General features: G+C 43.3%; 94 protein-coding genes, 16 tRNA genes, 12 rRNA genes, 1 other RNA gene and 1 other annotated feature (1 of these 124 running past the window's edge). Of the genes, 7 read left to right on the top strand and 116 right to left on the bottom strand.

Annotation, left to right across the window (positions count from 1 at the left end):
- The 72 genes from gltX to metG all read right to left on the bottom strand — a co-directional run.
- Positions 1-1,187: the 5' portion of a glutamate--tRNA ligase gene (gene gltX, locus NST65_RS00615; protein WP_342489223.1), read on the bottom strand. 265 nt of this gene lie to the left of the window's left edge; the window shows 1,187 of its 1,452 coding nt (coding positions 1-1,187); it begins with the start codon at positions 1,185-1,187; its stop codon lies off the left edge, out of view.
- Positions 1,188-1,281: 94 nt separating this feature from the next.
- Positions 1,282-1,758 carry a 2-C-methyl-D-erythritol 2,4-cyclodiphosphate synthase gene (gene ispF, locus NST65_RS00610; RefSeq protein WP_003216928.1) on the bottom strand — a complete coding sequence of 159 codons (477 nt, stop codon included), beginning with the start codon at positions 1,756-1,758 and terminating at the stop codon, positions 1,282-1,284.
- Between the two features lie 3 nt (positions 1,759-1,761).
- A complete protein-coding gene (ispD, locus tag NST65_RS00605) occupies positions 1,762-2,451 on the bottom strand; it encodes a 2-C-methyl-D-erythritol 4-phosphate cytidylyltransferase (RefSeq protein ID WP_024425583.1) in 690 nt (229 codons plus the stop codon).
- Between the two features lie 13 nt (positions 2,452-2,464).
- Positions 2,465-3,565 carry a PIN/TRAM domain-containing protein gene (locus NST65_RS00600; protein ID WP_024425582.1) on the bottom strand — a complete coding sequence of 367 codons (1,101 nt, stop codon included), beginning with the start codon at positions 3,563-3,565 and terminating at the stop codon, positions 2,465-2,467.
- A 153-nt stretch (positions 3,566-3,718) separates the two neighbouring features.
- Positions 3,719-4,798: a DNA integrity scanning diadenylate cyclase DisA gene (gene disA / locus NST65_RS00595; RefSeq protein ID WP_024425581.1), complete on the bottom strand. Its 1,080-nt coding sequence runs from the start codon at positions 4,796-4,798 to the stop codon at positions 3,719-3,721.
- A gap of 2 nt (positions 4,799-4,800) precedes the next feature.
- Positions 4,801-6,180: a DNA repair protein RadA gene (gene radA, locus NST65_RS00590; protein ID WP_024425863.1), complete on the bottom strand. Its 1,380-nt coding sequence runs from the start codon at positions 6,178-6,180 to the stop codon at positions 4,801-4,803.
- Positions 6,181-6,273: 93 nt separating this feature from the next.
- On the bottom strand, positions 6,274-8,709 hold the full coding sequence (gene clpC, locus NST65_RS00585) for an ATP-dependent protease ATP-binding subunit ClpC (protein ID WP_007496263.1): 2,436 nt from the start codon (positions 8,707-8,709) through the stop codon (positions 6,274-6,276).
- Positions 8,706-9,797, bottom strand: a complete 1,092-nt coding sequence (locus NST65_RS00580; RefSeq protein ID WP_024425579.1) for a protein arginine kinase — start codon at positions 9,795-9,797, stop codon at positions 8,706-8,708. The genes clpC and NST65_RS00580 overlap by 4 nt, the downstream gene beginning before the upstream one ends.
- 4 nt (positions 9,798-9,801) lie before the next feature.
- Positions 9,802-10,359, bottom strand: coding sequence for a UvrB/UvrC motif-containing protein (locus tag NST65_RS00575; protein ID WP_024425862.1), 558 nt, complete (start codon positions 10,357-10,359; stop codon positions 9,802-9,804).
- 14 nt (positions 10,360-10,373) lie between these two features.
- A complete protein-coding gene (locus NST65_RS00570; protein ID WP_003217184.1) occupies positions 10,374-10,838 on the bottom strand; it encodes a CtsR family transcriptional regulator in 465 nt (154 codons plus the stop codon).
- Positions 10,839-11,015: 177 nt separating this feature from the next.
- A 5S ribosomal RNA gene (gene rrf, locus NST65_RS00565) occupies positions 11,016-11,131 on the bottom strand.
- Between the two features lie 61 nt (positions 11,132-11,192).
- Positions 11,193-14,123: ribosomal RNA gene (locus NST65_RS00560) — 23S ribosomal RNA — on the bottom strand.
- A gap of 182 nt (positions 14,124-14,305) precedes the next feature.
- A 16S ribosomal RNA gene (locus NST65_RS00555) occupies positions 14,306-15,854 on the bottom strand.
- A 125-nt stretch (positions 15,855-15,979) separates the two neighbouring features.
- Positions 15,980-16,055 (bottom strand) — tRNA-Ala (locus tag NST65_RS00550).
- 8 nt (positions 16,056-16,063) lie between these two features.
- Positions 16,064-16,140 (bottom strand) — tRNA-Pro (locus tag NST65_RS00545).
- Positions 16,141-16,147: 7 nt separating this feature from the next.
- Positions 16,148-16,224 (bottom strand) — tRNA-Arg (locus NST65_RS00540).
- A gap of 10 nt (positions 16,225-16,234) precedes the next feature.
- Positions 16,235-16,320, bottom strand: a tRNA-Leu gene (locus NST65_RS00535).
- A 12-nt stretch (positions 16,321-16,332) separates the two neighbouring features.
- Positions 16,333-16,404 (bottom strand) — tRNA-Gly (locus tag NST65_RS00530).
- A 30-nt stretch (positions 16,405-16,434) separates the two neighbouring features.
- A tRNA-Leu gene (locus NST65_RS00525) sits at positions 16,435-16,517 on the bottom strand.
- An 8-nt stretch (positions 16,518-16,525) separates the two neighbouring features.
- Positions 16,526-16,601 (bottom strand) — tRNA-Lys (locus tag NST65_RS00520).
- A 37-nt stretch (positions 16,602-16,638) separates the two neighbouring features.
- Positions 16,639-16,714 (bottom strand) — tRNA-Thr (locus tag NST65_RS00515).
- Positions 16,715-16,747: 33 nt separating this feature from the next.
- A tRNA-Val gene (locus NST65_RS00510) sits at positions 16,748-16,823 on the bottom strand.
- A 757-nt stretch (positions 16,824-17,580) separates the two neighbouring features.
- Positions 17,581-17,696 (bottom strand): 5S ribosomal RNA (rrf, locus tag NST65_RS00505).
- Positions 17,697-17,757: 61 nt separating this feature from the next.
- Positions 17,758-20,688: ribosomal RNA gene (locus NST65_RS00500) — 23S ribosomal RNA — on the bottom strand.
- Positions 20,689-20,870: 182 nt separating this feature from the next.
- A 16S ribosomal RNA gene (locus NST65_RS00495) occupies positions 20,871-22,419 on the bottom strand.
- The 16S, 23S and 5S rRNA genes sit together here with 9 tRNA genes alongside, the layout of an rRNA operon.
- Positions 22,420-22,760: 341 nt before the next feature.
- Complete coding sequence (gene lysS, locus NST65_RS00490; protein WP_034284259.1) at positions 22,761-24,260, bottom strand: lysine--tRNA ligase; 1,500 nt, start codon at positions 24,258-24,260, stop codon at positions 22,761-22,763.
- 90 nt (positions 24,261-24,350) lie between these two features.
- Positions 24,351-25,352, bottom strand: coding sequence for a tRNA dihydrouridine synthase DusB (gene dusB / locus NST65_RS00485; RefSeq protein ID WP_024425662.1), 1,002 nt, complete (start codon positions 25,350-25,352; stop codon positions 24,351-24,353).
- On the bottom strand, positions 25,345-25,578 hold the full coding sequence (locus tag NST65_RS00480) for a helix-turn-helix transcriptional regulator (protein ID WP_024425661.1): 234 nt from the start codon (positions 25,576-25,578) through the stop codon (positions 25,345-25,347). Before NST65_RS00480 ends, dusB begins: the two co-directional genes overlap by 8 nt.
- On the bottom strand, positions 25,530-26,033 hold the full coding sequence (gene folK / locus NST65_RS00475; RefSeq protein ID WP_065215464.1) for a 2-amino-4-hydroxy-6-hydroxymethyldihydropteridine diphosphokinase: 504 nt from the start codon (positions 26,031-26,033) through the stop codon (positions 25,530-25,532). The genes NST65_RS00480 and folK overlap by 49 nt, the downstream gene beginning before the upstream one ends.
- On the bottom strand, positions 26,030-26,392 hold the full coding sequence (gene folB, locus NST65_RS00470; protein ID WP_081279512.1) for a dihydroneopterin aldolase: 363 nt from the start codon (positions 26,390-26,392) through the stop codon (positions 26,030-26,032). The genes folK and folB overlap by 4 nt, the downstream gene beginning before the upstream one ends.
- Entirely contained in the window at positions 26,385-27,242 is an 858-nt protein-coding gene (gene folP, locus NST65_RS00465; RefSeq protein ID WP_065215462.1) for a dihydropteroate synthase, read from the bottom strand. Before folP ends, folB begins: the two co-directional genes overlap by 8 nt.
- Before the next feature lie 9 nt (positions 27,243-27,251).
- Positions 27,252-28,100 carry an aminodeoxychorismate lyase gene (gene pabC, locus NST65_RS00460; protein WP_065215461.1) on the bottom strand — a complete coding sequence of 283 codons (849 nt, stop codon included), beginning with the start codon at positions 28,098-28,100 and terminating at the stop codon, positions 27,252-27,254.
- On the bottom strand, positions 28,097-28,690 hold the full coding sequence (gene pabA / locus NST65_RS00455) for an aminodeoxychorismate/anthranilate synthase component II (RefSeq protein WP_065215460.1): 594 nt from the start codon (positions 28,688-28,690) through the stop codon (positions 28,097-28,099). The genes pabC and pabA overlap by 4 nt, the downstream gene beginning before the upstream one ends.
- 13 nt (positions 28,691-28,703) lie before the next feature.
- The gene (locus NST65_RS00450; RefSeq protein WP_065215459.1) at positions 28,704-30,122 is read right to left on the bottom strand and encodes an anthranilate synthase component I family protein; all 1,419 of its coding nucleotides are present in this window, start codon (positions 30,120-30,122) and stop codon (positions 28,704-28,706) included.
- A 124-nt stretch (positions 30,123-30,246) separates the two neighbouring features.
- On the bottom strand, positions 30,247-31,170 hold the full coding sequence (gene cysK, locus NST65_RS00445) for a cysteine synthase A (protein ID WP_024425655.1): 924 nt from the start codon (positions 31,168-31,170) through the stop codon (positions 30,247-30,249).
- A 77-nt stretch (positions 31,171-31,247) separates the two neighbouring features.
- Positions 31,248-32,156 carry a peptidyl-prolyl cis-trans isomerase gene (locus tag NST65_RS00440; RefSeq protein ID WP_041115232.1) on the bottom strand — a complete coding sequence of 303 codons (909 nt, stop codon included), beginning with the start codon at positions 32,154-32,156 and terminating at the stop codon, positions 31,248-31,250.
- A gap of 46 nt (positions 32,157-32,202) precedes the next feature.
- Complete coding sequence (gene hslO / locus NST65_RS00435) at positions 32,203-33,078, bottom strand: Hsp33 family molecular chaperone HslO (RefSeq protein ID WP_024427184.1); 876 nt, start codon at positions 33,076-33,078, stop codon at positions 32,203-32,205.
- A 14-nt stretch (positions 33,079-33,092) separates the two neighbouring features.
- Positions 33,093-33,869: a type III pantothenate kinase gene (locus NST65_RS00430; protein WP_024427185.1), complete on the bottom strand. Its 777-nt coding sequence runs from the start codon at positions 33,867-33,869 to the stop codon at positions 33,093-33,095.
- A 162-nt stretch (positions 33,870-34,031) separates the two neighbouring features.
- The gene (ftsH, locus tag NST65_RS00425; RefSeq protein ID WP_034284252.1) at positions 34,032-35,933 is read right to left on the bottom strand and encodes an ATP-dependent zinc metalloprotease FtsH; all 1,902 of its coding nucleotides are present in this window, start codon (positions 35,931-35,933) and stop codon (positions 34,032-34,034) included.
- 95 nt (positions 35,934-36,028) lie between these two features.
- Positions 36,029-36,568 (bottom strand): hypoxanthine phosphoribosyltransferase, encoded by a 540-nt coding sequence (hpt, locus tag NST65_RS00420; protein ID WP_008357399.1) that lies wholly within the window; start codon positions 36,566-36,568, stop codon positions 36,029-36,031.
- A 15-nt stretch (positions 36,569-36,583) separates the two neighbouring features.
- On the bottom strand, positions 36,584-37,987 hold the full coding sequence (tilS, locus tag NST65_RS00415; RefSeq protein ID WP_111926613.1) for a tRNA lysidine(34) synthetase TilS: 1,404 nt from the start codon (positions 37,985-37,987) through the stop codon (positions 36,584-36,586).
- A 97-nt stretch (positions 37,988-38,084) separates the two neighbouring features.
- Entirely contained in the window at positions 38,085-39,092 is a 1,008-nt protein-coding gene (locus tag NST65_RS00410) for a serine/threonine protein kinase (protein ID WP_080701255.1), read from the bottom strand.
- Complete coding sequence (locus NST65_RS00405) at positions 39,076-39,813, bottom strand: VWA domain-containing protein (protein WP_034284249.1); 738 nt, start codon at positions 39,811-39,813, stop codon at positions 39,076-39,078. The genes NST65_RS00410 and NST65_RS00405 overlap by 17 nt, the downstream gene beginning before the upstream one ends.
- Before the next feature lie 76 nt (positions 39,814-39,889).
- A complete protein-coding gene (gene spoIIE / locus NST65_RS00400; protein ID WP_041115224.1) occupies positions 39,890-42,373 on the bottom strand; it encodes a stage II sporulation protein E in 2,484 nt (827 codons plus the stop codon).
- Positions 42,374-42,576: 203 nt separating this feature from the next.
- Positions 42,577-42,648 (bottom strand) — tRNA-Glu (locus NST65_RS00395).
- A 25-nt stretch (positions 42,649-42,673) separates the two neighbouring features.
- Positions 42,674-42,747, bottom strand: a tRNA-Met gene (locus tag NST65_RS00390).
- A 177-nt stretch (positions 42,748-42,924) separates the two neighbouring features.
- On the bottom strand, positions 42,925-43,320 hold the full coding sequence (locus NST65_RS00385; protein ID WP_008357409.1) for a S1 domain-containing RNA-binding protein: 396 nt from the start codon (positions 43,318-43,320) through the stop codon (positions 42,925-42,927).
- Between the two features lie 82 nt (positions 43,321-43,402).
- Entirely contained in the window at positions 43,403-43,777 is a 375-nt protein-coding gene (locus NST65_RS00380; RefSeq protein WP_003217952.1) for a septum formation initiator family protein, read from the bottom strand.
- Positions 43,778-43,795: 18 nt separating this feature from the next.
- Positions 43,796-44,434, bottom strand: a complete 639-nt coding sequence (gene yabQ, locus NST65_RS00375) for a spore cortex biosynthesis protein YabQ (RefSeq protein WP_041115217.1) — start codon at positions 44,432-44,434, stop codon at positions 43,796-43,798.
- A complete protein-coding gene (gene yabP, locus NST65_RS00370; protein WP_024425646.1) occupies positions 44,431-44,739 on the bottom strand; it encodes a sporulation protein YabP in 309 nt (102 codons plus the stop codon). Before yabP ends, yabQ begins: the two co-directional genes overlap by 4 nt.
- Before the next feature lie 73 nt (positions 44,740-44,812).
- A complete protein-coding gene (locus NST65_RS00365) occupies positions 44,813-45,073 on the bottom strand; it encodes an RNA-binding S4 domain-containing protein (protein ID WP_008341839.1) in 261 nt (86 codons plus the stop codon).
- Complete coding sequence (mazG, locus tag NST65_RS00360) at positions 45,070-46,554, bottom strand: nucleoside triphosphate pyrophosphohydrolase (RefSeq protein WP_342489221.1); 1,485 nt, start codon at positions 46,552-46,554, stop codon at positions 45,070-45,072. The genes NST65_RS00365 and mazG overlap by 4 nt, the downstream gene beginning before the upstream one ends.
- The gene (locus NST65_RS00355; RefSeq protein WP_342489220.1) at positions 46,544-48,148 is read right to left on the bottom strand and encodes a polysaccharide biosynthesis protein; all 1,605 of its coding nucleotides are present in this window, start codon (positions 48,146-48,148) and stop codon (positions 46,544-46,546) included. Before NST65_RS00355 ends, mazG begins: the two co-directional genes overlap by 11 nt.
- 187 nt (positions 48,149-48,335) lie before the next feature.
- A complete protein-coding gene (gene spoVT / locus NST65_RS00350) occupies positions 48,336-48,872 on the bottom strand; it encodes a stage V sporulation protein T (RefSeq protein ID WP_034284159.1) in 537 nt (178 codons plus the stop codon).
- 139 nt (positions 48,873-49,011) lie between these two features.
- Positions 49,012-52,545, bottom strand: coding sequence for a transcription-repair coupling factor (mfd, locus tag NST65_RS00345; protein ID WP_041115203.1), 3,534 nt, complete (start codon positions 52,543-52,545; stop codon positions 49,012-49,014).
- A 68-nt stretch (positions 52,546-52,613) separates the two neighbouring features.
- On the bottom strand, positions 52,614-52,844 hold the full coding sequence (locus NST65_RS00340; protein ID WP_003217967.1) for an anti-sigma-F factor Fin family protein: 231 nt from the start codon (positions 52,842-52,844) through the stop codon (positions 52,614-52,616).
- 55 nt (positions 52,845-52,899) lie between these two features.
- Positions 52,900-53,466, bottom strand: coding sequence for an aminoacyl-tRNA hydrolase (pth, locus tag NST65_RS00335; RefSeq protein ID WP_342489219.1), 567 nt, complete (start codon positions 53,464-53,466; stop codon positions 52,900-52,902).
- 140 nt (positions 53,467-53,606) lie between these two features.
- Positions 53,607-54,233: a 50S ribosomal protein L25/general stress protein Ctc gene (locus NST65_RS00330; protein WP_034284155.1), complete on the bottom strand. Its 627-nt coding sequence runs from the start codon at positions 54,231-54,233 to the stop codon at positions 53,607-53,609.
- A gap of 138 nt (positions 54,234-54,371) precedes the next feature.
- Positions 54,372-55,325: a ribose-phosphate diphosphokinase gene (locus NST65_RS00325; protein WP_034284154.1), complete on the bottom strand. Its 954-nt coding sequence runs from the start codon at positions 55,323-55,325 to the stop codon at positions 54,372-54,374.
- A 22-nt stretch (positions 55,326-55,347) separates the two neighbouring features.
- Positions 55,348-56,718 (bottom strand): bifunctional UDP-N-acetylglucosamine diphosphorylase/glucosamine-1-phosphate N-acetyltransferase GlmU, encoded by a 1,371-nt coding sequence (glmU, locus tag NST65_RS00320; protein WP_024425640.1) that lies wholly within the window; start codon positions 56,716-56,718, stop codon positions 55,348-55,350.
- Positions 56,719-56,916: 198 nt separating this feature from the next.
- On the bottom strand, positions 56,917-57,213 hold the full coding sequence (gene spoVG / locus NST65_RS00315; RefSeq protein ID WP_008357439.1) for a septation regulator SpoVG: 297 nt from the start codon (positions 57,211-57,213) through the stop codon (positions 56,917-56,919).
- Between the two features lie 223 nt (positions 57,214-57,436).
- Complete coding sequence (gene ridA / locus NST65_RS00310; RefSeq protein WP_024425639.1) at positions 57,437-57,814, bottom strand: 2-iminobutanoate/2-iminopropanoate deaminase; 378 nt, start codon at positions 57,812-57,814, stop codon at positions 57,437-57,439.
- 38 nt (positions 57,815-57,852) lie between these two features.
- Positions 57,853-58,686 (bottom strand): pur operon repressor, encoded by an 834-nt coding sequence (gene purR / locus NST65_RS00305; protein ID WP_024427197.1) that lies wholly within the window; start codon positions 58,684-58,686, stop codon positions 57,853-57,855.
- 55 nt (positions 58,687-58,741) lie between these two features.
- Positions 58,742-59,611: a 4-(cytidine 5'-diphospho)-2-C-methyl-D-erythritol kinase gene (gene ispE / locus NST65_RS00300; protein ID WP_061109541.1), complete on the bottom strand. Its 870-nt coding sequence runs from the start codon at positions 59,609-59,611 to the stop codon at positions 58,742-58,744.
- 146 nt (positions 59,612-59,757) lie between these two features.
- Complete coding sequence (locus NST65_RS00295) at positions 59,758-59,943, bottom strand: small, acid-soluble spore protein, alpha/beta type (protein ID WP_012008653.1); 186 nt, start codon at positions 59,941-59,943, stop codon at positions 59,758-59,760.
- A 163-nt stretch (positions 59,944-60,106) separates the two neighbouring features.
- Positions 60,107-60,364 (bottom strand): Veg family protein, encoded by a 258-nt coding sequence (locus NST65_RS00290; RefSeq protein WP_003217979.1) that lies wholly within the window; start codon positions 60,362-60,364, stop codon positions 60,107-60,109.
- 213 nt (positions 60,365-60,577) lie between these two features.
- Complete coding sequence (yabG, locus tag NST65_RS00285; RefSeq protein ID WP_024427198.1) at positions 60,578-61,462, bottom strand: sporulation peptidase YabG; 885 nt, start codon at positions 61,460-61,462, stop codon at positions 60,578-60,580.
- A 114-nt stretch (positions 61,463-61,576) separates the two neighbouring features.
- Positions 61,577-62,455 (bottom strand): 16S rRNA (adenine(1518)-N(6)/adenine(1519)-N(6))-dimethyltransferase RsmA, encoded by an 879-nt coding sequence (gene rsmA, locus NST65_RS00280; protein ID WP_034284149.1) that lies wholly within the window; start codon positions 62,453-62,455, stop codon positions 61,577-61,579.
- Positions 62,448-63,008: a ribonuclease M5 gene (gene rnmV / locus NST65_RS00275; protein WP_024427200.1), complete on the bottom strand. Its 561-nt coding sequence runs from the start codon at positions 63,006-63,008 to the stop codon at positions 62,448-62,450. The genes rsmA and rnmV overlap by 8 nt, the downstream gene beginning before the upstream one ends.
- Positions 63,009-63,169: 161 nt before the next feature.
- Positions 63,170-64,372, bottom strand: coding sequence for a G5 and 3D domain-containing protein (locus NST65_RS00270; protein WP_111926611.1), 1,203 nt, complete (start codon positions 64,370-64,372; stop codon positions 63,170-63,172).
- Positions 64,373-64,616: 244 nt separating this feature from the next.
- On the bottom strand, positions 64,617-65,384 hold the full coding sequence (locus NST65_RS00265; protein WP_024425634.1) for a TatD family hydrolase: 768 nt from the start codon (positions 65,382-65,384) through the stop codon (positions 64,617-64,619).
- A gap of 81 nt (positions 65,385-65,465) precedes the next feature.
- The gene (gene metG / locus NST65_RS00260) at positions 65,466-67,466 is read right to left on the bottom strand and encodes a methionine--tRNA ligase (RefSeq protein ID WP_048239539.1); all 2,001 of its coding nucleotides are present in this window, start codon (positions 67,464-67,466) and stop codon (positions 65,466-65,468) included.
- Positions 67,467-67,986: 520 nt separating this feature from the next.
- Here metG and NST65_RS00255 point away from each other — a divergent pair.
- On the top strand, positions 67,987-68,277 hold the full coding sequence (locus NST65_RS00255) for an AbrB/MazE/SpoVT family DNA-binding domain-containing protein (protein WP_087975202.1): 291 nt from the start codon (positions 67,987-67,989) through the stop codon (positions 68,275-68,277).
- A gap of 45 nt (positions 68,278-68,322) precedes the next feature.
- Here NST65_RS00255 and rsmI read toward each other — a convergent pair whose 3' ends face one another.
- From rsmI to tadA, 25 genes are all read right to left on the bottom strand, one after another.
- The gene (rsmI, locus tag NST65_RS00250) at positions 68,323-69,204 is read right to left on the bottom strand and encodes a 16S rRNA (cytidine(1402)-2'-O)-methyltransferase (RefSeq protein WP_111926609.1); all 882 of its coding nucleotides are present in this window, start codon (positions 69,202-69,204) and stop codon (positions 68,323-68,325) included.
- Complete coding sequence (locus tag NST65_RS00245) at positions 69,179-69,478, bottom strand: GIY-YIG nuclease family protein (protein ID WP_034284140.1); 300 nt, start codon at positions 69,476-69,478, stop codon at positions 69,179-69,181. The genes rsmI and NST65_RS00245 overlap by 26 nt, the downstream gene beginning before the upstream one ends.
- Positions 69,465-70,208 carry a tRNA1(Val) (adenine(37)-N6)-methyltransferase gene (locus tag NST65_RS00240; RefSeq protein ID WP_070326877.1) on the bottom strand — a complete coding sequence of 248 codons (744 nt, stop codon included), beginning with the start codon at positions 70,206-70,208 and terminating at the stop codon, positions 69,465-69,467. Before NST65_RS00240 ends, NST65_RS00245 begins: the two co-directional genes overlap by 14 nt.
- Before the next feature lie 55 nt (positions 70,209-70,263).
- Positions 70,264-70,617 carry a DNA replication initiation control protein YabA gene (yabA, locus tag NST65_RS00235; protein WP_024425629.1) on the bottom strand — a complete coding sequence of 118 codons (354 nt, stop codon included), beginning with the start codon at positions 70,615-70,617 and terminating at the stop codon, positions 70,264-70,266.
- A 14-nt stretch (positions 70,618-70,631) separates the two neighbouring features.
- Complete coding sequence (locus NST65_RS00230) at positions 70,632-71,459, bottom strand: stage 0 sporulation family protein (protein WP_024425628.1); 828 nt, start codon at positions 71,457-71,459, stop codon at positions 70,632-70,634.
- A gap of 2 nt (positions 71,460-71,461) precedes the next feature.
- Positions 71,462-72,451 carry a DNA polymerase III subunit delta' gene (gene holB, locus NST65_RS00225; RefSeq protein WP_024425627.1) on the bottom strand — a complete coding sequence of 330 codons (990 nt, stop codon included), beginning with the start codon at positions 72,449-72,451 and terminating at the stop codon, positions 71,462-71,464.
- Positions 72,452-72,462: 11 nt separating this feature from the next.
- On the bottom strand, positions 72,463-72,903 hold the full coding sequence (locus NST65_RS00220) for a YaaR family protein (RefSeq protein ID WP_024425626.1): 441 nt from the start codon (positions 72,901-72,903) through the stop codon (positions 72,463-72,465).
- A gap of 12 nt (positions 72,904-72,915) precedes the next feature.
- Entirely contained in the window at positions 72,916-73,245 is a 330-nt protein-coding gene (locus tag NST65_RS00215; RefSeq protein ID WP_024425625.1) for a cyclic-di-AMP receptor, read from the bottom strand.
- Positions 73,246-73,324: 79 nt separating this feature from the next.
- Positions 73,325-73,963, bottom strand: a complete 639-nt coding sequence (gene tmk, locus NST65_RS00210; protein WP_111926607.1) for a dTMP kinase — start codon at positions 73,961-73,963, stop codon at positions 73,325-73,327.
- Entirely contained in the window at positions 73,960-75,369 is a 1,410-nt protein-coding gene (locus tag NST65_RS00205; protein ID WP_111926605.1) for an aminotransferase class I/II-fold pyridoxal phosphate-dependent enzyme, read from the bottom strand. The genes tmk and NST65_RS00205 overlap by 4 nt, the downstream gene beginning before the upstream one ends.
- 77 nt (positions 75,370-75,446) lie before the next feature.
- On the bottom strand, positions 75,447-76,511 hold the full coding sequence (locus NST65_RS00200; RefSeq protein WP_065215446.1) for a toxic anion resistance protein: 1,065 nt from the start codon (positions 76,509-76,511) through the stop codon (positions 75,447-75,449).
- Between the two features lie 18 nt (positions 76,512-76,529).
- The gene (locus NST65_RS00195) at positions 76,530-77,144 is read right to left on the bottom strand and encodes a 5-bromo-4-chloroindolyl phosphate hydrolysis family protein (protein WP_342489218.1); all 615 of its coding nucleotides are present in this window, start codon (positions 77,142-77,144) and stop codon (positions 76,530-76,532) included.
- 128 nt (positions 77,145-77,272) lie between these two features.
- Positions 77,273-77,464, bottom strand: a complete 192-nt coding sequence (locus NST65_RS00190) for a sigma factor G inhibitor Gin (RefSeq protein ID WP_024425620.1) — start codon at positions 77,462-77,464, stop codon at positions 77,273-77,275.
- Positions 77,465-77,635: 171 nt separating this feature from the next.
- A 5S ribosomal RNA gene (gene rrf, locus NST65_RS00185) occupies positions 77,636-77,751 on the bottom strand.
- Between the two features lie 61 nt (positions 77,752-77,812).
- Positions 77,813-80,743: ribosomal RNA gene (locus NST65_RS00180) — 23S ribosomal RNA — on the bottom strand.
- Between the two features lie 98 nt (positions 80,744-80,841).
- Positions 80,842-80,917, bottom strand: a tRNA-Ala gene (locus tag NST65_RS00175).
- 14 nt (positions 80,918-80,931) lie between these two features.
- Positions 80,932-81,008 (bottom strand) — tRNA-Ile (locus tag NST65_RS00170).
- A 95-nt stretch (positions 81,009-81,103) separates the two neighbouring features.
- A 16S ribosomal RNA gene (locus NST65_RS00165) occupies positions 81,104-82,652 on the bottom strand.
- A 273-nt stretch (positions 82,653-82,925) separates the two neighbouring features.
- A complete protein-coding gene (locus NST65_RS00160; protein WP_065214480.1) occupies positions 82,926-83,189 on the bottom strand; it encodes a pro-sigmaK processing inhibitor BofA family protein in 264 nt (87 codons plus the stop codon).
- Positions 83,190-83,255: 66 nt separating this feature from the next.
- Positions 83,256-83,480 carry a YaaL family protein gene (locus NST65_RS00155; RefSeq protein WP_024425764.1) on the bottom strand — a complete coding sequence of 75 codons (225 nt, stop codon included), beginning with the start codon at positions 83,478-83,480 and terminating at the stop codon, positions 83,256-83,258.
- 18 nt (positions 83,481-83,498) lie between these two features.
- Positions 83,499-84,095 (bottom strand): recombination protein RecR, encoded by a 597-nt coding sequence (recR, locus tag NST65_RS00150; protein WP_003218094.1) that lies wholly within the window; start codon positions 84,093-84,095, stop codon positions 83,499-83,501.
- A gap of 15 nt (positions 84,096-84,110) precedes the next feature.
- A complete protein-coding gene (locus tag NST65_RS00145; RefSeq protein ID WP_008342011.1) occupies positions 84,111-84,434 on the bottom strand; it encodes a YbaB/EbfC family nucleoid-associated protein in 324 nt (107 codons plus the stop codon).
- Positions 84,435-84,460: 26 nt separating this feature from the next.
- Positions 84,461-86,173, bottom strand: coding sequence for a DNA polymerase III subunit gamma/tau (dnaX, locus tag NST65_RS00140; protein ID WP_065214479.1), 1,713 nt, complete (start codon positions 86,171-86,173; stop codon positions 84,461-84,463).
- 330 nt (positions 86,174-86,503) lie between these two features.
- An RNA gene (gene ffs, locus NST65_RS00135) (signal recognition particle sRNA large type) lies at positions 86,504-86,768 on the bottom strand.
- Positions 86,769-86,844: 76 nt separating this feature from the next.
- Positions 86,845-87,321, bottom strand: coding sequence for a tRNA adenosine(34) deaminase TadA (tadA, locus tag NST65_RS00130; protein WP_034284264.1), 477 nt, complete (start codon positions 87,319-87,321; stop codon positions 86,845-86,847).
- 79 nt (positions 87,322-87,400) lie between these two features.
- Between tadA and NST65_RS00125 the strand changes: the two genes are divergently transcribed.
- The 4 genes from NST65_RS00125 (at position 87,401) to NST65_RS00110 (ending at position 90,667) form a co-directional block, all read left to right on the top strand.
- Positions 87,401-87,955, top strand: coding sequence for an isochorismatase family cysteine hydrolase (locus tag NST65_RS00125; protein WP_034284265.1), 555 nt, complete (start codon positions 87,401-87,403; stop codon positions 87,953-87,955).
- Positions 87,956-88,000: 45 nt separating this feature from the next.
- Entirely contained in the window at positions 88,001-89,302 is a 1,302-nt protein-coding gene (locus NST65_RS00120; protein ID WP_046314483.1) for a glycoside hydrolase family 18 protein, read from the top strand.
- Positions 89,303-89,387: 85 nt separating this feature from the next.
- Positions 89,388-90,011 carry a deoxynucleoside kinase gene (locus NST65_RS00115; RefSeq protein ID WP_024425759.1) on the top strand — a complete coding sequence of 208 codons (624 nt, stop codon included), beginning with the start codon at positions 89,388-89,390 and terminating at the stop codon, positions 90,009-90,011.
- Positions 90,008-90,667, top strand: coding sequence for a deoxynucleoside kinase (locus tag NST65_RS00110; RefSeq protein WP_041115176.1), 660 nt, complete (start codon positions 90,008-90,010; stop codon positions 90,665-90,667). Before NST65_RS00115 ends, NST65_RS00110 begins: the two co-directional genes overlap by 4 nt.
- 89 nt (positions 90,668-90,756) lie before the next feature.
- On the opposite strand, the gene NST65_RS00105 is transcribed toward NST65_RS00110, so the two are convergent.
- From NST65_RS00105 to pdxS, 5 genes are all read right to left on the bottom strand, one after another.
- Positions 90,757-90,849 (bottom strand) — tRNA-Ser (locus NST65_RS00105).
- Positions 90,850-90,978: 129 nt separating this feature from the next.
- Positions 90,979-91,809, bottom strand: a complete 831-nt coding sequence (locus NST65_RS00100; RefSeq protein ID WP_024425758.1) for a methyl-accepting chemotaxis protein — start codon at positions 91,807-91,809, stop codon at positions 90,979-90,981.
- Positions 91,810-91,910: 101 nt separating this feature from the next.
- Positions 91,911-93,185: a serine--tRNA ligase gene (gene serS / locus NST65_RS00095; RefSeq protein WP_024426746.1), complete on the bottom strand. Its 1,275-nt coding sequence runs from the start codon at positions 93,183-93,185 to the stop codon at positions 91,911-91,913.
- A 49-nt stretch (positions 93,186-93,234) separates the two neighbouring features.
- Positions 93,235-93,451, bottom strand: a binding site (T-box leader).
- A gap of 53 nt (positions 93,452-93,504) precedes the next feature.
- Positions 93,505-94,095, bottom strand: coding sequence for a pyridoxal 5'-phosphate synthase glutaminase subunit PdxT (gene pdxT, locus NST65_RS00090; RefSeq protein WP_065214477.1), 591 nt, complete (start codon positions 94,093-94,095; stop codon positions 93,505-93,507).
- Positions 94,096-94,115: 20 nt separating this feature from the next.
- Positions 94,116-95,000, bottom strand: a complete 885-nt coding sequence (pdxS, locus tag NST65_RS00085) for a pyridoxal 5'-phosphate synthase lyase subunit PdxS (RefSeq protein WP_039175840.1) — start codon at positions 94,998-95,000, stop codon at positions 94,116-94,118.
- Positions 95,001-95,246: 246 nt separating this feature from the next.
- Here pdxS and NST65_RS00080 point away from each other — a divergent pair, with 246 nt between their 5' ends.
- On the top strand, positions 95,247-96,725 hold the full coding sequence (locus NST65_RS00080) for a PLP-dependent aminotransferase family protein (protein ID WP_065214476.1): 1,479 nt from the start codon (positions 95,247-95,249) through the stop codon (positions 96,723-96,725).
- A gap of 40 nt (positions 96,726-96,765) precedes the next feature.
- Here NST65_RS00080 and NST65_RS00075 read toward each other — a convergent pair whose 3' ends face one another.
- Positions 96,766-98,091, bottom strand: coding sequence for a D-alanyl-D-alanine carboxypeptidase family protein (locus tag NST65_RS00075; protein WP_065214475.1), 1,326 nt, complete (start codon positions 98,089-98,091; stop codon positions 96,766-96,768).
- Positions 98,092-98,251: 160 nt separating this feature from the next.
- A complete protein-coding gene (gene guaB / locus NST65_RS00070; protein WP_024426749.1) occupies positions 98,252-99,718 on the bottom strand; it encodes an IMP dehydrogenase in 1,467 nt (488 codons plus the stop codon).
- 121 nt (positions 99,719-99,839) lie between these two features.
- On the opposite strand from guaB, the gene NST65_RS00065 reads away from it, so the two are divergent.
- Positions 99,840-100,808 carry a YaaC family protein gene (locus NST65_RS00065; RefSeq protein WP_024426750.1) on the top strand — a complete coding sequence of 323 codons (969 nt, stop codon included), beginning with the start codon at positions 99,840-99,842 and terminating at the stop codon, positions 100,806-100,808.
- Between the two features lie 11 nt (positions 100,809-100,819).
- On the opposite strand, the gene rrf (NST65_RS00060) is transcribed toward NST65_RS00065, so the two are convergent.
- From rrf (NST65_RS00060) to dnaA, 12 genes are all read right to left on the bottom strand, one after another.
- Positions 100,820-100,935: ribosomal RNA gene (gene rrf, locus NST65_RS00060) — 5S ribosomal RNA — on the bottom strand.
- A gap of 61 nt (positions 100,936-100,996) precedes the next feature.
- Positions 100,997-103,927 (bottom strand): 23S ribosomal RNA (locus NST65_RS00055).
- A 98-nt stretch (positions 103,928-104,025) separates the two neighbouring features.
- Positions 104,026-104,101: transfer RNA gene (locus NST65_RS00050), tRNA-Ala, on the bottom strand.
- Positions 104,102-104,115: 14 nt separating this feature from the next.
- Positions 104,116-104,192, bottom strand: a tRNA-Ile gene (locus tag NST65_RS00045).
- A gap of 95 nt (positions 104,193-104,287) precedes the next feature.
- Positions 104,288-105,836, bottom strand: a 16S ribosomal RNA gene (locus NST65_RS00040).
- A gap of 364 nt (positions 105,837-106,200) precedes the next feature.
- Positions 106,201-108,705 (bottom strand): DNA gyrase subunit A, encoded by a 2,505-nt coding sequence (gene gyrA / locus NST65_RS00035; RefSeq protein ID WP_034283649.1) that lies wholly within the window; start codon positions 108,703-108,705, stop codon positions 106,201-106,203.
- A 232-nt stretch (positions 108,706-108,937) separates the two neighbouring features.
- Positions 108,938-110,854: a DNA topoisomerase (ATP-hydrolyzing) subunit B gene (gene gyrB / locus NST65_RS00030; protein ID WP_034283656.1), complete on the bottom strand. Its 1,917-nt coding sequence runs from the start codon at positions 110,852-110,854 to the stop codon at positions 108,938-108,940.
- Positions 110,855-110,911: 57 nt separating this feature from the next.
- Positions 110,912-111,157 carry an extracellular matrix/biofilm biosynthesis regulator RemA family protein gene (locus NST65_RS00025; protein WP_034283648.1) on the bottom strand — a complete coding sequence of 82 codons (246 nt, stop codon included), beginning with the start codon at positions 111,155-111,157 and terminating at the stop codon, positions 110,912-110,914.
- A gap of 17 nt (positions 111,158-111,174) precedes the next feature.
- Positions 111,175-112,287: a DNA replication/repair protein RecF gene (gene recF / locus NST65_RS00020; RefSeq protein WP_041105878.1), complete on the bottom strand. Its 1,113-nt coding sequence runs from the start codon at positions 112,285-112,287 to the stop codon at positions 111,175-111,177.
- A 16-nt stretch (positions 112,288-112,303) separates the two neighbouring features.
- Complete coding sequence (gene yaaA, locus NST65_RS00015) at positions 112,304-112,519, bottom strand: S4 domain-containing protein YaaA (RefSeq protein WP_008360916.1); 216 nt, start codon at positions 112,517-112,519, stop codon at positions 112,304-112,306.
- Between the two features lie 150 nt (positions 112,520-112,669).
- The gene (gene dnaN / locus NST65_RS00010) at positions 112,670-113,806 is read right to left on the bottom strand and encodes a DNA polymerase III subunit beta (protein WP_024424074.1); all 1,137 of its coding nucleotides are present in this window, start codon (positions 113,804-113,806) and stop codon (positions 112,670-112,672) included.
- 196 nt (positions 113,807-114,002) lie between these two features.
- On the bottom strand, positions 114,003-115,343 hold the full coding sequence (gene dnaA, locus NST65_RS00005; RefSeq protein ID WP_024424073.1) for a chromosomal replication initiator protein DnaA: 1,341 nt from the start codon (positions 115,341-115,343) through the stop codon (positions 114,003-114,005).

Below are 115,343 nucleotides of genomic sequence, written 5' to 3'. Positions count from 1 at the left end.
TGATTATACTCAATTTGCTCCTTAAAGAACAACTCTGTCAACTCAACAATTTCTGCTCCGTAGCTTAATTGTTCGTGATACAGAGAAATAAGCTTGCGTACCCACGTGTTTTCTTCTTCAGTCAGCTGCTCACTTACCTTGCCTGCCTTTTGAAGATGCGGAAGTGTTAGTGCCACAACCTGATCAAGATCAAGTGCTTTCACGTATTGGTTGTTCACCCATTTTAGTTTATGCATATCGAATAGAGCTGGTGACTTAGAAAGTCGGTTCACATCAAAAATGTCGATGAATTGCTCTTTTGTAAACAGTTCTTCTTCGCCTACTGGAGACCATCCAAGTAATGCAATGAAGTTAAACAGGGCTTCAGGTAAATAGCCTAAATTCTTATATTGCTCGATGAATTGAATAATCGATTCATCACGTTTACTTAATTTCTTGCGGTTCTCGTTCACAATCAGCGTCATATGTCCGAATAGCGGAACATCCCAGCCAAATGCATGAAAAATCATGATTTGTTTAGGGGTATTTGAAATATGATCCTCTCCGCGAAGAACGTGAGTCATTTTCATCAAATGATCATCCACGGCAACTGCAAAGTTATAAGTTGGCGTGCCATCTTTTTTCACAATAACAAAGTCACCAATGCCGTCTGTTTCAAATGAAATTTCACCTTTGACCATGTCGTCAAATTTGATGATTTCTCCTTTTGGTACTCGGAAGCGGATGCTTGGCTCTCTTCCTTCAGCAATCAGTTTGTCCTCTTCTTCTTTTGATAAATGACTGCATTTACCAGAATATCGAGGCATTTCACTGCGGGCGATTTGTGCTTCACGCTCGGCCTCTAGCTCTTCAGCCGTACAATAGCACTTATAAGCCAAGTCCTTCTCTAACAGTTCGTCATAATATTTTTTGTAAATATCATTACGCTCTGATTGTCTGTAAGGACCGTAACCGCCATCTTTATCAATGCTCTCATCCCAATCAATACCGAGCCATTGCAGGTGGCGAAGCTGGCTTTCCTCCCCGCCTTCTACATTACGCTTTTGGTCCGTATCCTCGATTCGAATAATAAATTTGCCGCCTTGGCTGCGTGCGAACAAATAGTTGAAAAGAGCCGTTCTAGCATTCCCAATATGTAAATGACCAGTTGGACTCGGTGCATAACGAACACGCACTTCATTTCCCATGAGTTTAACTTCCTTTCATCTGCATCATGTTGTCTGACACCAATTTTTTATAAACGTATTTTATCATCAAAACCTATTCTCATCAAAATGGATTTTACTTTTTCTGAAGAAGCACTGTTGCCTGAGAGGCAATTCCTTCTCCTCTTCCTGTAAATCCGAGTTTCTCTGTCGTTGTTGCTTTGACATTCACCTGTGTGACATCTGCCTCAAGCGCTTCTGCAATTTTCTCACACATTGGTTGAATGTAAGGTGCCATTTTTGGCTTTTGCGCCATGATGGTGCAGTCAATATTCACAAGTGTGTAGCCCTTTTCTTTCACAAGTGCCCACACATGCTGCAATAATTTAAAAGAATCTGCATCCTTAAACTCAGGATCTGTGTCTGGGAAATGTCTGCCGATATCTCCTTCAGCAATCGCACCCAGGCATGCATCTGCCACTGTGTGAAGCAGTACGTCAGCATCTGAATGACCTAGCAGTCCCTTTTCATAAGGGATGGTGACCCCGCCGATAATTAGAGGTCTTCCCTCTGTTAATTGATGTACATCAAAACCTTGTCCTATTCTCAACATGATCTAGTACCCTCTTTCCGCATCCATAATTGCCTTGGCAACCAATAAATCATCCGGTGTTGTCAGCTTAATATTGGTATAGTCTCCTTGGACAATATACACATTCTCACCTTGTAATTGTTCAACAAGACTGGCGTCGTCTGTTCCAAGGAAGCCTGTCCGCTCCGCATATTCATGCGCCTCTTTTAAAATAGAATGACGAAAAGCTTGTGGGGTCTGGACTGCCCACAAGCTCTGACGTTCAATGGTTTGTTCCACTTTGCCTTCTTGAACGCGTTTGATTGTGTCTTTCACTGGTACCGCTACAACTGCGGAGCCTTTTTCAATCGCCGCTTTAACGAGCAAGTCAATCTGTGTATGCTTAATAAAAGGCCTTGCCCCATCATGAACAAGCACGATGTCCGCATCTTTCACAGCCTTTAATCCTTCGTATACACTTTGCTGACGTTCTTCACCGCCAGTGACAAGTGAAACAGGCGTTTGAAAAGCGTGTACCTTGAGTAGCCTTTCAAAGTCTTGACGCTCCTCTTCATTGATCGCTAGGATCATTCGTTTGCATTGCGCATGAGCGTCAAACACCTTTAGTGTATGAATGATGACCGGCATTCTTTTCAGCTCAATAAAAAGCTTATTGCGGCCGGCCTTCATTCGTTTCCCCTGCCCCGCAGCCGGAATAACTACTTCATAATACATGTTCGTTCTCCCTTTAGAGCGCCTTCTCCAGAAGTTTTGGCTTCGCAAAAATCATTCTTCCAGCAGCAGTCTGCAGCACACTTGTGACGAGCACGTCAATGTCTTTTCCAATGTAATTGCGTCCTTCCTCGACCACAATCATCGTCCCGTCATCTAAGTAAGCAACACCTTGGTTATGCTCTTTCCCATCTTTGATGACCTGTACCTTCATTTCTTCCCCAGGCAGTACAACCGGTTTAACGGCATTGGCTAGATCATTGATGTTTAACACTGCTACTTTTTGAAGTTCGCATACTTTATTTAAATTAAAATCATTGGTCACAACAACACCTGAAGTTAATTTCGCCAGCTTCACAAGCTTGCTATCAACCTCTTGAATGTCTTCGAAGTCACCTTCGTAAATTTCAACTTTGATATCCAATTCTTTTTGAATACGATTTAAAATATCAAGACCTCTTCGGCCTCTATTTCTCTTTAATACATCTGAAGAGTCTGCAATATGCTGTAATTCCTCGAGTACAAATTGAGGAATGACCATGACACCTTCTAAGAATCCAGTTTGGCAAATATCTGCGATTCTTCCATCAATGATAACACTTGTGTCTAAAATTTTCAGCTTTTTATCTTCTATTTCAGGTTCATCATCAGCTGCTCCTTTTTTCTTTGTGACCTTTGCAGATCGGGAGAACAGCCCTATCATTTCATCCTTCTTCTTAAAGCCTACCTGAAACCCAAGGTATCCTAAAAAGAAAGCCAGGAAAATCGGAATAATGGTACCAAAAATATGATATGGGATATTGTTTAGCGGGATCACGTTTACAATAAGATATGCTAGAATAAGTCCAAATACTAATCCGAAACTTCCAGATATAAGATCAGGAAGAGGCGCCTTCAATAGAGAATCCTCGATCCATTTCACCCAATTAACCACATAACCTGTGCACCATTTACCAATGATGAAGAACACAACGGCTCCTATTAGTGCTGAAGAGTAAGCATTTGTTATGAAAGGTATGTCCTTTACATTTAAAAGCAGAAATAACTCTGGAATGATAAAAATCCCCACAACTGCACCCAAAATGATAAAAAACGCCTGAACGATTCTTTTTAACATACCTTCACCTCCTTTATTTTTCATCTGTCAATCCACCTTCATCTGACATTGATATATGTTTAAGTTTCCTATCATGAGCAACAGAAAACAAAACCATCATTAATATACCCATATTCATCCATTTTTAACCGTAGTAGAGAAAAATTTCTCTTCTTAAAGCTGACGGTCGATATAGTGTTTTTCTTGTAACCTTTTTAATCCTTTTTTTATCTTTTTCGCTCTTACTTCTCCAATTCCTTCTACTTCATCCAATTCTTGTACATCTGCTTCCATAATTCGATCTAGCACACCGAATGCTTCAACCACATTTTCGACGATTGGCATTGGCAGTCTAGGGATTTTATGGAGCAATCTGTATCCTCTTGTGTACACATATTCGTCAATATTTGTAGAAGCTGGATATCCAAGTAACTTGTACAGAATGGAATCATCTAAAAGCTCAAAGCTCGACATATCTTGAAGTTGTTTAAGCAGCACATACGGATCTTTAATCTTTTCTTTCACGTAATCTTTAATAAATAAAGCCGCTTCCTGCTCCATATCTGTAATCAATTCATTGACCTGCAGACGGATCAAGTGTCCCTCTGTTCCAAGCTCTTTGATATACATATTGATTTCATTTTTGATTCTGAGTACCATTTCGTAGCGGTGCAGCACGGATAATACATCCCCAAAGGTCACAAGCTCTTCGAATTCTAGGGCGCTTAACGCAGAAATGGCGTGATCTAAAATCGTTTTATATTTCTCAAGTGTTTGAATGGCTTGATTAGCCTTTGTTAAAATAAAGCCAATATCTTTCAGCGTATAACGACGATTCCCTTGGTATAAGGTAATGACGTTCCTCCGTTCAGAAATAGCAATAATTAAGCAGCCTGTCTGCTTTGCTACACGTTCAGCCGTCCGGTGCCTCATGCCTGTTTCCGATGAATGAATGGTTGCATCTGGCATCAGTTGTGTATTCGCATACAAGATTTTTTGACCAGAATCGCTAAGAATAATGGCCCCATCCATCTTCGCCAATTCATATAAATGTGCTGGGGAGAAGGCTGAATTAATGTGAAATCCTCCATCTACTACACTCTTTACTTTGTCATTATAACCAACAACAATGAGACCGCCAGTATTGGCTCTCAGGACGTTTTCAATCCCTGCCCGCAGAGGTGTTCCTGGTGCCACAAACTGTACAATATCTAAGAGATCGAGTTCTCTCGCTCCTTTTTTCTCTTTTTCCATTTCTATGATCCCCCTAGTGAAATTCGAAGTGCCTCCGCTACATTTTCTACACCAACTAACTCAATCCCTCTCGGCTTTTTCCATCCGTCTAGATTCGCCTGAGGAATAAACATTCGCTTAAATCCTAGTTTTGCAGCTTCCTGCACTCGCTGTTCAATTCTTGATACTCTTCTGACTTCTCCCGTCAGACCGACCTCTCCTATAAAGCAATCCGCTTGATGCGGCGCTGCATCTTTAAAGCTTGATGCAATACTGACGGCAATAGCTAAGTCAATCGCCGGTTCGTCAAGCTTCACACCGCCTGCGACCTTTAAATAGGCATCTTGGTTTTGCAGCAGCAGCCCCACGCGTTTTTCTAAAACTGCCATGAGCAGCGATACTCGATTATGATCAAGGCCAGTGGCCATTCTTCGCGGATTCCCAAAGCTTGTCGGGGAAATTAATGCCTGTATCTCGACAAGTACGGGTCTTGTTCCTTCCATTGAGGCAACAACACACGAACCAGATACACCTGCCGACCGCTCTTCTAAAAAGATTTCTGATGGGTTTAATACTTCCGTGAGCCCTTCCTCTCTCATTTCAAAAATTCCCAATTCATTCGTTGAACCAAATCGGTTTTTGACCGCCCGTAAAATACGAAACGTATGATGACGCTCGCCTTCAAAATAAAGAACTGTGTCCACCATATGCTCTAAAAGGCGTGGACCTGCGATCGAGCCTTCTTTGGTCACGTGACCAACGATAAAAATAGGAATACCATTTGTTTTGGCAATCTTCATCAGCTGCGCTGTACATTCTCTAACTTGAGATACAGAGCCGGGAGCTGACGTAATATCGCTTTGATAAACGGTTTGAATCGAATCCACCACAACAAACGCAGGTTTCATCTCCTGTATAGCAGACGTTATATACTCCATATCGGTTTCAGCCAAAACATGTAAAGAGGCGCTTTCAATGCCAAGGCGGTCCGCTCTTAGCTTCGTTTGTTTAATAGACTCCTCACCAGATATGTATAACACATTCTGATTTTTGTCTGAGAGCTGTGCTGATACTTGTAATAACAATGTGGATTTCCCAATCCCAGGATCTCCGCCGATGAGAACAAGAGAACCTTTGACAATTCCACTTCCTAATACTCGGTTAAATTCTTCTAAATTTGTTTTAATTCGGGGTTCTTCGGATGTTTCAATTGCAGATATAGGTGAAGGTTTTTGAATGGTTTGAACAGAATGATTAAAAGCACTTCGACGGTTTGCCGGCTCTTTGCGAACGACCTCTTCTGTCATACTGTTCCACGTGCCGCAGCCTGGACATTTCCCCATCCATTTGGCTGACTCATAACCGCACGATTGGCATATAAATTTTGATTTTGTCTTAGCCATAGATTGAAGAATACAACTCCTTATACTGGTCAGAAAATAAGTAAAGGGAGGCATACACCTTGCTGGTATGCCTCACACTTTTTTCTTACTATATTAGTTCGTAGCAGCCGTCGCTTTTACGACAATCTCTCCATCTTCCACATCTAATACGATATGTTGACCTTTTTCAATATTCCCCTTCAGAAGCTCTTCAGAAAGTCGATCTTCTACATGCTTTTGAATCGCTCTTCTTAACGGACGCGCACCGTACTCAAGATCTACTCCTTCGTCGGCAATCTTCGCTTTTGCTGCTTCCGTCAATTCAATTGATAGGTCTTGTTCTTTTAATCGTTTTGTCAATTGATCAGACATGAGAGACACGATCTCTTTTAGATGTTTCTTCTCAAGCGAGTGGAAGACAATGATTTCATCAATACGGTTGATAAACTCAGGTCTAAACGCACGTTTCAACTCGCCCATCACTTTGCCTTTCATATCCTTGTAATTTTGACTTTCATCCTGCACATTAAAGCCAACATATTTATTGCGCTTCAGCTCACTAGCTCCAACGTTTGATGTCATAATCAAAATCGTATTTCTAAAGTCAACGGTACGCCCTTTAGAATCAGTCAGACGACCATCTTCTAACACTTGCAGTAAGATATTAAATACATCTGGATGCGCCTTTTCAATCTCGTCTAAAAGAACGACAGAATAAGGTTTTCTTCTCACTTTTTCAGTCAGCTGTCCACCTTCATCATAACCGACATAGCCTGGAGGTGACCCAACAAGTCTGGATGTAGAGTGCTTCTCCATGTATTCAGACATATCAATACGGATCATTGCTTCTTCATCACCGAAAATAGACTCAGCAAGTGCTCTTGCAAGCTCCGTTTTACCAACCCCTGTTGGACCTAAGAAGATAAAGGAGCCGATTGGGCGCTTCGGATCTTTCAGTCCAGCACGCGCACGTCTCACCGCTTTTGCTACAGCGACAACCGCTTCATCCTGTCCGATCACGCGAGAGTGGAGCAATTGTTCCATATTCAGAAGCTTATCTGTCTCCGTTTGAGCAATTTTCGAAACAGGCACTCCCGTCCAGCTGGAAACGACCATTGCGATATCATCTACAGATACCTCTGAATTCTCTTGTCCCTGCTTTTCTTTCCATGATTTCTTTGTAACTTCTACTTTTTCACGCAAACGCTGTTCTGTATCGCGAAGAGAAGCTGCTTTTTCAAATTCTTGACTTTGAACTGCCGCATCCTTTTCCTTGCGTACTTCATCCAGCTTTTGCTCTAATTCTTTTAGGTTAGGCGGTGTTGTGAACGAACGTAAACGGACTTTCGAACCTGCCTCATCAATTAAATCAATCGCCTTATCTGGAAGGAATCGGTCAGAAATATAACGGTCAGACAGCTTCACCGCCGCCTCAATCGCTTCATCTGTAATAGACACACGGTGATGTGCTTCATACCGGTCTCTAAGCCCTCTTAAGATTTGAATACTTTCATCAACAGACGGCTGATCTACTTGAATTGGCTGGAAACGTCGTTCAAGCGCAGCATCCTTTTCAATATATTTACGGTACTCATCTAACGTTGTCGCCCCAATACATTGAAGCTCTCCACGTGCTAGGGATGGTTTCAAGATATTAGACGCATCAATCGCGCCCTCTGCCCCACCAGCACCAATAAGTGTATGAAGCTCGTCGATAAAGAGAATGATATTTCCTGCCTGGCGAATTTCGTCCATCACTTTTTTCAAACGATCCTCGAATTCACCACGATATTTCGTACCAGCTACAACAGTTCCCATATCCAGGGTCATTACTCGTTTATCACGCAGGATTTCAGGCACTTCATTATGAATAATTTGCTGTGCAAGACCTTCTGCGATGGCTGTTTTACCAACACCAGGCTCACCAATCAGCACAGGGTTATTTTTTGTTCTTCTACTTAGGACCTCAATGACACGTTGAATTTCTTTGCTTCGGCCAATGACAGGGTCCAAGCTGTCCTCTTTTGCGATAGCTGTTAAATCTCTTGCCAGGCTATCTAGTGTTGGTGTATTCGCATTGCTATTAGAGCCTGCCGCAGATGCACCTGTTTCATTGCTTCCAAGCAGCTGCAGGACTTGCTGGCGTGCTTTATTTAAGCTCACTCCGAGGTTATTTAAGACACGGGCAGCGACACCCTCTCCCTCACGAATAAGACCTAATAGAATATGTTCTGTCCCTACATAGGAATGACCTAGCTTTCTTGCTTCATCCATTGAAAGCTCAGTGACCTTCTTCGCTCTAGGCGTATAATGAGGAATAGCTTGAGACACCTCTTGCCCTCTTCCAATCAAGCTTTCGACTTCTTTTTGGATTTTATCTGAAACAAGGCCCAGTGCTTCTAACGCTTTGGCAGCGATGCCCTCACCTTCACGTACAAGGCCAAGTAAAATGTGCTCAGTACCAATATTCTTATGGCCTAGGCGAATGGCTTCTTCTTGTGCAAGTGCTAATACCTTTTGAGCTCTTTCAGTGAATCTTCCAAACATCATATCGTTTCATCCTCCTGTCCATTCCTATGCATTTCTAAGCGCAGCCTTTCTCTAATAATCGCTGCTCGTTTTATATCTCGTTCATTTGGCTCTAAGGCTCCTCCTGAATATTGTTGAAGGAAGCCGGGCTGAGTCAAAATCATGAGTTCATTCAGTATATTACTTGAAAGCCCCTTAATGATACCTAAATCAATTCCAAGCCGCACATCTGACAAACACTTCGCTGTTTCCTTTGATTCAATCATACGACAATTGGCCAAAATCCCTAAAGAGCGGTACACTCTGTCCTCAAGTTCAATTTTAGATGTTTGATATAACGCTTTTCGTGCAGATCGCTCTTGTTCAATGAGCTGAGCGGTCACACTATTCAAGTCATCTACAATGTCTTCTTCTGATTGACCAAGTGTCATTTGATTTGAAATTTGAAAGATGTTCCCTATTGCTTCGCTGCCCTCACCATAAATTCCTCTGACCACAAGACCTAATTGATTAATGGCCGGAATAATCCGATTCATTTGTCTTGTGAGCGCTAATGCTGGTAAATGCATCATGACCGAAGCCCTGATACCTGTACCTACATTGGTCGGACAGCTTGTTAAGTATCCCCGCTTTTCAGAAAACGCGTAATCCACTTGCTCTTCAATCCAGTCATCTACCTGATTAGCCGCTTTTAGTGCATTGGCTAGCTGAAAACCTGGGAATAAGCATTGGATTCGAATATGGTCTTCTTCATTCAGCATTACACTGATTTCTTCATTTTCAGAAAGCAAACAGCCACCAAATCTTGATTCAGCTAAATTGGGGCTAATCAAATGCTTCTCAACAAGTACCCTCTTTGCTAAAGGCTGCGTTTCATTCATTCGAATCAGAACAAAGTTTCCAATGTCCTTCACTTCCTGGCTAGCAAACTTTTGCTCGAATTGCTGGAGAACAGCTTCAGCTTCAGCTTGAGAAAACTGAGTTGGGAAACGAACATGCTCTAGATTGCGAGCTAGCCGGATACGACTACTTAGAACAATGTCACTTTCTGGTCCTTTTTGTTTCATCCACTGACTAAGAGCGTCTTGAATAAAATGCTGGAGCGACATGACGTTAATCTCCCTCCCTCTGCTGAGATTGCTCATGCTCTAATGCACGAATTTGATCTCGAACTTCCGCTGCCTTTTCGAACTCTTCCTGTTCAATCAGCTGCTTCAGCTCTTGCTGCATTAACTCAAGTTTCCGGCGAACATGCAGGCTGCCGGCAATTCGTTTTGGTACTTTTCCATTATGGACTGTATTTCCACTATGGACTTTCCGTAAAACAGGGTTCAGATACTGATCAAATGTACGATAGCATTCTGCACAGCCAAATCGGCCTGTTTTTCTGAACTGCTGAAAGGTTAAGCCACACTTAGGACATTGATCCACTTCTTTCGCTTCTTGAAAAATAGACGAGCCCTTGTTCGCACTTGTGGTGAAGCTAGGATCAATATTCAATAAGCCTGATAATAAGTTGTGAATCGAGAAACCTTGGTTTCCACTCATAGCATATGAATCACTGTTTTCTTTTGCACATTGTTCACATATGTGCATTTCTTGTTTTTCTCCATTTATAACTTTCGTAAAGTGAAAAGTGGCTGGTCTCTCATTACATTCTTGACAAATCAATCTTTTCACCCGCTTTACTTTAATTTCAAAGCATTTAACATCGCTTTCATCATCCGAGCCCGCAGTTCATCTCGTTCAGGTAAATCAATATGCAATACAGAACGGTCCATGACACTAATCATCATCTTAGCTTCTCTTTCAGATAATATGTTATTTTCAACAAGACGCATGATGATATGATCAGATGCAGCCTGTGATAAACGATGATATATTTGGGAAATAATATTGTTCAATAAGTCGACTTCATCATTCATTTTGACTTTAATGATGCGGATATAGCCACCGCCGCCACGCTTACTTTCAACGATATAGCCTCTCTCGCTCGTAAAGCGTGTATTGATAACATAGTTTATTTGTGAAGGTACGCATTGAAATTTATCTGCAATTTCATTGCGTTTAATTTCTAATATTTCTCGACCGTTCTGATCCAAGACTTCCTTCAAATACTGCTCGATGATATCAGAAATATTTTGTGCCACTCCGCCTCCTCCTCCATTGACTTTGACTATATTTGACTTTAATCTTACTATAAATTTTTTCGATCGATTTTTCAAGATAATCGCTCAACTAACAATATTATTTCCACATTTATATGGTATCAAACCTCTCAAAAACACAAAAAAGACCAGTTCCGACTGGAACTGATCCTAATAGAAGCTTGGCGGCGTCCTACTCTCACAGGGGGAAACCCCCAACTACCATCGGCGCTGAAGAGCTTAACTTCCGTGTTCGGTATGGGAACGGGTGTGACCTCTTCGCTATCGCCACCAAACCTGATGGAGAGAATGTTCTCTCAAAACTAGATAACAATGTTCAAACTTCACATTAGAATATAGGTTAAGTCCTCGATCTATTAGTATCTGTCAGCTCCACGTGTCACCACGCTTCCACCTCAGACCTATCAACCTGATCATCTTTCAGGGATCTTACTTCCTTGCGGAATGGGAAATCTCATCTTGAGGGGGGCTTCATGCTTAGATGCTTTCAGCACTTATCCCGTCCGCACATAGCTACCCAGCGATGCCCTTGGCAGAACAACTGGTACACCAGCGGTGCGTCCATCCCGGTCCTCTCGTACTAAGGACAGCTCCTCTCAAATTTCCTGCGCCCGCGACGGATAGGGACCGAACTGTCTCACGACGTTCTGAACCCAGCTCGCGTACCGCTTTAATGGGCGAACAGCCCAACCCTTGGGACCGACTACAGCCCCAGGATGCGATGAGCCGACATCGAGGTGCCAAACCTCCCCGTCGATGTGGACTCTTGGGGGAGATAAGCCTGTTATCCCCGGGGTAGCTTTTATCCGTTGAGCGATGGCCCTTCCATGCGGAACCACCGGATCACTAAGCCCGACTTTCGTCCCTGCTCGACTTGTAGGTCTCGCAGTCAAGCTCCCTTGTGCCTTTACACTCTGCGAATGATTTCCAACCATTCTGAGGGAACCTTTGGGCGCCTCCGTTACATTTTAGGAGGCGACCGCCCCAGTCAAACTGCCCACCTGACACTGTCTCCCTGCCCGATAAGGGCAGCGGGTTAGAAGGTCAATACAGCCAGGGTAGTATCCCACCGATGCCTCCACCGAAGCTAGCGCTCCGGTTTCCAAGGCTCCTACCTATCCTGTACAAGCTGTACCAACATTCAATATCAGGCTGCAGTAAAGCTCCACGGGGTCTTTCCGTCCTGTCGCGGGTAACCTGCATCTTCACAGGTACTATAATTTCACCGAGTCTCTCGTTGAGACAGTGCCCAGATCGTTGCGCCTTTCGTGCGGGTCGGAACTTACCCGACAAGGAATTTCGCTACCTTAGGACCGTTATAGTTACGGCCGCCGTTTACTGGGGCTTCAATTCGCACCTTCGCTTACGCTAAGCGCTCCTCTTAACCTTCCAGCACCGGGCAGGCGTCAGCCCCTATACTTCGCCTTACGGCTTCGCAGAGACCTGTGTTTTTGCTAAACAGTCGCCTGGGCCTATTCACTGCGGCTTCTCGGGGCTTTAACACCCTAAGAAGCACCCCTTCTCCCGAAGTTACGGGGTCATTTTGCCGAGTTCCTTAACGAGAGTTCTCTCGATCACCTTAGGATTCTCTCCTCGCCTACCTGTGTCGGTTTGCGGTACGGGCACCTCTCACCTCGCTAGAGGCTTTTCTTGGCAGTGTGGAATCAGGAACTTCGCTACTAAATTTCGCTCGCCATCACAGCTCAGCCTTTACGGGAAACGGATTTGCCTATTTCCCAGCCTAACTGCTTGGACGCGGATATCCAATACCGCGCTTACCCTATCCTCCTGCGTCCCCCCATTGCTCAAATGGTGAGGAGGTGGTACAGGAATATCAACCTGTTGTCCATCGCCTACGCCTTTCGGCCTCGGCTTAGGTCCCGACTAACCCTGAGCGGACGAGCCTTCCTCAGGAAACCTTAGGCATTCGGTGGACGGGATTCTCACCCGTCTTTCGCTACTCATACCGGCATTCTCACTTCTAAGCGCTCCACCAGTCCTTCCGGTCTGGCTTCACAGCCCTTAGAACGCTCTCCTACCACTGTTCGTAAGAACAGTCCGCAGCTTCGGTGATACGTTTAGCCCCGGTACATTTTCGGCGCAGAGTCACTCGACCAGTGAGCTATTACGCACTCTTTAAATGGTGGCTGCTTCTAAGCCAACATCCTGGTTGTCTAAGCAACTCCACATCCTTTTCCACTTAACGTATACTTTGGGACCTTAGCTGGCGGTCTGGGCTGTTTCCCTTTCGACTACGGATCTTATCACTCGCAGTCTGACTCCCAAGGATAAGTCATCGGCATTCGGAGTTTGACTGAATTCGGTAACCCGGTAGGGGCCCCTAGTCCAATCAGTGCTCTACCTCCGAGACTCTTACCTTGAGGCTAGCCCTAAAGCTATTTCGGAGAGAACCAGCTATCTCCAGGTTCGATTGGCATTTCACCCCTACCCACACCTCATCCCCGCACTTTTCAACGTGCGTGGGTTCGGGCCTCCATTCAGTGTTACCTGAACTTCACCCTGGACATGGGTAGATCACCTGGTTTCGGGTCTACGACCACGTACTCATGCGCCCTATTCAGACTCGCTTTCGCTGCGGCTCCGCATCTTCTGCTTAACCTTGCACGGGATCGTAACTCGCCGGTTCATTCTACAAAAGGCACGCCATCACCCGTTAACGGGCTCTGACTACTTGTAGGCACACGGTTTCAGGATCTATTTCACTCCCCTTCCGGGGTGCTTTTCACCTTTCCCTCACGGTACTGGTTCACTATCGGTCACTAGGGAGTATTTAGCCTTGGGAGATGGTCCTCCCGGATTCCGACGGAATTTCACGTGTTCCGCCGTACTCAGGATCCACTCTGGAGAGAACAACATTTCAGTTACAGGGCTGTTACCTTCTTTGGCGGGCCTTTCCAGACCTCTTCGCTTATATCGTTCCTTTGTAACTCCGTATAGAGTGTCCTACAACCCCAAGAGGCAAGCCTCTTGGTTTGGGCTGTTCCCGTTTCGCTCGCCGCTACTCAGGGAATCGCATTTGCTTTCTCTTCCTCCGGGTACTTAGATGTTTCAGTTCCCCGGGTATGCCTTCTCATACTCTATGTATTCAAGTATGGATACTACTCCATTACGAGCAGTGGGTTTCCCCATTCGGAAATCTCCGGATCAAAGCTTGCTTACAGCTCCCCGAAGCATATCGGTGTTCGTCCCGTCCTTCATCGGCTCCTAGTGCCAAGGCATCCACCGTGCGCCCTTTCTAACTTAACCATTTCTTACTTTAGAAAGAATCACTATGTGTGATGAACTTTGCATTGCATTCAATGTGAATGTATTACTTATTGTTATCTAGTTTTCAAAGAACAATCCTGTCTCGCTAGAGACATGTTTTGAAGGAATGATCCTTCAAAACTAAACAAGACGAAAACGTACGCTGCTCCATATATCCTTAGAAAGGAGGTGATCCAGCCGCACCTTCCGATACGGCTACCTTGTTACGACTTCACCCCAATCATCTGCCCCACCTTCGGCGGCTGGCTCCATAAAGGTTACCTCACCGACTTCGGGTGTTGCAAACTCTCGTGGTGTGACGGGCGGTGTGTACAAGGCCCGGGAACGTATTCACCGCGGCATGCTGATCCGCGATTACTAGCGATTCCAGCTTCACGCAGTCGAGTTGCAGACTGCGATCCGAACTGAGAACAGATTTATGGGATTGGCTAAACCTTGCGGTCTTGCAGCCCTTTGTTCTGTCCATTGTAGCACGTGTGTAGCCCAGGTCATAAGGGGCATGATGATTTGACGTCATCCCCACCTTCCTCCGGTTTGTCACCGGCAGTCACCTTAGAGTGCCCAACTGAATGCTGGCAACTAAGATCAAGGGTTGCGCTCGTTGCGGGACTTAACCCAACATCTCACGACACGAGCTGACGACAACCATGCACCACCTGTCACTCTGTCCCCGAAGGGAAAGCCCTATCTCTAGGGTTGTCAGAGGATGTCAAGACCTGGTAAGGTTCTTCGCGTTGCTTCGAATTAAACCACATGCTCCACCGCTTGTGCGGGCCCCCGTCAATTCCTTTGAGTTTCAGTCTTGCGACCGTACTCCCCAGGCGGAGTGCTTAATGCGTTAGCTGCAGCACTAAGGGGCGGAAACCCCCTAACACTTAGCACTCATCGTTTACGGCGTGGACTACCAGGGTATCTAATCCTGTTCGCTCCCCACGCTTTCGCTCCTCAGCGTCAGTTACAGACCAGAGAGTCGCCTTCGCCACTGGTGTTCCTCCACATCTCTACGCATTTCACCGCTACACGTGGAATTCCACTCTCCTCTTCTGCACTCAAGTTTCCCAGTTTCCAATGACCCTCCCCGGTTGAGCCGGGGGCTTTCACATCAGACTTAAGAAACCGCCTGCGAGCCCTTTACGCCCAATAATTCCGGACAACGCTTGCCACCTACGTATTACCGCGGCTGCTGGCACGTAGTTAGCCGTGGCTTTCTGGTTAGGTACCGTCAAGGTGCGAGCAGTTACTCTCGCACTTGTTCTTCCCTAACAACAGAGCTTTACGATCCGAAAACCTTCATCACTCACGCGGCGTTGCTCCGTCAGACTTTCGTCCATTGCGGAAGATTCCCTACTGCTGCCTCCCGTAGGAGTCTGGGCCGTGTCTCAGTCCCAGTGTGGCCGATCACCCTCTCAGGTCGGCTACGCATCGTCGCCTTGGTGAGCCATTACCCCACCAACTAGCTAATGCGCCGCGGGTCCATCTGTAAGTGACAGCCGAAACCGTCTTTCATCCTTGAACCATGCGGTTCAAGGAACTATCCGGTATTAGCTCCGGTTTCCCGGAGTTATCCCAGTCTTACAGGCAGGTTACCCACGTGTTACTCACCCGTCCGCCGCTAACATCCGGGAGCAAGCTCCCTTCTGTCCGCTCGACTTGCATGTATTAGGCACGCCGCCAGCGTTCGTCCTGAGCCAGGATCAAACTCTCCGAAAAAGTACAAAACCGAAGTTTTGCTTTTCGCCAGTTTGACTGACTACCTATGAAGTTTCATAGGATTTTTTTATAAAAACTCGAATTAACAGGTACGTTTTGTCTTGTTTAGTTTTCAAAGATCATATTGGTGGAGCCTAGCGGGATCGAACCGCTGACCTCCTGCGTGCAAGGCAGGCGCTCTCCCAGCTGAGCTAAGGCCCCATAAAAGATGGTCGGGAAGACAGGATTCGAACCTGCGACCCCTTGGTCCCAAACCAAGTGCTCTACCAAGCTGAGCTACTTCCCGATCTTAATGGCGCGCCCGAGAGGAGTCGAACCCCTAACCTTTTGATCCGTAGTCAAACGCTCTATCCAATTGAGCTACGGGCGCTTATTTATAATGCCGAGGGCCGGACTTGAACCGGCACGGTAGTCACCTACCGCAGGATTTTAAGTCCTGTGTGTCTGCCAATTCCACCACCCCGGCGTGGATGGTATAAGCGGAAGACGGGATTCGAACCCGCGACCCCCACCTTGGCAAGGTGGTGTTCTACCACTGAACTACTTCCGCATTACAGGATTTCTTTATTTTATTTGGCAATGCGGGTGAAGGGACTTGAACCCCCACGTCATAAAGACACTAGATCCTAAGTCTAGCGCGTCTGCCAATTCCGCCACACCCGCATGAAACATGGTGAGCCATGAAGGACTCGAACCTTCGACCCTCTGATTAAAAGTCAGATGCTCTACCAACTGAGCTAATGGCTCGCTTTAAAAGCGACTTGTCTATCTTACCATATGAAAGTGGTGCCGGCAAGAGGACTTGAACCCCCAACCTACTGATTACAAGTCAGTTGCTCTACCAGTTGAGCTACACCGGCTTTATCTATCCTAACATTATGTAAGAATAAATATGGTGGAGGATGACGGGCTCGAACCGCCGACCCTCTGCTTGTAAGGCAGATGCTCTCCCAGCTGAGCTAATCCTCCATATTGTGTCGTTTCGAAGTGTCTCTCGATCTGACAAATAGTATTATATAACGATAAGATATTGTTTGTAAAGACTTTTTTAAAATAATTTTTGAATTTATTTTAAAGCTGTTTTTTTACCTTTTCGTTAAGGCACCTAAAGAAGTTTACCACTTGTCTCATCATTTTAAAAGCCTTTTTTTCATTTTTTTATGTTTTTTTGTTAAAAAGAGCGCTTATATGGCTCTATCATTGCAAAAACAGCAATTTCGAAGCTTTGTTATCCTTGTTTTATTTCATATATCTCTGGATAAAAAACATCCAAAAAAGAAATTCTATTATTATTTTATTTTTCTGAGAAATCTTTTTTGCCTAAAAAAGTGTAAAAATAATTACTGATCTTTACTATTTTTCAACAAATCGTTTCACATTAATTTTTCTGCTGCTTCAAACACTCAACAGTCTTATCATTATTATTGTTTGTTTCTTTTCACTTCTTTTAAGTTAAAAATCCAACAATCGCTGACTATTCCCTTTGGGGTGGGGTGCCTTTCTATCTCGTGTCCCTATACCATCACCTCTTTACGTCTATTTAGTCCAAGGAGAGGTTTTCTATGCTTTTAATGACCCTTGATAATTTGAGCTGCTGGTTCATATGATGACTGAAGTGTTAAATTGAAGGAACAACGTATTCTCACTTTACGAACCTATTATATAGAAGCAAGTCATTCAAAAACACAAAAAAGACCAGTTCCGACTGGAACTGATCCTAATAGAAGCTTGGCGGCGTCCTACTCTCACAGGGGGAAACCCCCAACTACCATCGGCGCTGAAGAGCTTAACTTCCGTGTTCGGTATGGGAACGGGTGTGACCTCTTCGCTATCGCCACCAAACCTGATGGAGAGAATGTTCTCTCAAAACTAGATAACAATGTTCAAACTTCACATTAGAATATAGGTTAAGTCCTCGATCTATTAGTATCTGTCAGCTCCACGTGTCACCACGCTTCCACCTCAGACCTATCAACCTGATCATCTTTCAGGGATCTTACTTCCTTGCGGAATGGGAAATCTCATCTTGAGGGGGGCTTCATGCTTAGATGCTTTCAGCACTTATCCCGTCCGCACATAGCTACCCAGCGATGCCCTTGGCAGAACAACTGGTACACCAGCGGTGCGTCCATCCCGGTCCTCTCGTACTAAGGACAGCTCCTCTCAAATTTCCTGCGCCCGCGACGGATAGGGACCGAACTGTCTCACGACGTTCTGAACCCAGCTCGCGTACCGCTTTAATGGGCGAACAGCCCAACCCTTGGGACCGACTACAGCCCCAGGATGCGATGAGCCGACATCGAGGTGCCAAACCTCCCCGTCGATGTGGACTCTTGGGGGAGATAAGCCTGTTATCCCCGGGGTAGCTTTTATCCGTTGAGCGATGGCCCTTCCATGCGGAACCACCGGATCACTAAGCCCGACTTTCGTCCCTGCTCGACTTGTAGGTCTCGCAGTCAAGCTCCCTTGTGCCTTTACACTCTGCGAATGATTTCCAACCATTCTGAGGGAACCTTTGGGCGCCTCCGTTACATTTTAGGAGGCGACCGCCCCAGTCAAACTGCCCACCTGACACTGTCTCCCTGCCCGATAAGGGCAGCGGGTTAGAAGGTCAATACAGCCAGGGTAGTATCCCACCGATGCCTCCACCGAAGCTAGCGCTCCGGTTTCCAAGGCTCCTACCTATCCTGTACAAGCTGTACCAACATTCAATATCAGGCTGCAGTAAAGCTCCACGGGGTCTTTCCGTCCTGTCGCGGGTAACCTGCATCTTCACAGGTACTATAATTTCACCGAGTCTCTCGTTGAGACAGTGCCCAGATCGTTGCGCCTTTCGTGCGGGTCGGAACTTACCCGACAAGGAATTTCGCTACCTTAGGACCGTTATAGTTACGGCCGCCGTTTACTGGGGCTTCAATTCGCACCTTCGCTTACGCTAAGCGCTCCTCTTAACCTTCCAGCACCGGGCAGGCGTCAGCCCCTATACTTCGCCTTACGGCTTCGCAGAGACCTGTGTTTTTGCTAAACAGTCGCCTGGGCCTATTCACTGCGGCTTCTCGGGGCTTTAACACCCTAAGAAGCACCCCTTCTCCCGAAGTTACGGGGTCATTTTGCCGAGTTCCTTAACGAGAGTTCTCTCGATCACCTTAGGATTCTCTCCTCGCCTACCTGTGTCGGTTTGCGGTACGGGCACCTCTCACCTCGCTAGAGGCTTTTCTTGGCAGTGTGGAATCAGGAACTTCGCTACTAAATTTCGCTCGCCATCACAGCTCAGCCTTTACGGGAAACGGATTTGCCTATTTCCCAGCCTAACTGCTTGGACGCGGATATCCAATACCGCGCTTACCCTATCCTCCTGCGTCCCCCCATTGCTCAAATGGTGAGGAGGTGGTACAGGAATATCAACCTGTTGTCCATCGCCTACGCCTTTCGGCCTCGGCTTAGGTCCCGACTAACCCTGAGCGGACGAGCCTTCCTCAGGAAACCTTAGGCATTCGGTGGACGGGATTCTCACCCGTCTTTCGCTACTCATACCGGCATTCTCACTTCTAAGCGCTCCACCAGTCCTTCCGGTCTGGCTTCACAGCCCTTAGAACGCTCTCCTACCACTGTTCGTAAGAACAGTCCGCAGCTTCGGTGATACGTTTAGCCCCGGTACATTTTCGGCGCAGAGTCACTCGACCAGTGAGCTATTACGCACTCTTTAAATGGTGGCTGCTTCTAAGCCAACATCCTGGTTGTCTAAGCAACTCCACATCCTTTTCCACTTAACGTATACTTTGGGACCTTAGCTGGCGGTCTGGGCTGTTTCCCTTTCGACTACGGATCTTATCACTCGCAGTCTGACTCCCAAGGATAAGTCATCGGCATTCGGAGTTTGACTGAATTCGGTAACCCGGTAGGGGCCCCTAGTCCAATCAGTGCTCTACCTCCGAGACTCTTACCTTGAGGCTAGCCCTAAAGCTATTTCGGAGAGAACCAGCTATCTCCAGGTTCGATTGGCATTTCACCCCTACCCACACCTCATCCCCGCACTTTTCAACGTGCGTGGGTTCGGGCCTCCATTCAGTGTTACCTGAACTTCACCCTGGACATGGGTAGATCACCTGGTTTCGGGTCTACGACCACGTACTCATGCGCCCTATTCAGACTCGCTTTCGCTGCGGCTCCGCATCTTCTGCTTAACCTTGCACGGGATCGTAACTCGCCGGTTCATTCTACAAAAGGCACGCCATCACCCGTTAACGGGCTCTGACTACTTGTAGGCACACGGTTTCAGGATCTATTTCACTCCCCTTCCGGGGTGCTTTTCACCTTTCCCTCACGGTACTGGTTCACTATCGGTCACTAGGGAGTATTTAGCCTTGGGAGATGGTCCTCCCGGATTCCGACGGAATTTCACGTGTTCCGCCGTACTCAGGATCCACTCTGGAGAGAACAACATTTCAGTTACAGGGCTGTTACCTTCTTTGGCGGGCCTTTCCAGACCTCTTCGCTTATATCGTTCCTTTGTAACTCCGTATAGAGTGTCCTACAACCCCAAGAGGCAAGCCTCTTGGTTTGGGCTGTTCCCGTTTCGCTCGCCGCTACTCAGGGAATCGCATTTGCTTTCTCTTCCTCCGGGTACTTAGATGTTTCAGTTCCCCGGGTATGCCTTCTCATACTCTATGTATTCAAGTATGGATACTACTCCATTACGAGCAGTGGGTTTCCCCATTCGGAAATCTCCGGATCAAAGCTTGCTTACAGCTCCCCGAAGCATATCGGTGTTCGTCCCGTCCTTCATCGGCTCCTAGTGCCAAGGCATCCACCGTGCGCCCTTTCTAACTTAACCATTTCTTACTTTAGAAAGAATCACTATGTGTGATGAACTTTGCATTGCATTCAATGTGAATGTATTACTTATTGTTATCTAGTTTTCAAAGAACAATCCTGTCTCGCTAGAGACATGTTTTGAAGGAATGATCCTTCAAAACTAAACAAGACGAAAACGTACGCTGCTCCATATATCCTTAGAAAGGAGGTGATCCAGCCGCACCTTCCGATACGGCTACCTTGTTACGACTTCACCCCAATCATCTGCCCCACCTTCGGCGGCTGGCTCCATAAAGGTTACCTCACCGACTTCGGGTGTTGCAAACTCTCGTGGTGTGACGGGCGGTGTGTACAAGGCCCGGGAACGTATTCACCGCGGCATGCTGATCCGCGATTACTAGCGATTCCAGCTTCACGCAGTCGAGTTGCAGACTGCGATCCGAACTGAGAACAGATTTATGGGATTGGCTAAACCTTGCGGTCTTGCAGCCCTTTGTTCTGTCCATTGTAGCACGTGTGTAGCCCAGGTCATAAGGGGCATGATGATTTGACGTCATCCCCACCTTCCTCCGGTTTGTCACCGGCAGTCACCTTAGAGTGCCCAACTGAATGCTGGCAACTAAGATCAAGGGTTGCGCTCGTTGCGGGACTTAACCCAACATCTCACGACACGAGCTGACGACAACCATGCACCACCTGTCACTCTGTCCCCGAAGGGAAAGCCCTATCTCTAGGGTTGTCAGAGGATGTCAAGACCTGGTAAGGTTCTTCGCGTTGCTTCGAATTAAACCACATGCTCCACCGCTTGTGCGGGCCCCCGTCAATTCCTTTGAGTTTCAGTCTTGCGACCGTACTCCCCAGGCGGAGTGCTTAATGCGTTAGCTGCAGCACTAAGGGGCGGAAACCCCCTAACACTTAGCACTCATCGTTTACGGCGTGGACTACCAGGGTATCTAATCCTGTTCGCTCCCCACGCTTTCGCTCCTCAGCGTCAGTTACAGACCAGAGAGTCGCCTTCGCCACTGGTGTTCCTCCACATCTCTACGCATTTCACCGCTACACGTGGAATTCCACTCTCCTCTTCTGCACTCAAGTTTCCCAGTTTCCAATGACCCTCCCCGGTTGAGCCGGGGGCTTTCACATCAGACTTAAGAAACCGCCTGCGAGCCCTTTACGCCCAATAATTCCGGACAACGCTTGCCACCTACGTATTACCGCGGCTGCTGGCACGTAGTTAGCCGTGGCTTTCTGGTTAGGTACCGTCAAGGTGCGAGCAGTTACTCTCGCACTTGTTCTTCCCTAACAACAGAGCTTTACGATCCGAAAACCTTCATCACTCACGCGGCGTTGCTCCGTCAGACTTTCGTCCATTGCGGAAGATTCCCTACTGCTGCCTCCCGTAGGAGTCTGGGCCGTGTCTCAGTCCCAGTGTGGCCGATCACCCTCTCAGGTCGGCTACGCATCGTCGCCTTGGTGAGCCATTACCCCACCAACTAGCTAATGCGCCGCGGGTCCATCTGTAAGTGACAGCCGAAACCGTCTTTCATCCTTGAACCATGCGGTTCAAGGAACTATCCGGTATTAGCTCCGGTTTCCCGGAGTTATCCCAGTCTTACAGGCAGGTTACCCACGTGTTACTCACCCGTCCGCCGCTAACATCCGGGAGCAAGCTCCCTTCTGTCCGCTCGACTTGCATGTATTAGGCACGCCGCCAGCGTTCGTCCTGAGCCAGGATCAAACTCTCCGAAAAAGTACAAAACCGAAGTTTTGCTTTTCGCCAGTTTGACTGACTACCTATGAAGTATCATAGGATTTTTTATAAAAACTCGAATTAACAGGTACGTTTTGTCTTGTTTAGTTTTCAAAGATCATGTTCGTTATCGCTCGTAAGCGACTTTAGTATCTTACCATTTTGCATCAGTTAAAGTCAAGAACTTTTTTCAATTTCTTTTTTTAACCTCGTTGCTGTTTTGCGGCAACGAATAATAATATACCACCTGGAATCTTTCCTTGCAATAGTTTTTTTAAAAAAAGTTTCATTTTATGAAAAATAAAAAGCGCCATAGATAAAATGGCGCTTTGATTGATGTATTAGCGGTTTCTCATTTGCGGGAAAAGCAGTACATCTCTGATTGATGGAGAATTTGTTAAAAGCATGATTAATCGGTCGATCCCGATTCCTAAACCACCTGTTGGAGGCATGCCGTATTCTAATGCTTCAACAAAATCGTCATCCATTAGGTGTGCTTCGTCATTTCCTTCTTCACGTTCTTTTAATTGAGCTTCAAAGCGTTCTCTTTGATCAATTGGATCGTTTAGCTCTGTGAATGCATTTGCATGCTCACGGCGTACGATAAACAGCTCAAAGCGATCTGTGAAGCGAGGGTCTTCAGGATTTTTCTTAGCTAATGGAGAAATCTCCACTGGATGTCCATAAATGAATGTAGGCTGAACCAATGTTTCTTCTACTTTTTGCTCGAAGAACTCATTGATAATATGACCTACTGTCATATTTTTCGTGATTTCAACACCATGATCAGCAGCATGCTGTTTTGCTTCTTCTACAGACATCTCCTGCCAGAAGTCTACACCTGTTGCTTCTTTGACCGCTTCAACCATATGCAGTCTCTTCCATTCAGGTTTGAGATCAATTTCATCTTCTCCATATTGAATGGTTGTTGTTCCCAGCACCTCTTGGGCAATATGGGCAATTAAGTTTTCAGTCAGATTCATGATATCTTTGTAGTCTGCGTATGCTTCATACAGCTCAATCATAGTGAATTCTGGGTTATGACGAGTCGATACCCCTTCATTACGGAATACGCGGCCAATCTCGTATACTTTCTCTAGACCACCGACAATTAGGCGTTTTAAGTGCAGCTCGATCGCAATACGCATATAAAGCGGCATATCAAGTGCATTGTGATGAGTAATGAAAGGACGCGCTGATGCACCACCAGGAATGCTGTGCATTGTTGGTGTTTCAACTTCTAAGTATCCTTTAGAATCTAAGTATCTTCTCATGGATTGAATGATTTTGCTTCGCATAATAAACGTCTGCTTACTTTCTGGATTTACAATGAGGTCCAGGTAGCGCTGACGATAGCGTTGTTCAACATCTTTTAATCCATGATATTTATCAGGAAGCGGGCGAAGTGCTTTTGTCAGAACCTCAAAGCTAGTCGCTTTAATAGAAAGTTCTCCTACATTAGTTTTAAAAACAGTTCCTGTTACACCAATGATATCGCCTAGGTCTGAGCTTTTGAATAATTCATAAGCTTCTTCCCCTACACTATCTTTACGAACATAGATTTGAATTTGTCCTTCTAGGTCTTGAATATGCGCAAAGCCAGCTTTTCCTTTTCCGCGCTTTGTCATCATACGACCAGCGATTGTTACTTGAGCCGCTTTTCCTTCTAAGTCTTCTTTAGAAAACTCGTCATATTCAGCGATAATTTGCGCAGATTGATGAGAACGGTCATATCGTTCACCGAATGGATCGATACCCTCTTCTCTCATTTTATTCATTTTGTCACGTCTGACCTGGAATTGGTCATTTAATTCTTCGTTATTAAGCCCTTCATTACTCATTTATATCACTCCAATAATGTATTTTGCAGAGAAAAGCAGAAAAACTGCCAGTACATGCACTAGCAGTGAGCTACAAAAAGAAAGATAGTCTTATCCTACTTTTATACTTTGAAGCTCTTTTGCCTCGGCTTCGATCGTAAAGTCATCAAGAACTTGTACAAGCTCCGCTCTCGTTTCACTTTGATTGATTTGGTTTCTTACGTCAGCGTTGCCGCGGACCCCTTTTAAGTACCATGCTGCATGCTTTCTCATTTCTCTAACAGCGACATGCTCGCCTTTCAGGTCAATGAGTCTGTCTAAGTGAAGTTTGCACACTGACATTTTCTCACGCACGTTTGGCTCTTCTTTCAGTTCACCCGTTTCTAAATAATGAACCGTTCGATAAATCATCCACGGGTTTCCAAGTGCGGCTCTTCCGATCATAACAGCGTCCACACCTGTTTCATCAAGCATACGTTTTGCATCTTGAGGGGTTTTGACATCGCCATTGCCGATGACAGGAATTGATACAGATTGTTTAACCTCTTTTATAATATCCCAATTCGCTGTTCCTTCGTACATTTGCACGCGTGTCCGTCCGTGAAGCGCAACCGCTTGTCCACCAGCTCGTTCAACAGCACGGGCATTGTCGATAGCAAAGATATGGTCTTCATCCCAGCCCATTCTCATTTTCACAGTAACTGGTTTGTCTACAGCTTCTACGACAGCAGAGACCATTTCATAAATCTTGTTTGGATCAAGGAGCCATTTCGCTCCTGCATCACATTTCGTAATCTTTGGTACAGGACAGCCCATGTTAATATCAATAATATCAGCTGTGGTATTCTGGTCTACGAACTTTGCCGCTTCGACGAGTGTGTCTTTTTCCCCTCCAAATATCTGAAGGCTCAAAGGCTTTTCCCGTTCATCAATGTATAGCATACCCATTGTTCTCGCGTTGTTGATCAGGATCGCTTTGTCACTGACCATTTCAGCGCAGACTAAGCCCGCTCCAAACTCTTTCACCGTCAGTCTGAAGGCAGAGTTGCACACACCAGCCATTGGTGCGAGCACTACTTTGTTTTTAATCTCGATATCCCCGATTTTAAACATTTTTCCCCCTCCTTTCTTCTTCAAGAATTGGCGAAAGTTCTTCCACCGTTATATTTAAAGCATCTGCTATTTGACCAACCAATTGGTTTGTTGGTAATCGATTGCCTCGCTCAATTTCTCCTAAGACAGAGACAGAGATGCCTAGTCTTTTCGCGAACCCTTCCTGAGTATACCCTTTTAGCTTTCGGTATGCACGAATTCTTCTACCCCACATGTCTTTTTCCATATGCTTACACCTTCTTGGTCTGTTACGGCATTTATTTGTACTTCGCCGATTTCTGGGCAAATCTCACTCATCGGGACAAGAACGAATAAACGTTCGTACATTCTGGGATGCGGCACTACAAGTTGTTCTGTTTCAATATTTTCACGATTATAAAGTAAAATGTCAAGGTCAGCCGTTCGCGGTCCCCATCTCACTTCTCTTGTTCTGCCTAACTCCTGCTCGATTTTCTGAGTAAGAGACAGTAGTTCCTCCGGACGAAGTGAAGTGGTAACTTTCACGGCCATGTTTAAAAAGTCATCTTGGTTTTCATAGCCTACAGGTGCTGTTTCATATATCGATGAGATTAATTCCACTTGAACCTCTGGATGTTCATGCAGTTTTTTGACGGCTTCTTTTAAATAGGTTTCTTTTTTACCTATGTTTGAGCCTAATGCGATGTATGCTGTATTGTTCATGTGCACGATCTCGTCATTTCAATTGCAACGGACTGATAATGTCCTGGAATTGGGGGATCTGGTTTGATCACCTTCACTGTACATTCCTGAACTGTCGGAAAGTCCTTTAACACTTGGTTTGCAATTCTTTCTGTCAGTGTTTCAACAAGATTGACCGGCTCGCCTTCTACAATGCTTTTGCAGATTTGGTAAAGCTCTGCATAGTTGATGGTCTCATTGAGGTCATCAGTTTGTCCGGCTTTACTTAAATCAAGTGAAGCTGTTAAGTCCACGCGGAATCGCTGCCCTAATTTATTTTCTTCTGCAAATACACCGTGGTACCCGTAAAATTCCATTCCGTTTACATATACTTTATCGATGATAAGCGCCTCCCTTATTCAGCATGGCATCCATCATTTTTGCCATTCTTGCTATTTCTTTTACATCATGTACACGGACCATCGCACTGCCCTTTTGAATCCCAAGGCAGACCGTCGCACCTGTTCCTTCAGTACGTTCTTCAGGCGGCAGGTCTAAGACAGCACCAATGAATCGTTTTCGAGATGTAGCCAGCAGCAGTGGATACCCAAGGTGACAAAAATGTTCGAGTTCATTCATGACCTTCAGGTTGTCCTCTTTATTTTTCGCAAATCCTACACCTGGATCTAATATGATCATGTCATCACGGACACCCGCTTGCTGGGCAATTTGGACACTTTCTTTCAAATCGGCGATCATATCTGAAATCAGATGTGTGTAGTTTCGTTCTGGTCGATTGTGCATTAAAATGATTGGGACATTGTGCTTCGCCGCCACATGTGCCATTTGGGGATCTGCCTTCGCTCCCCATACATCATTAATGATAGAGGCTCCAGCTTTCACCGCTTCATCTGCAACACGGGCTTTATACGTATCAATAGAAATAGGTATATCTAATTCTTTTGTGATTTTCTCAATGACAGGAATGACCCTTGAAAGCTCCTCTTGTTCTGAGACAAGTGCCGCTCCCGGGCGAGTCGATTCTCCGCCAATATCAATAATATGCGCCCCGTCTTCTATCAGCTGCGCTGCATGAGCCAGCGCTTTATCTACTTGATTAAACTTTCCTCCATCTGAAAAAGAGTCAGGCGTGACATTTAAAATGCCCATGACCAATGTCTTTTCTTCATAGCTAAGGGTGTGATGCTTGGCCTGAATGATTTTAGGCTGTTTTATCAATTGTTGTGTCATTGTGTCCACCTACTCTTTATGGTCTTGACGTTCTTTTGTGTATTGCATTCTTAACTTTGTTGAGATGGTCCGGCTGTTTTTGAGCAAGTGGATGTCTCCTATACACTCGAAAGGTACAACTCCCTGAACAGAATTGGTCATCCATGCCTCATCAGCTGAGAGCAAATGTGAGACTGGGTATCGTCCTTCCTTTAGCGAGACCCCCATCGCGTGGAGCGTTTCCATACAGTATCGACGAGTGACCCCATTTAAAATGCCTGTATCAAGTGACGGTGTATAGACCACATCATCTTTTCGCCAAAATATATTCGAGGTAATGCCTTCTGCCACATCATCTTCTTTTGTTAAAAAGATGCCTTCTAACGCCGGGTCGTTCCCCACTTCTCTTTTCCCGAGCAGGTTGTTCATATAGTGATGAGACTTGAGGCGTTTTGGCCCTTCTGGTGTATTTCTTCTTGTTTGAAGAATGACTCCCTTTTTCTCATCCAAAATAGATTCTGGACGGAATGGAGAGATCATGACAAAAACGACAGGCTCTTCATAAGGGTCTGCAGAAAACCCATTGCCTCTGCCCGCAGAAACATTCAAGCGAATTCTCGCATGGCCGCCGGCTATTTGGTTTTTATTTAGTAAAGTATGAATGATGTCGAGTACAAATGGTTTCTCTATTGTGGATTCGATGCAAAGGTCACGTAATGATTGATTGAGCCTTTCAAGATGCCAATCCAACAGGAAGACTTGTCCTGCCAGGCTGGTAAATGTTTCGAATACACCGATGCCATATAGAAAACCATGATCAAAAGGAGAAAGAGTCGCGTCTTTCTCCTCTATATACTGACCGTTCAGATAAATGATCATGCGTTTACTTCATGCCCCTTTTTACGATAGGTTTCAATGAAATTTTTCAGCATTTCTTTTCCGAAGGACGTCATAATCGATTCAGGATGGAATTGCACACTTTCAATCGGCAATTCTTTATGACGAATCGCCATGAGCTCGCCTACCTTTGTGCTGGCTGTTGCGTCAAAGCACTCTGGCAACGTCTCGTTTTTGACAATTAATGAATGATATCTCGTTGCGACGAGCGGATTTTGAAGTCCTGTGAAAACACCTTTTCCATCATGTTTAATCTCTGACGTTTTACCGTGCATTAGGCGCTCTGCTCGAACGACATCCCCGCCAAAGACTTGCGCGATGGATTGGTGACCTAGACACACACCGAAGATTGGAATGCTTCCTGCAAAGTGCTTGATCGCCTCCATACTAATTCCCGCTTCATCAGGACTGCATGGTCCTGGAGAAATCATAAGAAAATCCGGCTTGAGCTCTTCAATTTCTTGAATGGTTACTTGATCATTCCGTTTCACGATCAATTCTTCTCCAAGCTCACCTAAATACTGGACCAGGTTGTACGTAAATGAATCATAATTATCAATCATTAAAATCATACTCTGCTCACCTCTAACTCAAAATAGTCTCTTCTTTGCTCAGCTGTAATGCTTTTTTCACTGCATAGGCTTTTTTAATCGATTCTTTATATTCGTGTTTAGGGACAGAATCTATGACGATCCCCGCACCTGACTGCATAAAGGCTTTTCCTTCTGTACAATACGCAGTACGAATGACGATATTAAAGTGCATATCTTGATTGAATCCAAACCAGCCTATAGATCCAGTATAAAGCCCACGTCTTGTTGGCTCAAGTTCTTCTATGATTTCCATCGTCCTCACTTTTGGAGCACCTGTAATCGTTCCACCTGGGAATACAGCTCTCATGACATCTACCGCGTCACATTCATCACGCAGCTCTCCTTGTACATTGGATACAATATGCATCACGTGCGAATATTTCTCAATCGCCATAAATTCGTTCACTTTTACGGATCCATAAGTGGATACGCGTCCAAGATCATTCCGCTCAAGATCAACGAGCATCACATGCTCTGCGCGTTCTTTTTCATTTTCAATGAGCTCTTTTGCCAGCGCTTGATCCTCAGCGTCGTCTTTGCCTCGTGATCTTGTTCCGGCAATTGGTCTTGTTTCTAGCTGAGTTCCTTTTTTCTTAATAAGCAGCTCTGGAGATCCACAAACAATCTGGAAGTCAGGCGTATGCAGGTAAGACATATAAGGAGATGGATTGACTTGACGTAACGTTTTGTATAAATCATACGGATGAGTGTGAAGCTGTTCATCTTGTCTGATGGATAAGTTCACTTGGAACACATCACCGTTTGCGATATATTGCTTAATTTTCTCTACTGCTTCCCCAAAGGTTTCTTCAGTGAAAGGTGCTGCTGGTACAAATTCTGTGGAAGATTCATTGACAGGTGATTGTGCTAATTCTTCTGAAGAGCTTGTCCATTTTTGCTTCCATTCTTCAAGCCTTTGGTTCGCTTCACTCCCTGATTCCGCTTCCTCTATGTGCGTAATCAGCCACAGCGCGTTTTCTTCATGATCAAAAACTGCAACATCATTAAACACGAGGAAATAAAGGTCTGGTGTTTTAAGGTCGTCAATTGCCAGCATCTTAAAATGCTCGATGTATCTAGCATAATCGTAGCTTAAAAACCCAATCGCTCCGCCTTGAAAGTCGGGGTATTCGTCGTTCGTTTCGGTTTGAAGGGTTTGAAACCAATCCGTAAACGCTCTGAATGGATCACCTTCTTTGAACAGCACCTCATCTTGATAATGGATGGTCGTCATCCCATCTTTCCCCTTCGCTTTAGCGATCGGGTGAATACCAGCGATGCTATATGAACCGCCGCGCGCACTTTCAAGAAGCACATGATGTGTTTCACGAGCAGTTAATTGTTCGTATCTTTTCAAGAATGCATCTTTCGTAAAAGGAATTTTGATGCCCATCGGCCTGCGTTGTGTCATGTTATCATCCTTTTTCATTTTCATTAATCTTATTGTAATGCAATCCAATTTATTTAGAAAACAGTATTTGCTTTCCATCTTCAGAATTCATGAAAAAACCCCAGCAAATGCTGGGGTGATTGGTTTAATCGAATTGATAAAGAGGTGTACTGAGGTAACGCTCTCCATTACTTGGTATGATGGCGAGAACCTTTTTCCCTTTACCAAGCTTCTTCGCTGTTTGAAGCGCTGCGTAAATAGCTGCTCCTGAAGAAATACCGCCAAGAATTCCTTCTTCTTTCGCTGCTTTTCTTGCAAGCTCAAATGCATCTTCGTTTTTCACTTGGATGATGCCGTCATATATTTCTGTGTTCAAGATTGAAGGAACAAAACCTGCTCCAATTCCTTGAATTTTATGCGGACCCGGCTTCCCGCCTGACAATACAGGGGAATCTGTCGGCTCTACTGCATAAAGCTGGATGGATGGGATGGCTTCTTTTAGGACTTCACCAGCACCTGTAATCGTACCGCCCGTACCAACACCTGCAATAAATGCATCAAGCTCGCCGTCAAATTGTTCAAGGATTTCTTTCCCAGTTGTACGACGGTGAATCTCCGCATTGGCTTCATTGCTAAATTGCTGAGGCATGAAGTAACCATGCTCCTCTGCCAATTCTTCTGCTTTTTTGATGGCACCTTTCATTCCTTCTGCACCTGGTGTTAAGACAAGCTCCGCACCATAAGCGCGTAAAAGGTTGCGGCGCTCCTGACTCATTGTGTCCGGCATAACCAAAATCGCGTTAATTCCTTTAGCAGCCGCTACCATTGCAAGGCCGATTCCCGTGTTTCCGCTTGTTGGTTCAATAAGCGTATCGCCGGCTTTTAATGTTCCTTTTGCTTCAGCATCTTCGATCATCGCTAAAGCAATACGATCTTTGACACTGCTGCCCGGGTTCATATATTCAAGTTTCAAGTAGACATCCGCACTGTCTTCATCTACTAAACGGTTTAATTTAACGACTGGTGTATTTCCTATTAGTTCAAAAACTGAATTTGCAATACGAGCCATCACTAACACCTCTATCTCCGAGTAATTTTATTGTATTAATATTAAATTATCAATTTCAAAAAATTTTGTCAATGCTTTTAGTCCTGCTCGCCATCGTAAAACCATGTGACTTTTGCTTCTTTCCACAGGGTTTTGACATTCGCCTTTTCACCTAGATCTTCCATAGCGATCTGCCTTTTAATCTGATCTTTGACTTCTTCGTAGGAGAAAGAGCGGCCATTTAATTTTTCTTTTAACTGAATAATGGCATACCCGTTTTTGGTCTGAATCGGCTCTTTCGTCCATTCATCTGGCTGAAGCTTTTGAGCTTCTTGTATGTATAGGGCCGGGATACTTTCCTGCTCTTCTGTCACAAATCCAAGATCTCCGCCGTATGGTGAGGTGTAACGGTCGATTGAACGTTCAGCTGCTACGGCTTCGAAGCTAGATCCACCTTTTAAATCTTTCAATACATTTTCAGCCTCGCTCTTTGTCTTCACGACGATATGGCGAATGCGGTATGAATCATCATATTGATATAAGTCCTTGTTTTTTTCATAAAACGATTTCGCTTCTTTTTCAGAAACGACGGCATCTCTTGTTAAAAGCTGCTCTAATAAAATTTGATAACGAATCTGTTCTTTCCATTCCTTCTCACTTGTATGTCCATCTTCATAGAAATTATTAGACACCGCTTTGAGCATAAGCAATTCACGATTGATCTCTTTTGAAGACACTTCCAGCTTGTTTTGCTTGGCAAGCTGATTGACCACCTTTTGATTGATCATTTGCTCAAGTGTCGCCTTTCCGTAGCGGTCTTCCATTTTCTTTAACCATTCTTGACGCGTCACCTTCTCTTTTCCAATCGACGCAATTTCCTCACCGCTCTTCCCGTTAGAAGAGGCCTGTGACATTTGTGACTTTGTTAATACATATGCAATGACAACGGCATTAATCATGAGCAACACGAGGATAAATGTCCATACCACTCTTGCTTTTAGTCTCATCTTTCGTCTCCTTTCCATTCTAAAAAGAAAACCCGCTGCTTAGAGCTTAGCGGGTTAATTCTTCACGTAGCTCTTCCAGCTCTTCTTTTGTAAATACATACGTTTCGTTACAAAAATGGCATTGAGCTTCTGCTTGTCCGTCTTGTTCAATCATATCATCAATTTCGGTTTTTCCTAGGCTGATAATGCCATTTGCAAACCGTTCTTTTGAGCAGTTACAAGAAAATTCGACGGGTACAGTTTCTAAAATTTGAGGCTTTTCACCGAGTACTTCTTCTAATATTTGTTCTGGTGTCATCCCTTTTTCAATGAGTTTAGAGATTGGTTCAATGGTTGACAGGCGCTTTTCTAGTCTTTCAATGACAGCATCTTCTGTACCAGGCAGCAATTGAATGATGAAACCGCCTGCTGCGAGTATCGAATTATCTGGATTGACAAGGACACCTACGCCTACAGAGGAAGGCACTTGCTCAGAAGAAACAAGATAATAAGTGAAGTCATCTCCAATTTCACCTGAGACGATTTCCGTTTGTCCTGTAAAGTGGTCCTTCAGCCCGATATCTTTGACAACACTTAACGTTCCAGATGTTCCGACTGCACGTCTCACATCCAGCTTGCCATGTTCATTTAAGTCAAAGTGAACTTGTGGGTTTGAGACATATCCTCGTACCTGGCCTTTTGCATTTCCATCAGCAATAATGGCGCCGATTGGTCCACCGCCTTCTATTTTGACAGTTAGCTTATTCTCACCTTTCAGCATAGCACCCATCATGACTGTTGCTGTCATCGTTCTGCCGATGGCTGCTGATGCGGTCGGCCACGTATGATGTCTTCTTTGTGCTTCGTTGATTGTATCTGTTGTGTTTGCAGCATATGCGCGGACTTTTCCGTCATATGCTAACGCTTTAACTAAGTAATCCATTTGATTTAAACCTCCTATAATACACCGACACGATTACGTTCATAAATGAGCTGCAGTCCTTTTAATGTGAGGAACGGATCGACAATATCAATACAGTCTGATTCATTTCCAATCAATGTAGACAAACCGCCTGTTGCAATGACTTTCGGTGTTTGTTTGGCTTGCTGCTTCATCCGTTTCACTATTCCCTCGACTTGGCCAACATATCCATAAAGGATGCCGGATTGCATCGCACTGATGGTGTTTTTTCCAACAATGTGATCTGGACGGACAATTTCAATTCTCGGCAGCTTCGCCGCTCTTGTATATAAAGCCTCAGTTGAAATGGTAATACCCGGTGCAATCGCTCCACCCATGTATTGTTTTTGTTCATTGATATAACAGTAGGTTGTTGCTGTTCCAAAGTCTACCACAATAAGAGGCGCCCCATATAGGTGAATGGCTGCTACTGCATTGACAATTCGATCTGCCCCGACTTCCTTTGGATTGTCACACATAATGTTTAATCCAGTCTTCATTCCAGGCCCTACAATTTGGGGTGTTATGTGAAAATACTTTTCGCACATTCTTTCAAGTGCGAACATCATAGGCGGGACAACAGACGAGATGATGATCCCTTCTATTTGGTCAAACATCAGCCCCACATAATCGAATAAAGCCCTGATGGACATACCAAATTCATCTTCTGTTTTATGACGGCTTGTTTCAATTCGCCAATGGTAGTTTAGATCGCCATTATGATAAACACCTAAAACGGTATTTGTGTTTCCTACATCTATCACGAGTAACAACTTCATCACCACTTTGAATAGTTTCTCAAAAAGAGCATTTTTCGACTTTCTATCATACCATACACGAATTGAGTTCCATTTGTAAACAATTCGAAACCGATCCATTCATGAATCGAAATAAAAAAAGCTGCCGGTGATCCCGGCAGCTTTCACAGAAGGAGATTAGATCTCCTCATCTTCTTTTTTCTTGATGTTTACTTTCACATCATCGTTTTTCTCTTCGTCATCTGCGTATACACGCTCTGGAAGCTTTCCAGTTTCGTAAAGAGATTTAATTTGCTCAGCATCTAATGTTTCAACTTCTAGAAGGGCTTGTGCGATGATTTCTAGCTTATCTTTATTCTCAGTGAGAATTTGCTTCGCACGTTCGTAGCTCTCCTTAATGAAACGCTGAACTTCTTGGTCAATTTCGTAAGCGATCGCTTCACTGTAATTCGGCTCATTGTTGAAATCACGGCCAAGGAATACTTGACCTCCTTGTGATTGACCGAATTGAAGCGGACCAAGTTTATCAGACATACCGAACTCTGTAACCATTCTTCTTGCAATGCCTGTTGCACGCTGGAAGTCGTTGTGAGCGCCTGTACTTACTTCGCCAAACGTAATTTCCTCTGCAACACGACCGCCGAGCAAGCCGACAATTTTATCAAGAAGCTCTGGCTTCGTTTGGAAATAACGGTCTTCTCTTGGAAGCATGACCGCATATCCGCCTGCCTGACCACGAGGAACGATCGTTACTTTATGCACCATGTCCGCTTCGTCTAGGATAAGACCAATGACGGTATGACCTGCTTCATGGTAAGCCACGATATTACGTTCTTTCTTCGAAATGACGCGGCTTTTCTTCGCCGGCCCAGCGATGACACGGTCAGTCGCTTCATCGATATCACGCATATCGATTTTCTTTTTGTTTTGACGGGCAGCAACAAGTGCTGCTTCGTTTAGTAAGTTCTCAAGATCTGCTCCAGAGAACCCTGGTGTTCTGCTTGCAATGGCTTTTAAGTTGACTGACTCGTCAAGCGGTTTGTTTTTCGCATGAACTTTCAGTACTTCTTCACGGCCAATAACATCTGGGCGGTCAACCGTAATTTGACGGTCAAAACGTCCCGGACGCAGCAATGCAGGGTCTAGAATATCTGCACGGTTCGTCGCAGCAATGATAATAATACCTTCGTTGGCACTAAAACCATCCATTTCAACAAGAAGCTGGTTAAGCGTTTGTTCACGCTCGTCATGACCGCCGCCAAGACCGGCTCCACGCTGACGACCCACTGCATCAATCTCATCAATAAAGATTAAGCAAGGTGCATTCTTTTTCGCATTTTCGAATAAATCACGTACACGTGATGCACCGACACCGACGAACATCTCGACGAAGTCAGAACCACTGATGCTGAAGAAAGGAACGCCTGCTTCTCCTGCAGATGCTCTCGCAAGCAATGTTTTACCTGTACCTGGAGGTCCTACTAGTAAAACCCCTTTAGGGATTCTTGCGCCAAGCTCCGCAAATTTACGTGGATCCTTCAGGAATTCAACCACTTCTACAAGCTCTTGCTTCTCTTCATCTGCACCGGCAACATCTTTAAATTTCACACGTTTCTTCTCTTCTGTGTAAAGCTTCGCCTTACTCTTACCAAAGTTCATGACTCGGCTTCCGCCGCCCTGAGCTTGGTTCAATAAGAAGAAGAACAGGATAAAGATGATGATAAACGGAATGATGGTTGTCAGAACTTGCAGCCATCCATTTGTTTCAGGTGCTGGTTCTACTTTTACATCTGTATTCTTCAGTGCACTGTAAATTTGGTCAACACCTTGACCATCTGGAACATGGGTAATGAAGTATTGATCTTTCTTCGCGCCATCTAATTGACCACGAATTTCATAAACCCCTCTTACAGGCTGAATGGAGATACTCTCCACTTTTCCCGCACTTAGATTTTGCGAAAATTTGCTGTAAGACATGTTCTCAGGCTTTTGATTTGGGGATCCTAACCAACTGACGACCCCTATCACAAGTAATAAAATAAGTATATAAAAAATCGTATTACGAAAAACCCGATTCATTCCTTACCTCCTCCCACAGTAAGCACAACTATGTTCAATAGTATCATAGAAAATCATTCCAACACAACCAATAACCTCATGTATACGTATGCTGATCAGCCTTCGTAAACAGATGGTTTTAACACTCCAATATACGGGAGGTTTCGGTAACGTTCAGCGAAATCCAATCCATAGCCGACAACAAATGCATCTGGCACTTCAAATCCAACATAATCTGCTTTGATGTCTGCTTTGCGGCCGCTTGGTTTATCAAGCAATGTCACAATTTTAATGGAATTTGCTTTACGGTATCGGAAAAGCTCTACCAGATAGCTCAAAGTTAACCCACTGTCGATGATATCTTCCATAATCAAAATATCTCTTCCTTCAACAGAAGTATCTAGATCCTTAATGATCTTTACTTCTCCAGAAGATACGGTAGACTTTCCGTAGCTAGATACATCCATAAAATCAAGTTCTAAATATGTATCAATGTGTTTGATCAGGTCTGCCATGAATGGAAGAGCCCCTTTCAAAACACCAATAGCCAGGGGAAATTTACCATCATAATCACTGGTTAATGTTGCACCCAGTTCCTTCACTTTTTGCTGGATCTCTTCTTCTGAGATCAAAATCTTTTCAATATCTTGTTTCATGCTTTTGCTTGCCCCCTACAAATTTTCGTGCTGTCTATATTGTAATACAATGAGATCGCTGTTTGTCATATCAATTTCTTCAAAAACGGATTTTTTCAGACCTGGGATCCAGATGATTTGATGATCCGAGTCAGTGACGATCGGCCAGCTGTCTCTTTCTGCAAGAGGCACTTTTTTATCAATAAATATATCCTTCACCTTTTTTGACCCATTCATCCCTTTAAGTTTGATTCGATCACCATTTTTTCGTGAGCGAATGATCAAAGGGAGACGAACATGATCTTTTTGAAGCAAGAAAAAATGGTTTCCGTTCCGTGCATCCTTCGGAACATGATTTGATACGACGATAGACTGTCCATTTGGGAGAAAAAGCTCTTCTCCGAGCTCAACCTTTAAGTGAAGAGCATAAGACTGGTCTAATACATGCGATCGTTCAAAGGTAAACATACAGTGATCATAAGACTTGACAGCTTGTAAACCTTTTGGCAAATCTAATGATCCAGACGGTTGATCTGTATGAGATAACCAGTCTAAAGTCCCTAGAATATGCTGGTTTGAAAACGCTGATTGAGTGTTTTCATAAAGATAGTTTAATATTAGTTGAATGCCTCTTCTTTGTAAAGGCAAAGGCAGGTCAAGCAAAGGCTTCGTTTTGATCTCAATTTGCTTAGGCGATTGACTCGTTATCACTTGGTTCATTTGTTCCTTTGTTAAAGCCTGCAAGTATTGCTCATCCTCAGTCAGCATGTCACTTACAAACTGAAAGCTTTCATGTACATGAGGTGCCTCTTCTTTTAATACGGGAAGAATATGTCTTCTTACCCGGTTTCTCAAGTAGTCATCCGTATGATTGCTTTGATCAATGACATAGGGGACATGTTCTTTTTCACAAGCTTTTAGCACGTCGTCTTTAGAGTATCCAATGAGCGGACGAATCAGCCATCCGCCTTGAAAAGGACGTTTTGCTTGGATACCCGCGAGTCCAATACCAACAGTCCCTCTCACAAGTCTCATCATCATTGTTTCTACTTGGTCGTCTCCATGATGTGCAAGCGCTATAAATTGAGCGTTGTATTGCTCCATCAATTGACGAAAGAAAGCATATCTGCACTCCCTTGCAGCTGCCTGTTTGTTTAAGCGGTTTTCTTTTGCATATTGGGTGACCTGTATGCGGGACGATTCAAAAGGGATCTCGTGCTCCTTACAGTAAGCCTCAACAAATGCCAAATCAGCGAAGGACTCTTCTCCTCTGAACATGTGATCTACATGGGCTGCAATCAGCTGATAGGAACCTTTGCGGCGCTTGTTAAGTTCATGCAGTAAGAGCATGGAATCCGGTCCGCCGGAAACCCCGACAATGACTGTCGTATTTTCAAGGTAAACATCATGTTTTTTCAAAAAAGATTCAATTCTACTCACAACTTCCTCCTCACAAAAGAGCAGGTAATTTAAAGATATACATATCCTATCACTTTCAGTAGCTCCAAGCAAAGAAGAAGCCTGCTTTTTTCCGGCTCTACAACAGGAACAAAACCACATATGCACAGTAAAGAGCGAGTACACTGCACACGATAAGAATGGTTTCAAAAAGTCCGCCTGATTTTTTACGCACTGACGTTCTTTTTGCTGCTGCAGCCCGCGATCGTGAGGTCACTTGTTGATTTTGATTAACAGCAGGTTTTGGCGCGTTTTTTTGCTGCTGCTTCTTCTGGCGCGATTTCCTTGATGCAATCAGCTGTCCTTCTTTCAGCATCGCACTTTTCATGTCTGCTGCTGATTGATATTTACCTTGTAGAGCAGCCTTTAACACCCTTTCATATCGCTTTAATAAAGGATGTCCTTCAATAGCTCGATAAAGCTGCTTTTCTGGTTCTGCTCCTTTTTTGAATTCTTTCTTATACGCACAGTTCACCATCACCATCGTCAGAGCAAATAAATCATAAGTTGGTTCAGCTTTTCGTGTACCGAATCCCCAATAGCCTCGATCAAAAAACTCGGTATACTCCTTAATTGCCCTGCCCGCTTTCGTCGTTCCTCCCACATCAATGCACCGGATCGTGGCCGGGGGCCCAGAAACAATGAGATTATCCGGCTTTAAATCACCAAAAATCCAGCCTTCCTGATGTAAATGAGCCAAGCTAGATAAAAGCTGAATCATTAAAACCACAATCCACTCATCACCCTTTTGTTTCACAAATTCAAGCAGTAATGGGCCTCTGACATATTCCATCACATAAAAAGAGCGTTTTTGAGGCATACCAGGATAAATCGCATCATCCATATCATAAAAAGAAGGCCCCATGGTTTTCACAGGAGCCTTTGAAAAGGATTTTAAAACATTGACTTCAGATGCAATGAGCATACTGTCATCACTCACTTTAAGGGCCGCTTGCCCATGTGGCGATTCGGCCAGATAGACAACACCGTTCGCCCCTTTTCCAAGCTCTTTTACAATACGGTAATGATGGTGGTGCCATTTCCCTTGAATCACCGTGCCTAACGGTATGTTAGAAGCCGAATTCATCATCATGCTCTTCCTTTGCTTCAAGCAGCCCTTTGCGTGAACGAACTGATTTGAAATGCTGAAGTGCTTCCCGAAGCGCTGGTCCCGTTGGGGTGATTCCTCCAGTGGTCAGTTTTGGGAAAATAGATGATAATGAATCGAATCGAGGCGTCCAATTCAACACAATTTCAGCATCTGAGTTTTTCCCGGGAAATACACACATCCCAAACTGATTTTCTCCAATTCTTGAATTTAAACTGATGGAAAGGTCGATGAGTGCTTCTTTTACGGTCGGCAGCTTCGGTTTCATACTTGCACTTGTATCAACAAGCACGAGTACTTGAAGGTGAACCGTCTCTCCTAACTCATCTACAACCTCCATTACTTCCCCGCGCTTATCAGGTGGAAGTTCTTCAATTTCAGCATCTTTGCCGAGAATTTGCTGCAATTCTTTATTCACAACACCTTGCAGGGTTTGTGTCATCGCTTTTTTTGTGACCATTTGTACTGTTTGAGATAACTGCTGGACGTAGACAACTTGATGGATGCCTCCGCCTGCGAGAGCAATCCCCTCTACTTCCTTCATCGCTTCATGATCGTGTCTGTTTTCTTCCATAATGCCAATGACATTGACTGTAATCCCTTGTTCCTTTGCCAATGAGGCAATCGCAAGCGGATCTTCCCCGTGATTTGAGCAGCCATCTGTAATCAATAAGATTTGGTTGACGTGACCTTTTCGCATCTTCATTCCTCCTGGGATTGTAACTGAATGCTTATATCCCCATCATCGCCAGAAGAAATTCATATTATACGATATTTTAAGAAATCTCTTGTTTCTCAAGATAGAATGTACCGGTCGGAATGGAAGCCCATTTTGGTGTGTTGTGGTCGAGCCTGATGACAACAACTGTCATATCGTCATCAATTTGGCCTGCTCTTGTTCGAATGACCTCTTCCATTAATAAATCAGCAATTTCTTGGGGATCTTCTGTTTTAAAGCTTTTCATTTTCCGTTTCACCCACAGATCATGATTTTCAATATGCTTTGGCCCTTCAAAAATGCCGTCACTCATCATAATCAATAGATCTCCTGCCTTCATCTGTTCACTCACAACCTCGACTTCGAATTCATCAATAATACCGATTGGCAAGTTGCTTGCTTGTACCTTCATCACCTGATCACCCCGTTTAATAAAGCTGGGTGTTGAACCAATTTTGAGGAACTTACAGCTCGCATCCTGTAAATCAATGATCGATAAATCCAATGTTGAGTAGATCTCGTCCGTCGTTCTTAAAGATAAAATACTATTAATGGTTTTAATCGCCACTTTTTCATTGATACCTGACGCCAATATTTTTTCTAACAGCTTAATCGTTTCATTGCTTTCAAAATGAGCCCGTGCTCCGTTGCCCATTCCATCACTAATAGCTGCAGCATACTTGCCCGCACCAAGCTCCATCATGCTGTAGCTGTCTCCAGATACCAGTCCTCCGCCTTTTGCTGCATGTGCCACGCCTGTAGCCACTCGGTATGATTTAGCAGAGCCAAATACAACGTGGCAATAGCCTGTTGGATGCTCTGCACACTGCTCTGCTTTGACTAAAATCTGTTCTTCTAAAATATCTGAAAGCATTGGAGCAATGATTTTTTCACATTCCCCATGCCCTTGGCAATATGGGATTCTCATTTCAATATCCACATTTCCCTGCTCCAAGCTATAGATTTCTACTTGCTGGATTTCAATGCCAAAGTGCTGAAGCGCTTCTATCATCTGCTCTTCCTGAATAAAGTGCTGTTCTCTTTCTCGTTTTATTTCCCGGGAAAAATCCTCCATTACTTGCGAGACCCCCATCAGCTGTTCAGCCACAAGACGTCTGCTGTCTTGGACTTTTTTCTTCAATGTCTGATTGGCTTTATAGTAAGCGATCTCCTCTTCGATCAATTCCTCGACATGTTTTGATTTTGAGCAGTGCTGACTAAATTTCTTTTTCAATTTTCGGTTATGCTCATACGTTTTTTCATCAGATTCATGCATAACTTGTTTCATTAGTTCATAGGTTGTATCAAAGTTCTGCACCCAGCATTTATTTTTCTTATAGCACGTTTGACAGGATCGTTCTGTGATCGTACTTAAAAAAAGATCTACATCCTCTTCCTGCTTCTTCTCTTCAGGAATGGATTCGTAAAATGTCGCAAAACTCTCAGACAGCGCATGAAATACATGAGAGAACTGATCTACCTTTTTTGCTGTCACGTCTCGTACCTTCCGAGCATATTGCTGCTGCTCTTGTACATGCTCTACCGTACCAGGAATGTATTTCGCTACCTTGGAAGTAACTGATTGCGGCGTGAGCAAAAAGAGTGCAACCGCTATAAGTGATTCATACAGTGTGGTCAGGAGACCTGCTGATCCTTCCCCGTACAGTGAAATGAGTAAGGAACCCACAATTAAGCCGATGGCTGCCCCTGCTTTCTTCCCTTCTTTCAGCAATCCGCCTAATAATCCTGAAAAGGCAAGAAGACTCATCTGATAAAGGTTTCCGATGTTAGCGAGACCGAGAATTAATCCTGTCACAACACCGACCGTACACCCAATACTGGCTCCGCCAATAAAGGCAAATGTCAGCACTACATAACGTGACAAAATATGCTCTGCCTGCATTCCTTGAAATGTGATCCCAGCAAGACCAGTTAAAACTGAGGCAATTAAAATCATAAAACAAATAATTTCTTCGACCTTTAATGAGTGTTTAATTTTCCTGACTGTAAAAATCGGCAGGCTTTGAAGAAAAATCAGAGTCAAAATGAAGGCAAGTCCTGCTTCGACACCCGCCATGACGTAATCATAGCTTTGCACAGCACCTTGCTCTAAGTAAACAAACGCTCCTCGGGTGATCAGCATTGAGAGAACAATGACAACCGGTAATGTTTTCACTGGGTCTTTGATGATGAAAGAAACCACCTTTGACATAAGGAGAAACATGAGCAGCGACGCAAACACAAACAATGCATTTTGAGGTGATATCGTCATCGCCCCTGCGAGTAAAGCTAGACAAGCAAGCATCGCCTTATCTCTTTTAATAAGCAGCATGGAGCCAAAGAAAGGCAGAGCAAACGGCATAATTTCAGATAATATAAAGGCTCGTCCTAATAAAAAGCCTAGAACAACATAAATAAACCCTTTATAGAAAAAAAGAGAATGCGTGTGATGAAGAAACAGGTTTTTCATCTTTTTTAATCCCGCACTGATTCTTTCAAACCCCGCTCCTGTTAAATCAGTTCTTCTTTCTAGTTTTTCCATCTTCTCATCCCCCACCTGATATTCGTTGCTTGTCATTATAGCGAAGGTGAAAAAGAAATTTTGTCAAAAGAAGTTGTCGTTTCCATAAAACGTTCGACGCTTTATTCGTCAAAGAGGCATACTTTCATGAAAGTCGATGTCTTTCATCAGAATTTTACGAAGGCACAAAAAAACAGCTTTCCTATAGAAAGCTGTTTCGAAGATGACCCGTACGGGATTCGAACCCGTGTTACCGCCGTGAAAGGGCGGTGTCTTAACCGCTTGACCAACGGGCCTTGCTTTATGTTCTAGTTAAAAGGATAGCGGCGGAGGGGATCGAACCCCCGACCTCACGGGTATGAACCGTACGCTCTAGCCAGCTGAGCTACACCGCCATAATGAAAATGCGCTAAGAAGCACAAGAACTATAATACAAAGGATTCGCTTGTCCGTCAATAGAAAGTTTTAAATTAAATGACGAAATCTCAAAAAATGTCGTATGGATCATGAAAAAAAGCACCTGCTGAACAGCAGATGCTTTGTTGTGAAAATATATAGAAAGCAGCAACAAGTTAACCTCTTCTTGCTCCGCGCCCCCCACGTTTTGATTCCGTGTTACGTTTTAAAGATGTTAAGCGATCTTCGCTATCTTTTAAGAATTTGTTCATTTTTTGTTCAAACGATTCCTTCGGACGGAAATCATTTCTGCTTGGTCTTGATTGTTGTTGAGGACGATCTTTTGCTTTTTTAATGGACAAGCCGATTTTACCGTCTTTTTCAACGTTAATCACTTTCACTTCAACTTGTTCACCGACTTTTAAATGCTCATTAATATCTTTTACATAGTTATCGGCTACCTCACTGATATGAACGAGACCAGTTGAACCGCCTGGCAACTCCACAAAAGCTCCAAAATTTGTAATGCCCGTAACTTTCCCTTGTAACTTGCTGCCAACTTCAATCGACATAAAAAAAGTGCTCCTCCTTAGACTTATAAAAAAATCTCATTTGTTCAATTATACATAAACTGAATTTTAAGTGTCAACAAGGCTAATCGCTCTTATTGCCCACATCAAAGATTTTTTCGCCTTTTTTGGACATATAATAGTCCCGTCGTGCCAGTTCGAGTACGTATTCCTTGCTTTTCAGCTTCTTAATTTCATCAGAAATATCTTCCTGCTTTGTTTGTAATTGCTTCAACTCTTTTTCGAGCGCAACCTTCTTCTCTTCTTTTTCCTTTAGTGAAGACGATTGCGACCAGAGGGCACTTGTCACCAAGACAGCAAACATGAGCACGATTACACCAAACACGGTAAGCCTTCTAAGGAGTCCGCGACGTTTGCGTTTTAAGCGCTGCGCTTGCTGTTCCATTTGTTTTTGGTAATCATTTTGAATTTGTGCGATATTTCTTTTTCTCTTGTTCAAGATTGAAGGCCTCCTCTCTCACTTTGTCCAGAATTGTTTCCATTTCGTTTTGATGGTACCAGATAATTTCTTGGCCCCTTGTAAAATTCCTGCTCCTTTTGAGAAAAACAATCTCATTGATGTTCGCCATTTTTCGGGAATCCGATGAATAATGGTCACATTGAGTAACCAGATGAGCGGATAACAAACAATCGACAGCACCTTCCACACGAGCCGAAACGTAAAACGAACTAGACGTAAGAGCGAGTGGAGCAAGAACAGTATAGCACTTATTACCAATGTGATCATCCAGCGGATCGGCTGGAAGACAATCGACATGACCAGCCTTTTCAGGAAGAGAACGGTCTGATATACACACATCATGATAAACTTGAGAATCTTAAGATACAGATGTTTCATCAATGCCTGATACATCGAGAAACCTAGAGCAACGGCTAGAAAAATATAAAGCCTGAATTCTCCCTCATTTGTCAGCAGCAGGACGTAAAAGAATAAGAGACCCTGTACCATCCAAAAAAGGAGATCGTGGATAACCAAAAGCCATTTTGCTGTTTTTTCCCGATTCACAAACAGCTTGTACGTATCAAGCGATGCGCCCAGCCAGATGCCCATCGCCGCCATGGAAAGCATCGTATAAAACTGGACTGTCAGCGTCATTTAAACAGCTTGCTAAAAAATCCTTTAGCTTTCTCCCCGTGCTGCTCATCCACATAGATTAAATCAAAAACACGCCCTTTAATCGACACAACGCCCTTTTCGACGTCTAGGTTTTTCATTTGCAGATTTTCTCCGCGGATGGCGAGAATCCCCATGACCGTCTCCAGCAGAAATTCCTCACTATCAAAACTTTCCACTTGTTTGACACCAGTAATATCTAAATGCTTTCTGTTTCGCATTGTGACATTATGCTCCGCGTCTGATGACAGCTTCGTGCCTTGAGGTTGATTATAATATTGATTCATCTATACATCCCCCATATCTCATACTTGCATGTTACTGCATTGTATGTGATAAGAGGGTCATTTAGAACAAGCCCTATTCTGCTGTTTTTTCTTCTTTTAGCACAGTATACATGCCAGCCGCTTCTTCTTTTTTCGTCGTGTCCTTTAACTCGTTGACTTGAACAGTCACTAGTTTTTGACCAAAGCGGATTTGCAGCTCATCTCCTTCTTTCACGTCAGAGCTTGCTTTCGCCTGTGTTCCGTTAATAGAAATCCTGCCTTGATCAGCTACTTCTTTTGCCAATGTTCTTCTTTTAATTAAACGGGACACTTTTAAAAATTTATCTAGTCTCATGTGTCTTCACCTCTTTCTATGCGTTTCGCATCGTTCCATAGCTCGTCCATTTCCTCTAGCGTTAAGTCATCTAATGAACGGCCTATGTCCTTTGCTTTTTGTTCGATATGCTGAAAGCGCCGTATGAATTTTGTGTTGGCAGAAGCGAGCGCCGTTTCAGGCTCTAAGTGATAGAACCGGCCAATATTGACAAGAACAAACAAAAGATCTCCAAATTCATCTTTCATCTGCTTCGTTGCACCTTCGTCCGTCTTCTCTGCCACTTCATCGAGAAATTCCTGCTTTTCTTCTTCGTATTTGTTCCAAATATCTTGAACATTTGTCCAATCAAAGCCTACTTTGGCAGCTTTCTTTTGGAGCTTATATGCCTTTGTTAGTGCCGGAAGTGTCGCCGGAATCGATTGCAAAATAGAACCGGTCCGCTCTGGCTTCTCCTGCTGTTTGATTTTTTCCCAGTTGGCAACCACATCTGCTGCCTCAGAAACATTCGTGTCACCAAACACATGGGGGTGGCGCCGAATCATTTTTTCTGTGACATGCTGAATGACGTCATCGATTGAGAAATAACCGTCATCTTCGCCAATTTGAGCGTGAAGCAACACCTGCAGCAGCACATCGCCAAGCTCTTCCACCATATGATCTGGGTCATCTTCATCTATCGCTTCAAGCAGTTCATAGCATTCTTCAATTAAATATGGTTTCAGTGATTCATTGGTTTGTTTTTGATCCCATGGACAGCCGCCCGGACCTCTTAATGTACGTATGACGTCACGGAAGGTGTCAAATTGTTGATAAAGCAGCTGTTCATCTTGAATCGGAGGAACATAAACACTCGTTAAGTTATTTATCGACACATCTCGATCAAGTTCAAATAAAGGAACGGCAGTAATCTGTTCCTGACTGCTTCCAGCTGCTGTCACAATATAAATTTCATAATCGTCAGGGAGCTTTTCCATCAGCGTGAGTTTCACATTCGAAGCTGTCATCTGATCATATACCTGACAAATCAGGACGTGCTGGGTTAATTTCAGATCATCCGCTCTCATATCCCCTGCATCAACGAATTGTAATCCCTCGATGGGGTCAATCTGCAAGGAGTTGAATGTCGCATCTAGAAAGCTTTGTCCACCAGCGACAGACACCTCAATCCCGCGCTCTTTCTGCCCGGCGACGAGCAGCTGTACGGTCTTTTCTGCCACAAATGGATGACCAGGTACAGCGTACACAATGTCTTTTTCCGCTGCCTCTGCAAATAATATTTCGGTAATTTCCTGATACACCTGATCAAACTGATCATGCTTTTCATAAATTTCATCAAAAAAGGTGAGAGATGGGACCTCCTGCATTAACTCTGCGGTAAGCGGATGATCCTGCGTTCTCATAAATACTTCTTTCGCCTGCTTCAGCTGCTTATATACACCGAGCGTCAGCTGATCCATGTCGCCTGCCCCGAGACCGACGACGGTAATCTTACCTGCCATTTTGATTCCCTCTCATCTGTTTAAAATATAAAATCTTTTCTCCTAATGGAATGAGTCTCCATTCCTCGTCCGTAAATACTTCTAGCTTAAGAATACTATATAAAAAGGCGAAACCACCAATAAAAACTGATGTCAGGCTCTCTAAAACGGAAAACGGGCGTTTTTCAAAGGGGATGACCCATGAAAACAGAGCCTGATATCCTATTAAGACCACAGCCATGAAGGCGGCTGATAAAAGAATTTTCACCGGGAACAGCTCTCTCAACGAAATCCATCCTTTTTGCTTCAAATAAACGGCATTGAGCACGGCTGCTGTGAGAAAACCACATACAGTTGACCATGCGGCACCATGGATGCCAAATAACGGTACAAACTCAATTGTTAAAATCCATTTCACCAGCACGCTGAGGACCACCACAACAGCAGGATATACAGTATGCCCGAGCCCTTGCAGTAAAGCCGCCTGCGTAATGGCAATCGACGTAAAGACGATCGATATACAGAATATTTGCAAGGCATCGGTGCCTAAGTCATTACGAAAAAGCATTGTATTGACTGGTGCTAAAATACAAATCAGTCCAACCGCTGACCCTATCCCTAATACCGACGTGGTCTTAACCGATGACCGAACTTTTTGCCGTATCGTTTCATGCTCTCCATTCCTCATGGCTGCTGATAAAAATGGCACAAGTGAGGTTCCGATGCTGATGGCAAACACCGTTCCGAGCTGTAAGAAAGGCTGGCCTCGGTCATATACACCTTTCGCCGCCTTTGCCGCCGCTTCACTGAGACCCTCGCTGCGCAGCAACGCATACAGATGAAAAGCATCAATCATTTGCATCCATAAAATGAGCAAACCGCTGACACAAATCGTCAATGTATACAGCACCAAACTCTTCATAACATCTTTTTTTCGAAGTGTCACCTGTTTGCCTGACATACTTGCAGCAGACTGCTTTCGATAGGTCAGCCAAAGGAAAAGAAGCAAAATGAGCGAGGCCGCACTTCCCGCGATAGAAGAGAACACTGCACCCGCCCCTGTTTCATAAAGCGAATAGCCATGCCTCACGAAATAGAAGGATAAAACAAGCAGGACACCTACCCTGATGAGCTGCTCAACCAACTGAGAAACAGCCGTTGGAAGCATCAGACCGTCACTCTGAAAAACTCCCCTCAGCATCACAGTGAGCGGCAGAAATAGAAACACAAAAGCACTCATCTGGATGAGCAGAATTAATTGACTGTCTGCCATAAGACCCGCAATTGTGCCTGCTCCTATGTAAAGACAAAGAAATAAGACCAGGCTCAGTAAAGTGATATAGATCAAGGATACCCTTGTAATGATCCGTCGATTCTCTTCCCCATGCTCACTCAAAAGCTTGGACACCATGACAGGAAAACCTGTTGTACCAAGCATGATGGCAATGCCAAGGAAAGGATATACCTGCTGATAAATATAAAACCCTGTGTCCCCTACGATGTTTTGAAACGGGACACGGTAAACGGCACTTAGTACCTTTGATAACAAGCCTGCGATGGTCAAAATCACCGCACCCTGGAAAAGCCAGTGCGGCTGATTCACAGCATTTTTCATGGATGACTCCTTTAAAATAGATCTACAGTTAAACGCACTCATTATATCATACGTGAAAAAGACGTTCCTTTCTAAGGAGTAGACGGCACATGTCTCGTTTTGTTTCATTCCATATAAAAAACCGACAAAATCAAATGATTTCATCGGCATTCTTTCGTTTTATCAAAATGATATAGAGTTATTAGACCTAATGTTCCATTTGACGGGCTAAGAAGCCAGCTGCTGTCTCTGCCGCTTTATGCTCCACTTCTCCCATTGAACGCTCTTTAGAAAATAAGACGACGGCGCCAATCGGATCTCCGTTTGCAACAATAGGTGCAATGGTATAAGAAGATACGTCATCATCAATACCATCGACAAGTTGAATTTCTTTTTTGCTTTCTTCTAACACAGAATTACGCTGATCCATTGTTCGTTCAAGTAAATCACTGATGGATTTGTTTAAGTACTCTTTTTTCGAACTGCCGGATACAGCAATATACGTATCTCGATCACAGATCAGGATGGAATGACCCAAACTGTCGAATAATGCATCAGCATATTCCTTCGCAAAGTCTCCTAGCTCACTAATCGGCGAATACTTCTTCAAAATCACTTCTCCATCGCGGTCGACGAAAATCTCAAGCGGATCTCCTTCCCGAATGCGCAATGTTCTGCGAATCTCCTTCGGAATAACCACTCTACCTAGATCATCGATGCGGCGTACAATTCCAGTTGCTTTCATTCACTGCTGCCTCTCTTTCGTTTGATGATGTGTTGGGTGAATGGAACAAAAGCGTCCACTTTATGCAACATTCACCACTTGACCCTGAGTTTAGTATCCGTCACATCAAACGTAATATACACGAGAGACAAACAAAATTTTATGAAGATGGAATGGTTTCTTTTTTCACATCTTGAAGGCCTCGAAGCATGTTAAGAACAACCTCAAGCCATTCCTCTGTCTTCTTGCCTTTCGTTTGGACAGAAATAATCAGCTTGCTGCCTTCCATTCCCAATCCGATTTCACGTCCATATTTACTGCCGAGCTCAAATAATTTTTGGCCGTCGATTTCACCGCTTGCTTTCTCATCAAGGGTCATTCTGACAATGCCTTTCTCCATCTTGATCAGCTCGACACGTTCCTGGACAGCGTACACCTTCATTGTCGCAATCGTAAACAAGTCAGCCACTTCTTGCGGATATTCACCAAATCGGTCGATCATTTCATCCTGAAGCTCTTTTCTCTCTTCAATCGATCCAATTGCTCTGAACTGTTTATACATTTCAATCTTTTGCTTGCCATCCGAAATATAAGTGTCTGGGATGTAAGCATCAATTTGCAGATCAATTTCTGGCTCGAATTTATCTTGAGCCGTAGTATCGCCTCTTCTTTCCTCAATGGCTTCTTTCAGCATTTGAGAATAGAGATCGAATCCAACCGAATCAATGAAGCCATGCTGCTGAGCACCAAGTAAATTCCCTGCTCCTCGAATCGTTAAATCACGCATCGCAATTTTAAACCCAGATCCGAGCTCTGTGAATTCTTTAATGGCTTGAAGTCTTTTCTCCGCAACTTCAGAAAGAACTTTATCTTTTCGATACGTGAAATAAGCATAAGCGACACGGTTCGAACGCCCGACTCGTCCTCTTAGCTGGTACAGCTGAGAGAGCCCCATTTTATCGGCATCGTGGACGATGAGTGTATTCACATTTGGAATATCGACTCCCGTTTCAATGATGGTGGTACTGACCAATACATCTGATTCACCTTCAAGAAAATTGATCATCACTGATTCCAGCTCGTTCTCACTCATTTTCCCGTGCGCATAACTGACTTTTGCGTCTGGGACCAGCATGGAGATTTCGTCTGCTTTTCGTTCAATATCCTCAACACGGTTGTAAAGGAAGTACACTTGACCGCCGCGTGCTAATTCTCGCTCAATCGCTTCTCTGACTAAAGCGCCATTGTACTCGACCACATAGGTTTGAACAGGGAATCGATTTTCAGGCGGTGTTTCAATCACTGATAAATCCCGCACGCCTAGCATGGACATATGAAGCGTACGCGGAATTGGCGTAGCCGTTAATGTCAGTACGTCGATATTGGCTTTCATCTGTTTAATTTTCTCTTTATGCGTCACACCAAAACGCTGTTCCTCATCAATGATCAACAGGCCTAAATCCTTGTAGACGATGTCTTTTGAAAGAAGACGGTGTGTGCCGATAACCATATCGATCGTTCCGTTTTTCAGTCCTTTTAACGTTTCAGTTGTTTCTTTTCTTGTACGGAAACGGCTCAGCTGCGCGATTTTGACAGGGTAGTCTTGGAATCGGTCCATGATTGTGTCAAAATGCTGCTGCGCTAAGATGGTTGTCGGAACTAGCAGGGCTACCTGCTTCCCGTCAGCAATGGCTTTGAAGGCCGCTCGAATGGCCACCTCCGTTTTTCCGTAACCCACATCTCCACAAAGCAGACGGTCCATTGGACGTTCCCGCTCCATATCCTGTTTAATTTCGTGAATTGAACGGATTTGATCATCTGTTTCCTGGTAAGGGAACGCGGATTCAAACTGGCGCTGCATCTCATGATCAGGCGAGAAGGCATATCCTTTGCTTGCCTCGCGTTCTGCGTACAGTTTAATCAGATCATCTGCGATGTCCTGTACAGATGTTTCCACTTTTTTCTTCACACGTTTCCAATCGCTGCCGCCTAGTTTGTACAGCTTTGGTTCTTTACCTTCTGATCCTACATATTTCTGCACCTGATCAATTTGTTCAACCGGTACATAAAGCTTGTCGCTTCCTTGATAATGAATATTTAAATAATCTTTATGAATGCCGCCGATTTCAAGCGTTTCAATTCCTAAATATTTACCGATCCCGTGGTTAATGTGCACCACATAATCGCCGACTTGAAGCTCTGAATAGCTCTTGATTCGCTCTGCATTGGTCAGCTTTTGCTTACGTGCCTGTTTTTTCACACGTTTCTTGAAGAGTTCACCTTCTGTGATCACAGCAATTTTTGATAACGGCAATTCAAAGCCCGTTTGCAGCTCACCTTGTAAAATATACACCTGTCCGCTTACAAGCTCAGCGTCCGGTTTAGCAAGAGCGGCTTCAATGTCATAATCATGCAGAACAGACGACAGCTTTTCTGTCCGCTCTTCATCAGCACCTAAGAAGACAACCGTGTATTGCTGTTTTTTATAGCGTTCAATTTCACTCGCCAGCACATTCATCTGCCCGTGGAAATTCTGCATTTGCTTACTAGATACATTGACGATATTTTGCGGATTTGTCTGCTGGACATGTCTCAGGAACAAAGAGTAGTACAGAATGGATCTCGATTGCTGATTGATCAGTTCTTGGAACGGGAAAGATAGAGATAAATCATGAAGAATATTGCCTTCTTCAAGCAGACTAATTGTCCAATCGGCTTCTTCCTGTTCAAGCTGTTCTTCCATCTCCTGAATTCTGCTGATTTCATCTAAAATAATAATCGTATCCTGCGATGTGTAATCTAGCAAACTAGCAGGCTTTTCATAGAAATAGGACAGGTACTTCGTCATTTCCTGTGTCACGATGCCTTCTAGCAGCTTCTCGCGATCAGCAGAAATATTTTGATGAAGCAGTTCTTTTTGCTGATCTGAGTTGAATTTCTTTAAGCTCTTCGCCAGCCCTTGATCAAGCTGTTCAATGGCTCTCACTCGTTCAGGACCTCTCACAATTAACTCTTTTGCAGGACCTATTTTGATTTCTTGAAGGGTTTCTAATGAACGCTGTGTATCCGAATGAAACGTTCGAATCGAGTCTACTTCTGTATCAAACAGTTCAATACGGATTGGATGATCTTCCGTTAATGCATAGATGTCGATAATTCCTCCGCGCACACTAAAATCTCCGGGCGCTGCAACCATCGACGTCCGGTCATAACCAATTTGTACGAGCTGTTTTGAAAACGCCTCCAAATCAATTTCTTCACCGATCTTTAAATGGATCTGACTCTCCTTCCAGAGCTCAACTGGCGGAAGCATCCTGCGAACCGCAGCAGCGGGAGTGACGATAATGGGGTTTTCTCCATTCGCAAGTCGATTCAAGACATCCAAACGCTGTGCTCTCAGCTCAGGACTGGCCACTGCAATTTCTGAAGCGATGAGTTCATTGACAGGATAGAGAAGAACCGAGCGATCCGGCATCACACTTGCTAGATCATCTGTTACCTTCTGCGCCTGATATAAATTGTGAGTCACAATAAACATTGGCCGCTTCAGTTCGTCTGATATCGCGGCTGTAAATAAAGATCTGACGGAGCCTGATAGTCCGGCAAGCAGCTGTTCTTTTAACCCTTCCTTTAGCCCATTAAAAATGGACTGAAAATCATCACTTTGTTTGATAAATGATTGTATGTTTTTCATTTGGCTCCTCCTCCCTGTTTGTTTAAAACAGAAAAACGCTTTGGTCTAATATCTACACCAAAGCTTTTTTATTGAATAAAAGTATGATACTGATGGTAATCAGGATTTCTTTCAAGCGCCTCTTGGCAATCCTCACAAATGGTTTGTACATGTAAATCACCATTTTCCCTATAAGAAATCATATCGTTTCTTTCCTCATTTGTTAAGTGATGAAATCCAAGCGCTTCACTTTGGACAGCAGATTCATCTAGACTGCCAACCTTTACACCACAGTGGCGGCAGTAATAATGCAAAGCCATACGTGATCCTCCCATGCTGAGATTTTATGATCAGTATGTGCTTCGCTTATCATTCTTATACCTTCTTGTTAAAATCATTCATCACTTCTAAAAATGGCTTTTTTAAAGCCGCTTCACAAGCCTCGACAGACGATTGAATGGCTGATGCGATGTCAGGCTGTTCCTCTTCTGAGAAACGTCCTAGTACGTAATCAACGACCTTCATGCCGTTTTGAGGACGTCCAATGCCGATACGGAGTCGGTCAAATTCAGGTGAACCTAAATGCTGAATTAGTGATTTGATTCCATTATGCCCGCCTGCACTTCCTTTTGTACGTAAGCGAATCCGGCCAGTTGGCAAATCAAGATCATCATAGATCACTTTCAAATGTTCAAGGGGAATATCGTAATAGTCCATCAGCGGACGCACACATTCTCCTGATAAGTTCATATATGTAAGCGGCTTTACAAGTAGAACCTTTTGCCCCGAAACAAACCCAGTTCCAAATTGTCCATGGAATTTTGATTGATTTAAAGGAATGTCCCATTTTTTTGATAATTCATCTATTGTCATAAACCCGACATTATGTCTTGTTTTTTCATATTCTTTTCCTGGATTGCCTAATCCAACGAATGCAATCATGAAACCAATAACCTCCTTTGTCACACAGCACACGCCTAAAAAATGAGCCAATCAGATTGCCTCATGTAAAAACGTATGAATTCTTTTCATTCTAGCACAAAAGACGCAACCGCGGGAGGGTTACGTCTCTAAATGACCAGTTATTCTCCATCGTCATCCTTTTCTTTAATGGCCTCAGGCTCTTGCGGCTCTTCTTCGCTATCTGGCTCAGGAACCTCTGATTGCTGAGGCGGCAGAATGGAGGCAACGACTTCTTCTGGATCGTTATTGATTTGATAAGATGACTGAACAGGCAGATCAGCAACTGTTAAGACATCATTGACTTCTAAGTTTGTAATATCAGCTTCAATATTCTGCGGAATATCTTTTGGTTTCGCTGTAACAGATAGTTCAAATAGTGGCTGCTGAAGCACACCGCCATCTTTTACCCCTTTAGACTCGCCAATCAGCTGTATTGGTACATCTGCCTCAATTTCACGCTGTAAGTCAACGACTTGGAAATCAGCATGAACAAGTTCGTTTTTCAGCGGATCTGTTTGTAATTCTGTCACCATCACAGATTTCGTTTCACCACCCACGTCTAAGGTGATGATTGTATTCTTCCCTTCATCACGTAAGGTTTTTAATAAATCGATGCTGTCTAATGAAACAGCCAGATTGTCTGTATTTTTTCCGTATATGACACCAGGAACGTGTCCTGAATGACGGATTTTTTGCAGTGTGGAACGTTTGAAATCAGTTCTTTTATTTGCTTTTAAAGTTGCCATATTCAGCACCATCCTATTTCTTTTTTGTCACTACTCTCATAATTACCCATAACCGAATCATTTTAAACCTATTTGCCGTGAATGATGATAGCAAAAAGACCCCAAGCTTGATGCCTAGGGCCTTTTTTAATCAGAAAATTAGCTAAAAAGGTAGCTCACAGATTCTTCTTCATGTACACGGATGATGGCTTCTGCAAGCAAAGGCCCAACTGAAAGCGGAATGAATTTTCCAGCTTTCTTGTCATCAGTTAATTGAATACTGTTTGTCACAACTAATTCTTTAATTTTAGAGTTTGTGATGCGTTCTACTGCTGGTCCAGACAAGACTGGGTGCGTACAGCAAGCATATACTTCAGCTGCTCCATTTTCGACTAGCGCATTTGCAGCAAGTGTAATAGTACCAGCTGTATCAATGATATCATCGATTAGAATGGCCGTTTTGCCTTCAATGTTACCAATAATGTTCATGACTTCAGCAACGTTTGGCTTTGGACGGCGTTTGTCGATAATTGCGATTGGCGCTTTCAGGCGGTCTGCCATTTTACGCGCACGTGTCACACCACCGTGGTCAGGAGACACAACAACGATATCATTCAAGTTCTTCTGTTCGAAATAGTTTGTTAAGATTGGCACAGCCATTAAGTTATCGATTGGAATATCGAAGAAACCTTGGATTTGCGGCGCATGAAGATCAAGCGCAATCACACGTGTAGCACCTGCTGTTTCAAGCAAGTTTGCAAAAAGCTTCGCAGTGATTGGCTCACGAGGTTTTGCTTTACGATCTTGACGTGCATATCCGTAATAAGGGATCACAATATTGACAGTTTTCGCAGAAGCGCGTTTTAGCGCATCCACCATAATGAGCAGTTCCATAATATGCTCATTGACTGGCGCACTTGTTGATTGAATAACATAACAATCACAGCCGCGGATACTTTCTTCAATATTGATTTGGACTTCACCGTCACTAAAGCGTTTAACAGAGCTCTTTCCTACATCAACTCCGATACGATCGGCAATTTCTTTGGCAAGTTCAGGGTTTGAATTCAAAGAGAATATCTTTAAATTCGCATCAGCATAACGATTAGACATGGTAAACCTCCGGGTATTTGGATTATTTTTTATGAATATTTTTCACATAATCTTCTTTATTGACTTGTCTTGCTCTAGCAATAGACAATGCATCCTGCGGTACATCTTCTGTAACCGTTGAACCGGCTGCAACATATGCCCCTTTTCCGACAGTGACTGGTGCAACGAGATTTGAATTACAGCCAATAAATGCGCCGTCTTCAATCTTCGTTAAGAATTTGTTTTTCCCATCATAGTTGACTGTAATGGAACCACAGCCAAGATTTACATCAGTTCCGACCTCTGCGTCTCCAATGTAGCTTAGATGAGATGCTTTGCTGCGGTCTCCAAAAACTGTTTTCTTGATTTCGACAAAATTTCCGATTTTTACTTCATCGCCAATTTTCGACAATGGGCGAATATGAGCAAACGGTCCAATTGTCACATCAACTCCAACCTCACTATCGCAGACGACAGATTGCTTAATAACTGTTCGATCTCCGATGATGCTGTCAACAATTTCAGTGTTTGGCCCAATAGTGGCGTCTGCACCGATTTTTACATTCCCTTTGATGACCGTCCCAGGATAAATAACTGTATCTTCACCGATGACAGCATCTGGCGAAATATACGTGTTCTCAGGATCAATCAAGGTCACACCATTCTTCATATGCTGATGATTAATACGTCGCTTCATGAATTGCTCTGCTTGTGATAGAGCGATACGGTCATTAACTCCAAGTGTTTCTTCAAAATGCGGTGTTTGATAAGCTGCAACTGTTTGCCCTTCATTTTTTAGAATTTCAATAACGTCTGGCAAGTAGTATTCACCCTGTGCATTTTCATTAGACACTTGCTCAATCACACGGAAGAGATCTTCATTTGAAAAGCAATAAGTCCCTGTATTAATTTCATTCACTTGACGCTCTGCATCGTTCGCATCTTTATGCTCCACAATTTTCACGACAGCACCTGTTTCGTCACGAATAATACGGCCATAGCCTGTTGGATCATCCGCATGGGCTGTTAAAATAGTGACTTTCGCTTGATGTTTTTGATGCTCGCTTAACATGGCTTCCATTGTTTCCGCTGTCAATAATGGCGTATCACCACAAATGACAATGGTTGTTCCCTTTTCCTGCGCGAGGAACGACTTTGCTTGTTTAACGGCATGGGCTGTTCCCAGCTGTTCTTCTTGAAGTGCATACTCACTTCTGTCTCCAAGCTGCTCTTTCACGTCCTCTGCACCATGACCGACAATCGTCACTAGCTTGGCTAAAGAAAGCTTTAACGCTTCATCTGCCACATGCTCGACCATTGGCTTTCCGCAAACTGGATGAAGTACTTTATATAGCTTTGACTTCATTCTCGTTCCTTTTCCCGCTGCTAAAATCACTGCGAACCGCTTATCCATTGATTGGCCTCCAATATCCCTATTATCCATAGAAAAATATATCCTAAATAAAGACTGATTTCAAGGATACATAAGGAAGTACAATAATTTTCTAACAGATGAAAGACTTAAGAAACAAGAGAAAGAACGCAAAAAAGACAGCATTTAAAAGAAAACATTCATTTTCTCTTAAAGCTGTCTTTTTAGGTTCACGTATGATTAAGAAGCTCCAGCTTCTTCATATTCAATTGTTTCTTCCTCTTCGCCTAAGCGATGATATTCATTTAATACAGCATCTTGGATTTTACCCCGAGTGCTTGAATTAATTGGATGTGCAATGTCGCGAAACTCTCCATCGGGCGTGCGTTTGCTAGGCATTGCAACAAACAACCCATTATTTCCATCAATCACACGAATATCATGAACAACAAATTCGTGGTCCAGCGTGATGGATGCAATCGCCCTCATGCGACCATCGGTATTCACGCGGCGTAATCTTACGTCAGTAACTTCCACAGTAGTTCACCACCTTTTCCCAATATAAAAGCATTACTTAGGTATTCAACGATCGTGGTGATTCTCCTGCTCTTTTTTTAAACTTTTTTGAAATATCGGGATATTTATACATTATTTGTCATATTCGTGACGACGCTTACATTCTCAGCATAAAAAAAGACATCATGATGATGTCTTTCCCTGCATATGATGAAACCAAACGGCTTTCATTGAGAGTGCCTGTTTATTTCACTAATGCAACTACTTCTATTTCTACAAGCGCATCCTTTGGAAGTCTTGCCACTTCCACACATGAACGAGCTGGCTTATGTGTATGGAAATACTCACCGTACACTTCATTCACTTCAGCGAATTGTTCCATATCCTTGATGAAAACAGTTGCTTTCACGACTGTTTCAAAGGAAGCACCTGCTGCTTCAAGTACAGCCTCAAGATTACGGAATACTTGATGTGTTTGTTCTTTAATATCTCCATTGACAAAATCTCCAGCTGGGGTTAATGGAATTTGCCCTGAGCTGTAAAACATGTTATTGACAATAATTCCTTGAGAGTAAGGTCCAATGGCTGCTGGTGCATGTTTGGTTTGAACAACTTTTGTCATATCAATCTCTCCCATTCAAATACATGTTTAATCAAAGCTTACGCTTTCGGATGAAAAAACTCGTGGAAATTGCCTTCATTGATCTCAATGATTTTTTGCTTCATATCAATGGTTGAAAGCTTTAACAATGAGACATATTCATCGACAAGACGTTCATCTACGCCTTCATCTTCTAAAAGAACACCGATCCCTGCAACATTTGCATTAAATTCCTCAAGCAAATTCATCATGCCGTTAATGGTTCCGCCCGCTTTCATAAAGTCATCAATGATCAGCACATTGGAGCCTTTATCTAAGCTGCGCTTTGCAAGGGACATGGTTTGAATTCGGTTAGACGAACCTGACGCATAATTAATACTGACTGTTGATCCTTCGGTTACCTTATTATCTTTTCTAACGATCACAACAGGCACATTTAAATAACCCGCAACAGAATAGGCAATTGGAATACCCTTTGTCGCAACGGTCATGACGACATCAATCGCACGGTCCGCAAAGATGGTCGCAAACAGCTTACCGATTTTCGCAAGAATCGATGGATTACCTAAAACATCGGTTAAATATAAATAACCGCCAGGAAGTACACGTTCAGGAGTTGATAATGCCTCTCCGATATCGTTTACTACGTCATCTGCTTCTTTTAGGTGAATTTTAGGAATATATTTCACTCCGCCAGCAGCGCCAGGTACAGTAAGCAATGTGCCTATTCCCTGCTGTTCGAAGGTCTGTTTGATAATCGTTAAGTCTTCACTAATGGAGGACTTTGCAGATTGATAACGTTCTGCAAAAAAAGTTAAAGGTACTAGTACGTGCGGGTGGGCTAACAAATAATTTGTTAAGTCCACCAATCTGCCGCTTCGACGAAACTTCATGAACTTACCCCCAGAACCCGAATAATTTATGAATAATATAACTTAATATACGGATTTAATCAAGGGCATTTTGTTCGCCGATCATGCGGACAGCGTATACTTGATCACAAAATCCTCTCAGTCCGTTATATATTCTTTGTACCTTCGATTCATATTGAATCAAGCCAAATACAGTTGGGCCGCTTCCACTCATTAATACAGCATCAGCACCGAAACGCTTCATCTGTCTTTTGATCATATCTACTTCCGGATACATCTTTAATGTCACAGACTCCAGAACGTTACCGAGTGAGCCGCACATCTCTTTATAATCTTTCGCTTCAATGGCTTCAATCATACGCTGTACATTTGGGTGTTCTACTTTGCTTGCGTCATATTGTCTATAAACTTCAGCTGTAGATACCCCAATCACCGGCTTCGCTAAAATCACCCAGCAATGCGGCGGTGTCGCGATATGCTTCAGTTTTTCTCCACGTCCTGTCGCTAGTGCTGTGCCTCCGTGTACACAAAAAGACACATCTGAGCCGATCTCCGCTCCAAGCTCAGCTAGTTCATCTAACGTGAGATTCAACTTCCACAAACGGTTTAAACCGCGAAGCGCTGCTGCAGCATCACTGCTGCCTCCAGCTAAACCTGCTGCAACAGGTATTGTTTTTGTGATGACAATCGATACTCCTTTTTGAATACCGAACCTTGTTTTGAGTAATTTAGCCGCCTGATAAGCCAAGTTACGCTGATCATCTGGCACAAATCGATTATGAGATGATACACGGATTTCGTCTTTGTCCAGCTCCGTCAGCTCAAGTCGATCTGCAAGGTCTATTGTTGTCATCACCATCTCTACTTCGTGATATCCATCCGGTCTTTTTCCATGAACATCAAGTGAGAGATTAATTTTTGCCGGTGCTTTTTCTAAAATACGCAAACATTTCACCTACTTCTCCATCTAAACATAAGTATCAATATTGTATCACATTTGATGGATCTGATGAATATTGGCTTTTACGCCCAGCACACTGACTTTTTCAGCAAAAAAAGCCAGAGACACCTGAGGTATCCCTGACCATTTTTCTATCGTTGATTCTCATCCTGAGCCATGTGCTGCTGAGCTAATTCGATGGCACGTTTGACCATATTACCTGCGTCACGCGCACGAATTTCTCCCCAGCCTCCATTTTTGACGGTATCATAAAATCCAAGATCCTTCGCCAGCTCGTATTTGAACTCATCTGACATAATGCCTCGGCGTCTACCCAAACGAAACAGCCCCTTTAGTCGAGAATTCGAATCAGTGCCACTGCTTTTGTGGCTTTCTTATTTTGTATCGAATCCTTTCTTTTACCCCTTTCAAAAAATGGACAGACTCCCATTCAGAAAAAAAGGCAAAACAAAAAGCAGTAAACAAGAAGTTCACTGCCCATTAATAGGCGACTGAGCTAGCGGTATCATCGAACGTTAATTCGACCGTCTCAGTCAGTATATCTGCATAACTGTAAGAAACTCTTTCAAACGAATTCTCATCTTGATCTAATTGAATCACAAATACAGAAGGGTACGTTTCAGCTAAAATGCCCGAACGCTCAATTGTTTTACGGCGGCCTCCGTTAGCCTTTAACGTCAAACGTTTACCTAAGTTACCATCAAGCGATCTTTTGATGTCGGACAAAGTCTTCGCCATTGCATCCACCTCACTGAGATAATTATACAACAACGGCCCATTTTTGTCAAATAAAAATTAAATTATATCAACCAACACGAGCCATTGTCAACAAAATAATTTTGACAAACTTCTACCTTTTCTCCTCCCTATTTTTCTCAAATTCCGGTGAATTATGTATCCGTTTGAAATTTCTTTTTACACATAAAAAAAACCAGACTGAAATCAGTCGGGTTATGTCGATTCATGGTCTTTTTTATATGGCATACCTACCCTTAAAACACCCTTCGTCTCGATGCCTCCGAGACCTTTTTCTCTTGTTAATGTATTACGAAGCACATCCCACACATTGATTCGATCTACAAATGGAGTGAAGCTGATCTTCGCAACGATATAGACGGGATCGAGCGCATGGATGTTCACACGTGAAGGTGAGCTTGCAAAATTGGCACCTGCTTGGATCAATGATTCGAAATGAGATTGACAGGCGCCTGCAAAGATCACAAGCTGATCTAAATGAGGAATTTTCTTTCTTGCTTTTTGAACCGTCTCAACGAAATGACGAGAATGGCGATAGGCACCGATATCATTTACGCCGCCCTTTTGCTTGGAATACGCATCATGCCCTGTAATGACCAAAATATCAGGCCGATATTGATCAAGTAACGAATCGATCACGCTTGGCATTTTCTTCTCATGACAATGCACTCCGTACACAGGTACACCAATTCGTTCATATACATCTAAGCATTTCTTTAAGTATGAAGCATCTCCATCTAAATGAAGGACCTTTCCAGGCATGTGAAAATACTGCTCCTGATGCTGATATTGTCCAGAAGTATAATACTCTTGTTTTTCACGCAGCAGCTGATAATCCTGTCTTAGTAAGTCGAGCGATTCGTTAATTTTCCGTTCGTCGTCCTTTTCCCTTGTCAGCTGCTCCTCTTTTTGAATCAAGACGAGATCCGACATCTTAGCATCAGCAATCAGCCTCACTTCATTCCCATGCAATATGGCAGTGGCTTCGTGCTGATCTGTCTCATCAATTCGAATGATTCGAAACATAATATCCATTTGATAGGATGCCCTCGTCACCATATCTCCTATTTGAAATTGCATGCTGTTCACTCCACAATCAGGCTCATATCCTGTTGGTATCGTCTTTCATATATGCTGTTCTTTCTAGCCTATGCCCGAACAGTTGAAGTGGTGAAAAACAAAAGAAAAAAGCCCTTACGATAGGGCTTTTTGTAAAACATTCGACAAACGGGCAAATTCCTCAATGGATAATGATTCTCCGCGTCGCTTTCCATCAATATCTGCTGTTTGAAGTGCTTCTTCGATGATCGCTTTATGTTTTTTTCCATCAGGGAGATTGTTCATCAAATTATTCATCAATGTTTTCCGGCGCTGGCCAAAGCTTGCTCGGATCAATTGAAAGAAAAACGCATCATTTTCTACTGAGACAGCAGGCGTTTCACGAACAGTCAGCTTAATCACAGCCGAATCAACATTGGGCTGAGGAACAAAAACCGTTTTAGGCACAACCATCACCGTTTTTGCTTCCGTATAAAATTGAACTGCGATAGACAGTGAATTATATTCCTTTGATGAAGGGGCAGCTGCCATACGATCTGCTACTTCTTTTTGCAGCATGACCACAATCCCTTTCAATGGAAGGTTTTCTTCAAGCAATTTCATAATAATCGGTGTTGTCACGTAATATGGAAGGTTGGCTACGACCATCACTTCTTTACAGTCAGCAAAATTCTCCTCGATGACCTTTCTCACATCGGCTTTTAATACATCTTGATGAATGATCGTGACATTATCATATGGAGAGAGCGTATCGTTTAAAATAGGCAATAAACGCTGATCGATTTCAAAAGCGGTGACTTTCTTTGCACGTTTAGCGAGCTGCTCTGTCAATGCGCCGATACCAGGCCCAATTTCAATGACGCCGGTCTCATCTGTAACCTCTGCGTGATCAACAATGCGATCTAAAATATTTGTATCAATTAAGAAGTTCTGCCCTAAGCTCTTTTTAAAAGAGAAACCGTACTTCTTCAGTATTTCCTTCGTTCTGACGGGTGTCGCAATATCTTTATTCATCGGCTTCCTCCTGCATGACGGTCTTTAAGGCCGCAATAAAATCATGTTTGGTTATTTGGAACATGTGAAGGCGCTTTTGCAGCTGCTTCGCATTGGTATATCCTATATTTAAAAGCACTCCTAGTCGTTCGCGGCGGCGTTTCGATGCTTCGCCTCCGATAAGGCCTGCGTCAAATAAGTCATCTAAAGTAATGTCACTTTCCGTTACTTCCATTTCTTCATGGACATGGGCAAGACATTCCCGAATACTGTCCAAGGAAGCATGCTCGACACCAATTCCTTTATCCCGCTTCGCCTTCGCAAGATGTTTTGGCAAAAAAGCGTGCTTACAGCCAGGAACTGCCTCTGCGATGGTTTTACGGATCTTCTCACCAGGAAAATCAGGATCTGTTAAAATAATGACCCCTCTCGTCTCCTGAGCAAGACGCACTTGTTGAATGACTGTATCGCCAATGGCAGATCCGTTTGTTTCAATCGTATCTGCATCCACTGCCATCTTCACTCTGGCAGTGTCATCACGACCCTCCACCACAATGATTTCTTTGATTTTCATGTATTCCTCCGCTTGCAAAAACAATCTACATTTTTTGGTTAAAAAAACGAAACCTTTCATGCTGCTTTTGCGTCTAATTAATTAGAAAACAGTGCTTCTATTATAACCAAAAAAACAGAGGGTGCGCAAAGCCCTCTGTTCATATAAATGATTTGATGTGTTTATTTGAGTACTCTAATTTTTACTCGTTTATTTCCCCATTGATAAGCTGCCGACTTACTTGGGACGAACACATCAATTTTATTCCCTTTTATAGCAGATCCAGTGTCTGATGCAACGGCATATCCATAGCCTTCCACATACACTTTTGAGCCCAGCGGAATGACACTCGGATCAACTGCTATAACCTTTGCACCTGGATTTGCTTTTAAATTAAAGCCTGTAGACGTTCTGCCCGTACATCCAGCACAGCTCGCTGTATAGGCTGTTGATGCCACATAAAATTCTTTTCCTGACGATTCATTGCTTCGTGAAACCGCAGGGGACGCTGTAGGTTCCTTTTTGGCCTCTTGTGTACCAATAGCCACTAATCGGTCCTTACTATCTTTTTCGGTCACTTCTTTAATCAATTCTTTAGACACCACTTTGCCGTTTTCTTTCACAATGGCATAGTGCTTCTTCAATTTACCTTCTTCACCTTTTTTAAGTACCTTCTCTTTCCCTTTTTCAAGAGAATGATCCTTTTTATGTTTGGTATCAAAAGCAATTTTCTCTTCCACTACATCGGTGACTTTTTCCACCCGAGTGATCTTTATATCTGCGCTCTTTTTAGAAAGGTTACTATGTAACGCAGGCTTGATCTTATCGTGCTTCTTGAGCTTCAGCTCTTGTTGCTTTAAAAAGTCAGCGACCGTAGTCGAAGTGGTCCACACTTTTTTATCTTTTCCTCCATCATTTAAGCTGACCTGGAAGGCCTGCTGAACCACAAGATTCATATCCTTTGTTAACTTGTCATTCTTTCCTGGAGTTACTTGATCGTGCTTCCCAATATCTATCTTCTCATTCTTCAATAATGCTCCAACCGTCTGATCTGTAGTCCATATCGTTTTCTCTTTCCCATCTAGGGTCAGATGAACCGGTATAGCCGCATCATACACAATGTTCATATTGTCTTGAATCTTTGTATTTAGACTTGGAGAGATATGATCCTCCGCCTTGGTCCTTATGCCAAGGTCTGAAAGCAGCTGAGCTACTGTCTCTTCATGTGTACGAATTGTCTTCTCTTTACCATTGATTGAAATGGTAATAGACTGCTTAGTGAGCTCATGCGCACCGTAAGCCGTTCCAGTTCCAGCTAAAAGCAAGCAAACAACTAGTAATAAAACCTTGCCTTTTCCTAGCTTCACAGAAAACAGATTTTTCATTTTTTGTACGATGAAAAACGCCTCCTTCTCCTCGGAGAGATTATATAGAGTATCTCAAAACCTGTCAACCCTTCCACCCACTGTACAAAAATGCTCGATTGTAAACCTATTATGGGAGATTTATGGAAGGAAGGGAAGAAAGACTTATCGACAACTTATCCTATGAGGAGGCGCAAACGTGTAGAACTTTTTCGTTATGTTTCACAATTGGACAAGCTTAAACAAGGATTGACATCATATACTGTCAGTTTATACGGAAAACTTTTTTTGCATTTTTTGTTGTCAATTCAGCAAGCTCTTCAAAGCTGATTTCTCTCAGCTCCGCAATCTGTTCTGCGATATATTTGACATAACTTGGCTCATTACGTTTCCCTCTAAATGGCACTGGCGTTAAGTATGGGCAGTCTGTTTCAATCAAAAGCTTATCACTTGGTATCTCCTTTACAACTTCCTTTGGCTTTTTGGCATTTTTAAATGTCACGGGTCCACCGAATGAAATATAAAAGTTCATCTCCATACACGCTTTTGCAGTTTCCAGACTGCCAGTAAAGCAGTGCATAATACCTCCAACCTCAGCTGCTCCCTCTTCCTTTAAAATCGTCACGACATCTTCCGTTGCGTCACGATTATGAATAACGATTGGAAGCTTCACTTCCTTCGCAAGAGCAATTTGGCGTCTAAAGACTTCCTTTTGCACATCTTTTGGCGACTTGTCCCAATAGTAATCCAGACCCATTTCTCCAATTGCAACCACTTTTTCGTGTTGAGATAAATCTTTGATCCAAGCCAAATCCTCATCTGTCATATCAATAGCATCGACTGGATGCCAGCCGATAGCTGCATATATGAAATCATACTCTTCAATTAATTCCATCGCTCTCGTAATTGTCGGGCGGTCAAACCCTACCACCACGATTTTCTCAACTTTTTCGCTTTTCGCTCTTTCGATCACCTGCTCTAAGTCTTCATTGTATTGTTCTGCATTTAAGTGGGCATGTGTATCAAATAACATGGTTGATTGCTCCTTTCGACAATTCTCCTAAAAAACAAAAGGTGTTCGACGAAATGTTACACGTGGAACACCTTTGTTAATTTATAAAATTTTTGTTCCATTTGCTAGAGATTGATCTACTTCAAGAACCTGCAATTTCCCGCCAGTTTCTCCAGTTAAAATCATTCCCTGGGAAATTTCCCCTCGGAGTTTAACTGGTGTAAGATTCGCTACGCAAACAAGCTTCTTCCCTACTAATTCCTCTGGTTGATAGTGCTTGGCAATCCCAGAGACTATTTGTCTTTTTTCAAATCCAAAATCAAGCTGAAGCTTTAAGAGACGATCCGCTTTTTTCACTGGGGCTGCTTCCAATACCTGTGCAACTCGAAGATCAACTTTTGAGAAATCATCAAATGCAATTTCTGCTCCCAGCTCAGGTAATTCCGTTTCTTCGATTTCCACTTTTTCTTCTTCTACCTTAGGTGCACTTCCCTGCATTTTTTCTTTAATGTAGGCTACTTCTTCTTCAACCTCTAAACGCGGGAACAAAGGCTCTCCTTTTTGTACCGTCGCTTGTTGAATCGCACCAAATGATAGGATACTATCCCAACTTTTGAGCTTCTCTTCTTCAATCCCAAGCTGGAAGAAGATTTTCTCAGGTGTTTTCGTTAGGAATGGCGTTAAGAGTACTGCAGTGATTCGAAGTGATTCTGCTAAATGATACATAACAGAATGCAGTTCTTTTCGTTTTGTTTCATCCTTTGCCAGCACCCATGGAGCTGTTTGATCAATATATTTATTGGTTCTGCTGATTAATGTCCAAACATTTGAAAGAGCCACAGAGAATTCAAGATTTTCCATCGCTTCTTCATAGGCTTTGACTGTTTGTTCAGCTACTGCTTTCAGCTCCTCATCAAACTCATTAACAGGACCCTTATAGCTGCTTAAAGTGCCGTCAAAATATTTTTGCACCATCGCAACTGTACGATTAAGCAAGTTACCTAAATCATTGGCAAGGTCATAGTTTACACGTTCCACGAATCCTTCTGGTGTAAACACACCATCCGCACCAAATGGTACTTCGCGAAGCAGATAATAACGAAGGGCATCGAGGCCATAGCGATCAATTAATGTGACCGGATCTACCACATTCCCTTTTGATTTAGACATTTTGCCATCTTTCATGAGCAGCCAGCCGTGTGCAAAAATTTGTTTCGGCAGAGGCAGATCTAATGCCATCAGCATAATCGGCCAATAAATCGTATGGAAGCGTACAATTTCTTTTCCTACGAGATGTACGTTGGCAGGCCAATATTTTTTATATTTTTCATCTTGATCTGTTCCATAGCCAATCGCAGTTAAATAGTTGAATAACGCATCAATCCATACATAAATGACGTGTTTTGGATTGTTAGGAACTTTAATTCCCCAATCAAAGGTTGTTCTTGATACTGCTAGATCCTCTAAACCTGGTTTAATGAAGTTATTAATCATTTCATTCTTTCTTGATTCAGGCTGAATAAACGATGGATTTTTTTCGTAATAATCGAGCAAACGGTCCGCATACTTACTCATGCGGAAAAAATATGATTCTTCTTTAATTAATTCAACAGGGTGGCCGCTGTCAGGGCTTTTCCCGCCAATGACTTCCCCTTTCTCATTACGCTCAACATCAACAAGCTGTGTTTCTGTATAGAATGTCTCATCAGGAATACTGTACCATCCCTCATATTGATCTAAATAAATATCTCCTTGATCAAGCAATTTTTGAAAGACTTGCTCAATGATTTTCGTATGTCTTTTTTCCGTTGTACGGATGAAGTCATCATTAGAAATGTCGAGTTTCTTCCATAATGATTGAATGTCTTCAACAACTGGATCTAAATACTCGATCGGTGTGATATTTTGTTCTTCAGCTTTTTGCTGAATTTTTTGTCCGTGCTCATCTGTACCCGTTAAATACATCACATCATAGCCTTGAAGACGTTTATAACGAGCCATAGCATCTCCTGCTACTGTCGTATAAGCATGTCCAATATGTAATTTTCCGCTCGGATAGTAAATAGGTGTTGTCAGATAAAACGTTTTTTTCTTTTCTGGCATGTCGGAACCTCCTGCGTGTGTGTAAATGTAAAAAACTCCCGCCCAATGGACGAGAGCGGTTATCATCATTACATGAAAATGTGTCAGATCAATTCATTCAATTTTGCACTTGTGCTTTCTCTATGATACCATCTTAGCCTTTAAGATCAAGCATATATACATAGAACAAGATGAAATGATCGAAAAAGATGAGTTTTTCGAAAAAAACGACAAACCCGTCGACATTTTGTCGAATATTGTCGTATGAAATCTATTTCCAGATTTACAATTGGCTAAATTAGGGCAAAAGTCTTGTTAATCTGATCTCGTCATTTCTTATATTTTCATAGAAAAAGCCTACAAAATCCTTATACACCAGTAGTTTCAAGGTCTTTTGACTTTAAGAGTCATATTTTACAAACAATAGTAAACAAAATGATTGACGATTTATGGAAACCTTGTTATGCTAGGAATGTAAGGAATTTGTCGAATAATGACGAAGATAATATTATATTAAGAATAAGTTCTTTTTGGGAGGAGAATGAAGATGAAATCTACAGGTATTGTACGTAAAGTTGACGAATTAGGACGCGTGGTGATTCCAATCGAACTTCGCCGTACGTTAGGAATCGCTGAAAAAGACGCTTTGGAAATTTATGTTGATGATGAAAAAATTATCCTAAAAAAATATAAACCAAACATGACTTGCCAAGTAACAGGTGAAGTATCAGACGATAACCTTAAGCTTGCTAATGGTAAATTAGTTCTTAGCCGTGAAGGTGCAGAGCAAATCATTAACGAAATTCAAAACCAACTTCAATCACAAAAATAAGGTTCATATAAAAAAGGTTCTTGCACCGTTTGCAAGAACCTTTCTTTATTGTTCAATATGATAGGCATCGTATATCGTGCGCTTTGGCACACCACGTTCGACAGCTGTACGTTTAATGGCTTCCTTCGACGTTAATCCTTCCTCTATGTAATGGATCACATGTTCTTTTTCAGATAAGGACGTCCACCAAGCTTCTTCATTCAGCTCTTCTTCAGCTTGATCATTTCCTTGTACCACAAGACAGAATTCACCTCGGATTTGATTCTCCGCAGCCCATGTCAGCACAGACTCTATATCTCCACGAATAAACTCTTCGAATTTTTTCGTCAGTTCTCTCGTAATTGCGATGTTCCGATTCCCCCACACTTCCTTCATCAAAGTCAGCGTTTCTTTTAATCGATGGGGTGCTTCATAGAAAATGATCGTTTCTTGACGTTTCTTCAAGGCTTCAAGCTGCTTTTTCTTTTCTTTTTTTTGACGGTCGAGAAAACCGTAAAAGAAAAATGGCTGAGGCGCGATTCCTGATGCAATGAGTGCCGTTAGTGCAGCATTAGCGCCAGGTAACGGAATGACATAGCCCCCAATGCTAGTAAAATCTCGAACCACTTCGGCCCCTGGATCTGAAATCGTCGGTAAACCGGCATCACTCACGAGTGCGATATTTTTCCCTTCTTTTAGCCATTCGATTAACTTGTGGCCGCTGCTGTCTTTGTTATGCTCATGATAGCTGGTTAAGGGTGTATCAATTTCGTATACATGACAAAGCTTTTTCGTTTGCCTTGTATCTTCTGCGGCAATATAGTCTACATCTTTTAATGTTTGTATCGCTCGGAACGTCATATCTTCTAGATTTCCGATCGGGGTTGGGACAAGATAAAGAATCCCCATACCAGATTGACCATCAAAGCTTTTCTGTGTCTTTTTCATGTGCCGCCTCCTTTTCTATTCGCATTTCTTCTATATAAATGTCTTTCTTTTTCCGCGTCCACGTTTTGAAACGATATTCTTGCTGCATGGCTTCTCTTTTGGTTGCAAAACATTCATGATAAAAAAGCTCAACCGGCCGTCTCGCTCTTGTATACTTTGCTCCCTTTCCACTATTGTGGGTCATCAATCTCTTTTGTAAATCATTTGTATAACCCGCATACAGGCTGCCATCTGCACATTTTAATACATAGAAGTAATGATTATGCTTCTCCATACAGTATCGTCCTGATTTCATCTGTATACTCCTGATCTTCCCCATAAACAAAAAGAGGCGGGAGAATTTTCAGATCTGGTTTTCCATCTTTTATGCCCTCTACCAAGATGGTATTGGCTTCTTTCCCTTGTTTGGGATAAACAAATTGAATTCGTTTTGGCTCAATTCGGTATTCCTTCATTAATTCCACAATCTCAAGCAGCCGTCCTGGTCGATGAACCATCGCCAGTTTTCCCCCTTGCTTTAGCAGCGTGGAAGAAACACGAACAACATCTTCTAATGTACAATGAATTTCGTGCCGTGCAATCGCCAAATATTCATTTTCATTGATTTCATCCTTAGAAGGTGTTTTAAAATATGGCGGGTTACATGTAATCACATCAACTTTATGGTTGCCGTAGCGTTCCGGCATATCATTCAAATCACCATGAATCAATTCAATCTGGTGCGCAAGTTGATTATACTCCACACTTCTTTTTGCCATATCAAACAGCCGTTCTTGAATTTCAACACCCGTAATCGAGGCCTTAGAACGAGTCGAAAGCAGCAATGGCACGATGCCATTTCCGGTACAAAGATCAATGATCTCTCCTTTTTGGATTGGCACATACGCAAATTTAGCTAATAACACCGCGTCCAATGAAAAGGCAAACACAGTTTTACTTTGTATAATCTTCATATCTTCGGCGAGCAGGTAATCTAAACGTTCATCTTCTCTTAACGAAACCATGATGTATCCTTTCTTTTCCTGTGAAAAAGGCTCCCGATTCAGCGGAAGCCTTTTCTCATTTTTTATTTAAAAATGACAGACAGAACAAACAGTCTCCCTCTTTACGAATGCTTCCATAATGTACATTACAAATATGGAAGCCCTCCTGATATAACCGGGCCAGGTTATCATGACCTTCTCCTATATCAGAATGACTTGGCTTCTGGGCAGAATCATTCTCTGCCTCAGACGATTTGTCTCGATCCGACTGATCCAGACGTTCACGCAAGTGCTGATTCTCCATCTGCAGCTGATGATTTTCTTCAATCACTTCACCGATATGATTTTTCAAATCACCTAACTGGCGATAAAGAGAACCGATTTGTTCTTCTAAATTAATCACCGTATCAAATAGTTCCTTTTTATCCAAGGTGGCACACCTCGTTACTCAGTTGTTTGTGCAGATACAACGCCTTCTTGTAATAATTCTTCCCATGTATATTCTATCACTTTTTCTTGCCCGGTTAATTCAACTTGCAAAATTCGTTCTAAAATATTGAGCCCTACTACCTTTGCAGAGCCATTAGACGTTTGAATCGTTTCGCCGATATCCGGTAATTGTTCCTTCGCTGTTTCATACTCATCATTCTCATATTTCAAGCAGCACATCAAACGGCCGCATAGTCCGGAAATTTTTGTCGGATTTAACGACAGGTTTTGATCCTTTGCCATCTTAATCGACACTGGTTCAAAGTCTCCTAAGAATGTCGAACAGCAAAGCATTCGCCCGCAAGGACCAATGCCGCCAAGCATTTTTGCCTCGTCTCTTACGCCAATCTGGCGAAGTTCAATTCTCGTTTTGAAAATTGATGCAAGATCCTTCACTAGCTCACGGAAATCAACTCTGCCATCTGCTGTGAAGTAGAAGATGACCTTGTTTCGGTCAAATGTAAATTCAACATCAACCAATTTCATTTCCAGCCCATGTTCACTTACCTTCTGAAGACATGTATCAAAGGCTGTCATCGCTGCTTCTTTGTTTTCCTCAACGATGAGCCGATCTCGTTCGTCTGCTACACGAATGACTTTACGCAGAGGGAGAACCACATCGTGTTCATCTACTTTTTTGTTGGCGATGACCACTTGTCCGTACTCAACCCCTCTGACCGTTTCTACAATGACACAACTATCATTTTCTATATGAAATCCATTAGGATCGAAATAATAGATTTTGCCCGCTTTTTTAAAGCGAACACCAATTACGTTGTACAAGCTTATCCCTCCTGCAACATCAACACCAATTGCTCCATCAGCCCTTGGGCATTCACGTTGGATTGAAGTCTCTTTTTCGCTTCTAATACAGCAAGGATCTGGCTGGTCACCATCTGCTGTGTGGAATGCAGCGCATGCTGCTTCATTGTCTGGAATAAGTCTTGATAAATGACTTTATCTTCATTTCCTATTTGAATCGACAATACATCACGATATATAAATAAAAGCATATCCAGACCTGTTTCTTGAAGGTCTTTCTCTTTGAAAAAAGGCATCCATTGATCCTGTATATAAAAAAATGCATGTTCTTTTCGCTGGTGTAAGACTTCATACAATTTTATCACTTTCGCTCTAGACTCTGCAAACTGATCATTTCGACTTAATTCGAGTGCTTCTGCTAAATTATTGGTTAAATTCGACAAAAGCCTTGCGAGATGCTGAGATACGCCTTCTTGTAAAAGCTGCTGCTCCAAGGATTGTGGCTGCAGCGGCTGAAAGCTGAGCATCTGACATCTTGAAATAATCGTATCCAGCATTTTATGCGATTGCTCAGTGATTAAAACCGCCATCGTTTCCCGATTAGGCTCCTCTAGGAACTTCAATAAACTGTTCGCGGCATTGACCGTCATTTTGTCCGCATGAAGAATAATATACATTTTCCGGTGAGATTCTACACCGGCTTTTGTAAATTCCTCTTGCAGTGCCTGCACTTGCGCCTTCTTAATTGATTGGCCATCAGGCTGCACAAGATGTAAATCGGGATGGTTTCCTGATGCAATCCTTTTGCAGTTTTGACAGGATTCACATGGTTTCACTCCTGATTCCAAGCAAAAAAAGCTTTTAGCCAAAAGCATCGCTGCATCCAGTTTTCCGGTTCCTTTTTTTCCTTCAAATAAGTAGGCGTGCGCAAGTCGGTCTTTATCAATACTATTAAAAATCAGCCGCATGACGCGCGGCTGCAAATCATTCATGTCATCCCAGCTAATTGCCATGTTATCACTCTCTATGTGTAAAGGTTAATCAATAAACCTTTTATTTCTCCAATACGTTCAAGCAAATCAATAGATGGTTTTTCTTGATCCATCATTTCCTCGGTTAATTCAATCAGCTTTTCATCTAAGGCTTTGACCAAAGCAAGTGTACGTGTGTTGCCATAAATGTCAAAGCTCCTTGATGTTTCTATATTTAGTCCATTATCGACTGTCTCTTTCACAAAGCGCTTCACCAGTCCTTTAAACCTAGCCAAATCCTTTAAGTTTCGTGACTTTGCGAGCTTTTTTCCGAACACTTCGATATCACTCAGCATGACTGTCAGCTGTTCTAAGCGCAGTTTGCCGCTTTGCGTCTCCATCGAAGCTTTAAAGGAGGCAGATGTCTGGCTTCCTTTCATCGCTTGGAGTTCACGCTTTTCTAAACGCAGCCGCATATCTTGATTAATTTTCACAGCAACCCATCCTTAAAATTGATGAAATTGTTCAACTGGCAGAATAAAAACTGTAGCTCCGCCAACTTCAACCTCAACAGGGTATGGTACGTATGAATCTGCATTTCCGCCCATTGGGGAGACAGGCGCGATCATTTGATCACGTTTACGGCAATTTTCTTTTATAAGCTGTAATGCTTTATCCACCCGGACATCATCACAACCAATAATAAAAGTCGTATTCCCAGACTTTAAAAACCCACCAGTTGAAGCTAATTTTGTCACGCCGAAATGATGTTCAGTCAATATTTTCAACAACTTGCTGCTATCTTGGTCCTGTACAACGGCAACAATTAATTTCATTTGATTGGCCTCCTTTATTTTAGGCACAGATGACATGCCGATGTCTTCCTCTATATTATAACAACGATTGGGAATTAGGTCATATTTGATTTTGCTTTAATGTGTCCTGAATCAATTGAAGGACTTCTTCATAGACAGCCTGCATCGGCTGAGACGCATCCACTACACGGAATCGTTCTGGCGATTGTGCAATAAGCAGTTCATAGCCTTCTCTGACCAGCTGGTGGAAATTCAGCGTCTCCATGTCTAATCGATTCTTTTCTCTTCCCTGGTTGGAATCAATTCGCTTTAACCCTTCCTCAGGTGTAATAGAAAAATAAATGGTCATTTGCGGCATCGTGCCATTGATAGCAAAGTCGTTAATTGACTTTACTTCTTCAATCCCAAGCCCTCTCGCATAGCCTTGATAAGCAAGGGAGCTATCAACAAAACGATCACATAAAACCGTCTGCCCGCGCTGTAATGCCGGTTCTACCTTCTCAGCCAAATGCTGCCTTCTTGCGGCTGCATACAGCAAAGCTTCTGTTTTCGCATCCATTTTTGTGTTTTTTTCATTTAAAATGACTTCACGAATCTGCTCTGCAATGTCAATGCCGCCAGGCTCACGTGTCGCCATCACTGCATATCCTTGGCGTTCCATTTCTTCATACACTTTTCGAATCACTGTCGTTTTTCCAGCACCCTCTGGCCCTTCAAACGTAATAAACATACCGCTCATAGTGTCTCCTCTTCTATATAAACATATAATTTTCTCTGATGAATCACCTGACTGGCTTGAACATGAACCTGATGTCCAAGCAAACGGCTTAAAGCCGCAATCTGATCGATTTCAATACGCTCTCCCTTAACGATCAAAGGAATACCCGGTGGATATGGAATAACCGATTCTGCACTAACCCGTCCTGCTGCATGTTCAAATGGGACGGCTTCTATATCCTGTCTATGCTCATCGTTGTCATCAGCCGGCGCCTCTCTTTGGAAATGATCTTTTCCTTTGAGCAATGAATCGCTTTGATTAAGGGCCTGCTCTATCTGTTTAAAAGGAATATCCTTCTTCTGTTCTAAACCAAAGATAAGTAAAACCTGATGTTCGTCGGCAAGCTCTGGGTGAACCTCCACTGATTCAAGTACTCGTTTTAGTTCATAACCAGTCAGCCCTTTTGTTGATCGAATCACACATTTTAATGGATCGTTAGAAAGCAATTCAGACTCTACCACTTCAAGCTGGGGTATACGGTTGAACTCATTTTTCAGCTCTGCCAGTCCTTTCATCATTCCATCCGAGATCCCTTTTTTCTTGATCTCCTCGACATAAGCTCTTGCCACATCTAATGAGGCCATAATTGGATAGGATGGAGAACTGCTTTGAAGCATCGTGAGGAATGTTTTCAAACGTTTTGCATCCATTCGCCCCCCCTGAAGATGAAGGTAGGATCCCATCGTCATGGCCGGAAGGGTTTTATGTGCTGATTGTACCACCACGTCAGCTCCATAGGAAAGAGCAGATGGGGGAAAAGCGCCGCCTAATACAAAATGTGCACCATGTGCCTCATCAACCAAAACGATCATGCCTGCTTCGTGGCACATGTCAATCAGCTTTGATAAATCAGCCGCATGTCCGTAGTAGTTCGGATAAGTCAAAACGATCGCCCGGCAATTAGGGTGTTTGGATATGGCTTTTTTGACTGTTTCATCCGTCACATGTGTTGGTACATGCAGGTGTGGATCTACCTCAGCTTCTACCATAATAGGCGTGGCTCCTGCAAGTTCAATCGCATGGTAAACAGACTTATGACAATTTCGCTGGACGAAAATCTCATCTCCCGCACGACAGGCTGCCATCACCATCGCTAAATTTCCGACAGTTGTCCCATTCACAAGGAAAAAGCTTTGATCTGATCCATATAGCTTTGCCAATAAATGTTCAGCCTCTTGTATCACACCAGTTGGATGATGGAGATCATCTAACCCTTCAAGCTCTGTTACATCCAGCTGAAGAATTGAGTCATAATAAGTCCGTGCCTCATCAAAAAAGACATCTCCATTGTGATGTCCTGGAACGTGGAAAGAATAAGGTTTCTTTTCCGCATGTTGTGCTAATGCTGTATATAAAGGTGTTTTCAAACAAATCGACCCTTTTCACTTTAACGATATCTTATGTCTATTATAACGTTCATACAAGGGAACCGAAAGATGGATTCTCATTCCTTAATTGGCTGGTGATTCGTCAGCTGCTGTTCTGCCTCATACATTCTGTTTTTCAATTGGGCTCGCTCTTGGCTTCCATGCTCTTTCACCTGTAACGTTTCCTGTAAGGTTTCAGCTAATTGGCGTTGAACCTTTTTCAACGTATCTATAGGTGCAAAAGCTGCCTCTTCAAGAAGCTCCCCCTGCTGCTTTGATACCTTTTCATATGTTTTTTTGATTCGATTCTCAAGAGCTGAATTGGCACGCTGCTGAATATGGGTTAACGCAATCGACATTTGGTTGATCCATAGAGGAATAGATGCAGAAACAGTTGATTGAATGTGATTGGCCAATGTATGATTCGTATGCTGGATCATTCGAATTTGGGCATTACATTGCAACGCAATTTGCCGGCTTAGCAGCAAATCATATTTCCGTTCTTTCAACCTCTCCATATATTCTTCTGCATTGACTTCCTGACTCATCAAATGATCCTCTATAGTCCGATTACCAGTCTGCTCCGTTTCTGATATGATCTGCTTCTCTAAAGTTGTTATTTTCGCTTCAACTGCTGCAACCTGCAGCGTCATCTCTTGGAAAAAGGTTTGATTTTCTTCAAATAAACGCTCTAATAACATGTGATCGGAAATTAATCCGCCTTTTGCGTAACGAAGCCTTGCTGATAATCTCTCGATCTGTGATTTTGCATGTTGAAAACGCGATATGATTTCCTGAGTAGAACGCTTCTCCCGCCGAAATAACTTCGAAAAAAAGCCCTGCTTCTTTGGCAGTAAGTCCTCCGGTTCTACTACTTGGAGCTGGTGCAAAAAGGCCTCAAGCACGTCTCCTATTTGATCGATATCTTTTTTCTCAACATATTTCATCATTTGTTGTGATTGTTCCAATAATCGTTCCTGAACACGTGTACCATAGAAAAGCAGCTTTTGCGGATTGTCAGGGATTTGCTCAGCACGCTGCAAGGCTTCTTGTTTCTCCTCATCAGATAAGGTATCAAACACTTGAAACTGAAGATCTGTAGTGGCAGCAGATGATGTTGGGATGTGATCTTCTGGTTTCATTGCGTTTGACTCCTTTCATTATTTCTTTATCATTTTATCTGCCACTTCAAGCTCAATATGAAGGGCTTCTATGTCTCTTCCTAATACTTGCTGCAAATCATTCGTCAATTGCTTTTGCAGCTCTGTCAGCGTCACTCGAGTTTGGCTTAGTGTCATTTCCAACTCATGACTGCGATCAGGCTGGTTATACAATAGTGCATATTTTCCAGTTAGTTCAACGACAGAATCCAAGCTTTCAAAATAAAAACGCTGTACATCATAAAATCGGGTCGGCTCTTTTTTTGTAATCGTATAGATTCGTCGTGCAAGTCGGAGAATTTCATAATTATGTTTGATCGTCTGTACGTTCTTCACAGCAAATAAAGCCTTCTTTAAACGTACGAGCTTTTGTCCTGCTTCTTTTAAATGCTGTTTGATATATACATAATCACTACGAGACAGTCCGTGTTTCTTTAAAAACAACTGGAAAGCAACCCATCTGCTCCCTGCAAACATTACGCCCCACCCCATCATCGCATACAGTATCGATAGTCCAACATGATGATGGAAAACCCCAATACTGACGGTTAAAATCACAAGCGAAAAAAAAGTAGAGAGGATGGCCCATATAAATGTATAAAAGATTGATTTCATGTTCATCGACTCCTATGAATAATCAGGCTCTCTGTTTATCTTATTATTAATTACGGATGATGTCCAAACTAAGTTCCAAAAAACAGGCCCAATCCTCCATAGCTCATAAAAAAAGACCATCTAATGGTCTATGAATACAAAGGCGGCGTATGAAGATTTTTTAGCTTTCTAACATAATCGGCATAGCTAGGATCCGAGGTCGATGTAGAAATTAACTTTCTCTCACATTCTCGGCACAAAAACTGATGATATAAATAAATTCCCTTTGTTTTTTTCTCTTCACAAATCAAACAAATCGCTTCTCGCTCTTTTTTGCTCATTGTGACACCTCCACTTATAGCTTCAGTATGCCCTAGCGCCTTCAATTGTATACAAAATTAAGAATGTTTTAGATGGTAGTTTAGTATATGTATCCATGTCAGATCGAGTGTTTGTTCCTTTTCTTTAAAAATAAAAAAGACCAGTTCCGACTGGAACTGATCCTAATAGAAGCTTGGCGGCGTCCTACTCTCACAGGGGGAAACCCCCAACTACCATCGGCGCTGAAGAGCTTAACTTCCGTGTTCGGTATGGGAACGGGTGTGACCTCTTCGCTATCGCCACCAAACCTGATGGAGAGAATGTTCTCTCAAAACTAGATAACAATGTTCATGCTTCACATTAGAATATAGGTTAAGTCCTCGATCTATTAGTATCTGTCAGCTCCACGTGTCACCACGCTTCCACCTCAGACCTATCAACCTGATCATCTTTCAGGGATCTTACTTCCTTGCGGAATGGGAAATCTCATCTTGAGGGGGGCTTCATGCTTAGATGCTTTCAGCACTTATCCCGTCCGCACATAGCTACCCAGCGATGCCCTTGGCAGAACAACTGGTACACCAGCGGTGCGTCCATCCCGGTCCTCTCGTACTAAGGACAGCTCCTCTCAAATTTCCTGCGCCCGCGACGGATAGGGACCGAACTGTCTCACGACGTTCTGAACCCAGCTCGCGTACCGCTTTAATGGGCGAACAGCCCAACCCTTGGGACCGACTACAGCCCCAGGATGCGATGAGCCGACATCGAGGTGCCAAACCTCCCCGTCGATGTGGACTCTTGGGGGAGATAAGCCTGTTATCCCCGGGGTAGCTTTTATCCGTTGAGCGATGGCCCTTCCATGCGGAACCACCGGATCACTAAGCCCGACTTTCGTCCCTGCTCGACTTGTAGGTCTCGCAGTCAAGCTCCCTTGTGCCTTTACACTCTGCGAATGATTTCCAACCATTCTGAGGGAACCTTTGGGCGCCTCCGTTACATTTTAGGAGGCGACCGCCCCAGTCAAACTGCCCACCTGACACTGTCTCCCTGCCCGATAAGGGCAGCGGGTTAGAAGGTCAATACAGCCAGGGTAGTATCCCACCGATGCCTCCACCGAAGCTAGCGCTCCGGTTTCCAAGGCTCCTACCTATCCTGTACAAGCTGTACCAACATTCAATATCAGGCTGCAGTAAAGCTCCACGGGGTCTTTCCGTCCTGTCGCGGGTAACCTGCATCTTCACAGGTACTATAATTTCACCGAGTCTCTCGTTGAGACAGTGCCCAGATCGTTGCGCCTTTCGTGCGGGTCGGAACTTACCCGACAAGGAATTTCGCTACCTTAGGACCGTTATAGTTACGGCCGCCGTTTACTGGGGCTTCAATTCGCACCTTCGCTTACGCTAAGCGCTCCTCTTAACCTTCCAGCACCGGGCAGGCGTCAGCCCCTATACTTCGCCTTACGGCTTCGCAGAGACCTGTGTTTTTGCTAAACAGTCGCCTGGGCCTATTCACTGCGGCTTCTCGGGGCTTTAACACCCTAAGAAGCACCCCTTCTCCCGAAGTTACGGGGTCATTTTGCCGAGTTCCTTAACGAGAGTTCTCTCGATCACCTTAGGATTCTCTCCTCGCCTACCTGTGTCGGTTTGCGGTACGGGCACCTCTCACCTCGCTAGAGGCTTTTCTTGGCAGTGTGGAATCAGGAACTTCGCTACTAAATTTCGCTCGCCATCACAGCTCAGCCTTTACGGGAAACGGATTTGCCTATTTCCCAGCCTAACTGCTTGGACGCGGATATCCAATACCGCGCTTACCCTATCCTCCTGCGTCCCCCCATTGCTCAAATGGTGAGGAGGTGGTACAGGAATATCAACCTGTTGTCCATCGCCTACGCCTTTCGGCCTCGGCTTAGGTCCCGACTAACCCTGAGCGGACGAGCCTTCCTCAGGAAACCTTAGGCATTCGGTGGACGGGATTCTCACCCGTCTTTCGCTACTCATACCGGCATTCTCACTTCTAAGCGCTCCACCAGTCCTTCCGGTCTGGCTTCACAGCCCTTAGAACGCTCTCCTACCACTGTTCGTAAGAACAGTCCGCAGCTTCGGTGATACGTTTAGCCCCGGTACATTTTCGGCGCAGAGTCACTCGACCAGTGAGCTATTACGCACTCTTTAAATGGTGGCTGCTTCTAAGCCAACATCCTGGTTGTCTAAGCAACTCCACATCCTTTTCCACTTAACGTATACTTTGGGACCTTAGCTGGCGGTCTGGGCTGTTTCCCTTTCGACTACGGATCTTATCACTCGCAGTCTGACTCCCAAGGATAAGTCATCGGCATTCGGAGTTTGACTGAATTCGGTAACCCGGTAGGGGCCCCTAGTCCAATCAGTGCTCTACCTCCGAGACTCTTACCTTGAGGCTAGCCCTAAAGCTATTTCGGAGAGAACCAGCTATCTCCAGGTTCGATTGGCATTTCACCCCTACCCACACCTCATCCCCGCACTTTTCAACGTGCGTGGGTTCGGGCCTCCATTCAGTGTTACCTGAACTTCACCCTGGACATGGGTAGATCACCTGGTTTCGGGTCTACGACCACGTACTCATGCGCCCTATTCAGACTCGCTTTCGCTGCGGCTCCGCATCTTCTGCTTAACCTTGCACGGGATCGTAACTCGCCGGTTCATTCTACAAAAGGCACGCCATCACCCGTTAACGGGCTCTGACTACTTGTAGGCACACGGTTTCAGGATCTATTTCACTCCCCTTCCGGGGTGCTTTTCACCTTTCCCTCACGGTACTGGTTCACTATCGGTCACTAGGGAGTATTTAGCCTTGGGAGATGGTCCTCCCGGATTCCGACGGAATTTCACGTGTTCCGCCGTACTCAGGATCCACTCTGGAGAGAACAACATTTCAGTTACAGGGCTGTTACCTTCTTTGGCGGGCCTTTCCAGACCTCTTCGCTTATATCGTTCCTTTGTAACTCCGTATAGAGTGTCCTACAACCCCAAGAGGCAAGCCTCTTGGTTTGGGCTGTTCCCGTTTCGCTCGCCGCTACTCAGGGAATCGCATTTGCTTTCTCTTCCTCCGGGTACTTAGATGTTTCAGTTCCCCGGGTATGCCTTCTCATACTCTATGTATTCAAGTATGGATACTACTCCATTACGAGCAGTGGGTTTCCCCATTCGGAAATCTCCGGATCAAAGCTTGCTTACAGCTCCCCGAAGCATATCGGTGTTCGTCCCGTCCTTCATCGGCTCCTAGTGCCAAGGCATCCACCGTGCGCCCTTTCTAACTTAACCATTTCTTACTTTAGAAAGAATCACTATGTGTGATGAACTTTGCATTGCATTCAATGTGAATGTATTACTTATTGTTATCTAGTTTTCAAAGAACACGTTGGTGGAGCCTAGCGGGATCGAACCGCTGACCTCCTGCGTGCAAGGCAGGCGCTCTCCCAGCTGAGCTAAGGCCCCGATTTAATAGAAGATGGTGGGCCTGAGTGGACTCGAACCACCGACCTCACGCTTATCAGGCGTGCGCTCTAACCAGCTGAGCTACAGGCCCATCTTTCATATCGAAGATATGATGTTGTAGGATCTTTTGCAAGTTCCTTCAAAACTAAACAAGACGAAAACGTACGCTGCTCCATATATCCTTAGAAAGGAGGTGATCCAGCCGCACCTTCCGATACGGCTACCTTGTTACGACTTCACCCCAATCATCTGCCCCACCTTCGGCGGCTGGCTCCATAAAGGTTACCTCACCGACTTCGGGTGTTGCAAACTCTCGTGGTGTGACGGGCGGTGTGTACAAGGCCCGGGAACGTATTCACCGCGGCATGCTGATCCGCGATTACTAGCGATTCCAGCTTCACGCAGTCGAGTTGCAGACTGCGATCCGAACTGAGAACAGATTTATGGGATTGGCTAAACCTTGCGGTCTTGCAGCCCTTTGTTCTGTCCATTGTAGCACGTGTGTAGCCCAGGTCATAAGGGGCATGATGATTTGACGTCATCCCCACCTTCCTCCGGTTTGTCACCGGCAGTCACCTTAGAGTGCCCAACTGAATGCTGGCAACTAAGATCAAGGGTTGCGCTCGTTGCGGGACTTAACCCAACATCTCACGACACGAGCTGACGACAACCATGCACCACCTGTCACTCTGTCCCCGAAGGGAAAGCCCTATCTCTAGGGTTGTCAGAGGATGTCAAGACCTGGTAAGGTTCTTCGCGTTGCTTCGAATTAAACCACATGCTCCACCGCTTGTGCGGGCCCCCGTCAATTCCTTTGAGTTTCAGTCTTGCGACCGTACTCCCCAGGCGGAGTGCTTAATGCGTTAGCTGCAGCACTAAGGGGCGGAAACCCCCTAACACTTAGCACTCATCGTTTACGGCGTGGACTACCAGGGTATCTAATCCTGTTCGCTCCCCACGCTTTCGCTCCTCAGCGTCAGTTACAGACCAGAGAGTCGCCTTCGCCACTGGTGTTCCTCCACATCTCTACGCATTTCACCGCTACACGTGGAATTCCACTCTCCTCTTCTGCACTCAAGTTTCCCAGTTTCCAATGACCCTCCCCGGTTGAGCCGGGGGCTTTCACATCAGACTTAAGAAACCGCCTGCGAGCCCTTTACGCCCAATAATTCCGGACAACGCTTGCCACCTACGTATTACCGCGGCTGCTGGCACGTAGTTAGCCGTGGCTTTCTGGTTAGGTACCGTCAAGGTGCGAGCAGTTACTCTCGCACTTGTTCTTCCCTAACAACAGAGCTTTACGATCCGAAAACCTTCATCACTCACGCGGCGTTGCTCCGTCAGACTTTCGTCCATTGCGGAAGATTCCCTACTGCTGCCTCCCGTAGGAGTCTGGGCCGTGTCTCAGTCCCAGTGTGGCCGATCACCCTCTCAGGTCGGCTACGCATCGTCGCCTTGGTGAGCCATTACCCCACCAACTAGCTAATGCGCCGCGGGTCCATCTGTAAGTGACAGCCGAAACCGTCTTTCATCCTTGAACCATGCGGTTCAAGGAACTATCCGGTATTAGCTCCGGTTTCCCGGAGTTATCCCAGTCTTACAGGCAGGTTACCCACGTGTTACTCACCCGTCCGCCGCTAACATCCGGGAGCAAGCTCCCTTCTGTCCGCTCGACTTGCATGTATTAGGCACGCCGCCAGCGTTCGTCCTGAGCCAGGATCAAACTCTCCGAAAAAGTACAAAACCGAAGTTTTGCTTTTCGCCAGTTTGACTGACTACCTATGAAGTTTCATAGGATTTTTTTTAAAAACTCGAATTAACAGGTACGTTTTGTCTTGTTTAGTTTTCAAAGAACTTGTTTACCGCTTCAGAAGCGACTAGAACATCTTATCACATCCAAGTTGTTAGTGTCAACAACTTTTTTGTTATTATGTTTTTTCGTTTCTTCGTCATCAGCGACGTATATTAATTTACCACCCTATCCAATCAAAGTCAACAATATTTTTCATTAAATAATAAACTTTTCAATGACGATTAAAGCTGCTACGCCCGGAATACCCAATAAACCACTAATTCCACTCGTTACAGGGTTAATAGAGACATGTAATCCTAGACTCTCTCCAAATAGGTTGAGGCAAAATAAAAAAAGAGCGCCTGCTACAAACTTCACTCCGATAAGCCCTAACCATTTGAATGGATTCGCCTGCACACCTGACATAAACAACAATAGCACAGCTAGCAAAATTGACCCGATCACAACAACAGGTTCCATAATCCTCTCATCTCCTCTTCATATGAATAGTACAAGCATATGAGAGGACTATGTATAATAGACCTGCTATTTCCAGTTGTTTAAACGTAAATTCCTCTTTTTCGCTTCTCTCAGATAGAAAAAGTACTTCGCTTGAGCAAGCTTTAATTCGAATAGAATGTCCGGTGAAGGCTCAACGCTATTTGCGACAAGCTTTTTTTGTCTGTTCCATTCTTCCTTTTGCTTAAAAAGCTGTTGAATTAATTTCTCATCGAATTCTTTTCGAATTGATTTTCTGCGAAGAAAACCCATGTACCGTACTTCTCCTTCCTACATCTCACGTCTGCCTTCTAGAGCCTTAGACAGTGTAACTTCATCCGCATACTCTAAATCCCCGCCTACTGGAAGTCCGTGAGCAATGCGAGAGAGTTTAATTCCTGATGGTTTTAACAATCTGGAGATATACATGGCTGTTGCTTCTCCTTCAATGTTTGGATTGGTTGCAAGGATCACCTCTGTCACTTGATCGTCTTGCAATCTTTTTAATAGGTCAGGAATTTTAATATCCTCTGGGCCAATTCCGTCCATTGGCGAAATGGCACCATGAAGCACATGATATAAGCCGTTGTATTCTTTCATTTTTTCCATTGCGATTACATCTTTTGGATCCTGCACTACACAGATAACAGATTGATCTCTTCTTGTATCTTCACAAATATAGCAAGGATCTTGGTCTGTGATATGACCGCATACCGAACAATAAGTTAAATTACGCTTTGCATTTACAAGCGCCTTCGCAAAATCTAGTACGACATCTTCTTGCATACTAAGAACAAAAAAAGCCAGACGGACCGCAGTTTTTGGTCCGATTCCTGGCAATTTCATAAAGCTGTCAATCAGCTTTGATATTGGTTCAGGATATTGCATCTTCAGTTATTCCTCCTAGAATAAACCTGGCATGTTCATTCCTTTTGTGAATTGACCCATCGTTTCATTCGTTAGCTCATCGACTTTTTTCAATGCATCGTTTGTCGCAGCAAGTACAAGATCTTGAAGCATATCGATATCTTCTGGATCAACAACTTCTTCATTAATTGCTACATCAACGACTTCTTTTTGTCCATTTACTTTTACAGTGACCATACCGCCACCAGCTGTACCTTCAAGGACTTTTTCTGCAAGCTCTTCTTGAGCCTTCGCCATATCCTTTTGCATTTTTTGCATTTGTTTCATCATTTTTTGCATATTTCCCATTCCACCGCGCATATGAACACCACTCTCTTTCATTTTTATTAATCTTTAATTTCAATTAAATCGGTTCCTACTAATTTCTTTGCTTCCGCAATCAATGGATCCTCTTCAGAAGAAGTTCCCTGACCATCTGCTTGTTCATCCGGCTGATGATCTCTTAAAAATTCTTCTCTTATTTTACCCCATTGAGCGTCAGGAACGCCAACTAATTCCACTCTTTTTCCTAACATAGACTCTAGCAGTTGTTCAAGATTGGTCCGAACACCACTTTTATCTTCAGCAACCATTTTACAATGTATTTCAAATTTGAATTTTAAAACAAAGGCATGCGAAGCAGCCGCAACTGGCTCACTGTCCGTTAATAACGCAGCGTGAGACACCTTATTCTGCTGTTTCAACTGGGCAAGGAGCTCTCCCCATTTGCCTTTAATTTTTTCTAACTCAGGCCGTTTCGCTTCTTTTAGAATCTCATGAATTCGGCCGACAGGAGCACGATAGCCATTTTTGTTACTTGTTTGTGGTCGAGGCGCTTCCTTTTTTTCTTGAGGACTATGAGATGGAGACATTGGTACACCTTCGGCTCTTAGCCTTGATAGTTCCTGTTCCAGCCTGTTTATTTTATCTGTTAGCGCCGTTAAATCAGCGTCAGCATGACCTTGTGTCAATCCTGCTGTTGACTGACACAGCTTTACAACAGCTACCTCAAAGAAAATCCTTGGATGATTTGTCCATTTCATTTCTTGGTGGCTTTTATTCAGGACTTCAATTGTTTCATACAGAAATTGAGGTGTCACACGATCTGACAGCGCCACGAAACTTTCGTCGACCTTTACCTTTTCAAGGACCCCCTCGAGATCTGGTGCCGTTTTATAAAGCAGCATATCTCTAAAGTAAAAAATCATATCCTCTATTAATTTAGCAGCATCTTTCCCCTGCTGGAGCAACTCATTTAATGTATCTAACGCTGTCGCAATATTTTGATCAAAAATTGCTTCAGCAAGCTGACTAATGAAATGCTGAGATACAGCACCTGTAATGAGCAGCGCATCATCAATTGTCAATTGTTCACCACTAAATGAAATCGCTTGATCCAAGAGACTTAGTGCATCACGCATACCGCCATCAGCTGCACTAGCAATAATCTCGAGCGAACCCTCCTGTACGTTAAGGCCTTCTGCATCTACAATTTTCTCCATTCTTCCAACAATATCTTTAGTCGTGATTCGTTTGAAATCAAATCGCTGACAACGAGATATGATGGTAAGAGGAATCTTATGGGGCTCTGTGGTAGCCAAAATAAAGATACAATGAGCAGGCGGTTCTTCCAGCGTTTTAAGGAGGGCATTAAATGCCCCGATAGAGAGCATATGTACTTCATCTATAATATAAACCTTATACGTAACCGCCGAAGGAGCAAATTTCACTTTATCACGTATATCACGGATTTCATCTACCCCGTTATTCGAGGCAGCATCTATTTCAATCACGTCTGAAATTGAACCGTTTGTAATCCCTTTACAGGCATCACATGCATTACACGGCTCACTAACAGGTGACTTTTCACAGTTCACTGCCTTAGCAAAGATTTTGGCAGCACTTGTTTTACCTGTTCCTCTAGGACCTGAAAATAAGTAAGCATGAGAAAACTTTTTCTGCAAAAGGGCATTTTGCAACGTTTTTGTGATGTGTTCTTGTCCAACAACATCCTCAAAAACTTGAGGTCTGAACACTCGATATAAAGCTTGATAACTCACAAATACGCCCTCCTCCATTTATCATCTTTTTCATTATACATGATGCACCGATCAATTCAAAAGCACACCTTTATTTTCTAATATGCCAAAAAGATGATTTCAACTATAGATTTTCTACTTTCCATGCATTAAAAACGTATTTTCTAGCTTTGTAAAAAAACCCGAAACCCCAAACAGAACACCAGTTCTTGTTACGATTAGTGAAAAAAACAAATGGCTCCAAAAAGACTTTTTATCTATTTGTATAACCAAAGCAGTTCAGCTATTCTTTGAACAGCAACAAAAAACTCACCTAGTTAAACTAGATGAGTTACATTTAATATTGATTTACCGTGCACCTTCTGTCGATTCGCTACCCCAAGCGTTACTTAAACAGTTAGCTCGGCCCAGGCAACCCTGCGGCACATGAGAGGTTTCACTTAATGCTGCTTCCTTCCGGACCTGACATGGTTCATGAATTCCCATTGCGCAGGACCCAGACGTCAACACCACTTATTTAAGGCAGACCTTGAAGTAAACGAACCTCGAGAAGGGATTCGGCCTCGCTAGAGCGGATTGCGAGTACAGGGCACCGCTACCTCCCCGCTTAGCACGGCAAAATGAATATTAAATTGTTAGTGACGCAGACATAAGTATACCTTCTTATAGCTCAAATTGCAAACGGCATCCATTCATTTACTTTTGGCTTGTTTCTTTCGCTGACGGAGATTTCGGAAGAACTGACTTAACAGCTCACCACACTCATTTTCAAGTACACCACCGATGACCTCAGACTGATGATTGAACCGTTCATCATCCAGTAAATTCATTAAAGTACCTGCGCATCCACCTTTTGGATCGTATGCACCAAAAACGACCTTTTTCACTCTAGAGAGAACAATAGCACCCGCACACATTGGGCATGGCTCAAGCGTAACGTAAAGCACAGCATCTTCTAAACGCCAGCTCCCTGTCGCTTTACATGCTTCATCAATAGCAAGTAATTCTGCATGTGCAATCGAACGCTGCTCACTTTCCCTTAAATTATGAGCCCGGCTCACAATTTGATCATCAACAACAATGATCGCACCAATCGGCACTTCCCCTATTTGTTCTGCTTTTAAGGCTTCAGAAATGGCTTCTTGCATAAACTGTTCATCTTTCGTCATAGCACGGCTCTCTTTTCATGTTTTTTAAAAGGAAATTGAGGTTAACATATTATCACAATCTTTTAAAGGGGGTCTTATTTTGTCAAAGCACCAAAAGGCGCTACTTATTATCGACATGATTAATGATTTTGATTTTGAAATGGGACATGTGCTTGCAGAAAAAACAGAGCAAATGACCAATAAAATTTTAGCTCTTAAACAACATGCTTTCAAGGAAAATTGGCCAATCATTTATATCAACGATCACTACGGACTTTGGAAGGCTGATATCCAAGCTGTTCTGGAAACATGCAAAAACGAAAGAAGCGCTCCTATTTTAGAGAAAATGACACCATCTAAAGATAATTACTTCTTAATTAAACCTAAGCATTCTGCCTTCTACGGTACTGCACTAGAGACACTCTTAAATGAATTAGGTGTTGAGGACATTATTCTAACTGGAATTGCCGGAAACATTTGCGTTTTGTTCACTGCAAATGACGCATACATGCGAGAATACAATCTAATTGTACCTAAAGATTGTATCGCTTCAAACGACGACAGAGATAACGACTACGCTTTAACAATGATGGAGAACGTTCTTCTAGCCAAAATCACTACCGCTAAGGAAATCACGAATGAAAATCAAACATGATTTAGCCATAACCCTCATAAATTGTTAGCAATAACAAAGGGGGCGTTGACTATTCAAATTTATGTTGTCAAAAGAGGAGATACTTTAAACGACATTGCTATGCGTTTTAAAACGACAGTCAATGAAATCATCCGTACTAACGAAATCGAAACACCAAATCAACTCGTCATTGGACAAACAATTGTCATTCCAATTAGAGGTCAATTTTATGAGGTCAAACAAAATGACACACTATATCAAATTGGTAGACGGTTTCAAATCTCAGTGGAAGAATTGGCACGCGTGAACAGAATTCGGCCTGAAGCAATACTGCCTGTTCGTTTCTTGCTCTATATTCCACAAAGACCGAAAAGGAACATTAATTCCAATGCTTATATTGAACCACGGGGAAATCAAGTCAGTGAAAACTTAAAGCAGGCAGCTAGAGAGGCCTCCCCATACTTAACCCATTTAGACATCTTTAGTTTTCAAGCACAAAGAGATGGGACACTGCGAGAACCACCGTTAGACCAACTACCCCAGATTGCCGCTCAGAACAGAACTGTATTAACCATGGTGGTGACAAATCTAGAGAATGAAAAATTCAGTGATGAACTTGGGCGTATTCTTTTAACTAACCAATCTGTCAAAACGGCATTTTTAGATGAAATTGTTCGTGTTGCCAAAAAGTATCAATTCAAGGAAATCCATTTTGATTTTGAATATTTACGCCCTGTTGATAAAGATGCTTATATTCAATTTTTAAGAGAAGCAACAGCCCGTTTCCATCAAGAAAGATGGACAATATCTGTTGCACTTGCACCAAAAACAAGTAGTCAGCAAAAGGGCAAATGGTATGAAGCCCATGACTATGAAGCGATCGGTAAGATCGTCGATCATGTTGTGCTGATGACCTATGAATGGGGGTACAGCGGTGGCCCTCCACAAGCTGTCTCTCCAATTGGGCCTGTCCGCCAAGTCATTGAATATGCACTAACTGTCATACCGGCCAATAAAATTGTAATGGGGCAGAATTTATACGGCTATGATTGGACACTTCCTTTCGTCCAGGGCGGCCCCATCGCCAAAGCCGTCAGTCCTCAACAAGCAATTGCACTAGCTAGAGAGCACAATGTCTCTATCTTATACGACGAAACAGCACAAGCACCCCATTTTCGTTATACAGATGCCAACAACAAAGAGCATGAGGTCTGGTTCGAAGACGCTAGATCGATTCAAGCAAAATTCAATCTCATCAAAGAGCTAAAATTGAACGGCATTGCTTATTGGAAATTAGGTCTATCTTTCCCACAAAATTGGCTCTTATTATCAGATCAATTTAATATTGAAAAAAGAACGACATCGTAATCCATTCACTCTATCAATTAGAAGGGGTATGGTACAATATACATTGGTTTGACAACTTTAACTTTATAGATAGAGGAGAACGCCTATGTATCCTGCCCCTTTTATTGCAGTGGAAGGCCCAATTGGAGCCGGAAAAACAACTTTGGCTACAATGCTTGCGAAGGAATTTCAATTTCCTTTAGTAAAAGAGATTGTAGAAGAAAATCCATTCTTAGATAAATTTTATGAAGATATGGAACAATGGAGCTTTCAGCTTGAGATGTTCTTTTTATGCAATCGGTTCAAACAGTTAGAATCAATTGAAGAAAACTATGTAAATAAACAGCAGCCGGTTGTCACTGATTATCACGTCTATAAAAATATGATATTTGCAGAAAGAACATTATCAAAAAAGCACATGGATAAATACAGAAAGATCTATCACCTGCTAACAGATGATCTTCCTAAACCAAATGCCATGATCTATATAAAAGCCAGCCTTCCCACCTTACTTGAAAGAATACAGATGAGAGGACGCTCTTTTGAAGAAGACATTGACCCAGCTTATTTAAAAACACTCATTGAAGATTACGAGCTGGCCATTGAACATTTAAAACAGACTGAGCCAGGGCTTCCCATCATTACAATTGAAGGAGATCATACAGACTTCGTTTCCTCACAGCAAGATTACCAGCAAATTGTACAGAACATAAAGGAGCAAGTGCTATGAACAATATCAAAATACCAAAGGACGCAGTCATCACAATTGCCGGGACTGTTGGTGTCGGCAAATCAACTATGACCAAAACAATAGCGGACAAGCTAGGGTTTCAAACCTCTCTTGAAAAAGTAGATGATAACCCATATTTAGAGCCTTTTTATTCAGATTTCCAAAGATGGAGCTTCCACTTACAGGTCTATTTCCTAGCTGAGCGTTTTAAGGAGCAAAAGCGGATTTTTGAATCTGGCGGAGGATATGTACAAGATCGTTCCATTTATGAGGACACTGGCATTTTTGCAAAAATGCATGCGGACAAAGGTACGATGTCTGAGGTCGATTATGAAACGTATACAAGCCTATTTGAGGCGATGGTGATGACACCTTACTTCCCTCACCCTGATGTCCTCATCTATCTACACGGGAATTTAGATCATATTTTACATCGTATTGAGGAACGCGGCAGAGAGATGGAAACTCAAACTGACCGGGCTTATTGGGAAGAAATGTACACTCGATACACGGAATGGATCGAACAATTTGATTTATGCCCAGTGATTAAAATTAATATTGAAGATTACGACTTACTTCATGATGAAAGCTCACTTGATCCCATTCTTCATGAAATAGCTTCTGTTATTCAAAAAAATCGCAATCAAACAAAATAAAAAAAACCGCTGCATTCGCGAAATGCAGCGGTTTGACAATTTCCAATTTTTATGCTTGCGTTCAATTCAACTAAGGTAAAAAATCAATATGGCGGAGGAAGAGGGATTCGAACCCCCGCGGGCTTTGACACCCCTGTCGGTTTTCAAGACCGATCCCTTCAGCCGGACTTGGGTATTCCTCCGTATCGACAAGAATTAATATACCATATCATTTTATTTGAAGTCAACACCTTTTCGTAAAAAAATTTCAATAAGTGATTTTTGCATGATGTTTGCCTATAAAAAAGCAGCCATTGACGGCTGCTCTTGATCTATTTCGTATCCTGTCTAATTTCTTCAATAAACTGATTCATCTCTACTTTAAACTCATTTAATGACTCGATAATCTTCGTAAAGTCTGTCACTTGTTTGGCTTGTTCATTTGTTGAGCTGCTGATTTGTGAGATGTTTTCAGACAAAGTGCCAATGCTGTCTTGGATTTCTTTTAAAAATGTATTAATGGTTTCAGCCGCTTCCTTCGAGCCATCTGATAATTTGCGAACTTCATCAGCAACGACAGCAAACCCTTTTCCGTTCTCACCTGCTCTTGCGGCTTCAATTGCAGCATTTAAACCAAGCAGATTTGTTTGTCTAGCAATTCCGCCAATGGTTTTGACGACTTCTTCAATATTCGCAGATTTCTCTTCCGCTCTTCCTGCCTGTTCGCTTATTTCTAAACTTGTGGCAGCCAGTTCTTGTGAATGTGCAGCAATTTGCTCAATTCCACCTTGGAGTTCTTTCGCTACTTTATTGATTTGCTCCATATAACCGCTTAATTTCTTTTCGCGATGATGTGAAAATGCCACTAAAAAAGAGCCGATTACTTTTCTATCTTCATCAAAAATCGGGTAACCTTTTACAGCAATTTCATAACCATATAAATGCTCTGGTAAATGACCGTCATATTCTTGTCCTCTTAATGTCGTCGCCACATTTTGGTCTTCTGGGTTCAATGGGTCTCCAACTTTCATACCAAAATCTATTGTGTTAGACGGGTAATAACAAAGTATCTTCTCTGTATCTGTGATGCCGAAAAGAATACTTTCATCTAGTACCTTTCTAAGTAAATGAGCCATTTCAACATAATAGTCAAGCCTATTCACGGTTATTCCTTCTTTCCTAGAAGCTTTTAATTTTTTTATCGGCCAAATTCAGGAAAACTGTAGGACTTTTGGTAAAAAGAAAAAGATGCCTTGACGGCATCTTATTTCATCACTTCTTTATTTCCCATATAAGGACGCAGTACTTCAGGAATGATTACTGTGCCGTCCTCTTGTTGATAGTTTTCTAAAATAGCCGCTACGGTTCTTCCTACCGCTAATCCAGATCCATTTAATGTGTGGACATGTTCTGGCTTCGCTTTAGGTTCTGGACGGAAACGAATGTTTGCACGTCTTGCTTGGAATGCTTCGAAGTTACTGCAAGAAGAAATTTCACGGTACGTATTCTGGCTCGGAATCCACACTTCGATATCGTATTTCTTCGCAGCTGTGAATCCTAAATCTCCCGTACACATGCTCATGACACGGTATGGAAGGTTCAATAGCTGAAGAACTTTTTCTGCTTGATTTGTTAGTTTCTCTAATTCTTCATAAGAATCTTCTGGTCTGACAAATTTAACAAGCTCTACCTTGTTAAATTGATGCTGACGGATGAGTCCGCGTGTATCTCTTCCGGCAGATCCTGCTTCTGATCTAAAGCAAGCACTGAATGCTGCATAGTTGATTGGCAGCTGTTCACCTTCGAGAATTTCGTCACGATGCATGTTCGTAATTGGCACTTCAGCTGTTGGAATGAGGAAGTAATCTTCTTCACGTATTTTAAAGGCATCCTCTTCGAACTTTGGAAGCTGACCAGTTCCTGTCATGCTCGCTCTGTTGACCATATAAGGTGGAAGCACTTCAGTAAAACCAAACTCATCCACATGTAAATCAAGCATAAAGTTATACAATGCGCGTTCTAAGCGTGCGCCAAGCCCTTTATAAAAAACGAAACGGCTTCCTGTCACTTTTCCTGCACGTTCAAAATCAAGGATTTTTAGCTCATCAGCTACGTCCCAATGTGGTTTTGGTTCAAATGAGAAGGCTGGCTGTTCGCCCCATTTTCTCACTTCCACGTTGTCGTCTTCTGTTTCACCAACTGGTACAGAGTCATGGGGGATATTTGGAATTGAGAACAGGATGTGCTGCAGGCTTTCTTCTACTGTTCTTAGCTCATCATCCAGCTTCTTGATCTCATCTCCTACCTCACGCATTTCTTGAATAATGTGATCGGCGTCTTTCTTTTCTCTTTTTAGAACGGCCACTTGCTGTGATACTTCATTTCTTCGGCTCTTTAATTCTTCTGTTTTCCCGATTAATTCTCTTCTTTTTTGATCTAGCTCACCAAACTTATCAAAATCCGCTAAATCTTCGCCTCGGTGTGCTAATTTTTCTTTGATTTGATCAAAGTCCGTGCGCAGTTGTTTAATATCCAGCATGTGTAACACTCCTTTTTTTATCGAAAAATAAAAAGAGCCCTCATCCCATGAAAGGGACGAGAGCTCTCGCGTTGCCACCCTGATTGAAAACATGCAAAGGCATGCTTTCCTCTTTCCTCTGTAACGGTATCACCGTAAATGCTTACTTCTCTAGTTTCAGCATTTCGCTCAAGGATGGATTCAGAATGCATCTTTCACCGATTCTCACCAACCATCGGCTCTCTGAGAAAGAGGGGCTTCTTACTATTTCCCGTCAACGCTTTTTCGATCTTTGATTGTGACTTTAATGTACTATAAGTTTTATCTCTTTTCAACCGTTTTATACAGCAAGCTTCGTTTTGTAGGACTTCACCATGTCTACAAACAGCTGTGTTAACCGGTGATCGTCTGTCAGCTCTGGATGAAAGGAGCAGCCTAAGATATTGTTTTCTTTCGCCATCACAATCCTGCCATCATATTCAGCCATGATTTCTACGTCATCATTTGCGCTGATGATATGAGGCGCACGGATGAATACCCCTGTAAACGGCGCATCCAGTCCTTTTACTTCTAAATCTGCTTCAAAGCTGTCTACCTGTCTGCCAAAAGAATTCCGTGCAACAGATACATTTAACAGTCCAAGATGAGCATCTTCTCGATCTTCGATATGCTTTGCCAGCATAATCAAACCGGCACATGTTCCGAAAATCGGTTTCCCTTGAGCAGCGAACGCTTTGATCGGGTCAATGAATTGGTACGTATCCATGAGTCTTCTCATCGTCGTACTTTCTCCACCAGGGATAATCAAACCGTCAACGGATTTTAGCTCTTCTACACGTTTGATGATCTTTCCTTCTGCGCCGCAGGCTTCAATCGATTGAATATGCTCTCTCACCGCTCCTTGAAGCCCTAGTACACCAATTGTCAGCATGTTCGTTTGCGCTCCCTTAATTACCAGCCACGCTCTTGCATACGTTCTTCTGGCAGTAGATTTGAAATTTCAATTCCTTTCATAGCTGTTCCAAGCTCTTTTGAAAGTTCTGCAATGAGACGGTAATCAGTGTAATGAGTCGTTGCTTCAACAATTGCTTTTGCAAATTTAGCTGGATTGTCTGATTTGAAAATACCAGATCCGACAAATACACCGTCTGCTCCAAGCTGCATCATTAATGCAGCATCTGCTGGTGTCGCAACGCCTCCTGCTGCAAAGTTCACAACTGGCAGCTTGCCGTCTCTTTTGATTTGCAGCAATAATTCATAAGGCGCGCCAAGATTCTTGGCTTCTGTCATCAGTTCATCTTCACTCATAGCCGATACTTTACGAATCTGAGCATTGACCTTTCTCATATGACGAACAGCTTCTACGATGTTGCCTGTCCCAGGTTCTCCTTTTGTGCGAAGCATAGAAGCGCCTTCTGCGATACGGCGGGTTGCCTCACCTAAATCGCGGCATCCACAGACAAAAGGTACTGTGTATTCATTTTTATTTAAATGGAATTCCTCATCTGCGGGCGTCAGCACTTCACTCTCATCGATATAATCAACACCAAGTGCTTCAAGAACACGAGCCTCGACGATGTGGCCGATACGTGCTTTTGCCATGACTGGAATCGTTACTGCATTTTGTACTTCCTCTACGATTCTTGGGTCTGCCATACGGGCAACACCGCCTGCAGCACGGATATCAGCTGGTACTCGTTCTAGTGCCATGACTGCCACTGCACCTGCTTCTTCTGCAATTTTTGCCTGCTCCGCATTGACGACATCCATAATGACGCCGCCCTTTTGCATTTCTGCCATTCCACGTTTCACTCGTTCAGTTCCCTTATTGCTCACAATAGTTTCCTCCCATTTGTCTATTCGATTCATTCAACATCTTTATCATACAAGCGAGAAAGTATAACAACAAAGAGAATAGTATAACAATCCAACGAACCGGAAAATAAGGATAAACCCTTGCACACAAAGGATTTCCAGCTAAAAACATGTCGTTTTCTCTTTCAAGTGTGATTTACATGCTATAATACAACTATAACAATTAAAAATCATGTATAACAATTTTGCATTCTATGGAGGGGTTTCATGCATATTGATATCCATCGACACTCTGATACATCTCTTTCAAATCAAATTTACTTTTCAATCATCGATCACATTCAATCGGGTTTGCTTCAGCAAGGAGAAAAGCTGCCAACTGTCCGTGATTTAGCTAAACAGCTCAATGTGAGTCTTGTCACGGCAGCTAAGGCATACACCCGATTAAAAGACGACGGATACTTAACGACGGTGCAAGGTAAAGGAACTTTTGTGAATGAGCAGCAAGAGCAGGCAGAGACCCCGGCTCCATCATCTACCTCTTTCGATTGGCAGTTGTCGATTCCAGATTATTTACCACGGTCTCAATTCGCTCAGTATCACTATGTCGAAGAAGCCATTAACCTTTCTTCCTCTATGATCGATCCAGGGCTTTTGCCAAACCGGTATTTAGAAAAAGAAATGCAGCATGTACTAGCCAGACATCCTCAAATCATGTCGAAGTATGGAGAAATACAAGGTGATCTTCAGCTGCGACAAGTCATTCAGTCCTTTTTAGAAAAGTTGGATGTGCCGTCTACACCTGAAAATATCCTTGTAACAAGTGGTTCTCAGCAAGGGCTTGATTTAGTGGCACGTACGTTTATTGGTCCGGATGATGTGGTTGTCATGGAAGCACCGACCTATCCTGGGGCCATTGATGTCTTTATGGGCAGAGGAGCAAGAATCATTACCGTCCCTGTCGATCATGAAGGAATGAACATGAAGCAGCTTCAAAGCATTTGTGATAAATATAAACCGAAGCTGATCTATACGATTCCTACTTTCCACAGTCCAACAGGAGCCAGTATGTCGATGAAGCGTAGAAAACAGCTTCTCTTACTGGCTCAAAGCATTGATTGTCTCATTGTAGAAGATGACCCTTATCGTGAGCTTTATTTTGAAAAGAAGCCGCCAGCACCTATTAAAAGCTTGGACCATGATGGACATGTCATTTATTTACGAGGATTAAGTAAAACACTGGCTCCAGGATGCAGAATAGGGATTATCACCGCATCAGGCTCAATATTTAACCGCTTATTAGCTGCAAAGGCCAATAATGACTTAGGCAGCCCTCTCCTCACACAAAAGGCCATATTGCCGTTTCTGACATCGAAGAAAATGATTGATCATACGAAGAAGCTAAGAACCGCCTTGAAGGTGAGACGCGATTTGATGATGGATGTGTTAACGAAGCACGCACCGAAAGATGTAACGTGGCAAATTCCACAGGGCGGTCTCAATCTATGGCTCAGCTTTCCTTCCTGGGTCGATACACGAGCACTGTTACATGAGGCCCGTAAGCAGCAAATTACTTTTCTACCTGGCTCTGTCTGCTATCCTGGAGAGCCGAAACAGAATTATATCCGCCTCAGCTTTTCCTATGTGAATGAAAAAGCACTGACCGAGGGCGTGGAAAAGTTATGTGGTATTTTTCAGCAAGCCTTGTCCACTCCTCAAAATCAGAAGCAATCGCTCTTCTTTTAACGATAAAAAACTGCTCTCGTGTATAGAGAGCAGTTTTTTATTAGAACCAGCCTTTTACTGTGTCAACGATTCCGCCCCAAATGCCAGCGAAGAATCCACCTACACCACGCATTGCAAGGATGAACCAGTTTGCTTTTTCATCGCTTGTTTTCGTCACAAGCTCAACACCTGATTGGTCTTTATTTAAATAGCCGTAGTCCTTCTCATCACCAGAATAAGAAGTCGTCAGCATGCCAACCTTCGTTCCTTTTTTAATAGGAGCTTCTAGTTTCTTTTTCTCGATATTTACTTTTGCTTTATAGCTCTTTTCGTCACCATTTTTTACTGGCACAGAAAATGCTTCTTTCGTCACAACAGGTACTTCTTTATCTTTGCCTTTATCCACTTCGATGTTTTCATGTCCTTTAATTTGTTGACCTTTTTTGTACATTTCTTTCATCGTGAAGTTTTTAAACGCATAGTCGAACAGTTTTTTTGCCACGTCGAAACGTGCTGTATGAAGATTACCTTTTGCATTCAAAATAACTGCGATGACACGCATGTCACCTTGTTTTGCTGTACCTGTGAAGCTAGAACCGGCTGAATCTGTAGATCCCGTTTTCAGACCGTCAACACCTTTATATTCCTTCACAAGTCCTTTAAGCATGAAGTTCCAGTTAGGCATGTCCATTTCATCGTCAGTGCCTTCTCTGAACTTTGTTTTCGCAATACTTGCTGTTTCAAGAATTTCTGGATGGTCTTTGATGAGATGCTGTGCAAGCAAAGCCATATCTTTTGCAGATACTTCACTTTCTTCATCAGGACCTGTACCTTTTGGCTGTTGGCCATGTAAGTCTTTATTTTCCAGACCAGTTGCATTCACAAATTTGTAGTTTGTTAAACCAAGTTCTTTTGCTTTTGCGTTCATTTTTTCAACAAACTTCGATTCTGATCCAGCGATCACTTCTGCTAAACCAATCGCTGCTGCATTTGCCGAATAAATAGCCGTTGCTTGATAAAGTTCTTTTACTGTATACGAACCATCTTTTCTCAAAGGAACGTTGGATAAGCTGCGGTCCTGAGAAATTTCGTATACATAATCATCTGGCGTATACTTTTGATCCCATTTCACTTTTCCTTCAGCAATTGCCTCTAGTAATAGATACTCTGTCATCATTTTTGCCATACTTGCAATAGGCAGTCTTTGATCTGCGTTTTTACTATAAAGAATTTTACCTGTAGAAGCTTCAATAAGGATCGCTGCTTTCGCATTCACACTGAATGGATCTTCAGCAGCTTTTGCTTTGGACATTGGTGTAAATGCTGTAACAATCAATGCCAATGCAAGGATAGAGACCATAAGCTGTTTCATCATCTTGCTGTTCAATCGTCATACCTCCGTATTCATCTTTTTTCGACGTTTTTCATATATATGTAATCCACAAGGGCTTATCTCAACACAACAGTATAAATTTTATCACAATAAAGACAAAAAAAATAGACAGAGTCATAGACCCTGTCAAATGTAATTTGATTGTCACAATTTATCAAGAAATTGTGTAGTTTGGTGATTCTTTTGTAATTTGTACATCATGTGGATGACTCTCACGAAGTCCTGCACCCGTCATACGAATGAATTGTGCTTCTTCTCTAAGAGTGCGTAAATCTTGCGTTCCACAATAGCCCATACCAGAACGAATACCGCCAACTAGTTGATACACTGTATCAACGACTGGCCCTTTGTATGGTGTACGGCCTTCGATACCTTCAGGAACGAATTTTTTATTATCTTCTTGGAAGTAACGATCTTTACTTCCTTTTTCCATTGCAGCGACAGAACCCATACCACGATAAACTTTGAAACGTCTACCTTGGAAAATTTCTGTTTCTCCTGGGCTTTCAGATGTACCAGCTAGAAGGCTTCCCAGCATAACAGCATGTCCGCCAGATGCTAATGCTTTCACGATATCACCTGAATATTTAATTCCACCATCTGCAATAATAGCTTTACCATGTTTTCTTGCTTCTGTTGCACAGTCATAGATCGCTGTGATTTGTGGTACACCGACACCTGCAACAACACGTGTTGTACAAATAGATCCTGGTCCGATACCGACTTTCACAATATCTGCTCCTGCTTCAAACAATGCTTTTGTTGCTTCAGCTGTTGCAACATTACCAGCAATGATGTTAAGAGAAGGATACGTTTCACGGATTTTCGATACAGTGTTTAGAACACCTTGAGAATGACCGTGTGCTGTATCAATGACAATGACATCTACATTGGCTTCGACTAATTTTTTCACACGTGTCATTGTATCGCCAGTGACACCAACAGCGGCACCAACAATTAAACGGCCATGTGCATCTTTAGAGGAGTTAGGGAATTCAATCACTTTTTCAATATCTTTGATTGTGATAAGACCTTTTAACGTTCCTTCGTCATCTAAAAGAGGTAATTTTTCAATCTTGTACTGCTGTAGGATTTTTTCAGCTTCTTCTAATGTTGTACCAACAGAAGCTGTCACAAGTTCCTCTTTTGTCATCACGTCGCTAATCTTCATTGAATAATCCGAAATAAAACGAAGGTCACGGTTCGTAATAATACCAACAAGCTTTTGGTCTTGTTCGTTGTTGACAATCGGCACACCTGAAATACGGTATTTACCCATCAAATGCTCTGCATCAAATACTTGATGCTCTGGTGTTAAGAAGAATGGATTTGTAATAACGCCGCGCTCTGAACGTTTTACTTTATCCACCTGTTCTGCTTGCTGTTCAATGGACATGTTCTTATGAATAATACCAAGACCACCTTGACGTGCCATTGCAATCGCCATTTGTGATTCCGTCACTGTGTCCATTCCCGCACTGATAATTGGAATGTTTAGCTTTAATGTGCTTGTTAGCTCCACTGATAAATCGACATCACGCGGAAGTACTTCAGACTTTGCTGGAACAAGCAAAACATCGTCAAACGTCAAACCTTCTTTTGAAAATTTACTTTCCCACATTAGTAAATCCCCCTCTTTTCGGCAAAATATTATATGTAGATTATCAACTAGCAAACAGCATGTCAAGGAAGCAACAAACAGTTGCAATTTTTAGAAAATATAAAGAGAGTTGAGGAAGAAGATGAAAAGTTCAGGATGGAAGGATTTAAAACGTTTTTACTCGCTCGAAACCTCCCAAAAGTTTCTATTTCAACAATATGAGAAACGGAACATTCAAGATGCAAACCAGCAAGCCTATAAAAACTGTGAACGATTTATTTACTTTCTAAAACATGGCCATACGTTCTATGAACAGGCAGCGATCGCGCCTCTAGAACTTAAACCCATTTTATTGTTTTATGGAATGGCACAGCTGCTTAAAGCATGTTTGCTGACAGTTGATCCCCATTATCCTTCTCAAACCTCTGTTTTAGCTCATGGCGTAACATCGAGAAAGAGAAAGAAACAGCATTACCGTTTTAGTGAAGATGAGGTGAAAATCCAAAGAAATGGGCTATGTATGCATGTGTTAAAGCATCTATTTCAATTAAATGGTCTTGAAGATGAACGATTTACGATGATCCATCTCCTGTCTAAAATACCTGAAATGAGTCATATTCTTGAGTTTCAAAAGCAGCCCTCGACTTTAGTTAAAGTAGAAAAGGCTAATGGAATGATGATTCAAGATCATATTCCATTACTTTATAACATGTCTGCTGAACGCTTTATTGAATACTTTGAGTTTCATACAAGCTGGAAACTCAAACAGAGAGAGGCTAAAAAACTGACGTTTGATGTATTTCTTGAAGAAAACCCAGCTCTTGCTACTCATCTTCATTATGATTTAGAAATGGATCAATGGTTTATACCGTCAACACGAGATGCTTTTCTAGGGATTCCTGAAATCATCAGCCATTACTTATTGATGTATAACCTTAGTATGATTGCCCGCTACGAAACAGAATGGTGGTACGAGCTGCTGTCTCAATACATTAGCGATGATTACGTCATGATTGAACGCTACATGGAGATTGCAGAAGAGAAGTTCCCAGCATACATCATGATGCTGTTAGAAGAAAAAACAAAAAAGACCAGTTCCGATTGGAACTGATCCTAATAGAAGCTTGGCGGCGTCCTACTCTCACAGGGGGAAACCCCCAACTACCATCGGCGCTGAAGAGCTTAACTTCCGTGTTCGGTATGGGAACGGGTGTGACCTCTTCGCTATCGCCACCAAACCTGATGGAGAGAATGTTCTCTCAAAACTAGATAACAATGTTCATGCTTCACATTAGAATATAGGTTAAGTCCTCGATCTATTAGTATCTGTCAGCTCCACGTGTCACCACGCTTCCACCTCAGACCTATCAACCTGATCATCTTTCAGGGATCTTACTTCCTTGCGGAATGGGAAATCTCATCTTGAGGGGGGCTTCATGCTTAGATGCTTTCAGCACTTATCCCGTCCGCACATAGCTACCCAGCGATGCCCTTGGCAGAACAACTGGTACACCAGCGGTGCGTCCATCCCGGTCCTCTCGTACTAAGGACAGCTCCTCTCAAATTTCCTGCGCCCGCGACGGATAGGGACCGAACTGTCTCACGACGTTCTGAACCCAGCTCGCGTACCGCTTTAATGGGCGAACAGCCCAACCCTTGGGACCGACTACAGCCCCAGGATGCGATGAGCCGACATCGAGGTGCCAAACCTCCCCGTCGATGTGGACTCTTGGGGGAGATAAGCCTGTTATCCCCGGGGTAGCTTTTATCCGTTGAGCGATGGCCCTTCCATGCGGAACCACCGGATCACTAAGCCCGACTTTCGTCCCTGCTCGACTTGTAGGTCTCGCAGTCAAGCTCCCTTGTGCCTTTACACTCTGCGAATGATTTCCAACCATTCTGAGGGAACCTTTGGGCGCCTCCGTTACATTTTAGGAGGCGACCGCCCCAGTCAAACTGCCCACCTGACACTGTCTCCCTGCCCGATAAGGGCAGCGGGTTAGAAGGTCAATACAGCCAGGGTAGTATCCCACCGATGCCTCCACCGAAGCTAGCGCTCCGGTTTCCAAGGCTCCTACCTATCCTGTACAAGCTGTACCAACATTCAATATCAGGCTGCAGTAAAGCTCCACGGGGTCTTTCCGTCCTGTCGCGGGTAACCTGCATCTTCACAGGTACTATAATTTCACCGAGTCTCTCGTTGAGACAGTGCCCAGATCGTTGCGCCTTTCGTGCGGGTCGGAACTTACCCGACAAGGAATTTCGCTACCTTAGGACCGTTATAGTTACGGCCGCCGTTTACTGGGGCTTCAATTCGCACCTTCGCTTACGCTAAGCGCTCCTCTTAACCTTCCAGCACCGGGCAGGCGTCAGCCCCTATACTTCGCCTTACGGCTTCGCAGAGACCTGTGTTTTTGCTAAACAGTCGCCTGGGCCTATTCACTGCGGCTTCTCGGGGCTTTAACACCCTAAGAAGCACCCCTTCTCCCGAAGTTACGGGGTCATTTTGCCGAGTTCCTTAACGAGAGTTCTCTCGATCACCTTAGGATTCTCTCCTCGCCTACCTGTGTCGGTTTGCGGTACGGGCACCTCTCACCTCGCTAGAGGCTTTTCTTGGCAGTGTGGAATCAGGAACTTCGCTACTAAATTTCGCTCGCCATCACAGCTCAGCCTTTACGGGAAACGGATTTGCCTATTTCCCAGCCTAACTGCTTGGACGCGGATATCCAATACCGCGCTTACCCTATCCTCCTGCGTCCCCCCATTGCTCAAATGGTGAGGAGGTGGTACAGGAATATCAACCTGTTGTCCATCGCCTACGCCTTTCGGCCTCGGCTTAGGTCCCGACTAACCCTGAGCGGACGAGCCTTCCTCAGGAAACCTTAGGCATTCGGTGGACGGGATTCTCACCCGTCTTTCGCTACTCATACCGGCATTCTCACTTCTAAGCGCTCCACCAGTCCTTCCGGTCTGGCTTCACAGCCCTTAGAACGCTCTCCTACCACTGTTCGTAAGAACAGTCCGCAGCTTCGGTGATACGTTTAGCCCCGGTACATTTTCGGCGCAGAGTCACTCGACCAGTGAGCTATTACGCACTCTTTAAATGGTGGCTGCTTCTAAGCCAACATCCTGGTTGTCTAAGCAACTCCACATCCTTTTCCACTTAACGTATACTTTGGGACCTTAGCTGGCGGTCTGGGCTGTTTCCCTTTCGACTACGGATCTTATCACTCGCAGTCTGACTCCCAAGGATAAGTCATCGGCATTCGGAGTTTGACTGAATTCGGTAACCCGGTAGGGGCCCCTAGTCCAATCAGTGCTCTACCTCCGAGACTCTTACCTTGAGGCTAGCCCTAAAGCTATTTCGGAGAGAACCAGCTATCTCCAGGTTCGATTGGCATTTCACCCCTACCCACACCTCATCCCCGCACTTTTCAACGTGCGTGGGTTCGGGCCTCCATTCAGTGTTACCTGAACTTCACCCTGGACATGGGTAGATCACCTGGTTTCGGGTCTACGACCACGTACTCATGCGCCCTATTCAGACTCGCTTTCGCTGCGGCTCCGCATCTTCTGCTTAACCTTGCACGGGATCGTAACTCGCCGGTTCATTCTACAAAAGGCACGCCATCACCCGTTAACGGGCTCTGACTACTTGTAGGCACACGGTTTCAGGATCTATTTCACTCCCCTTCCGGGGTGCTTTTCACCTTTCCCTCACGGTACTGGTTCACTATCGGTCACTAGGGAGTATTTAGCCTTGGGAGATGGTCCTCCCGGATTCCGACGGAATTTCACGTGTTCCGCCGTACTCAGGATCCACTCTGGAGAGAACAACATTTCAGTTACAGGGCTGTTACCTTCTTTGGCGGGCCTTTCCAGACCTCTTCGCTTATATCGTTCCTTTGTAACTCCGTATAGAGTGTCCTACAACCCCAAGAGGCAAGCCTCTTGGTTTGGGCTGTTCCCGTTTCGCTCGCCGCTACTCAGGGAATCGCATTTGCTTTCTCTTCCTCCGGGTACTTAGATGTTTCAGTTCCCCGGGTATGCCTTCTCATACTCTATGTATTCAAGTATGGATACTACTCCATTACGAGCAGTGGGTTTCCCCATTCGGAAATCTCCGGATCAAAGCTTGCTTACAGCTCCCCGAAGCATATCGGTGTTCGTCCCGTCCTTCATCGGCTCCTAGTGCCAAGGCATCCACCGTGCGCCCTTTCTAACTTAACCATTTCTTACTTTAGAAAGAATCACTATGTGTGATGAACTTTGCATTGCATTCAATGTGAATGTATTACTTATTGTTATCTAGTTTTCAAAGAACACGTTGGTGGAGCCTAGCGGGATCGAACCGCTGACCTCCTGCGTGCAAGGCAGGCGCTCTCCCAGCTGAGCTAAGGCCCCGATTTAATAGAAGATGGTGGGCCTGAGTGGACTCGAACCACCGACCTCACGCTTATCAGGCGTGCGCTCTAACCAGCTGAGCTACAGGCCCATCTTTCATATCGAAGATATGATGTTGTAGGATCTTTTGCAAGTTCCTTCAAAACTAAACAAGACGAAAACGTACGCTGCTCCATATATCCTTAGAAAGGAGGTGATCCAGCCGCACCTTCCGATACGGCTACCTTGTTACGACTTCACCCCAATCATCTGCCCCACCTTCGGCGGCTGGCTCCATAAAGGTTACCTCACCGACTTCGGGTGTTGCAAACTCTCGTGGTGTGACGGGCGGTGTGTACAAGGCCCGGGAACGTATTCACCGCGGCATGCTGATCCGCGATTACTAGCGATTCCAGCTTCACGCAGTCGAGTTGCAGACTGCGATCCGAACTGAGAACAGATTTATGGGATTGGCTAAACCTTGCGGTCTTGCAGCCCTTTGTTCTGTCCATTGTAGCACGTGTGTAGCCCAGGTCATAAGGGGCATGATGATTTGACGTCATCCCCACCTTCCTCCGGTTTGTCACCGGCAGTCACCTTAGAGTGCCCAACTGAATGCTGGCAACTAAGATCAAGGGTTGCGCTCGTTGCGGGACTTAACCCAACATCTCACGACACGAGCTGACGACAACCATGCACCACCTGTCACTCTGTCCCCGAAGGGAAAGCCCTATCTCTAGGGTTGTCAGAGGATGTCAAGACCTGGTAAGGTTCTTCGCGTTGCTTCGAATTAAACCACATGCTCCACCGCTTGTGCGGGCCCCCGTCAATTCCTTTGAGTTTCAGTCTTGCGACCGTACTCCCCAGGCGGAGTGCTTAATGCGTTAGCTGCAGCACTAAGGGGCGGAAACCCCCTAACACTTAGCACTCATCGTTTACGGCGTGGACTACCAGGGTATCTAATCCTGTTCGCTCCCCACGCTTTCGCTCCTCAGCGTCAGTTACAGACCAGAGAGTCGCCTTCGCCACTGGTGTTCCTCCACATCTCTACGCATTTCACCGCTACACGTGGAATTCCACTCTCCTCTTCTGCACTCAAGTTTCCCAGTTTCCAATGACCCTCCCCGGTTGAGCCGGGGGCTTTCACATCAGACTTAAGAAACCGCCTGCGAGCCCTTTACGCCCAATAATTCCGGACAACGCTTGCCACCTACGTATTACCGCGGCTGCTGGCACGTAGTTAGCCGTGGCTTTCTGGTTAGGTACCGTCAAGGTGCGAGCAGTTACTCTCGCACTTGTTCTTCCCTAACAACAGAGCTTTACGATCCGAAAACCTTCATCACTCACGCGGCGTTGCTCCGTCAGACTTTCGTCCATTGCGGAAGATTCCCTACTGCTGCCTCCCGTAGGAGTCTGGGCCGTGTCTCAGTCCCAGTGTGGCCGATCACCCTCTCAGGTCGGCTACGCATCGTCGCCTTGGTGAGCCATTACCCCACCAACTAGCTAATGCGCCGCGGGTCCATCTGTAAGTGACAGCCGAAACCGTCTTTCATCCTTGAACCATGCGGTTCAAGGAACTATCCGGTATTAGCTCCGGTTTCCCGGAGTTATCCCAGTCTTACAGGCAGGTTACCCACGTGTTACTCACCCGTCCGCCGCTAACATCCGGGAGCAAGCTCCCTTCTGTCCGCTCGACTTGCATGTATTAGGCACGCCGCCAGCGTTCGTCCTGAGCCAGGATCAAACTCTCCGAAAAAGTACAAAACCGAAGTTTTGTTTTTCGCCAGTTTGACTGACTACCTATGAAGTTTCATAGGATTTTTTTATAAAAACTCGAATTAACAGGTACGTTTTGTCTTGTTTAGTTTTCAAAGAACTTGTTTGTCACTCTCTTAAAGCGACCACTTAAATATATCATATATCTCTATCAACAGTCAACATTTTTCTTGAAAAACATTTTATTTTTTTAAGAAGTTTCCACTGTAAAAGAGATAAAAAATAGAGCCTCTTTTTGCTCCTTTGAAAGATTAACACATATCTATGAAAAAAGCATTATAAATTTCAAAAAAACATGAGTTTTTTTAGAAAAAAATAAAGCCGGTGAAAAACCGGCTTTATTTTTACTCAGATTGCTCTTGATCTGACTCTATAGTTTCTACGTTTTCTTCACTATTCTCTTCATCATCTTCTTGTGATTGTTCAACTAATGCCACTGTAGCGACATGTTCATCATCACCTAGACGGATCAGGCGGACACCTTGAGTGACTCGGCCTGTTGTTGAAATGTCTGAAACGGCCATACGAATGATCACGCCGCTTCCTGTAATAATCATCAAGTCCTCTTCAGCTTCAGCATTCGTCGCCTTCACTGCGACAAGCGGACCATTGTTGTCAGTGATTTTACATGTTTTAAGACCTTTACCGCCCCGACTTTGAACACGGTATTCTTTTTCAGGTGTTAACTTACCATATCCTTTTTCGGTGACAATCAATACGTTTGCATCTGGCTCAAGGATTTCCATCCCAACGACGATGTCATCTTCAGAAAGCGTAATTCCTTTCACGCCAGCTGCCGTACGCCCCATTTCACGAACATCTGTCTCGTCGAAACGAATCAGCATACCTTTTTTCGTACCAATGATGATTTGTTTTTCTCCATTGGTTAAACGGACAGCCATCAGTTCATCTTCGTCACGAAGACTTAATGCGATAAGTCCATTGTTTCGAATGTTGGCAAACTGAGACAATGAGGTTCGTTTTGATACACCGTGTCTTGTTGTAAAGAAGAGATACGAATCTTCATCAAATTCGCTTACCGGAATAATGGCATTAATCCACTCTCCCTTTTCTACTTCAAGCAGGTTAATAATCGGAATCCCTTTCGCTGTCCGTCCGAATTCAGGAATCTCATATCCCTTCGCACGATAGACCTTCCCTTTATTAGAGAAGAAGAGGATCGTATCATGGGTAGATGTTGAAATCAGCTGTTCTACGAAATCATCCTCATTGGTTCCCATTCCCTGAACACCTTTACCGCCTCTTTTTTGACTGCGGTATGTTGATGCAGGCAGACGCTTGATATAACCATTATGAGTCAGCGTAATCACGATGTTCTCAACAGGAATCAAATCTTCGTCTTCAATTGTTTCAATACCTGCTGTCACAATTTCAGTACGGCGCGTATCATTGAAACGTTCTTTGATTTCTGTTAATTCTTCTCTAATGATTTCAAGAACTTTTTCATTGTCTGCTAAAATGGCTTTCAACTCAGCAATCAAATCAACAAGCCCTTTGTATTCTTCTTCTATCTTTTCTCTTTCCAAACCAGTTAAGCGCTGAAGACGCATATCAAGAATGGCCTGTGCTTGTTTTTCGGACAAGCTATAGTTCTCCATTAAGCCATTTCTCGCGATTTCAGCAGTTTGAGAGCTTCTAATTAATGCAATGACTTCATCTAAGTGGTCAAGAGCGATTCTTAAACCTTCTAGAATATGAGCTCTTGCTTCAGCTTTACGAAGTTCATATGCTGTTCTTCTGCGAATAATCACTTTTTGATGCTCTAGATAATATTCAAGACATTGTTTGAGGGACAAGACTTTAGGCTGTCCATCGACAAGTGCCAATAAGTTGATTCCAAATGATGTTTGGAGTGTCGTTTGTTTATAAAGATTGTTTAATAGAACGTGGGCGTTCGCGTCTCTTCGCAGTTCAATCACAATCCGCATTCCATTACGATCAGACTCGTCACGCAGATCTGTAATGCCATCGATCTTTTTATCGCGCACAAGATCAGCGATTTTTTCGATCAAACGGGCTTTGTTGACCTGATATGGAATTTCATTGATGACAATCCGCTGCTTACCGCTGGATGTTTCTTCGATGATAGACTTTGCACGTAATGTAATAGAGCCCCGGCCTGTTTCATATGCCTTACGGATTCCGCTTCGGCCAATGATTTGTCCCGCAGTTGGGAAGTCTGGTCCTGGAATGATCTCCATTAGTTCCTGTGTTGTCATTTCTGGACTTTGACTAATTGCCAGTACACCATCAATCACTTCACCTAGCTGGTGAGGCGGAATGTTGGTTGCCATCCCTACAGCGATACCTGTTGCCCCGTTGACTAATAAGTTCGGGAAACGAGCAGGCATGACGATTGGTTCTCTTTCACTGCCATCGTAGTTATCTTGATAATCAATCGTATCCTTGGTGATATCACGAAGGATTTCCATTGAAATTTTAGATAGACGCGCCTCAGTATAACGCATTGCTGCTGCACTGTCTCCATCGACAGAACCAAAGTTTCCGTGTCCTTCAACCAGCATATTTCGATAGTTGAAGTCTTGCGCCATACGAACCATCGCTTCGTATACAGCGCTGTCACCGTGAGGGTGGTACTTACCGATAACTTCTCCAACGATACGTGCAGATTTCTTAAATGGTTTATCACTTGTCATACCTAGGTCATTCATCGCATACAAAATTCTTCGATGCACGGGCTTCAATCCATCTCGCACATCTGGTAATGCACGCGAAACAATAACACTCATTGCATAATCTAAAAAGGACGTACGCATTTCTTGACTAATATTCACTTCGCGTACATTTGGTGTATGTTGTTCACTCACTATAAGAACCTCCCTTTACGTATCACATGAAATAAATTATGTGGGAGTAAAATATGTATTTATCTTCACAAGACTATTCTTCATTATATCAATAATCTCGGCTTTATACACATTAATTTACTAGAAAATCAACGAAAACACGGAAAACCAGGACATTCGTTTCACACCCCTGTTTCTTGAAAAACAACCTTATTCCAAACAAGAAATAAGGTTGTTCTCAGGAGGGATTCATCTAAATATCAAGGTTTTTCACGTATTGTGCATTTTCTTCGATAAAGTTCCGTCTCGGCTCTACTTTATCTCCCATCAGCATTTCAAATGTCTCATCAGCATCGATCGCATCCTCAAGTGTGACTTGAAGAAGTGTTCTCGCATCAGGGTCCATTGTTGTTTCCCAAAGCTGAGTAGCATTCATCTCTCCAAGACCTTTATAACGCTGAAGTCCAGGCTTTGGTGTTTGAGGTAGCGATTTTAACAGCTCATCCAGCTGTTTATCGTTATACACGTACTCCACACGTTTTCCTTGCTGCACTTTATATAAAGGCGGCTGTGCAATATACACATAACCGTTTTCAATGATTTGACGCATGTAACGATAGAAGAATGTTAAGAGAAGCGTTCGGATATGCGCTCCATCTACATCGGCATCTGTCATGATCACAACTTTGTGATAGCGTGCTTTCTCTAAAGTGAAGTCTTCTCCGATTCCAGTTCCTAACGCTGTAATCATTGCACGAACCTCGTTGTTCGATAAAATTTTATCTAAACGAGCTTTTTCTACGTTTAGGATCTTCCCTCTTAACGGTAAGATCGCTTGGAAGTGACGATCACGGCCTTGCTTAGCAGATCCGCCCGCAGAATCTCCCTCTACAATATAGAGCTCAGAGATGGAAGGATCTTTAGAAGAACAGTCCGCCAGTTTCCCAGGTAAGCTGGAGACTTCCAGCGCACTTTTACGTCTTGTCAGCTCACGAGCCTTTTTGGCAGCCATTCTTGCACGAGCTGCCATCAGTCCTTTTTCCACAATTTTTTTCGCAGAATCAGGATTTTCAAGCAAGAATTTCTCAAGTGCTTCTGAGAAAAGGGAGTCTGTGATGGTTCTCGCTTCTGAGTTCCCAAGCTTTGTCTTCGTTTGCCCTTCGAATTGAGGGTCTGGATGTTTGATGGAGATAATGGCTGTTAAGCCTTCTCGCACATCTTCACCACTTAAATTCGCATCCCCATCTTTGAATACGCCATTTTTACGAGCATAGTCATTGATGACACGCGTTAGACCGGTTTTAAAACCAGCTTCGTGTGTTCCGCCTTCATACGTGTTGATGTTGTTGGCGAAGGAATAGATATTGCTTGTATAGGAATCGTTGTATTGTAATGCCACTTCAACCGTAATTCCGTCTTTCTCACCTTCGATGTACACAGGTTCTTCATGAACGACTTCTTTTGAGCGGTTTAAATGTTCTACATAGCTCTTAATACCGCCTTCGTAGCAGTATTCATTTTTCCGCTCTTTGCCTTCACGCAAGTCTTCTATGATGATGTTTACACCTTTTGTTAAGAAAGCTAACTCACGAACACGGTTAGCAAGTGTATCGTAATCAAATTCAATGGTTTCCGTGAAAATTTCTGGATCTGGCACAAAGTGGGTTGTTGTCCCGGTTACATCTGTTTCACCAATAACCTCTAAATCTCCCACTGGAACACCGCGTTTGAACTGCTGATAATGAATTTTTCCGTCACGGTATACGGTCACGTCTAAGGTAGTAGATAATGCATTTACAACAGATGCCCCTACACCATGCAGACCGCCAGATACTTTATAACCGCTGCCGTCAAATTTACCGCCAGCGTGAAGAACAGTCATAATGACCTCTACGGCAGGACGCCCCATTTTCTCATGAATTCCAACAGGAATCCCGCGGCCATTATCTTTTACTGTAATGCTGTTATCCTTTTCAATTTGCACTGTAATGTCTGTACAATAACCAGCTAATGCCTCATCAATACTGTTGTCGACAATTTCCCATACAAGATGGTGAAGTCCTTTTGCATTGGTTGACCCAATGTACATTCCTGGACGTTTTCTAACAGCTTCTAGTCCTTCAAGCACCTGTATCTGATTTTCATCATAACTATTATGTTGCTGTTCCATTGCCACGTACATTCACCTACACTTTTCTTAAACGATATATTTATATGAATTGAGCTTTTAGACTTCAATTTCAATCACAAACGAAGCACGTTTTTTGAGCGTGCTTGAGGAAAGAGGAGAGTAATAAACAGACTCAGTTGTGACGACAATGGATTTGGGTGTCCCTTGTGATAACGAAATGATATGTTTCTCCTGTTTTTGTAGAAATTCTTCTACAACAGAAGACGACCTCATTTTGTAATCAACAATTGCGACAATCTCTCGTGTAGAAACAACACAATCATCACCTAAATGAATATACAAGACTCACACCTCATTTATCAGTCAATTACTTTTCCACTGGCTACTCTGAAAATTTCCGCTTCTTTCAGGGTGGCGTGATCGATGCCTTCAACACTTGTTGTGGTGACGAAGGTCTGTACTCGCCCCTGAATGGTATGGAGCAAATGAGACTGTCTGTAATCATCAAGTTCAGATAACACATCATCAAGTAGAAGAATAGGATATTCTCCGATTTCTTCATGTATCAGATCAATTTCTGCCAGCTTTAGTGAAAGAGCTGTTGTTCTTTGCTGCCCTTGAGAGCCATATGTCTGAACATCCCGGCCATTCACAAAGAAAAGCAGGTCATCTCTGTGAGGTCCCCACAGTGTCACCCCTCGGTCTATTTCTCTCTCTCTTAGTTTCTGAAACGATTCTTCATAGCTATTCTTTATTTTCGACAAGTCTGACGCTTCTGATACCTCTATTGCCGTCTGGTATTGGAGCGTGAGTGTTTCTAGCTCTCTAGAAATCCCAAAATGCAGCGGCTGCGCCCATTTTTCGAGCTGTTTCGTAAAAGTCAGTCGTCTTTTGACCACTTTCGCTGCCGCATCAATCAACTGCTCTGTTAAAATCTCCAGCATCGCTTGATCCGATTGCTTTCTTGTCTGCAATTGTTTCAAGTAATGATTCCGCTGAGAAAGGATTTTTTGATAGAGCGATAAATCATGCAAGTAGACAGCAGAAACTTGTCCAATCTCCATGTCGAGGAATCTTCTGCGGATTTGCGGGCTGCCCTTCACAAGACTTAAGTCCTCTGGCGCAAACATGATGGTGTTTAATGCACCAACATAATGACTGAGCTTCTGTTGTTCAATGTGATTGACCTTGCCCTTTTTCCCTTTTTTTGAGATCACGAGCTGCATTGGGAGTGGACCATTTTTTTTAATGACTCTACCTTCTATTTTAGCATAGTCTTGGTCCCATCGGATAAGTTCTTTATCATTTGACGTACGATGAGACTTTGCCATCGACAATACATAGATCGCTTCCATCAAGTTCGTTTTACCTTGGGCATTCTCACCGATCATGACATTCACCTTATTGTCGAATTGAAGCTCGGTGTGTTCATAGTTTCGGTATGAAGTTAACGCCAGACTTTGAATGTACATGTATTGTCACCCGTTTCTAATTCACAACTTGAAATGTGCCGTAACCTTCAATCTCGACAACATCTCCTGGGTATAGTTTGCGTCCCCGTCTATTATCTGGCTCTTGATTAATGAACACCTCATGTTCACTTAAAAACCATTTCGCCATTCCGCCAGATTGGATGACTTCGGCTAATTTCAAAAACTGCCCTAATGTAATCATTTCTGTTTCAATGGTTATAAGATTAGGCATTGTATCGACCTCTTTCAATATCACTAATATCTAATTGTACTAAAAAACAAGACAAGAAGGAAAGGGGGAAAGCCAACTGGGATGAAAGAAAGCATGGAAAACGAGAAGAAAAGCTGCTGTGCACTCACACAGCAGCCATTTTAGATTGAATTAATACGTTCTTACCGGAAGAATCAATTGCAAGATAGAATCATCATTCGGCGTACGCAGCAGGAACGGTCTCATTGCACCAGTGAAGCTTACATGAATATCTGTTCCCTCTAATACTTTTAACGCATCCAGCATATATTTTGGACTGAAGGAGATTTTAAGATCTTCCCCTTTAATGTCATCTGCTTGAACCGTCTCCACCACTTTACCGATCTCAGGTGAATTAGAAGAGATTTCAAGGCTTTGTTCAGGATCAGCTGACAGTTTCACGACATTATTACGTCCTTCTCTTGCCAAAAGTGATGCACGATCAATGGCTTGAAGGAACTCTTTCGTGTTGACCACGACATCCGTTTTACTTTCTTGCGGGATCAGACGAGCTGTATCTGGATAATTTCCATCCAGCAACCTTGAGAAGAACAGCACATTTTGTGCTTTAAAAAGAACTTGGGTTTCTGTAATGACGATGCTCACAAGATCTTGTCCATCATCAAGAATTTTACTTAGCTCTGTTAAACTCTTCCCTGGAATCACGACATTATACGAACTTTCCTCGTTAATATCTAGCTTCGCTTTTCTTAAAGCAAGACGGTGGCTATCCGTCGCCGTGCATATTAATTCACCTTTTTCCACCTTCCAGTTTACACCTGTCAAGATAGGTCGTGTTTCTGAGGTGGACACTGCAAAAACAGTTTGACGAATTAAGTTTTTAAGCAGATCTGTCGGAATTTGAAATGCATGATGCTCTTCAATTTGTGGAAGATGCGGATATTCTTCAGCATCTAAGCCGTTTAGGTTAAATTCCGCTGAACCAGAGCGGATGATCGTCAGGTGATTTTGTTCTACTTCAATTTCGACAGTAGACATAGGCAGTTTCTTTACAATTTCACTAAAGAAGCGGGCTTGAAGCACAATACTTCCCGGACGATCAATGGTGATAACCTCTAAATCTCCATCTCTTTGAGGAATGAAAGATTCAATTGAGATATCAGAATCGCTTCCTGTTAGAGAAACCCCTTCATCAGACGCAACAATTTTAATCCCTGTCAAAATAGGAATCGTTGTTCTAGAGGATACAGCCTTTAATACATCTTGGACACTTTGGACAAGACGATCTTTTTGAATCGTGAATTTCATAGTGGTCCTCCTAAATTTTCTTAATGACATGTATATATATTTTATTAATAAAAATCGTAGAAGTAATAGTAGGGCTTGTGAATATGTGGATAAGTCATGAAAAAGAAAGGAAAGACAGCCTATCCACATGTGGACAGACTGTGTATGACTATGCTCTAGTTATTCACATTTTCCCGTACTCATTATATCAGCTTGGTTATTTTAATTGTTCTTTGATCTCTTTGACATGTTGCTGAAGCTGTTCATCTTCAACAATTAATTTCGAAATCTTCTCATGAGCATGAATGACAGTCGTATGATCACGACCGCCAAATTCTTCTCCGATTTTAGGCAGAGAGGAATCGGTCATTTCTCTAGAGAGGTACATGGCAATTTGTCTTGGATAAGCAACTGACTTCGTACGTTTCTTTGCTTTGAAATCCTCTAATCGAATATTAAATTGCTGCCCTACAATTCTTTGAATATCTTTAATTGTAATGACCTTAGGCTTTGATGAAGGAATGATGTCCTTTAGCGCCTCAGCTGCTAGATCTGCATTAATGTCTTTATTAATTAAAGATGAGTAAGCAACAACACGAATCAAAGCACCCTCCAGCTCACGAATGTTGCTGTCGATTTGATTGGCAATGTACAGCATGACTTCATTTGGAATGTCCAAGCCTTCTGCCTTTGCTTTTTTGCGCAGAATTGCGATGCGCGTTTCTAGATCTGGCGGGGTAATGTCTGTAATTAAGCCCCATTCAAATCGAGAGCGTAATCTGTCTTCAAGTGTCGGAATTTCCTTCGGAGGCCGGTCACTAGAAATGACGATTTGCTTACTTTCTTCGTGAAGTGTGTTGAATGTATGGAAAAACTCTTCTTGTGTTTGTTCTTTTCCTGCTAGAAATTGAATATCATCTATCAAAAGCACATCTACATTCCGATAGCGGTTACGGAAGTCGACAGCTTTGTTATCTCGAATTGAGTTGATAAATTCATTAGTAAATTTTTCAGATGATAGATAGACCACTTTGGCCGATGGATTATGGTCGATCACGTAATGACCAATCGCATGCATCAAGTGAGTCTTTCCTAAACCAACGCCCCCATAAATAAAAAGCGGGTTATATGCTTTTGCTGGTGCTTCCGCGACTGCAAGTGAAGCGGCATGAGCAAAACGGTTGCCTGAACCAATAACAAAAGTATCAAATGTATATTTTGGATTCAGCATATTTTGTGGAATGTCAACGGGCTCTTCTTTAGACATTTTTTTGATAGGAGACTTTGGCATGGCTTCCTCTTCGTCCTGATTTTGAGGAATAATAAATTTAATGCTGAGCTCTTCACCTGTTAGTTCATAGATGGTATCAGCAATTAAGTGAAGATATCTTGACTCAAGCCAATCTCTAGCAAATTCATTAGGTGCCGTAATTGTAAGCGTATCTCCCTGAAGAGAATGGGCTTTTGTCGATTTCATCCATGTCTCAAAACTGGGTTTGCTCAATTTTGTCTCTATTTTTTGAAGTGCTTTATTCCACAGATCCAAAATATTTTCCAT

Source organism: Bacillus sp. FSL P4-0248 (assembly GCF_038593305.1).
Classification (GTDB): domain Bacteria; phylum Bacillota; class Bacilli; order Bacillales; family Bacillaceae; genus Bacillus; species Bacillus safensis.
This window is presented reverse-complemented; position numbering and strand designations above follow the sequence as displayed.

What these genes read in the sequence shown, in the direction of transcription:
- ispF (WP_003216928.1), bottom strand. Translation starts at nt 1,758, where the DNA reads ATGTTGAGAATAGGACAAGGTTTTGATGTACATCAATTAACAGAGGGA.
- ispD (WP_024425583.1), bottom strand. Translation starts at nt 2,451, where the DNA reads ATGTATTATGAAGTAGTTATTCCGGCTGCGGGGCAGGGGAAACGAATG.
- NST65_RS00600 (WP_024425582.1), bottom strand. Translation starts at nt 3,565, where the DNA reads ATGTTAAAAAGAATCGTTCAGGCGTTTTTTATCATTTTGGGTGCAGTT.
- disA (WP_024425581.1), bottom strand. Translation starts at nt 4,798, where the DNA reads ATGGAAAAAGAGAAAAAAGGAGCGAGAGAACTCGATCTCTTAGATATT.
- radA (WP_024425863.1), bottom strand. Translation starts at nt 6,180, where the DNA reads ATGGCTAAGACAAAATCAAAATTTATATGCCAATCGTGCGGTTATGAG.
- clpC (WP_007496263.1), bottom strand. Translation starts at nt 8,709, where the DNA reads ATGATGTTTGGAAGATTCACTGAAAGAGCTCAAAAGGTATTAGCACTT.
- NST65_RS00580 (WP_024425579.1), bottom strand. Translation starts at nt 9,797, where the DNA reads ATGTCGCTCCAGCATTTTATTCAAGACGCTCTTAGTCAGTGGATGAAA.
- lysS (WP_034284259.1), bottom strand. Translation starts at nt 24,260, where the DNA reads ATGAGTAATGAAGGGCTTAATAACGAAGAATTAAATGACCAATTCCAG.
- dusB (WP_024425662.1), bottom strand. Translation starts at nt 25,352, where the DNA reads ATGTTTAAAATCGGGGATATCGAGATTAAAAACAAAGTAGTGCTCGCA.
- NST65_RS00480 (WP_024425661.1), bottom strand. Translation starts at nt 25,578, where the DNA reads ATGGAAAAAGACATGTGGGGTAGAAGAATTCGTGCATACCGAAAGCTA.
- folK (WP_065215464.1), bottom strand. Translation starts at nt 26,033, where the DNA reads ATGAACAATACAGCATACATCGCATTAGGCTCAAACATAGGTAAAAAA.
- folP (WP_065215462.1), bottom strand. Translation starts at nt 27,242, where the DNA reads ATGACACAACAATTGATAAAACAGCCTAAAATCATTCAGGCCAAGCAT.
- pabC (WP_065215461.1), bottom strand. Translation starts at nt 28,100, where the DNA reads ATGATCATTTATCTGAACGGTCAGTATATAGAGGAGAAAGACGCGACT.
- pabA (WP_065215460.1), bottom strand. Translation starts at nt 28,690, where the DNA reads ATGATTTTAATGATTGATAATTATGATTCATTTACGTACAACCTGGTC.
- NST65_RS00450 (WP_065215459.1), bottom strand. Translation starts at nt 30,122, where the DNA reads ATGACACAACGCAGGCCGATGGGCATCAAAATTCCTTTTACGAAAGAT.
- cysK (WP_024425655.1), bottom strand. Translation starts at nt 31,170, where the DNA reads ATGGCTCGTATTGCAAATTCAGTTTTTGAACTAATAGGAAATACACCA.
- NST65_RS00440 (WP_041115232.1), bottom strand. Translation starts at nt 32,156, where the DNA reads ATGAGACTAAAAGCAAGAGTGGTATGGACATTTATCCTCGTGTTGCTC.
- hslO (WP_024427184.1), bottom strand. Translation starts at nt 33,078, where the DNA reads ATGGATTACTTAGTTAAAGCGTTAGCATATGACGGAAAAGTCCGCGCA.
- ftsH (WP_034284252.1), bottom strand. Translation starts at nt 35,933, where the DNA reads ATGAATCGGGTTTTTCGTAATACGATTTTTTATATACTTATTTTATTA.
- hpt (WP_008357399.1), bottom strand. Translation starts at nt 36,568, where the DNA reads ATGAAACAAGATATTGAAAAGATTTTGATCTCAGAAGAAGAGATCCAG.
- NST65_RS00410 (WP_080701255.1), bottom strand. Translation starts at nt 39,092, where the DNA reads ATGAATTCGGCTTCTAACATACCGTTAGGCACGGTGATTCAAGGGAAA.
- NST65_RS00405 (WP_034284249.1), bottom strand. Translation starts at nt 39,813, where the DNA reads ATGCGAAAAGGTCACGTCAACCAAATCTTATTGATTACAGATGGCTGC.
- spoIIE (WP_041115224.1), bottom strand. Translation starts at nt 42,373, where the DNA reads ATGGAAAAACTAGAAAGAAGAACTGATTTAACAGGAGCGGGGTTTGAA.
- NST65_RS00385 (WP_008357409.1), bottom strand. Translation starts at nt 43,320, where the DNA reads ATGTCGATTGAAGTTGGCAGCAAGTTACAAGGGAAAGTTACGGGCATT.
- yabQ (WP_041115217.1), bottom strand. Translation starts at nt 44,434, where the DNA reads ATGACGCTGACAGTCCAGTTTTATACGATGCTTTCCATGGCGGCGATG.
- yabP (WP_024425646.1), bottom strand. Translation starts at nt 44,739, where the DNA reads ATGAATCAATATTATAATCAACCTCAAGGCACGAAGCTGTCATCAGAC.
- NST65_RS00365 (WP_008341839.1), bottom strand. Translation starts at nt 45,073, where the DNA reads ATGAGACTAGATAAATTTTTAAAAGTGTCCCGTTTAATTAAAAGAAGA.
- mazG (WP_342489221.1), bottom strand. Translation starts at nt 46,554, where the DNA reads ATGGCAGGTAAGATTACCGTCGTCGGTCTCGGGGCAGGCGACATGGAT.
- NST65_RS00355 (WP_342489220.1), bottom strand. Translation starts at nt 48,148, where the DNA reads ATGAAAAATGCTGTGAATCAGCCGCACTGGCTTTTCCAGGGTGCGGTG.
- spoVT (WP_034284159.1), bottom strand. Translation starts at nt 48,872, where the DNA reads ATGAAAGCAACTGGAATTGTACGCCGCATCGATGATCTAGGTAGAGTG.
- mfd (WP_041115203.1), bottom strand. Translation starts at nt 52,545, where the DNA reads ATGAAAAACATACAATCATTTATCAAACAAAGTGATGATTTTCAGTCC.
- NST65_RS00340 (WP_003217967.1), bottom strand. Translation starts at nt 52,844, where the DNA reads ATGGCTTTGCATTATTACTGCCGCCACTGTGGTGTAAAGGTTGGCAGT.
- pth (WP_342489219.1), bottom strand. Translation starts at nt 53,466, where the DNA reads ATGATTGCATTCGTTGGATTAGGCAATCCAGGAAAAGAATATGAAAAA.
- NST65_RS00330 (WP_034284155.1), bottom strand. Translation starts at nt 54,233, where the DNA reads ATGGCAACTTTAAAAGCAAATAAAAGAACTGATTTCAAACGTTCCACA.
- NST65_RS00325 (WP_034284154.1), bottom strand. Translation starts at nt 55,325, where the DNA reads ATGTCTAATCGTTATGCTGATGCGAATTTAAAGATATTCTCTTTGAAT.
- glmU (WP_024425640.1), bottom strand. Translation starts at nt 56,718, where the DNA reads ATGGATAAGCGGTTCGCAGTGATTTTAGCAGCGGGAAAAGGAACGAGA.
- ridA (WP_024425639.1), bottom strand. Translation starts at nt 57,814, where the DNA reads ATGACAAAAGTTGTTCAAACCAAACATGCACCAGCAGCCATTGGACCT.
- purR (WP_024427197.1), bottom strand. Translation starts at nt 58,686, where the DNA reads ATGAAGTTTCGTCGAAGCGGCAGATTGGTGGACTTAACAAATTATTTG.
- NST65_RS00290 (WP_003217979.1), bottom strand. Translation starts at nt 60,364, where the DNA reads ATGGCGAAGACTTTGTCCGACATCAAAAGATCGCTTGATGGTAACTTA.
- yabG (WP_024427198.1), bottom strand. Translation starts at nt 61,462, where the DNA reads ATGCAATTTCAAATAGGAGATATGGTGACGAGGGCATCCTATCAAATG.
- rsmA (WP_034284149.1), bottom strand. Translation starts at nt 62,455, where the DNA reads ATGAATAAAGATATTGCGACACCCGTCAGAACGAAGGAAATACTGAAG.
- rnmV (WP_024427200.1), bottom strand. Translation starts at nt 63,008, where the DNA reads ATGAAAATCAAAGAAATCATTGTGGTGGAGGGTCGTGATGACACTGCC.
- NST65_RS00270 (WP_111926611.1), bottom strand. Translation starts at nt 64,372, where the DNA reads ATGAAAAATCTGTTTTCTGTGAAGCTAGGAAAAGGCAAGGTTTTATTA.
- NST65_RS00265 (WP_024425634.1), bottom strand. Translation starts at nt 65,384, where the DNA reads ATGTTATTTGATACACATGCCCACTTAAATGCAGAACAATACAATGAA.
- metG (WP_048239539.1), bottom strand. Translation starts at nt 67,466, where the DNA reads ATGCCAGAAAAGAAAAAAACGTTTTATCTGACAACACCTATTTACTAT.
- NST65_RS00255 (WP_087975202.1), top strand. Translation starts at nt 67,987, where the DNA reads ATGAAGATGAAATCTACAGGTATTGTACGTAAAGTTGACGAATTAGGA.
- rsmI (WP_111926609.1), bottom strand. Translation starts at nt 69,204, where the DNA reads ATGAAAAAGACACAGAAAAGCTTTGATGGTCAATCTGGTATGGGGATT.
- NST65_RS00245 (WP_034284140.1), bottom strand. Translation starts at nt 69,478, where the DNA reads ATGGAGAAGCATAATCATTACTTCTATGTATTAAAATGTGCAGATGGC.
- NST65_RS00240 (WP_070326877.1), bottom strand. Translation starts at nt 70,208, where the DNA reads ATGGTTTCGTTAAGAGAAGATGAACGTTTAGATTACCTGCTCGCCGAA.
- holB (WP_024425627.1), bottom strand. Translation starts at nt 72,451, where the DNA reads ATGGCAATTAGCTGGGATGACATGAATGATTTGCAGCCGCGCGTCATG.
- NST65_RS00215 (WP_024425625.1), bottom strand. Translation starts at nt 73,245, where the DNA reads ATGAAATTAATTGTTGCCGTTGTACAGGACCAAGATAGCAGCAAGTTG.
- tmk (WP_111926607.1), bottom strand. Translation starts at nt 73,963, where the DNA reads ATGAGCGGTATGTTTATTACGTTTGAAGGGCCAGAGGGTGCTGGAAAA.
- NST65_RS00200 (WP_065215446.1), bottom strand. Translation starts at nt 76,511, where the DNA reads ATGAAACCAGAAGATCACATCCCAACATCATCTGCTGCCACTACAGAT.
- NST65_RS00195 (WP_342489218.1), bottom strand. Translation starts at nt 77,144, where the DNA reads ATGAAATCAATCTTTTATACATTTATATGGGCCATCCTCTCTACTTTT.
- NST65_RS00190 (WP_024425620.1), bottom strand. Translation starts at nt 77,464, where the DNA reads ATGAGCAAAAAAGAGCGAGAAGCGATTTGTTTGATTTGTGAAGAGAAA.
- NST65_RS00160 (WP_065214480.1), bottom strand. Translation starts at nt 83,189, where the DNA reads ATGGAACCTGTTGTTGTGATCGGGTCAATTTTGCTAGCTGTGCTATTG.
- NST65_RS00155 (WP_024425764.1), bottom strand. Translation starts at nt 83,480, where the DNA reads ATGGGTTTTCTTCGCAGAAAATCAATTCGAAAAGAATTCGATGAGAAA.
- recR (WP_003218094.1), bottom strand. Translation starts at nt 84,095, where the DNA reads ATGCAATATCCTGAACCAATATCAAAGCTGATTGACAGCTTTATGAAA.
- NST65_RS00145 (WP_008342011.1), bottom strand. Translation starts at nt 84,434, where the DNA reads ATGCGCGGTGGAATGGGAAATATGCAAAAAATGATGAAACAAATGCAA.
- tadA (WP_034284264.1), bottom strand. Translation starts at nt 87,321, where the DNA reads ATGACGAAAGATGAACAGTTTATGCAAGAAGCCATTTCTGAAGCCTTA.
- NST65_RS00115 (WP_024425759.1), top strand. Translation starts at nt 89,388, where the DNA reads ATGTATCCTGCCCCTTTTATTGCAGTGGAAGGCCCAATTGGAGCCGGA.
- NST65_RS00110 (WP_041115176.1), top strand. Translation starts at nt 90,008, where the DNA reads ATGAACAATATCAAAATACCAAAGGACGCAGTCATCACAATTGCCGGG.
- serS (WP_024426746.1), bottom strand. Translation starts at nt 93,185, where the DNA reads ATGCTGGATATTAAACAACTGCGCACGGACTTTGATCAAATCAAAGAA.
- pdxT (WP_065214477.1), bottom strand. Translation starts at nt 94,095, where the DNA reads ATGCTGACAATTGGTGTACTAGGGCTTCAAGGAGCGGTGAGAGAGCAT.
- NST65_RS00080 (WP_065214476.1), top strand. Translation starts at nt 95,247, where the DNA reads ATGCATATTGATATCCATCGACACTCTGATACATCTCTTTCAAATCAA.
- guaB (WP_024426749.1), bottom strand. Translation starts at nt 99,718, where the DNA reads ATGTGGGAAAGTAAATTTTCAAAAGAAGGTTTGACGTTTGACGATGTT.
- NST65_RS00065 (WP_024426750.1), top strand. Translation starts at nt 99,840, where the DNA reads ATGAAAAGTTCAGGATGGAAGGATTTAAAACGTTTTTACTCGCTCGAA.
- gyrB (WP_034283656.1), bottom strand. Translation starts at nt 110,854, where the DNA reads ATGGAACAGCAACATAATAGTTATGATGAAAATCAGATACAGGTGCTT.
- recF (WP_041105878.1), bottom strand. Translation starts at nt 112,287, where the DNA reads ATGTACATTCAAAGTCTGGCGTTAACTTCATACCGAAACTATGAACAC.
- yaaA (WP_008360916.1), bottom strand. Translation starts at nt 112,519, where the DNA reads ATGCCTAATCTTATAACCATTGAAACAGAAATGATTACATTAGGGCAG.
- dnaN (WP_024424074.1), bottom strand. Translation starts at nt 113,806, where the DNA reads ATGAAATTCACGATTCAAAAAGATCGTCTTGTCCAAAGTGTCCAAGAT.
- dnaA (WP_024424073.1), bottom strand. Translation starts at nt 115,343, where the DNA reads ATGGAAAATATTTTGGATCTGTGGAATAAAGCACTTCAAAAAATAGAG.